The organism is Bradyrhizobium erythrophlei, from assembly GCF_900129425.1.
Classification (GTDB): domain Bacteria; phylum Pseudomonadota; class Alphaproteobacteria; order Rhizobiales; family Xanthobacteraceae; genus Bradyrhizobium; species Bradyrhizobium erythrophlei_C.
Window position 1 is genome coordinate 7,019,468 of record NZ_LT670817.1, and the last position, 115,343, is coordinate 7,134,810.

94 protein-coding genes and 1 tRNA gene (1 of these 95 cut by a window edge) are annotated in these 115,343 nt (G+C 61.7%); 47 read left to right on the forward strand and 48 right to left on the reverse strand.

Annotated elements, in window-relative coordinates; genetic code table 11:
* From B5527_RS33430 to B5527_RS33455, 6 genes are all read right to left on the reverse strand, one after another.
* Positions 1–157: the start of an exopolysaccharide biosynthesis polyprenyl glycosylphosphotransferase gene (locus B5527_RS33430; protein ID WP_079605298.1), read on the reverse strand. It extends 1,319 nt beyond the left edge of the window; 157 of the gene's 1,476 nt are visible here — the first part of the coding sequence; it begins with the start codon at positions 155–157; its stop codon lies off the left edge, out of view.
* A gap of 71 nt (positions 158–228) precedes the next feature.
* Positions 229–1,215: an NAD-dependent epimerase/dehydratase family protein gene (locus B5527_RS33435; RefSeq protein ID WP_079605299.1), complete on the reverse strand. Its 987-nt coding sequence runs from the start codon at positions 1,213–1,215 to the stop codon at positions 229–231.
* Between the two features lie 194 nt (positions 1,216–1,409).
* Positions 1,410–2,831: a right-handed parallel beta-helix repeat-containing protein gene (locus B5527_RS33440; protein ID WP_079605300.1), complete on the reverse strand. Its 1,422-nt coding sequence runs from the start codon at positions 2,829–2,831 to the stop codon at positions 1,410–1,412.
* A 38-nt stretch (positions 2,832–2,869) separates the two neighbouring features.
* The gene (locus B5527_RS33445) at positions 2,870–4,108 is read right to left on the reverse strand and encodes an O-antigen ligase family protein (protein WP_172842740.1); all 1,239 of its coding nucleotides are present in this window, start codon (positions 4,106–4,108) and stop codon (positions 2,870–2,872) included.
* 329 nt (positions 4,109–4,437) lie between these two features.
* Positions 4,438–5,355, reverse strand: coding sequence for a methyltransferase domain-containing protein (locus tag B5527_RS33450; RefSeq protein WP_079605302.1), 918 nt, complete (start codon positions 5,353–5,355; stop codon positions 4,438–4,440).
* Between the two features lie 50 nt (positions 5,356–5,405).
* Positions 5,406–6,752: a polysaccharide biosynthesis/export family protein gene (locus tag B5527_RS33455; protein WP_197689236.1), complete on the reverse strand. Its 1,347-nt coding sequence runs from the start codon at positions 6,750–6,752 to the stop codon at positions 5,406–5,408.
* 273 nt (positions 6,753–7,025) lie between these two features.
* On the opposite strand from B5527_RS33455, the gene B5527_RS33460 reads away from it, so the two are divergent.
* The 7 genes from B5527_RS33460 to B5527_RS33490 all read left to right on the forward strand — a co-directional run bounded on the left by B5527_RS33460 (position 7,026) and on the right by B5527_RS33490 (position 17,267).
* Positions 7,026–8,006 carry a UDP-glucuronic acid decarboxylase family protein gene (locus B5527_RS33460; RefSeq protein ID WP_197689237.1) on the forward strand — a complete coding sequence of 327 codons (981 nt, stop codon included), beginning with the start codon at positions 7,026–7,028 and terminating at the stop codon, positions 8,004–8,006.
* A gap of 11 nt (positions 8,007–8,017) precedes the next feature.
* Entirely contained in the window at positions 8,018–8,821 is an 804-nt protein-coding gene (locus tag B5527_RS33465; RefSeq protein ID WP_079607705.1) for a WecB/TagA/CpsF family glycosyltransferase, read from the forward strand.
* Positions 8,822–8,835: 14 nt separating this feature from the next.
* On the forward strand, positions 8,836–11,148 hold the full coding sequence (locus B5527_RS33470; RefSeq protein WP_079605305.1) for a phosphotransferase: 2,313 nt from the start codon (positions 8,836–8,838) through the stop codon (positions 11,146–11,148).
* Positions 11,145–11,942, forward strand: coding sequence for a polysaccharide deacetylase family protein (locus B5527_RS33475; RefSeq protein ID WP_172842742.1), 798 nt, complete (start codon positions 11,145–11,147; stop codon positions 11,940–11,942). Before B5527_RS33470 ends, B5527_RS33475 begins: the two co-directional genes overlap by 4 nt.
* Before the next feature lie 7 nt (positions 11,943–11,949).
* Entirely contained in the window at positions 11,950–13,161 is a 1,212-nt protein-coding gene (locus tag B5527_RS33480) for a glycosyltransferase family 4 protein (protein WP_079605307.1), read from the forward strand.
* Between the two features lie 28 nt (positions 13,162–13,189).
* Positions 13,190–16,108 carry an HAD hydrolase family protein gene (locus B5527_RS33485; protein ID WP_079605308.1) on the forward strand — a complete coding sequence of 973 codons (2,919 nt, stop codon included), beginning with the start codon at positions 13,190–13,192 and terminating at the stop codon, positions 16,106–16,108.
* Positions 16,109–16,241: 133 nt separating this feature from the next.
* Positions 16,242–17,267 carry a hypothetical protein gene (locus B5527_RS33490; protein WP_172842743.1) on the forward strand — a complete coding sequence of 342 codons (1,026 nt, stop codon included), beginning with the start codon at positions 16,242–16,244 and terminating at the stop codon, positions 17,265–17,267.
* Between the two features lie 58 nt (positions 17,268–17,325).
* On the opposite strand, the gene B5527_RS33495 is transcribed toward B5527_RS33490, so the two are convergent.
* Genes B5527_RS33495 through B5527_RS33505 form a run of 3 tightly spaced genes read right to left on the reverse strand, consistent with a single transcriptional unit; the run spans position 17,326 to position 21,309 of the window.
* Entirely contained in the window at positions 17,326–18,231 is a 906-nt protein-coding gene (locus B5527_RS33495) for a LuxR C-terminal-related transcriptional regulator (RefSeq protein WP_079607706.1), read from the reverse strand.
* 23 nt (positions 18,232–18,254) lie between these two features.
* On the reverse strand, positions 18,255–18,614 hold the full coding sequence (locus B5527_RS46790) for a hypothetical protein (RefSeq protein ID WP_245332363.1): 360 nt from the start codon (positions 18,612–18,614) through the stop codon (positions 18,255–18,257).
* A 4-nt stretch (positions 18,615–18,618) separates the two neighbouring features.
* Positions 18,619–21,309, reverse strand: coding sequence for a hypothetical protein (locus B5527_RS33505; protein ID WP_425305117.1), 2,691 nt, complete (start codon positions 21,307–21,309; stop codon positions 18,619–18,621).
* Positions 21,310–21,773: 464 nt separating this feature from the next.
* Here B5527_RS33505 and B5527_RS33510 point away from each other — a divergent pair, with 464 nt between their 5' ends.
* The 3 genes from B5527_RS33510 (at position 21,774) to B5527_RS33520 (ending at position 25,150) form a co-directional block, all read left to right on the forward strand.
* Positions 21,774–22,022: a DUF3489 domain-containing protein gene (locus B5527_RS33510; RefSeq protein WP_245332364.1), complete on the forward strand. Its 249-nt coding sequence runs from the start codon at positions 21,774–21,776 to the stop codon at positions 22,020–22,022.
* Positions 22,023–22,805: 783 nt separating this feature from the next.
* Positions 22,806–22,982: a hypothetical protein gene (locus B5527_RS44790; protein WP_154072662.1), complete on the forward strand. Its 177-nt coding sequence runs from the start codon at positions 22,806–22,808 to the stop codon at positions 22,980–22,982.
* A gap of 374 nt (positions 22,983–23,356) precedes the next feature.
* On the forward strand, positions 23,357–25,150 hold the full coding sequence (locus tag B5527_RS33520; RefSeq protein WP_079607707.1) for a metallophosphoesterase family protein: 1,794 nt from the start codon (positions 23,357–23,359) through the stop codon (positions 25,148–25,150).
* A gap of 3 nt (positions 25,151–25,153) precedes the next feature.
* On the opposite strand, the gene B5527_RS33525 is transcribed toward B5527_RS33520, so the two are convergent.
* Entirely contained in the window at positions 25,154–26,170 is a 1,017-nt protein-coding gene (locus B5527_RS33525) for an AI-2E family transporter (protein ID WP_079605314.1), read from the reverse strand.
* A gap of 267 nt (positions 26,171–26,437) precedes the next feature.
* On the opposite strand from B5527_RS33525, the gene B5527_RS33530 reads away from it, so the two are divergent.
* From B5527_RS33530 to B5527_RS33540, 3 genes are all read left to right on the forward strand, one after another.
* Entirely contained in the window at positions 26,438–27,013 is a 576-nt protein-coding gene (locus tag B5527_RS33530) for an HdeD family acid-resistance protein (protein WP_079605315.1), read from the forward strand.
* A gap of 58 nt (positions 27,014–27,071) precedes the next feature.
* Positions 27,072–27,305, forward strand: coding sequence for a hypothetical protein (locus B5527_RS33535; RefSeq protein WP_079605316.1), 234 nt, complete (start codon positions 27,072–27,074; stop codon positions 27,303–27,305).
* 62 nt (positions 27,306–27,367) lie between these two features.
* Positions 27,368–28,984 carry a hypothetical protein gene (locus B5527_RS33540; protein WP_197689238.1) on the forward strand — a complete coding sequence of 539 codons (1,617 nt, stop codon included), beginning with the start codon at positions 27,368–27,370 and terminating at the stop codon, positions 28,982–28,984.
* A 157-nt stretch (positions 28,985–29,141) separates the two neighbouring features.
* Here the strand turns inward: B5527_RS33540 and B5527_RS33545 are convergent, their stop codons facing one another.
* The 3 genes from B5527_RS33545 to B5527_RS33555 all read right to left on the reverse strand — a co-directional run bounded on the left by B5527_RS33545 (position 29,142) and on the right by B5527_RS33555 (position 32,223).
* Positions 29,142–30,362, reverse strand: a complete 1,221-nt coding sequence (locus B5527_RS33545; protein ID WP_079605317.1) for an ABC transporter substrate-binding protein — start codon at positions 30,360–30,362, stop codon at positions 29,142–29,144.
* Positions 30,363–30,589: 227 nt separating this feature from the next.
* Positions 30,590–30,994, reverse strand: a complete 405-nt coding sequence (locus B5527_RS45550; protein WP_079605318.1) for a hypothetical protein — start codon at positions 30,992–30,994, stop codon at positions 30,590–30,592.
* Positions 30,995–31,029: 35 nt separating this feature from the next.
* On the reverse strand, positions 31,030–32,223 hold the full coding sequence (locus tag B5527_RS33555; RefSeq protein ID WP_079605319.1) for an aspartate kinase: 1,194 nt from the start codon (positions 32,221–32,223) through the stop codon (positions 31,030–31,032).
* A 295-nt stretch (positions 32,224–32,518) separates the two neighbouring features.
* Between B5527_RS33555 and B5527_RS33560 the strand changes: the two genes are divergently transcribed.
* On the forward strand, positions 32,519–33,190 hold the full coding sequence (locus B5527_RS33560) for an SGNH/GDSL hydrolase family protein (protein WP_079605320.1): 672 nt from the start codon (positions 32,519–32,521) through the stop codon (positions 33,188–33,190).
* Positions 33,191–33,260: 70 nt separating this feature from the next.
* On the opposite strand, the gene B5527_RS33565 is transcribed toward B5527_RS33560, so the two are convergent.
* Entirely contained in the window at positions 33,261–33,455 is a 195-nt protein-coding gene (locus B5527_RS33565; RefSeq protein ID WP_245332779.1) for a LuxR C-terminal-related transcriptional regulator, read from the reverse strand.
* A gap of 184 nt (positions 33,456–33,639) precedes the next feature.
* On the opposite strand from B5527_RS33565, the gene B5527_RS33570 reads away from it, so the two are divergent.
* Positions 33,640–33,837, forward strand: coding sequence for a DUF3551 domain-containing protein (locus tag B5527_RS33570; RefSeq protein WP_079607709.1), 198 nt, complete (start codon positions 33,640–33,642; stop codon positions 33,835–33,837).
* A 577-nt stretch (positions 33,838–34,414) separates the two neighbouring features.
* On the opposite strand, the gene B5527_RS33575 is transcribed toward B5527_RS33570, so the two are convergent.
* Positions 34,415–34,489: transfer RNA gene (locus B5527_RS33575), tRNA-Val, on the reverse strand.
* Between the two features lie 96 nt (positions 34,490–34,585).
* Positions 34,586–34,945 carry a cell cycle two-component system response regulator CpdR gene (gene cpdR, locus B5527_RS33580; protein ID WP_079605322.1) on the reverse strand — a complete coding sequence of 120 codons (360 nt, stop codon included), beginning with the start codon at positions 34,943–34,945 and terminating at the stop codon, positions 34,586–34,588.
* 297 nt (positions 34,946–35,242) lie between these two features.
* Between cpdR and B5527_RS33585 the strand changes: the two genes are divergently transcribed.
* The 3 genes from B5527_RS33585 (at position 35,243) to B5527_RS33595 (ending at position 38,524) form a co-directional block, all read left to right on the forward strand.
* A complete protein-coding gene (locus tag B5527_RS33585; RefSeq protein WP_079605323.1) occupies positions 35,243–36,130 on the forward strand; it encodes an N-formylglutamate amidohydrolase in 888 nt (295 codons plus the stop codon).
* A gap of 526 nt (positions 36,131–36,656) precedes the next feature.
* Positions 36,657–37,439: a histidinol-phosphatase gene (hisN, locus tag B5527_RS33590; RefSeq protein WP_079605324.1), complete on the forward strand. Its 783-nt coding sequence runs from the start codon at positions 36,657–36,659 to the stop codon at positions 37,437–37,439.
* A 116-nt stretch (positions 37,440–37,555) separates the two neighbouring features.
* Complete coding sequence (locus B5527_RS33595) at positions 37,556–38,524, forward strand: Bug family tripartite tricarboxylate transporter substrate binding protein (protein WP_079605325.1); 969 nt, start codon at positions 37,556–37,558, stop codon at positions 38,522–38,524.
* Between the two features lie 127 nt (positions 38,525–38,651).
* Here the strand turns inward: B5527_RS33595 and B5527_RS33600 are convergent, their stop codons facing one another.
* Positions 38,652–39,545: a LysR substrate-binding domain-containing protein gene (locus B5527_RS33600; protein WP_079607710.1), complete on the reverse strand. Its 894-nt coding sequence runs from the start codon at positions 39,543–39,545 to the stop codon at positions 38,652–38,654.
* A gap of 95 nt (positions 39,546–39,640) precedes the next feature.
* On the opposite strand from B5527_RS33600, the gene B5527_RS33605 reads away from it, so the two are divergent.
* Positions 39,641–40,399, forward strand: coding sequence for a sulfite exporter TauE/SafE family protein (locus B5527_RS33605; RefSeq protein ID WP_079605326.1), 759 nt, complete (start codon positions 39,641–39,643; stop codon positions 40,397–40,399).
* Between the two features lie 269 nt (positions 40,400–40,668).
* On the opposite strand, the gene B5527_RS33610 is transcribed toward B5527_RS33605, so the two are convergent.
* Complete coding sequence (locus tag B5527_RS33610) at positions 40,669–41,616, reverse strand: alpha/beta fold hydrolase (protein WP_079605327.1); 948 nt, start codon at positions 41,614–41,616, stop codon at positions 40,669–40,671.
* Between the two features lie 221 nt (positions 41,617–41,837).
* Here B5527_RS33610 and B5527_RS33615 point away from each other — a divergent pair, with 221 nt between their 5' ends.
* Together B5527_RS33615 and B5527_RS33620 are read left to right on the forward strand one after the other, a co-directional pair.
* Positions 41,838–42,314 (forward strand): Hsp20 family protein, encoded by a 477-nt coding sequence (locus B5527_RS33615; protein ID WP_079605328.1) that lies wholly within the window; start codon positions 41,838–41,840, stop codon positions 42,312–42,314.
* 316 nt (positions 42,315–42,630) lie between these two features.
* The gene (locus tag B5527_RS33620; protein ID WP_079605329.1) at positions 42,631–43,404 is read left to right on the forward strand and encodes an alpha/beta fold hydrolase; all 774 of its coding nucleotides are present in this window, start codon (positions 42,631–42,633) and stop codon (positions 43,402–43,404) included.
* 68 nt (positions 43,405–43,472) lie between these two features.
* Here the strand turns inward: B5527_RS33620 and B5527_RS33625 are convergent, their stop codons facing one another.
* Positions 43,473–44,216, reverse strand: coding sequence for a hypothetical protein (locus B5527_RS33625; RefSeq protein ID WP_079605330.1), 744 nt, complete (start codon positions 44,214–44,216; stop codon positions 43,473–43,475).
* Between the two features lie 418 nt (positions 44,217–44,634).
* On the opposite strand from B5527_RS33625, the gene gltB reads away from it, so the two are divergent.
* Entirely contained in the window at positions 44,635–49,368 is a 4,734-nt protein-coding gene (gltB, locus tag B5527_RS33630) for a glutamate synthase large subunit (protein ID WP_079605331.1), read from the forward strand.
* Between the two features lie 251 nt (positions 49,369–49,619).
* Positions 49,620–51,077, forward strand: a complete 1,458-nt coding sequence (locus tag B5527_RS33635) for a glutamate synthase subunit beta (protein WP_079605332.1) — start codon at positions 49,620–49,622, stop codon at positions 51,075–51,077.
* 111 nt (positions 51,078–51,188) lie between these two features.
* Here B5527_RS33635 and B5527_RS33640 read toward each other — a convergent pair whose 3' ends face one another.
* Both B5527_RS33640 and B5527_RS33645 read right to left on the reverse strand, forming a co-directional pair.
* Positions 51,189–53,093: a hybrid sensor histidine kinase/response regulator gene (locus B5527_RS33640; RefSeq protein ID WP_079605333.1), complete on the reverse strand. Its 1,905-nt coding sequence runs from the start codon at positions 53,091–53,093 to the stop codon at positions 51,189–51,191.
* 150 nt (positions 53,094–53,243) lie between these two features.
* Complete coding sequence (locus tag B5527_RS33645; protein ID WP_079605334.1) at positions 53,244–54,968, reverse strand: outer membrane beta-barrel protein; 1,725 nt, start codon at positions 54,966–54,968, stop codon at positions 53,244–53,246.
* A gap of 199 nt (positions 54,969–55,167) precedes the next feature.
* Here B5527_RS33645 and B5527_RS33650 point away from each other — a divergent pair, with 199 nt between their 5' ends.
* Complete coding sequence (locus tag B5527_RS33650; RefSeq protein WP_079605335.1) at positions 55,168–56,181, forward strand: KpsF/GutQ family sugar-phosphate isomerase; 1,014 nt, start codon at positions 55,168–55,170, stop codon at positions 56,179–56,181.
* 13 nt (positions 56,182–56,194) lie between these two features.
* Here the strand turns inward: B5527_RS33650 and B5527_RS33655 are convergent, their stop codons facing one another.
* From B5527_RS33655 to hemH, 4 genes are all read right to left on the reverse strand, one after another.
* Complete coding sequence (locus B5527_RS33655) at positions 56,195–56,641, reverse strand: NfeD family protein (RefSeq protein ID WP_079605336.1); 447 nt, start codon at positions 56,639–56,641, stop codon at positions 56,195–56,197.
* 105 nt (positions 56,642–56,746) lie between these two features.
* Positions 56,747–57,967, reverse strand: a complete 1,221-nt coding sequence (locus B5527_RS33660) for an integrase core domain-containing protein (RefSeq protein WP_245332352.1) — start codon at positions 57,965–57,967, stop codon at positions 56,747–56,749.
* A 227-nt stretch (positions 57,968–58,194) separates the two neighbouring features.
* Positions 58,195–59,190: an SPFH domain-containing protein gene (locus B5527_RS33665; RefSeq protein WP_079605337.1), complete on the reverse strand. Its 996-nt coding sequence runs from the start codon at positions 59,188–59,190 to the stop codon at positions 58,195–58,197.
* A 165-nt stretch (positions 59,191–59,355) separates the two neighbouring features.
* Complete coding sequence (hemH, locus tag B5527_RS33670) at positions 59,356–60,393, reverse strand: ferrochelatase (RefSeq protein WP_079605338.1); 1,038 nt, start codon at positions 60,391–60,393, stop codon at positions 59,356–59,358.
* A gap of 148 nt (positions 60,394–60,541) precedes the next feature.
* Here hemH and B5527_RS33675 point away from each other — a divergent pair, with 148 nt between their 5' ends.
* Entirely contained in the window at positions 60,542–60,940 is a 399-nt protein-coding gene (locus B5527_RS33675) for an MAPEG family protein (RefSeq protein ID WP_079605339.1), read from the forward strand.
* Positions 60,941–61,826: 886 nt separating this feature from the next.
* On the opposite strand, the gene B5527_RS33680 is transcribed toward B5527_RS33675, so the two are convergent.
* Positions 61,827–62,390: a terpene synthase family protein gene (locus tag B5527_RS33680; protein WP_079605340.1), complete on the reverse strand. Its 564-nt coding sequence runs from the start codon at positions 62,388–62,390 to the stop codon at positions 61,827–61,829.
* A 594-nt stretch (positions 62,391–62,984) separates the two neighbouring features.
* On the opposite strand from B5527_RS33680, the gene B5527_RS33690 reads away from it, so the two are divergent.
* The 6 genes from B5527_RS33690 to B5527_RS47905 all read left to right on the forward strand — a co-directional run bounded on the left by B5527_RS33690 (position 62,985) and on the right by B5527_RS47905 (position 71,057).
* Positions 62,985–65,084, forward strand: coding sequence for an adenylate/guanylate cyclase domain-containing protein (locus B5527_RS33690; RefSeq protein WP_172842744.1), 2,100 nt, complete (start codon positions 62,985–62,987; stop codon positions 65,082–65,084).
* On the forward strand, positions 65,085–65,684 hold the full coding sequence (locus tag B5527_RS33695) for an HAD family hydrolase (RefSeq protein WP_079605343.1): 600 nt from the start codon (positions 65,085–65,087) through the stop codon (positions 65,682–65,684).
* A gap of 701 nt (positions 65,685–66,385) precedes the next feature.
* Positions 66,386–68,443 (forward strand): alkaline phosphatase family protein, encoded by a 2,058-nt coding sequence (locus B5527_RS33700; RefSeq protein WP_079605344.1) that lies wholly within the window; start codon positions 66,386–66,388, stop codon positions 68,441–68,443.
* A gap of 143 nt (positions 68,444–68,586) precedes the next feature.
* The gene (locus B5527_RS33705; RefSeq protein WP_172842745.1) at positions 68,587–70,107 is read left to right on the forward strand and encodes a tetratricopeptide repeat-containing sulfotransferase family protein; all 1,521 of its coding nucleotides are present in this window, start codon (positions 68,587–68,589) and stop codon (positions 70,105–70,107) included.
* A gap of 159 nt (positions 70,108–70,266) precedes the next feature.
* Positions 70,267–70,737, forward strand: coding sequence for an ABC transporter substrate binding protein (locus B5527_RS33710; protein ID WP_079605346.1), 471 nt, complete (start codon positions 70,267–70,269; stop codon positions 70,735–70,737).
* A complete protein-coding gene (locus B5527_RS47905) occupies positions 70,650–71,057 on the forward strand; it encodes an ABC transporter substrate binding protein (protein WP_079605347.1) in 408 nt (135 codons plus the stop codon). The genes B5527_RS33710 and B5527_RS47905 overlap by 88 nt, the downstream gene beginning before the upstream one ends.
* A gap of 308 nt (positions 71,058–71,365) precedes the next feature.
* Here the strand turns inward: B5527_RS47905 and B5527_RS33720 are convergent, their stop codons facing one another.
* A complete protein-coding gene (locus B5527_RS33720; RefSeq protein ID WP_079605348.1) occupies positions 71,366–72,004 on the reverse strand; it encodes a DUF1007 family protein in 639 nt (212 codons plus the stop codon).
* A gap of 13 nt (positions 72,005–72,017) precedes the next feature.
* Positions 72,018–74,108 (reverse strand): M3 family metallopeptidase, encoded by a 2,091-nt coding sequence (locus B5527_RS33725; protein WP_079605349.1) that lies wholly within the window; start codon positions 74,106–74,108, stop codon positions 72,018–72,020.
* A 130-nt stretch (positions 74,109–74,238) separates the two neighbouring features.
* Here B5527_RS33725 and B5527_RS33730 point away from each other — a divergent pair, with 130 nt between their 5' ends.
* From B5527_RS33730 to B5527_RS33750, 6 genes are all read left to right on the forward strand, one after another.
* Complete coding sequence (locus B5527_RS33730) at positions 74,239–74,499, forward strand: hypothetical protein (protein WP_079605350.1); 261 nt, start codon at positions 74,239–74,241, stop codon at positions 74,497–74,499.
* 666 nt (positions 74,500–75,165) lie between these two features.
* Positions 75,166–76,308: a type III PLP-dependent enzyme gene (locus B5527_RS33735; RefSeq protein ID WP_079605351.1), complete on the forward strand. Its 1,143-nt coding sequence runs from the start codon at positions 75,166–75,168 to the stop codon at positions 76,306–76,308.
* Positions 76,309–76,445: 137 nt separating this feature from the next.
* The gene (locus B5527_RS33740; RefSeq protein ID WP_079605352.1) at positions 76,446–77,045 is read left to right on the forward strand and encodes a GNAT family N-acetyltransferase; all 600 of its coding nucleotides are present in this window, start codon (positions 76,446–76,448) and stop codon (positions 77,043–77,045) included.
* Entirely contained in the window at positions 77,046–77,225 is a 180-nt protein-coding gene (locus B5527_RS44795) for a hypothetical protein (protein ID WP_154072664.1), read from the forward strand. It begins immediately after the preceding gene.
* An 86-nt stretch (positions 77,226–77,311) separates the two neighbouring features.
* Positions 77,312–77,701: a RidA family protein gene (locus tag B5527_RS33745; protein ID WP_079605353.1), complete on the forward strand. Its 390-nt coding sequence runs from the start codon at positions 77,312–77,314 to the stop codon at positions 77,699–77,701.
* 45 nt (positions 77,702–77,746) lie between these two features.
* Positions 77,747–79,180 carry a homospermidine synthase gene (locus B5527_RS33750; protein ID WP_079605354.1) on the forward strand — a complete coding sequence of 478 codons (1,434 nt, stop codon included), beginning with the start codon at positions 77,747–77,749 and terminating at the stop codon, positions 79,178–79,180.
* 133 nt (positions 79,181–79,313) lie between these two features.
* Here the strand turns inward: B5527_RS33750 and B5527_RS33755 are convergent, their stop codons facing one another.
* From B5527_RS33755 to B5527_RS33790, 8 genes are all read right to left on the reverse strand, one after another.
* Positions 79,314–79,637 (reverse strand): hypothetical protein, encoded by a 324-nt coding sequence (locus tag B5527_RS33755; protein WP_079605355.1) that lies wholly within the window; start codon positions 79,635–79,637, stop codon positions 79,314–79,316.
* A gap of 83 nt (positions 79,638–79,720) precedes the next feature.
* On the reverse strand, positions 79,721–80,740 hold the full coding sequence (locus B5527_RS33760; protein WP_079605356.1) for a WD40 repeat domain-containing protein: 1,020 nt from the start codon (positions 80,738–80,740) through the stop codon (positions 79,721–79,723).
* Positions 80,740–81,789 carry a CobW family GTP-binding protein gene (locus B5527_RS33765; RefSeq protein WP_079605357.1) on the reverse strand — a complete coding sequence of 350 codons (1,050 nt, stop codon included), beginning with the start codon at positions 81,787–81,789 and terminating at the stop codon, positions 80,740–80,742. Before B5527_RS33765 ends, B5527_RS33760 begins: the two co-directional genes overlap by 1 nt.
* A gap of 56 nt (positions 81,790–81,845) precedes the next feature.
* Positions 81,846–82,685, reverse strand: a complete 840-nt coding sequence (locus B5527_RS33770) for a metal ABC transporter substrate-binding protein (protein ID WP_245332781.1) — start codon at positions 82,683–82,685, stop codon at positions 81,846–81,848.
* A gap of 310 nt (positions 82,686–82,995) precedes the next feature.
* Positions 82,996–83,865 (reverse strand): metal ABC transporter permease, encoded by an 870-nt coding sequence (locus B5527_RS33775; protein ID WP_079607711.1) that lies wholly within the window; start codon positions 83,863–83,865, stop codon positions 82,996–82,998.
* A 5-nt stretch (positions 83,866–83,870) separates the two neighbouring features.
* Positions 83,871–84,629: a metal ABC transporter ATP-binding protein gene (locus tag B5527_RS33780; RefSeq protein ID WP_079605359.1), complete on the reverse strand. Its 759-nt coding sequence runs from the start codon at positions 84,627–84,629 to the stop codon at positions 83,871–83,873.
* 2 nt (positions 84,630–84,631) lie between these two features.
* Entirely contained in the window at positions 84,632–84,832 is a 201-nt protein-coding gene (locus B5527_RS33785) for a hypothetical protein (protein WP_079605360.1), read from the reverse strand.
* A 223-nt stretch (positions 84,833–85,055) separates the two neighbouring features.
* Complete coding sequence (locus B5527_RS33790; RefSeq protein WP_079605361.1) at positions 85,056–85,652, reverse strand: superoxide dismutase; 597 nt, start codon at positions 85,650–85,652, stop codon at positions 85,056–85,058.
* Positions 85,653–85,775: 123 nt separating this feature from the next.
* On the opposite strand from B5527_RS33790, the gene B5527_RS33795 reads away from it, so the two are divergent.
* Positions 85,776–86,303 (forward strand): GNAT family N-acetyltransferase, encoded by a 528-nt coding sequence (locus tag B5527_RS33795; RefSeq protein ID WP_079605362.1) that lies wholly within the window; start codon positions 85,776–85,778, stop codon positions 86,301–86,303.
* Between the two features lie 150 nt (positions 86,304–86,453).
* Complete coding sequence (locus tag B5527_RS33800; protein WP_079605363.1) at positions 86,454–86,891, forward strand: DUF2147 domain-containing protein; 438 nt, start codon at positions 86,454–86,456, stop codon at positions 86,889–86,891.
* A 141-nt stretch (positions 86,892–87,032) separates the two neighbouring features.
* Here the strand turns inward: B5527_RS33800 and B5527_RS33805 are convergent, their stop codons facing one another.
* The 3 genes from B5527_RS33805 to htpG form a co-directional block, all read right to left on the reverse strand.
* Positions 87,033–88,187, reverse strand: coding sequence for a DUF3095 domain-containing protein (locus tag B5527_RS33805; protein ID WP_079605364.1), 1,155 nt, complete (start codon positions 88,185–88,187; stop codon positions 87,033–87,035).
* A gap of 154 nt (positions 88,188–88,341) precedes the next feature.
* Complete coding sequence (locus B5527_RS33810) at positions 88,342–89,448, reverse strand: patatin-like phospholipase family protein (RefSeq protein ID WP_079605365.1); 1,107 nt, start codon at positions 89,446–89,448, stop codon at positions 88,342–88,344.
* A 107-nt stretch (positions 89,449–89,555) separates the two neighbouring features.
* Positions 89,556–91,439 carry a molecular chaperone HtpG gene (gene htpG, locus B5527_RS33815; protein WP_079605366.1) on the reverse strand — a complete coding sequence of 628 codons (1,884 nt, stop codon included), beginning with the start codon at positions 91,437–91,439 and terminating at the stop codon, positions 89,556–89,558.
* 232 nt (positions 91,440–91,671) lie between these two features.
* Between htpG and ccmA the strand changes: the two genes are divergently transcribed.
* Both ccmA and ccmB read left to right on the forward strand, forming a co-directional pair.
* Positions 91,672–92,274 carry a heme ABC exporter ATP-binding protein CcmA gene (gene ccmA, locus B5527_RS33820; protein ID WP_079605367.1) on the forward strand — a complete coding sequence of 201 codons (603 nt, stop codon included), beginning with the start codon at positions 91,672–91,674 and terminating at the stop codon, positions 92,272–92,274.
* Positions 92,275–92,539: 265 nt separating this feature from the next.
* A complete protein-coding gene (gene ccmB / locus B5527_RS33825) occupies positions 92,540–93,208 on the forward strand; it encodes a heme exporter protein CcmB (protein ID WP_079605368.1) in 669 nt (222 codons plus the stop codon).
* On the opposite strand, the gene B5527_RS33830 is transcribed toward ccmB, so the two are convergent.
* From B5527_RS33830 to B5527_RS33845, 4 genes are all read right to left on the reverse strand, one after another.
* On the reverse strand, positions 93,209–93,940 hold the full coding sequence (locus B5527_RS33830; RefSeq protein WP_079605369.1) for an SDR family NAD(P)-dependent oxidoreductase: 732 nt from the start codon (positions 93,938–93,940) through the stop codon (positions 93,209–93,211).
* The gene (locus tag B5527_RS33835; RefSeq protein ID WP_079605370.1) at positions 93,933–95,318 is read right to left on the reverse strand and encodes an ANL family adenylate-forming protein; all 1,386 of its coding nucleotides are present in this window, start codon (positions 95,316–95,318) and stop codon (positions 93,933–93,935) included. Before B5527_RS33835 ends, B5527_RS33830 begins: the two co-directional genes overlap by 8 nt.
* Complete coding sequence (locus B5527_RS33840) at positions 95,305–95,550, reverse strand: acyl carrier protein (protein ID WP_079605371.1); 246 nt, start codon at positions 95,548–95,550, stop codon at positions 95,305–95,307. The genes B5527_RS33835 and B5527_RS33840 overlap by 14 nt, the downstream gene beginning before the upstream one ends.
* 144 nt (positions 95,551–95,694) lie before the next feature.
* Complete coding sequence (locus B5527_RS33845; RefSeq protein WP_079605372.1) at positions 95,695–97,509, reverse strand: long-chain-acyl-CoA synthetase; 1,815 nt, start codon at positions 97,507–97,509, stop codon at positions 95,695–95,697.
* Positions 97,510–97,855: 346 nt separating this feature from the next.
* Between B5527_RS33845 and B5527_RS33850 the strand changes: the two genes are divergently transcribed.
* Positions 97,856–101,002, forward strand: a complete 3,147-nt coding sequence (locus tag B5527_RS33850) for a multidrug efflux RND transporter permease subunit (RefSeq protein ID WP_079605373.1) — start codon at positions 97,856–97,858, stop codon at positions 101,000–101,002.
* Positions 101,003–101,100: 98 nt separating this feature from the next.
* Here the strand turns inward: B5527_RS33850 and B5527_RS44800 are convergent, their stop codons facing one another.
* Entirely contained in the window at positions 101,101–101,277 is a 177-nt protein-coding gene (locus B5527_RS44800; RefSeq protein WP_154072668.1) for a hypothetical protein, read from the reverse strand.
* A gap of 211 nt (positions 101,278–101,488) precedes the next feature.
* On the opposite strand from B5527_RS44800, the gene B5527_RS33855 reads away from it, so the two are divergent.
* Positions 101,489–102,475: a Bug family tripartite tricarboxylate transporter substrate binding protein gene (locus B5527_RS33855; protein WP_079605374.1), complete on the forward strand. Its 987-nt coding sequence runs from the start codon at positions 101,489–101,491 to the stop codon at positions 102,473–102,475.
* Positions 102,476–102,499: 24 nt separating this feature from the next.
* Here B5527_RS33855 and B5527_RS33860 read toward each other — a convergent pair whose 3' ends face one another.
* On the reverse strand, positions 102,500–104,359 hold the full coding sequence (locus B5527_RS33860) for a phospholipase D-like domain-containing protein (RefSeq protein ID WP_079605375.1): 1,860 nt from the start codon (positions 104,357–104,359) through the stop codon (positions 102,500–102,502).
* Between the two features lie 279 nt (positions 104,360–104,638).
* On the opposite strand from B5527_RS33860, the gene B5527_RS33865 reads away from it, so the two are divergent.
* From B5527_RS33865 to lon, 3 genes are all read left to right on the forward strand, one after another.
* Entirely contained in the window at positions 104,639–105,127 is a 489-nt protein-coding gene (locus B5527_RS33865) for a hypothetical protein (protein WP_079607712.1), read from the forward strand.
* A gap of 136 nt (positions 105,128–105,263) precedes the next feature.
* A complete protein-coding gene (locus B5527_RS33870; protein ID WP_079605376.1) occupies positions 105,264–105,671 on the forward strand; it encodes an Hsp20/alpha crystallin family protein in 408 nt (135 codons plus the stop codon).
* Positions 105,672–105,679: 8 nt separating this feature from the next.
* Complete coding sequence (gene lon, locus B5527_RS33875; RefSeq protein ID WP_154072669.1) at positions 105,680–108,085, forward strand: endopeptidase La; 2,406 nt, start codon at positions 105,680–105,682, stop codon at positions 108,083–108,085.
* A gap of 39 nt (positions 108,086–108,124) precedes the next feature.
* On the opposite strand, the gene B5527_RS33880 is transcribed toward lon, so the two are convergent.
* From B5527_RS33880 to B5527_RS33890, 3 genes are all read right to left on the reverse strand, one after another.
* Positions 108,125–109,882, reverse strand: coding sequence for a di-heme-cytochrome C peroxidase (locus B5527_RS33880; RefSeq protein WP_079605378.1), 1,758 nt, complete (start codon positions 109,880–109,882; stop codon positions 108,125–108,127).
* A 183-nt stretch (positions 109,883–110,065) separates the two neighbouring features.
* Entirely contained in the window at positions 110,066–111,373 is a 1,308-nt protein-coding gene (locus B5527_RS33885; protein WP_079607713.1) for an MFS transporter, read from the reverse strand.
* 32 nt (positions 111,374–111,405) lie between these two features.
* Positions 111,406–112,923, reverse strand: a complete 1,518-nt coding sequence (locus B5527_RS33890) for an amidase (protein WP_079605379.1) — start codon at positions 112,921–112,923, stop codon at positions 111,406–111,408.
* A 587-nt stretch (positions 112,924–113,510) separates the two neighbouring features.
* Between B5527_RS33890 and B5527_RS33895 the strand changes: the two genes are divergently transcribed.
* Positions 113,511–114,965: a caspase family protein gene (locus tag B5527_RS33895; protein ID WP_172842746.1), complete on the forward strand. Its 1,455-nt coding sequence runs from the start codon at positions 113,511–113,513 to the stop codon at positions 114,963–114,965.
* The last annotated feature ends 378 nt before the right edge of the window (positions 114,966–115,343 follow it).

Consider the following 115,343-nt stretch of genomic DNA (forward strand, 5'->3'; position numbering starts at 1 on the left):
TTGCGATCAGTGCGGCGGCGAGATCACCGCAGACCAGCGAAGCGACGACAATCTGCTTCCGGTACCGATAGAGGAGCCCGAAATCGCGGTCTCCTCGGCTGTGGGGGCGGAGCCGCGCAGGGCCTGCCGGATGCAGATTCAGACCTTCGTCCGCCATGCTGTTTCATGCTCCGTTCAAGGCGCAGGGGACGCGGCCTTGCGTCGACGAGGGGATAGCCGCGCCCGCGGCTATTCGGCTGCAATTCCGGAGAACCCAATCTCGTTCGTCACGCGCGCCTCGATCCACCGGTAGGTAGGAAGGAGTCCTTGTCGCAGAGGGGTTTGCGGCTCCCAGCCGAGAACGGTCCTCAGTAGCGAGTTATCGCTGTTACGCCCGCGTACGCCCTGTGGCTTGGAAACGTCGTGGCGCTTTACCAGCGATTTTCCGGCAATTTCCGAAATGATGTCGACGAGTCCGTCCACGCTCACCAGCTCGTCTGTCCCGAGATTCAGTGGACCGCTGTAGTCAGACCGCATGATGCGATAGATGCCTTCAACACAGTCGTCGATATACATGAAGGACCGGGTTTGTTTTCCGTCGCCCCAAATCGATAATTTGTCTCCGTCCTTAAGCGCCGCGATCTTGCGCGAAATCGCCGCCGGTGCCTTTTCGCGACCGCCGTCATAGGTGCCAAGCGGACCGTAGACGTTATGGAAGCGGACTACCCGCGTGGGGAAATGCCAATCCTCGGTGAAGTACTGGCAAAGCTTTTCCATATAAAGCTTCTCCAGGCCATACCCTTCTTCGGGGTCGGCAGGAAATGCGTCCTCCTCGCGTAGAGGAACTACATCCGGGTTTTTCTGCAGGTACTGAGGATAGACGCAGGCCGATGACGAGAACAGGAACCGCTTAACTTGGTGGTATCGCGCGGCCTGCAACATGTGAGCGTTGATCAACGTGTTGTTGATGGTGATTTCCGCGTGGAATGCGCTGATGTAGCCAATTCCGCCCATGTCGGCCGCGAGGTGGTAGACCTCGTCGATGTTTTCCGTGACACGCAGGCATTTATCGTAGTCGCGCAGATCCGCGACGATAAATTCGTCGGCTTTCGTGTCCTCGTATTCGGGATATTTGAGGTCGGCGCCCCGGACAGCATAGCCGTGTCCGACAAGGTATTTGACCAGGTGATGTCCTATGAATCCGCCCGCGCCCGTCACCAACGCCATTTTTTGCATTTTCGTCTCCGTTGGCTGTCCACAATCCTGCTTCTGTGTGCCTGTGCCGCACAGCAATTGCGGGGAGTTGCCATTGGGGACGATTTTTATACGCGCAGTCTCAAAGTCCCAACTGCAACAAGGTGGTAACCCAAATTTGTGGTCTCGCCGACCGCGCGTCGTCTTGGGCGCGGCGCCGTCGACGAAATTCCTGCTCAGTAGACGATCAGGGTGCCGTTTTGCTCGAGCCCGGCCCGGCGCAGTTGGTCCCATCCGAAAACCGCATGTCCCCACGCGAACGCGAAGGGCGCACTGCCGCGTGGGACCCGATAGATGTTACGGTCGAACAGGTTGTTGCCGTGCTCGATGATCAAGGCGTTTTCGCAGTCCGGATCGACGTCGGATGCGGCGCCGGCGCAGGCGGCTCCCTCGAATGTTGTATCGTTATCGTGGACCTTGTTATTACGCGTCTTGTATGTCCCGCCCGATTTCATAGGGCGGCCTTGGTCCAAAAGCACGATGCCGCATTTACCGGGCTCCGCAAACAACGTGTTGCCGTAGATCTCCACATCCTGCGAGGCAGCTATCAGGATGTTGTTTCCCCAAAACCAATCTTTTCCGCCGGTGCCGTTGTGGCGCAGCGTGTTGTTGCGGATGATCGCCGAAAACGAGATCTCGTGGAATATCCCGGCGCCGCGGTTGCCTTCGGCGATGTTGTCCTCATAGAGGACATCGCGGCATTCGATGTCACACCACAAGCCTGCGCCGCGGTTGTCATGCACGTGGTTGCCGCGCAAGACGACGCGCTCGCTGACAGCCAATTTGACGCCCCCGGCTTCCCAACTGGACAGGAATTCACGGGTATTGTTCTCCCAGATGTGGTTGCGCTCAATCAAGACATCCCGGCCTACGCCCGTGATACCGATCTGGCCGTTGTGGTGAATGTTGCAGTTGCGGACGCGGGTGCCCGTTCCGGCCGCGATACCAGCCGCACTGTTCAGCCGCAATTCGCAATTCTCCACGGTCCAGCCGACGGCTTCCTGGGCTTGGATTGCGCCTTTCTGGGCGACGCTTGCGTATTTTTCAATGGTCACGTTCTTGATTAGAACGCCGGGCGCGAAGCTCTCGAACGCGAATGCGGCCACCGTCACTTCGACCTTATGACCAATCGGGTTATCCGCGAAATAGATGGATCGGGCAGCGTGGTCAAAATAGAACCGGCCCGGTCCAACATCGTTCTTCGCGAGCACCTGAACCAGGGGAATGTCGTCGATGAACAGGCCTTCTGGGAGGTTGCAGGCCGGTGCTTCCTCTGCGCACTCCCCGCGCCTTTGCCCTTGTTGCGGTTGGTCGCTCGCGACCCAATAGTTGGTTTCCCGACTGAAAAGCGTCAGCAGGCGGCTGCCGTTCAGGATTGTCCGGCCTTCACCATAGAAGCGCTGATACGGGCGCGGCCGGATCGCCTGGACTCGGTGGGTTCCGTTTTTCAGGCAAAAGGCGGCACCGTCTCCAGCCCGGTCGACAGCGGTTTGAATCGACTGACCCGGTTTTATCGGGATCGTGGACGCGGGGCAGCGATCGTCCAGAACGCCGGACTCGGCCGACGTGGCGGCCAGCAAGCACAAAAGTGCCGTCATGCAGGCGGCAAACCTCGGCGCGCGCGGGCCGGTAGACTCTAGCGACCTAGTGCGCCCTTCCATGAGCGGTCATCCTGCATGCACCGATAGATCATCGTCGCGCCGATGCCGAATCCAATCAGACACCAGAACCAGATGCCCTGCATCGGCGCCTCAAGCGCGACGTCGAAGGCAGCGTTGATCAGGCAGGATGTTGCGTAGCAAGCGATGAACAGCAGTAGACCGGCCCATTCGGGCTGGCCGCAGCGTCGGGCACGGAACATCGTTTGCAGTAGCGCAAGCAGCCAAGCGGCCAAAAAGACGCCCCACAAAGCCGCACCTGGAATCCCCGCGCGCGCCAGGATTGTGATGTGGCCGTTATGTGGGCTGCGCAGCGGCCGTTCATTGTGGGGGTTTCCGAACCCGTCTTCGAAGGCGAGATTTACACCAAATCCGCGGCCGGTCCAGAAGTAGGGTCCGCGCACCGTGTTGTCGACAATGATGTTCCACCACTTCTCGCGCCACACCTTCGTACTTTCGGTCTGATCGCCGCTACGGCCAAAAATGCTCGCAATGTTCTCGACGAGTTGCACGGAACTGACCCGCCGCTCCGTGGAGGTTTGCGCTTCGTGGTAGCTCGTGAAGCTTTTCTCGAGCGCGTAGGATGTGGCAAGCAGCACCAGCCCGACCGGGATGATGATGGCGAACATGCGCACTTTGCCGAACGCGAAAGCTGCCAACACGACCGGGACGACGAATGCGAGCATGGCCGCACGGCTCACGGCACTGGCCATTACCAACGCGGCGAGAAGACAGGCAGTCCAGACCGGGGTGGGCTTACGGAAACCTGCCAGGGTAAATACCGCGGCACCGGCAAGGTGCGTCCCGACCTCGCCAGGGCCGAGCCAGATCAAGCTGACGGTCGTCCCGGGTACTTTCAGGATGTTGTCCCCGAAATAGAATCCGAGCGGGAAAAGGAAAGGTACGGCGGGGACGTAGATATCCAGAAAGACCCTGTAATAACGAACGAGCGTGTTAATGCGGCGATAGTCTTCAATCAGAAGCGCGGCGACGATGAAGGAAAATCCCCCGTACATGATGATCACGCTGTCGCGCAACGCATCGAAGCCGTAGGTGCCAACGAACGGTAAGGTGCGCAGTAACGTCCAGCCCATGGTCGCGGCGAGGAGGAGGCTCGGTCCGGAAGCGAATACGGCAACGAGACACCCTGACCGCAACAGAACAAAAAATCCGGCAACGAAGGTCAGTTCACCGACCAAAACCGGCGGATAGCCCAAGTAGGCAAATCCCTTTCCCAGGACCGCATATCCCATTAGAACGCACGAGAGCGCCAGGATGTAACGGTCGCCCGCGCTGGTATGATGTGGAATTGGGGGAACGTGGGTCATGAGGTGTCCGGAAAATCGGTAAAGGGCGACCGTCACAGCACATTCCGCCGGGGACGCCGCTCGCGTCCAGATTAGCGCTTGCGCGCGCTGGGTCGCCGCAAACAGGGATTATCGTCGCGCTCCTCGGGAGTACTTCCGTTGCGGTACCCATAAAGTGTCCGATAGTCCTTGCGCGATGGAAGCAGCCGATTACGCCCAGCTGAGGAAATTCGGTTTGTTCATTCTGGTAGGGCTCGCTTGCCACCTTGTTCTGCCAAAAGGTCAGCAGTCGGAAGCTTGGTCTGCCGCCTGTAAGCAACCATACGTAAACCTCCATCGATAGCTAACTTCTGCAATCCGAAGTGAAGAAGCGCACGCAACGGTGACGCACGCGGATATCGAATGAACCAGCGTGGACGCTGAACCTGGCTGAATCCATTTTTTTCCAGTATCTTGCTGAGCGCTGCGGGAGTGAAGAAAACTATATGGCCAGGTTTGACCGCTTCTCGCCAATGCTGGCCCATAAGCCTTGCCGGGAGACCAGCTGCATTCGGAGTAGTAATCAGGAGCCAGCCGCCAGGGGACAAGCGCTTATATAAACCTGCGAGTACTCCGCCTGGGTCACGAAGGTGCTCAATAGTCTCAAGCGATACGATCCCATCAAAGGTCAGTTCGTCCGGGAGATGGGCAAGGTCTCGATAGACTGAAATGCCAAGCTCGGCCAGGAACTTATACCCAAACGGTTCAACAGCGACAAGTTTAGCGCCGCGCTTCATCAATTCGAGAGTCATCGCGCCTCGTCCGGCCCCGAAATCGAGGATACGCATCCCGGAAAGGCTGCGTAGGGCCAGAGTGTCTGTCAGCGAATCTGCAAGATATCGAGCAATGACTCCATCTGTAGAGCCAGTTTCGACAACGTTTTCTTCAGGTTCTTTCCACCCTTCCCTGTAATAATTCGCAAGCTCCGACTCTCCAGGAAAGGGATCACGAAATATGGTGCCGCATTCTCGACAGCGCAGAAAACGCGGCGCCCGCCAATGGACGGAAGCAGCTCCCTGGAACTTGCATTGAGGGCACTCAGGGAGATCCATTTTAGCAGTTCGCCGCTCGTACGACCGAGGCACCGCCGCTCCGGAGTCCAACATCGACCCTCCCATTCGCAAAAATTGTCAGAACACGTGCAGCACATGGCGACAGCAAGGGAACGTCAGCGGGAAATCGAACCTCGTGTTTCCCCCGTTTCGGTCTCGCCTGTCTTGTAGGGTTGGGATCTTGCCATAGCTTCCTCTTGCGGCAGGAGGCGGGGCATCTCGCTTTTGACGTTAATGACGTCGCCAGGTTCCACCAGCGTCGTTTCGTTTGCGTCGAGCACCGCGGGGTGGCCGTTCTGCATGCGCGTGATGCTTATCAAATGCGTGGCAGCCTGACCCGTCGCGCCGCCGGCGTATTGTAGCTTGACGTCTCTAATTCTGACTGCCGCCGGTAGCGTTACTTCTAATTCGTTGAGGCGGTCGCGAGTTTCCTGCAATTCCTTCCCGACCTGCTGCTTGAAACCGGCCATGACCGTCTGGATCTTGAATTCGAGATCTCCCGATTCCATCTGCAGCCGCGAGACGTCCGACAGCAGCCTCCAGATGGTGGCTTCCTGGTTTGCCTCAAGAACGCGGAACTGGAAGTCGTTGTTCTGGGTACCCAGCCCTTGGCTGAAAAGCTTTTGGTACCGCTCTATCTGCTGCCGGATCAGGTCAAGTTGCTTTTTTCCTGCGTTGCCCTGTTCGGTATTGGCGTCGATTTGCTCCTGCAAACGCGGCTTCTGCGAACGGAGCAGATCGATCTGATCTCGCAGGATGGCTGCTTGTGTGGCGAAGATATCCTTCTCGTTTGCCACGATCTCAGTCGTGTCCTTATCCCCGCCCAGGTCGGATAAAGCGGGCGGTGCAAAGGTGTCCTGTCCGTCCTGCTGCGCCTCGAGACGGGCTTTGCGCACAAGCAGGGTACGTTTTTGCAAGGTGAGCTGACGTACACGCTCCTCAGCTGACCAGAAATCGGAAACGGCGGTGTTCCGAAGCAGTTCGCCGGGGCCGAACCCACCCGCGAGGGCCACGGCGCTTTCTATCGTGCTCCCATACCGGAAAGGATAGGCTCCCGGCAGGCGCACGTCGCCCAAAACGTAAAGCGGACGCAGTTCGGCAATGCGCACGCTAACCGACGGCTTCCGAAGTATACCGTCGGCAAGTCGGTCGCCGATAAGTTTTTGGCATTCGAGCAGGGTCAGGTCCTTGACCTCTATGCGATCGATAAGCGGAATAGTGACGTCGCCGGCGCCATCGACGAGCACGTCGCCTGAAAGCTCCGGCTGGCCAAAAACAGTCACCGTGATGCGATCGCCTGGAGCCAGCTGATAGGGGTGACTATCGGCGCCGGCCGACGGCGTGGCGGTGAATAGGGGGAATAGCAAGACGGCCAGACACATGGCCTGCGATGAGTGCCGGAACGCACCCGCGTGGCGGGCATTTCCGACAGCCTTCCAATTTGGTTTCTGATGGTGAGTCACCGCGGCTACCTGCGTTGTGGTCCTGGTCGAGTTCGGCCCGTCACCTCCGTCTCCAGACTATTCGCTGGGTGCGCCGCGTTGCCGAAAAACAGGGACTATCGTCGCGCTCCTCGGGAGTACTCCGTCGGAGTAAGCGTAATGCATCCGATATCCCATATGCGCTCTGCCGCAATCCATCTGCGCGGTTGTTGCCGTCTCCGACGTCATCAAGATGTCACGTGCCCGAGTGGGCGCGTTCGGATCGGCGGACATGCAAATGGCAGGAGACGCACCGTGAAAAAACGTGTTCTGGTGACCGGCGGCGCCGGCTTTCTCGGCTCACATCTGTGCGCACGATTGCTCAACCAGGAATGCGAAGTGCTCTGCGTCGACAACTTCTTCACCGGCATGCGCCGAAACATTGAACCGCTGCTCGGCGAACCGGCTTTCGAGGTTATGCGGCACGACGTGACGTTTCCCCTCTATGTCGAGGTCGACGAGATTTACAACCTCGCCTGTCCCGCCTCGCCGATCCACTACCAACGCGATCCCATCCAAACCACCAAAACGAGTGTACTCGGGGCGATCAACATGCTGGGGCTCGCCAAACGATTGCGCGTTCGCATCCTGCAGGCGTCCACTAGCGAAGTTTACGGCGATCCGGACGTCCATCCACAGACCGAGAATTACTGCGGCATGGTGAACATGATCGGGCCGCGTGCCTGCTATGATGAAGGCAAACGGTGCACCGAGACGTTGTTTTACGATTACCGGCGACAGCATCGGCTGGACGTGCGGGTCGCCCGCATATTCAACACCTACGGCCCGAACATGCATCCGCAGGATGGGCGCGTCGTCTCCAACTTCATCGTGCAAGCTCTGAAAGGCGACCCCATCACCATCTTTGGTTCGGGGACACAGACGCGGTCGTTTTGCTACGTCGACGACCTGATCGATGGACTGACAAGATTGATGAATCTGCCGCACGATGTCGAGGGGCCAATCAATGTCGGCAACCCCGCGGAAATGTCAATGCGCGAGCTCGGGGAGCTCATTATTTCGCTGACGGGTTCGCACTCTCGTCTCGAATTTCGGCCGTTGCCGCAGGACGATCCCCGCCAGCGGCGGCCGGATATCTCGCGTGCGCGCCAGCTTTTGCATTGGACGCCCAAGGTCAGTTTGGAGGAAGGCCTGAAGAAGACCATCAGCTATTTCGACGCTTTGCTCGCTAATTCGCGCGAGGCGGAAAAGCTGGTGTGGAGGTTCACCCAGTGAGCGCGGCGACCATGCAGCGCAGCGACCGCGGCGACGTTCTCGGCGTCAACGTCAGTGCCATCACCATTGACGACGCGATCGCGACGATCGAGCGCTGGATAAGCGAGGGACGCCGCGAGTATGTGTGCGTCACCGGCGTCCACGGCGTTATGGAATGCCGCCGTGACCCATTGTTGCGCAGGATCCACAACGAGGCCGGCATGGTGACGCCCGACGGCATCCCGTTGGTGTACTTTCTGCGTTTGATCGGCAAGAAGCGCACGCAGCGGGTCTATGGTCCGGACCTGATGCGGGAAATGACGACTGTTTCCGGCCGCCGCGGCTATCGGCAGTTTTACTACGGCGGCGACGTCGGTGTCGCCGAGAAACTGAAGGAGAGGTTGGTCGCCTCTGTCCCGGGGCTGCAAGTGGCCGGCACATTCTGTCCGCCATTCCGGGAGATGACGCCCGCGGAGGACCGCGCAGTCGTGGATGCGATTAACGCTGCGCGGCCGCACATCGTCTGGGTGGGGTTGAGCACGCCGAAACAGGAGCGGTGGATGGCCGATCACCTCGGGCGCATCGATGTACCGGTCATGATCGGTGTCGGCGCCGGATTCGATTTCCTGGCCGGCACAAAACGTCAGGCCCCGAAATGGATGCAACGTCATGCGCTCGAATGGCTGTTCCGATTGTACTCGGAGCCCCGGCGCTTGTGGCGGCGCTACGCCTACATTGTGCCCGGATTCGCGTTTCTCGCCGTCGCCGAACTGTTACGCCGAACAGTGCGCAGCCGGACCTCCGGCCTCAAGGCGGCGTCGCGCGAGTACCATTGAAACCGAAGGTTTGCATGCAAAAAACCGGAGCGACGGGCTGGCCGCTGGAGAGTAATGCGGACCGCAAAGCGCCGCAGCCTCGGCTCAAATTGCACGTCGCCGAGTCATCGGGCAGCGACGAGGACGCGAAACGCGGTGGAGCTTGGGCGAGCCTCACGCGGGTCATTTTCGGAACCCATTTTCTGGCGTTGGCGGATCAGGCGGTGGTCAGTGGCGCCAGTCTCTTGTCGACGGTACTGGTCGGCCGCTTCACCGTGCCTAGCCAATTGGGCATCTACACTATCGCGCTTTCGGTATTGGGATCGCTGCTCGCAGTCCAGGACGCGCTGGTCCTGCTTCCGTATTCGATCCAGCGCCACCGTCCGTCGCGCACCCCTGCCGAACATGCCGGGATCTCACTGCTGCACAGCGGACTGCTCGCGGCTGTGGCGACCGCGGCGTTGGCGCTCGCGGCCGTTGCGGCGCTGGCGCTCAGGGCGGATGCGACCCTGGTCTCGTTGATCCTGGCAATGGTGCTGACCGTGCCGGCAGCAATGCAGCGGGAATTCGGCCGCGGCTACGCGTTCGCGCATTTGCACGTGGCCAACGCCCTGACCCTCGACGCCGCCGCAGCGGCGCTGCAGCTCGGCGTACTTGGCTGGATGGGATGGACCGGAAGGATGTCCGCGATCGGCGCTTGTGCCGCGTTGGGTGGCGCCTGCGCGCTGACGAGTCTCTTCTGGTTACACCATGCGCGATCGAATTTCGTGATCAAAGCGGACCAGGTTCGGCAGGCAACCAGAGAGAGCTGGGGTCTTGCGAAATGGCTGTGCGCCGGGCAGCTCACCGTCTCGACGCAGGGTTATGCCAGCTATTGGCTGCTGCCGCTGCTCGTCGGCATCACGGAGACCGGCGTGTACGCCGCCTCCACCAGCATCGCATCTCTGGCCAACCCGTTGCTGACAGCGTTCCGCAATACCCTGACGCCGCGGGCAGTCCTCGCCTTCAAGGAAGGCGGCGGCGCGACTCTATGCCGCCAAGCCATTCGGGATGCGCTCATACTCGGCGGCGGGATGTCGCTGTTTTGCGTCGCGATCCTTCTCGGCGGTGAGATGCTCATGCAAATCGTTTATCGGGAACCAGAATACGGCGGACAGGGCCATGTCGTTACCGTGCTCGCCGTTGCAATGATGGCCGCGGCGGTGGGAGCGCCGGCTTCGAACGCACTGGCCAGCATGGAGCGTCCGCAGACGATCGTCCTGGCGGCGTTGACCGGCACCATCGTCACATTGGCAGGAATCTGGATCCTTTCCGTCGAATGGGGTCTGCTAGGGGCCGCCTACGGGTTCCTGGCAGGAAACGTTGCCGGTTCCGTCGCGCGCTGGGCAGCATTCCTGACCGTTCTCGCGCGGCCAAATGCGGCGCAGTCCGATCGCGCATCGGTAGCGAGGGTGTTGCAGAACTTGACGCAAGACACCGCGGAGGCCGACTGGGATATCAGGTCTTTAGGCGAGGGGTTTCACGGCAAGATTTACGCCGTCTGCTCGCGCGAAGGTCGCCCGCTCTGGCAAGCGCACCGCGATTTAGTGGTCAAGCTTTACAAGCCGGATGAACTCGATGCCGCCGGTGTGGGGAGGCGGCAGTTCGACGCGCAAGTGCGGTTGCATTCAGCAGTGGACGGCAAGGCCGTTGACGGCTGGAAGATCTGTGCGCCGTTGCCGCTCTACGCGTCCGCATCGCCGCCGGCATTGGTGATGACGATTGCCGCAGGGACAACCCTCAGCAAGTCTCTTTCGCTCGGAGACGAACTGCCGTTCGAAATGCTTGCCTCCGCGGCGCGCGCGGTGGTCGCAGCAATGCGGCCATATTGGGCGGCCGGACGTCTGCACGGCGATCTCTCGTTGAACAATATTCTTTGGGATCCCGACAATCGCGTTCTATCGCTCATCGATGTCGACACCTCGGCAAGTCTTCCGGTGCGCGACGGGTTGTCAAAAGAGTGGTATCCGGCGTCTCTCGATTTGGCGGGAGTCCTTTACGACGTGGGGACCGATATCCGCACTGCCAATCGCCGCATCGCGTCGCGCAAGGGGATGTTTGCCGAGAGCGTGCTCTTGGCCTTCCTGGCGACGGTAGATGCATCGGAAGAGAAGCTGAGGTTGGTCGAGGAAGTTCGTGCCTTCGCGCGGGCGGAACTGGAGGGCCTCGGCCTGTCATGGTCGCTGCGGGGACTGTACCGCCTGCTCCAGCGGCGCCTTGCGGCGGGTCGCATCGACCGGCTGCTCGCACGCGTCCTGGCGAGCCAGCCATCACAGGGCCGATTGTCCGTTCTCGGAGGGAGGGAATGAAATCGCCGACCTACATCACGACCAGTTGGGATGACGGGCACCCTATGGACCTGCGCGTGGCAGCCCTGCTGGCGAAATACGGGATCGCAGGAACCTTCTACGTTCCGGCGTCGACAGGGTTGGAGACCATGTCTGCCGCGCAATTTCGCGAACTGATTCCCGATTTCGAAATTGGCGCCCACACGCTCCATCACGTCGACCTTACCGGCGTGTCGGATCGGACAGCGTGGCAGGAGATTGCCGACTCCAAAGCCTGGGTTGAGGACAATACCGGCGTTTCGTGCGCGTGCTTCTGTCCGCCGCGCGGAAGATATGAAAGCCTGCACCTGGATATGATCCGAAACGCGGGCTATCTCGGGCTGCGAAGCGTCGAATTGCTTTCGCTCGACTTCCCGCGGCGGCAAGCGGGGTTGATGCTGATGCCGACAACCGTCCAGGCCTTTCCGCACCGCTTTTTGGCCTTTGCAAAAAACTCGATCAAGCGGAAGGTTTTGCCGAATCTCTGGCGCTACATCATCCATGGTCGCGCCACCGAATGGCCCGTGATGGCGGAATCGTTATTGCGTCACGCCATCACCCGCGGTGGCGTCTTCCACTTATGGGGACATTCCTGGGAGTTGCAGGACGCCGTTCAGTGGCAACGCTTGAAAGACGTGCTGTGTTTGCTGGGAGGCTTCGTGCGTCACGCTCCTGCCCTGACTAACGGACAGCTCTGCCGGGTTTCCATGCCGCCGGTCACGACGGTGCTCGACCATTCAGCGCAGGCGGCGAAAACAGCCGCACCCGGAGGGTGATGCGATCATGAACATCTTGGTGGCGCACAACTTCTACAAGCTCGCCGGCGGTGAGGACCAATGCGTCGCTGCCGAGGTCGCAATGCTCCGGGCGCACGGGCACCGCGTGACCCAATACAGCCTGTCCAATGATGCAACCAACGACATGGGGCGCCTGGCGCTGGCGGGCCGTACAATCTGGAGCCGCCCCGCATTTGTCGAGATGCGGCGCCTTATTCGCGAGCGTCGCCCGCAGGTCGTCCATTTCCACAATACGCTTCCGCTGATCTCTCCTGCCGCCTATTACGCCGCGCGGGCAGAGGGCGTTGCTGTTGTCCAGACGCTGCACAACTTTAGGCTTGTCTGTGTCAACGCCCTGCTGTTCCGTGATGGCAAGCCTTGCGAGGATTGCCTCGGCAAGCCGGTTCCATGGCGTGGCGTCGCGCACAACTGCTACCGGGACAGCCGCGCCGCCAGCGCTGCGGTCGCGGCGATGATCGCGGCGCATCGTTTGTTGGGAACCTGGCGCAACGCAGTCGACGCGTATATCGCCCTGAGCGAATTCAGCCGGCGCAAGTTTATCGAAGGGGGGCTTCCCGCACACAAGATCGCTGTCAAACCCAACTTCGCCTATCCGGAGCCGAGCCCCGGCCAGGGAGATGGCGGATACGCTGTCTATGTCGGCCGCCTGTCGGCGGAAAAGGGGATCGAGACACTTCTAAATGCGTGGCGGCGCCTTGGGAACGTGGTGCCGTTGAAGATCGCCGGGGATGGTCCGCTGGTGCATGCGGTTCAGGAGGCGGCGGCACAAAATGGCGCGATCCAATGGATGCGACGCATTTCGAATGCGGACGTCTACGACCTGATCGGTGCGGCGGCGTTTCTGGTGCTGCCTTCGCAATGTTACGAAGGCGCGCTTCCGCGCGTCGTGATCGAGGCATTCGCCAAGGGCACCCCCGTCATCGTTCCAAGACTGGGAGCCATGGCCGAAATTGTTGACGACTACCAAAACGGTATCTGTTTCATTCCTGGAAATCCGGAAGATTTGGCCACGAAGGTCCGGTGCCTCTTCTCGGACGCGTCCGCGCTGAAGCGGATGCGACGCGGCGCTCGGGAGACCTTTGATCAGAATTTCACCGCCGAGGCGAACCATGGGGTGCTCATGGCAACCTACGAACGCGCCATCGGCGGACACGGCCGGCGTGGTGTGAACGCGATCGAAACCGTATCGGCGTCGTAGGACAATCGAGAATTGCAGGAGGCGTACGATGCTCACAATGACCAAACCTGCGATGTCTGACCGCTTGCCGGCGCGCAACGAGCTGTTGCCGGAGGAGACGAGCTTCTATTCCGCTTATGATTGGTGCCTGGATCCGCATCTGACGGTCGGGGAAGCCATTGAGCACCTTGCCGTCGAAATCAACCGCTTGCCCACTACTCCAGCCGGGTGGCAAACCAGCGAAGTCACGACGAACGCGTATCTGCTTTCCTGTTCGCTGCTAAATGGCATCGACGAATATCTGCGCGGGCACACGTTACGGCTGCCCGCTCAACTGGCGAGAACCCGGCCCGGGCGTCTGGCCATGTGGGCGACAGAGAAAGTCGCCGAAAGCGTCCCGAAGCAGAACAGGACGCAAGTCCGCCGTTGGAGGGAAGAGTGGCAGAACGGCCTCGACGGCTTTTTCGGGGTCTTAGCTCGATGCGACTGCGATCCGGCTAGTTCCTTGAAGTTCGCCCAAAGACTAGTCGGAATGCTGCAATCGCCCCTCCCCTCTGACTTGCTGGAATTGCGCCTCGGCGTGCCGTCGGCGTTCAGCCGGCTGGACCTCACCCATCTCGACGTGCTGGCGCTGGGGCGGCAAATGGCGCAGCAATACCCCGACCGGTCGCATCCAATTCTTCTGCTGGGTTTGCGCACGGCCGGCACCTACTTTTCCGCACTGCTGCGCTCCTTTCTCAAAGCCGAAGGCTATCGGCAAGTAGCCTCAGTGACTGTGCAGCCGAAAAAGGGCCCCAGTCGACGGGAACGCGACGAGTTGACGAGGTACGCAAAGCAGGGGTTCACCATCGTCATCGTGGATGATCCGCCGAATAGCGGCGGCACGATCGTTATTGGAGTCGAGATCGCACGCAAAGCGGGGTTCGAGCTTGCCCGAATAAAGGCCTTGGTTCCGACACATCCCGCGACACCCAACTGGGCCAGTACCTTGCCGGATGGGCTGGTCATGACACTTGCGCCAGAACGATGGCGAAAACAGCAACTACTCGGTCCCAAGAATGTGGAGAACCGGCTCGCCGAATACTTCACGTGGCAGGGTTTCACCGGCGTCCGGGTGGTCGGCAGCCACCGGGCCGACGAACTCAACTCGGAGCTGAACGGCCCGAACCATAATCGCGGTGCAACGCTCAAGCGGATCTTTGAAGTGCGACTGCAGACACCGCAAGGGCAGAACGAAACCCGATATGTCATGGCAAAGAGCGTTGGCCTGGGATACCTTGGCTATCAGGCGTTTCTGGCTGCGCACAGACTTTCCGATTTTGTGCCGCCGATCCTCGGGCTTCGCGACGGCATTCTCTATACCGAATGGTTGCCGCAAAACTCCGGTGCGGCAAACGTCCGGTTGGACCGCGACTCGTGGATCGAGAGGACGGCAGCCTATGTCGCAACGCGAACCCGCCTGCTGGGTCTGCCGAAGCGCCGCGGCCCAGGCAAGGCGGTGCACGAAAATGGCTTGGGATTGTTGGCGGAATCGTTCGGCCGCGCGTACGGACGGTTCCTAATCGACACACTGATGCGCTCATGGATCCAAGAGCGGCTATACCGGTTGCATTGCCCATTCCCAACCTTGATCGACGGCAACATGGGGTACGCCGAATGGATCGAGGGTGAGTTCGGCCCGTTGAAGACGGGCTATTATCGGCATGGCTTGGGGAAGACCCAACTGAACGTGATCGATCCCGCCTACGATCTTGCCGAGACCATTCTAAGTTTCGCGCTTTCCCCCGAAGAGGAAGACCGGCTGATCAGTCGATACATCGAGTACTCCGGAGACGTCGAGGTAGGCGGGCGCCTCTTTCTCAACAAACTGCTCGCTGGCCTCTGGACCATGGCGTCGGCTCAAGAACATCTCTTCGGCGCGATGCTGACCGGTCAGCGGCAGCAGGAATTCTATCGCCGTTTCCTCGGCGCCTGGGACTTCCTCACGATACAGACCGCGCGGTTCTGCGGGGCGCGTTGCCGTCCGTCCCAGCCGGCGGGTTGGCGTCCGCCGCTGGTCATGCTCGATGTCGACGGAGTTTTGGACCGACGCGTGTTCGGCTACCCGACCACGTCGGCTGCCGGTATGGAGGCCCTTTCGCTGCTGGCAGGCCGCGGATGTTCCATTGCATTGAACACCGCGCGCTCGGCCGCGGAGGTGAGGGATTACTGCCAATCATACGGCCTGGCGGGAGGCGTGGCGGAGCACGGCGCCTATTTGTGGGACGCGGTTGCCCAGAGCGGGCAACCCCTGATCGACCAGAAAACGATGGCGCAGCTTGACGAACTCAGGAAACATCTGCGGCAGATCCCCGGAGTTTTCCTCGACGATCGTCACCAATACTCAATTCGGGCATTCATGTTCGAGAAGCAACCGCGCAGTCTGCTTTTGCGGCTGCTGAATTCGATTCGCTCGTTCGGCGTCGGCCAGGGAGTACCGATCCCGCTGCCTACACTCGTCGTAAATCACCTGATCACGACCCTGCAACTCGACCGACTCTCTTTCCATCATACCGTGATCGACACCGCCATCGTGGCAAAGGAGACCGATAAGGGGATCGGCTTGACGGCTTTGCGCGACCGGGTCTTGGGGCCGGACGCCGAGACGATTGCCATCGGCGACACTGAAGCCGACCTCCCAATGTTCCGTGCGGCCACGCGCAGCTTCGCCCCCGCCCAAATTTCCTGCCGTCGGCAGGCGCGACTGCTCGGCTGCAAGGTGTCGCGTTATCGCTATCAACGGGGATTGCTGGATATCGTAAAGACGCTTGTCCAGCATGGACCGGCCGCCGACCCGATCGAAACACCGAACGAATCCGATGGCGCGACGCTATTTCTGGATCTGCTGCGAGCGGCGGACAACTTGAACGTTTGGACGCTGATCCGCGCCCTCTTCGATCGCGCCACATTCAGGATCTTCGTGCGATGATCGCAGCCGTCGGATTGGCAAATAGGAGGTACCCTTCCTGCTACTCTTTCACTGGTGGTCGATGAGAGAAACAATCTGTCCGGCGCAATGTGGCAACAGGCGAATATCGGACGGGCCTATCCGGGAGATCAGGATGTCCAACAGGTCTTTATCGTTCGAGACGAACACGATCTACGCCCCGCGCGTCCACTATGAACGGGTCGTGTACGACACGCTGCGAGTCCTGTGGAGGCACAAGTCCCTCGTTGCCGTGGTTTTCGGCATCGCCTTGGCGGCTCTGTCGGTCGAGCTCGTGCTAGTCGCGCCGCGCTACACCGGTGAAGCCATGATCCAGCTCAGTTTCACCCGCGACGAAGCTGCGGGTGAAAAGGTTCTATCGACTGCCGCGGTCGACGCGGCAGCCGTCGTGGATAGCGCGGCGCGCGTCATTCGTTCGCGCGCGATCGCTACCGCCGTCGTTACGTTGCTCGGTCTCGACAATGATCCTGCCTATACGCGCCGATCGCTTCCGGCCCGGGCACTGTCGTCCGTGTGGTCGGTTTTCGGGGTGCCTGAGCCGACGCCGCACGAACTCGCGGTGGCACGGCTCATGAGCCAGACCACAGTGGCGAACGATCCGCGGGCATATTTGATAACGGTCGCGGTCACAGCGTCCGATCCGACGCGCGCCGCCCAGTTGGCAAATTGGGTTGCATCCGAGTATTTGCGCGGCCAATTGCAGCAACAGGCAGCCGAGGCGTATGCGGTGGCTGAACGAGAAATGACGGCGGTTTCGGCGGTTTTCGGTCCGCAGCACCCGAGCTATATCAATGGATCGGCCAAACTCCTGCGTCTGAAAGCGGAACTCGCTACCGCACAGAAAGGGGGAGCGACGCAGGAACCGGAAGCCGTGATGGCAAAGGATATGGTCAGACTCGCCGCCGGCCAATCGTTGCTACCGGCGGAGGCAGTGATGGTGCCATCTGGCCCCAATACCATGCTCCTTTTCGCTTTGACGATCTTTGTCGGATTAGTCCTCGGAGTCCTGCTTTCCTTTCTCGCCGAAAAGTGGGCCGGCCCGTTGGTCGATGATCAGGCGGGAGCGGATGCGCAACCACCTCGGCGATTGCATCGACACGAAAGCGCCTTCAGAGCGACGCCAACAAATCCTCGAACCTAGTCTAGGGGAGCGATGGCACTTTGTTTGGATCGGTGCGATGAAGAGCGCCAAACCTCGGCTATTTGCGGAGCCGGATCCTGCCCATAGTCTTTAACGTCTTTAGCTTGTTGATAAGACGGTCGGCTGGAGACACCTGCAACTCAATTGCCTGGTGGTTGGTCACAGCGGGCGTCACAGGCTTGGCGGACTCGATTTCCGGGATTTCAGCCACCGGGTTTGGGAGCCGCTTGTTCATATCGGACCTTGATAAGAGAGGCTTGTTGTTCGCCGTTCGTTCCAACGATCCGTTGTTCATCCCCCAAATTGCGGCCTGGGTCCGGTTCTGGACCCGGATTTTGCGAAGGATCGCCTTGACGTGGACCTTCACAGTCCCCTGGGCGATATCGATCTTCCGCGCTATGCATTTGTTGGAGTCGCCCGCGATTAGGCAGCGCATAATTAAATTCTCCCGAGGGGAAAGCTGTGGTCCGACGGTATCCTCTATCGTAACAAGCTCGTTATTTTCGTCGGGCAGCGCCATCACAGTGTGGTCGCGGGCTTTGGCATCCAGGATGAATGACAAAAATTCAGGCGGGAAAATGGTTTCCCCCAGCATCACCAGTTCTATTGATTTGATGAATGCATCGCAGCTTATGACGTCGACGAAATAGCCGCTGACACCCGCCCGAAATGCTGAAACCAGCTCGTCCAGCCGCCAGTGATCGGAGACAATTGCGACGCGTCCGCTCGGATGCTGATCCCTGAAAACTGCGATTTGTTCGACCGCGGCATCAAAATCGTCGCCAGTATGGACAACGAGAAATAGCGGCTGGTAAAGGCGGAGTTTGCTCAGTGGCAAGTCGTCCGCACACGAAACCGACGCCAGGACACGAAAACTTGCTGAGCGCAAGATCCCGGCAAGTCCTTCTCTGAGTAAAATGCTTTTTCCAACAAGTATTGCTGCATAAGATTGTCGCCGCGTCATGGCTCCCTCCGGCCTTACACAAATCAACATTCCGCGGGCAATTGAGTCTCGCCTTTCACTGGGTGACAAAGGACCTCCTCCTTTCTGACTGGAAGTCCCGATTTCGAATATTTTTGCGCTTCAACGCGTTCGAAGCGGTTCGAATTTACTGGCCAGTTGAAGGCGACCAGCACGGTCGGCACGACGATCGTCGGGATGCGTTCGTCCTGCTTGGCAGCGAGCGTGTTTGAAAAAATCTTGTCACCGAGCAACTCCTTCTCAAGCCATTCCGCTTGCCGGTCCGCGCGGCTGCTCCGCAGCCCCTGGGCTATCCTGCCGACCATTGTTTCGATCCCAAGGAAGTCGCGGGACCAACGTTGGCAATTTCGTCCGTCCGCGATCATTGAACTACCGACGCAGCGCCTCGGATCGCTCTTTCGCCTCCTTGATTCCACCTGTTTCAGCCCGTGCGTAAAAATCTCGCGCCTTCGCCGTATCGCCGCGCGTCCCATATGTTCCCCATTTGGGAAGAATGAGCGGGTCATAGGTTTCCGCGAGCGTGAAGCTTGCCTGCGCGCTGCCCGTCTCGACAGCGCGCTCCAGCACAATCCGCGCCGCGCCGATATCGCCCCGTCCTAGCAGCACACTCGCGAGCGCCATCAACTTTGCCACATCCGCGGCGCCCTCGGGATTGGGTTGAGGCCCGCCTCGAGTGTCCGCAACTGTTACCCGGTCTGCGTTTGGCTTTGCGTAAGCGTTGAATCGCTTGTCCTGCGCTTCCTCGCCGACCGCGCTCGCTTTGGCCGCCAGCGCCGGCTGCGTCTCACCATCCCGGCGCGCACTCGCGAGATCCCGCTCCACCCCCTCCGCCTGGTCGTGCTGTGCCTGTTCGTCGCTGGCCTTACTGGCTTGAGCCTCGTACGCATGCATCTTGGTACGTGCCGTCGAGAGGTCCTGCTCCAACCGCTCCGCCCGATCGCGTTCCTGTTGCAGGGACTTTTGCAGCTCCGCCGTGCCGCTTTCTGCCGCCTGCTTCAGCTGGGTGGATTCGTCGCCCGCCTTCGCCGCCAGCGCGGTCTGCGTCTCAACCTCCCGGCGTGCCGTAGCAAGATCCCGCTCCAACCGCTCCGCCCGTTCGCGTTCCTGTTGCAGGGACTTTTGCAGCTCCGCCGTGCCGCTTTCTGCCGCCTGCTTCAGCTGGGTGGATTCGTCGCTCGTTTTCGCCGCCAGCGCAGTCTGCGTTTCAACCTCCCCGCGCGCCGTTGCAAGATCCCGCTCCAACCGCTCCGCCCGTTCGCGCTCCTGTTGCAGCGACTTTTGCAGCTCCGCCGTGCCGCTTTCTGCCGCCCGCTTCAGCTGGGTGGATTCGTCGCCCGCCTTCGCCGCCAGCGCGGTCTGCGTCTCGACGTCCCGGCGCGCCGTTGCAAGATCCCGCTCCAACCGCTCCGCCCGTTCGCGCTCCTGTTGCAGCGACTTTTGCAGCTCCGCCGTGCCGCTTTCTGCCGCCCGCTTCAGCTGGGTGGATTCGTCGCCCGCCTTCGCCGCCAGCGCGGTCTGCGTCTCGACGTCCCGGCGCGCCGTAGCAAGATCCCGCTCCAACCGCTCCGCCCGTTCGCGCTCCTGTTGCAGGGACTTTTGCAGCTCCGCCGTGCCGCTTTCTGCCGCCTGCTTCAACTGGGTGGATTCCTCGCTCGCCTTCGCCGCCAGCGCGGTCTGCGTCTCGACGTCCCGGCGCGCCGTCGAGAGGTCCTGCTCCAACCGCTCGGCCCGATCGCGCTCCTGTTGCAGCGACTTTTGCAGCTCCGCCGCGCCGCTTTCTGCCGCCTGCTTTAGCTGGGTGGATTCCTCGCTCGCCTTCGCCGCCAGCGCGGTCTGCGTCTCGACGTCCCGGCGCGCCGTTGCAAGATCCCGCTCCAGCCACTCCGCGCGCTCGCGCTCCTGTTGCGGGGACTTTTGCTGCTCCGCCGTGCCGCTTTCTGCCGCCTGCTTCAGCTGGGTGGATTCCTCGCTCGCCTTCGCCGCCAGCGCGGTCTGCGTCTCCACGTCCCGGCGCGCCGTTGCAAGATCCCGCTCCAGCCGCTCCGCCCGATTGCGCTCCTGTTGCAGGGCCTTTTGCTGCTCCGCCGTGCCGCTTTCTGCCGCCTGCTTCAGCTGGGTGGATTCCTCGCTCGCCTTCGCCGCCAGCGCGGTCTGCGTCTCAACGTCCCGGCGCGCCGTTGCAAGATCCCGCTCCAGCCGCTCCGCCCGATTGCGCTCCTGTTGCAGGGCCTTTTTCAGCTCCGCCGCGCCGCTCTCTGCTGCCTGCTTCGGCTGGACGGGTTCGGGGCTCGTCTTCGTAGCCGACCCCGCTTGCGGATCGACACCGCCGTGCGCAAGTGCAAGGTCTCGCTCCAGCCGCTGGGTCCGGTCGCGCTGCATTGAGTTTCGCAATTCCGCAGCACGGCTATCCGCCGCCTGATTGAGCTGACTGGCTTCTTCATTCGGCTTGCGCTGCGCCTCGACATGGGGCCGTGCCGCAAGATCGCGTTCCAGCCGCCCGGCCCGATCGCGTTCCTGTTGGATGGATTTTCGCAACTCGGCGGTTTCACTCTCCGCGGCCTGCTTGGTGCGAGCCGATTCATAGCGCACTTTGTTCAGCAGCTTCAGCAGCAACTCGACATCGTGCCGTGCGGTGGCGAGCTCGGCGGATAGCATCTCGGCCCTATGGTGTTCCTGTTCCAGGTCCTGCTGCGATTGCTTTGTATCGTTCGTTCCTTTTTGCGCAAGCTGCACCGATTTATCGTCGCGCCGGCTAACCTGCCCCGTCTGGAAGCCGTCATTGCCTGCCGCCCCGCCAAAATCAACGTTCTGCGCAGCGCTAACGGGCGCATCCGGCTGCGCGGGCTGCCCTTCAGAAAGGCCCGGCGTTCCCACCCACGCCGCCGCGAGGAGTGCTGTAGTGATCCGCAGCGGCGCGGCTCTTCCGCACTCGGACAGGCGCCTCATTGCCTTCTGAGCAGACCGCGTGTCGTCCAAATCGATACGAGACGCGCCCAGAATTCCGTAACTGGGGTTCCCATCATCGTTGCGGACTGGGATTTTTCCATTAGCCGGGCGCATCGCGATCACGCGTAGGACATGGCCTATTGCGTCACTATGCACATCGCCAGCATGCGAATTCCATTGCTCGCATGGATGTTCCATTGCTCGCATGGATGACTCGTGCTCGCACGGATGAATCGCGAGGTACCCCTTTTGGATTAGAGCGTTAACGGTGCAATTCGAACCCATGATACGGAATGCGGGATTTCGTCACATCGGGCGACTATTCGCTCAGAAATGGTGGCTTTCGTGCTTGATTGGCGCGTTGCTATGCCTGCTGGGGAGCACCCCAAGGGATCACGCCCTGCCGGATGGCTGGCTCGGCGGGCTGAGGTGGTACGGCGGATGGCGTTGCACGCACCTCAGAGGATCCCATGACCAAAACCAGATCGAAGCCTAAGGCAGCGGCCCGCTTCACTTCACGATCCGCCAGCAAGTCTAAGTCTCGCACAAGGCTAGCGCCTTCATCTTCAAAGACGGCGATGCGGCCCGACACCAAGCACGCCCGCATCCTTGCGATGCTGCGGACGCCGACGGGAACGACGATCGCCGCGATCATGACCGCCACTGACTGGCGCCAACATTCGGTGCGCAGCGTTCTCGCTGGTGTCGTGCGCAAGAAGCTCGGTCTCAATTTAGTTTCAGAGCAGCCCGATCATTCGGCCAGCTTCGGCGATTCCATCACAGCATCAACTCAGATAAGGTTCTCGGTACACACAGCCGCTCGGTAGCGATCATAGCCGCCATTGCGGCTCATTTCCCGGCTCACCGTCGAGGGTGAGCCGCCTGGACGATGGGCCCCGCAGAAGCTAAAATGACCAGAGGCGCTGTGCTTGGCATGGTGATCAAGTCCAGCAATCTGGGGGAGGAATTGGTCATGTCGCGTCGAACCATCGTCTCGATTGCCGCCTCAGTTATCATCGGTATCGCGTGTATCGCGACTGTCTCAACCGACACCTTTGCCCGCGATGCCGGGATGACTCGCCTTAACCACAGCCGCACCCATCATCACACTATGAATCATGGTCGAGCCGCGCACCCTGGGAGCACGGCAAAAGCTGCCCCGGTGGCGCGCTAGAGCCTACGCCGCGCCCGGCATTTGCCCGGGGCTTTTGCTGGCGGCCAGAGCATGCCCCGCGAATGCTGTTGAACGCAATCCAGATTGAACAGCGGATGATGTCGCTTATTGCCAGATAGTGTTGAAAAAGCATTTTTTGGCTGACGAACGAAATTTTTAGGACCGCGGATGCGTTTCGCACGGGGCGACCAGAGGGACCATATCGTTTCAGACAAAACCGACCTTCGTATCCGCCCTACAGAGCTTGGCAGCGGTAGAGACGTCTGAAAATCGACTTTCGCGAGATCATCATAGCCGTTCGATTTTCGACTTTTGCAACAGTATCGGCACTTGTCGGACATGGCGCGATGTTCAACTTGAGTCCGTTATTCGCACCAAAGCGGGGGTTCGCCGACGCCTCTGGTTTTATGGGTTCACGCCCTACGGATAGACTTTGATGATGCAGAAATTCAGCTGGCGAACCATGATCATATTCGTCATGGTCCTGTTGTTGGGGGTGATCCTGCTCGGGCTGGGCACTGCTTACGTGAGCAAGCTCAAGCAAGAACGTCGACGGCTTTCCGAATCCTTTGGATACAGAGCATTTATGGAAGCGACTTTTGTGCTGACCTAGACTTATTAAATGCAGTGGGTGCCTATCCGGATCGAGATGCCGAGGCCTACGCCAATCAGATAGACCGCTCCAGCCGCGAAATTATGGTGCGATCGGCTGGCGGGTCTGCAAAAGTCTCCTACGCCGGCTATTATAATAGCATCAGAACGCATCGATCCTTGAACAAGCATGCGCCGATTTCTCGCCCGGTTCAGCGAAACCGGTGCGATCTGTTCACGCGCCATCCTGGACCGACTCCATCACCGCTACGCCCGTTTTTAAGTTGTCGGTACACAGGTCTATTCCCGACAATGCGCATTACTGCAAAAAACTGATAGCATCGTTTCCGCGGGAGAAACCAATCCCGCTACCGATGCAAGATGCAGGCTCGCGTCATGACGAAGTCCACTGCGGGGCATGATTCAATGCATGTTAAAGGCGGTGCGCTTCCGCTTCTTGATCCGCGGCAAGGCGATGTCGAGGATGACGCTGCGAGTCCGGCACGAAGGTCGCTGCTCGCGATCGCCGGGAATCTGTTGGTCGAAATCAGCCTGCCGAAACTGCTGTTCGCCTGGACGGTCTCGCTGCTGCTGCCGGCGGTGCTGCTCGGCCTTACGCCGCTGGTGGCTACGGCATGGCTTGCCACGGTGTCGGGACACATTCTGGCCCTAACGGAAATCGGCGCCGCACTGGTACTGGTCGTCGTCGTTGCGCTGGGATGGATCGGATGGCGGCCTCTGTTGCGGATCGCGGAGGTCAACTTTTGGTCGCTCAACTCGCTTGCCGTCCAGCCGGGCTATGCATTTTGCCGTGAGGCGTTGCGTCATCTGGCGGAGCGGATGTTCGCCCAGCACTCCACCCCGGCCGAGCGGGCGCGGTTGCGCGCGGCGAGTTCCGCCGCTGCCGGCACCCTTGTGTGCGGATGCGCGGCATTGATCGTCATTCTTATCTGGCCGGGCTCACGCTGGATGGGCACCGTGGGCGACCTCGCGGCATTGCATCGCTTGGTCCTGCCGACGCTTGCCAACGCCGTCTTGCTGGTGTCGGGTTATCTCGCGATCGCGGCGCTGGTCTGGGGCTTTGCGGATGCCAACATGGAGCAGCCCTTCGATCTCGCTGCATTCGATGCCGCGCCGCCCTGTGGCCGCACCTGGCGCGTCGTGCATCTGTCCGACCTTCACGTAGTCGGTGAGCGATATGGTTTTCGCATCGAAAGCGGGCGCGGCGGCCCGCGCGGTAACGAACGTCTCGACCGCGTAATGGCCCGCCTCGCGGCCATTCATACCGCACATCCGCTCGATCTCGTGATCGTCAGCGGCGACATGACCGATACCGGCCGCGCGACGGAATGGGCTGAATTCCTTGACACTGTGGCGCGGCATCCCGCTCTCGCCGCGCGCATGATCGTGCTGCCCGGCAATCACGACGTGAACATCGTCGATCGCGCCAATCCAGCGCGGCTCGACTTGCCATTCAGCCCGGGCAAGCGTTTGCGGCAGATGCGGACGCTGTCAGCGATCGCGGCAGTCCAGGGCGACCGCGTGCACGTTGTCGACGGCGCCGAACAACGCGCGTCGACACTCAATGAGGTGCTGGCGCCGCATCGCCTGCGGATCGCGGCCTTCGCGGAGAGTGGGGGCCTGCGCCGCGCCGCCGGGCTCGGGCGCGTCTTCGACGATCAGTTTCCGATGATCCTGCCGCCAGATCCGGAGGACGGTCTCGGCGTCGCTATCCTCAACTCCAACGCCGAAACCCATTTCTCCTTCACGAACGCGCTCGGATTTGTCTCTGTCGCACAAACGCATCGTCTGGCTGCTGCGATCAACGAGTTCCCAAAGGCCATTTGGATCGTCGCGCTGCATCACCACTTGCTGGAATATCCGATGCCGGTGACGGCATTTTCAGAGCGCGTCGGCACCGCGCTCGTCAACGGCACCTGGTTTATCCGCAAGCTCAGGCCGTTCGCGGCCCGCATTGTGGTCATGCACGGCCACCGCCATGTCGACTGGATCGGCGCATGCGGCGAGCTGAAGATCGTGTCCGCCCCGTCGCCGGTGATGGGCGCGACAGACGACGCACCTACGCATTTTCATATCCACACTCTGGCCGCTGGCCTCGACGGGCGGCTTTATTTGCTTCCGCCCGAGCGCATCGAGATCGCTGGCGTCGAACCTCGATTCGCTGGTTAAGCCTTATGGGCTTTTGGCCGGTTTTGGTCCGCCGAGCAGATCGGCTAGCCAGCGGCTCGACGGATGCTGGCCGCAGAAGCTGAGGATGGCGAGGGCGATCGGCACGCCGATGAAGGTACCGAACAGACCCCACAGGAAGGTCCAGAAGAAGATAGTGAACAGCACGACTGAGGGAGAGATCGAAAGAATGTTGCCAGACACGCGGGGCTCGATATAGCTACCGATTACGAACTGGATGATGTTGAGGCAGGCGAAGACGCCCAGAACCGCTTGCCAGCTGTCGAACTGTGTCATTGCCAGCAAAGTCGGAAACAGCGTAGCGATGAAAGGCCCGATGAACGGGATATAGTTAAGCGCGAAGGCGATCACGCCCCATTCAATCGCGAACGGCAGCCCGACGATCCAGGCGAAAAACCCGACGAGCACGCCGGTCATGACGCTCATCTGCGTCCGCACCAGCAAGTATTTTCTGAACTTCTCCGCGGTCGCAGTGCTGCCGGCGTGAAGCACGCGCGCAGCCTCGTGGTTGTCGAACGCCTCGACCTTCCGTCGAATGTCGTCAACTTCCAGCAGTCCCAAAACGACGTAGACCAGCGCGATCAGCCAGAAGCTGAGCGTGGTGTTGACGCGGCCGGCGATGTGCTGCGTCGCGCGCAAAAGCCACGCGACGTTGAAATGTTCGGCCCACAGCCCGGCGACTGAGACGCCGTGACCGTCAAGCCATGTCACCATGGTGTCATACAGCGCCTGGTAACGCGCAGCATCCGCGACGAGTGATCGTCCCACCCGAGAGAAGCCCCAGATCACCAGCGAAGCGAAGGCGAGGCACACTGCGACCGTGACGACCATCGTGATCGCCAGCGCCAGTAGCTTGGGCATCCGCGTCTGCAGCCGGTGCTGCAATGGCCAAACGATCGCGACGATGAAGATTGCCAGCGCAAGCGGCGCAAATACCGTGCTCGCGTGCGCGGCGGCAGCCGCTAGCAGCACCGCCGCAATGATCCCGACGGTGATCTTCATGTGAGGCCGGCCACCATTCTTTAAATTCTTTCAGAAGAAACCGGAGAGCAGGGGGCCAGCTTGCCGCGGCAAGAGCCCTACGAAACACGACCACTCCGGTCCGGGTCGTTCACTAAAATTGCTGGCAAGGCGCGAGGCCATATCGAAAACCTAAAAGTCGAAAATGGCAAGAGATAGCGATTGCAACCGGTATCACTTGTTCGATATGCTTCATGCTCTCGTCTCTTGCAGACGAACGTCAGATTGGTTTTCTCATCGGAGGCCGTCATGACCCATGCTTCAGACACTCTTATAAATTCTCAAGCCAGTTCTGAATTGGCACCGCTACGCGCCAAGTCGGGCTGGATCGTCGCACTCGGCGTCGTCTATCTGCTCGCCGGGTTTATCGCGCTTGGCAGCGTTGTGATGGCCACTGTCGCGAGCGTCCTCGTCGTCGGCGTGATGATGATCATCGCCGGCGTCGCCGAAGTATTCAGCGCCTTCCAGATCAAGAGCTGGGGCAAATTCCTGCTCTGGGTCCTGCTCGGGGTGCTCTACATCATCGCGGGCTTCGTCACGTTCGAGAATCCACTGCTCGCCGCCGCGCTGCTCACCCTCATTCTCGGCGCATCGCTGCTGGCCTGCGGCATCATGCGGATCATCCTGGCCTCCAGCATGAAACGGGAAACGCCCTGGATCTGGGTGCTGCTGTCCGGTGCGATCACGCTGTTGCTCGGCCTGCTGATTTTGGCGCACTGGCCGGTCTCGAGCCTCTATATCCTCGGCGTGTTCCTTGGCATCGATCTCATCATGGCCGGCGCAGCCTGGATCGGACTCGGCTTCGGCCTGCGCCACGTTCGTTGAGGTGTAGTCGGCGGACTGCGCGCCACACGGTCTCTTGGTCGCCGCTAAGGAGACGCCCATGCGCTGGATTTACCTCGCCGTCATCATTCTGATCGTGGCGGCGACCATCATCTTTGCGCTGCAGAACTTCGAGATCGTCACGATGTCCTTTCTCGGCTTCAATGCCCGCGTGCCGCTCGCAGTGTTGGTTGCCGTCGTCTACATCCTGGGCGCGGCGACGGGCGGCAGCCTGTTCGCGCTGCTGCGTCGATCGTACGAAGGGTCAAGACGCAGCATTGTGGGCTCGCCCTGAATTAAGGTGTCGTTTCATCTCCGGCCGAACAGGGTGACGATGGACGAAAACGGAGTAGCTCAATGGAAACGAAAGTCGTGGAACGTCGAACGGTTCTTAAGGGTGGCGCAGCCGCTTTTGGGATGCTGGGGAGCGCCGCATCAGTTTCAATGGTAACAAGCATAGAGCAGGCATCTGCCGGTACGCCGCCGCAGTCACTTCCGGATCAAATTCTAATTGCGCTTCAACGTTTTCGTGAGACCATTCCAGCCAACCTCGATCACGAGTACGTCGAGAAGGTCGTCATACCGTTTTTTCTGACGAGTTTTTACGAAGGCGAGCGTCCGATGCTACCGGTGATCGACGTCACTTTTAGTAAGGAAAACGCACTGCCTTACGACCTCTGGGGACTCATTACCCGCGACTGGCGACCAACCCCTGAAGACGGCGTGACGGTCTTTTTGCAGGGTCTTGAGAAACGTGGCCCCAACAATCTCCGCAAAAGGATTTACTTCTCGGGGGTGACGCCGGACCTTTACAAGCCGATGTATAGCGCGAAGGTCGTCGCTTTCTTCGACAAACTCATGGATCAGAAATTCGCCAACAAGCCGTTCATGCGGCATTACCTCGATTATTATTTCGACCTCTATTGGGACCTTCACCTCGGAGTGACCGGAGATGCTGTTCCTTTCGAAGTACGTCAGATCGGTGAAGCATTCAACACGGTTCTTGCATACAGGAATCCTCTGCTGCCCATCACCTATGATAATTACATGATAGTTCGCGAACGCCTCGACTTTCTGAAATCATGGATCGATGATCGACTCGCCGACATTGAAAGTAACAAAACCAAGGATCCCGAAAAGACAATAGCTTGGTATTGGCTGAAGAACGCCGGCGACGGCCGCCACTTTGAAAAAAGGGACGTCGTGTTCGAGTGTTTCCACAATTTCGTGGCACTCAGCCAATGGGGTAACTCAATCTTCGGAATTATGTCGCGCTTATCCGAAGACGGTGGCGATCCGGCTGTTCGAGCCTCGTTTCAGAAAACGATGAGCGGAAATTTCGACAATGCCAACGGCGCTGCCTTCTCGCCGCTGGAATTGTTCGTTATGGAATTATTCCGCGTCATATCGCCAAACGGCGGGAGCATCTCGGCTATCCACGATGCCAGGACAAGCGCCTATGGCGGATCTCCGCAGCAAAAGTTCGGCCTTCCCATGGAACGCCATAGCTACATCAGCACACCACACACAAGTACCAGCCTCGACCCAGTCCACTGGAAGGACCCGAATGCTTTTGATCCGTCAAGGTATCTTGGCGTTCCGACCAGCGCCCAGATTACTGAAGATAAATGTCACCAGATCGGCCTCGCGCGATGTCCATTTGAGATCACAAATTTCGAGGTCAAGGATGGACGCAAGGCAAACATCACCAATAGCGGTTTTGGGACGGTTTTCGGTGTTGTCGACGGGAAGAGCCTTCCGGTTTGCGATTATGCCGGCTTCGCACCGTTCGGCTTCGGATACCGACGGTGTCCAGGCGAGCAGTTGACGATTCAGGTCTTCGAAGATTTCCTCCGCAAGGTTTGGCGAGACAAGATCGTCTTCCGCCAACTCAATTTAGCCAATGCTGGCCAGGTCCCGATTGGGCCCACCACAGTGATCGAGGACGATCTTGGATTCACCAGGACGGCCTAAGTTGCCGGCGCGGCACTGTGATCATGGAAGCGCGCCATGTTCAGGGGTCTTCCGGTTGCTGTATTAGTCCTCGCTGGATTGACACGATACGGTCTGGCTCCATGGAGACGTTGGATTTCGCGTCCTCCATTCGAACCAGTTGTTTCCCCGGACACAGCTACCTGTCGACGTTGGAGAAAGCCGTTTCGAGGACATCACCGATTGGTTGCCACGTGCGGCCGTCGAATTGAACTAGTCGCAGGTGTTTGATCGGCCGAAAGTTCCAAGGGCCAGTGCTGATTTTGATCCCAGGCAGCAAAACGGAGCCTTGGTAGTCTTTGAGGGTCTCTGCCTGCTTCATGACGTTCTCGCGAGATAGGTCATTGCCGCACTGCTTGAGCACTTGCACCAGTGTCTCGGCGGCCGCGTAACCGAAGACGGCGGCGCCGTCTTCTTTGCCTCCGGCCCGACTATATTTGTCAACAAATGACTGCCAGTCCTTTGTGGCTTGTTCGTCTTTCCAAGCTGGATCGTCTGCATCCTTCAAGAAGGTGGCTGTAATCGCGCCCACAGCATTTTCCACGCCAGCAGGCTTTAGTGCCGTCGCAATCGATGAAGCCATATGGCTCAAAATGAACACAGGGTGCCAATTTAACTCCGCCGCTATTCGGATTACTTTCGCTGCGTTTGCAGGCGCTCCTGCAAATACAAAAATCTCCGCTCCTGATTGTTTCAAGATCGATACATGCGTGTCCAGATGCTCATCTGCGATATCGTACGCGATATCGACCCTGATCATACGGGCGACGTTACCGAGCCCGTCTTCCAACCCCCTGACTATTTCTCGACCGACTTGATCGTTCTGCCAAAGAGCAACAATCCTGCTTCCGGGGTAGGACGCCTGGATGTAGTTGGCGTAGATGCGCCCCTCTTCCCGAAACGAGGGCTGCCAACCCATTGTCCACGGAAATAACGATGGATCGCTCAGATGATCGTCTCCGGAGGCGATAAAAAGTTGAGGAATTTGCCTTTCATTCAAGTAACTGCGAACGGAAAAGTTGCCCGGAGTTCCGAAAGAGCCGAACATCAACAAGACGTCGTCTTCCTCGATAAGACGGCGCGTAAGCTCTAGGGCGGTCACCGGATTGGATTTATCATCATATGAGATAAAGCGTACCTTACGGCCGCTAATTCCGCCGCGCTCGTTGATCATCTCAAAATACGCGGCTTCGGCTTTCCCAATCGCCCCGAAGACCTTCAAATTTCCGCTGTAAGGCATGAGATTGCCGATACGAATTTCAGTGTCGGTCACGCCTTGTTCGCGCACTCGCTCGGAGATCGCGCTCAATGCAGTGAGCGCCAACACAATCGCAACGGGCGTTCGGACCCAGGTTTGCATCGGATTAACTCAATTACAGAGCCCAGCGCTTGATGACGATGGGATGGTCCGGCTCGCGCGCGACGAGCGGTGACGCACAGCCGCCTGCACCGCCAAGAAGCATGATGAACTCACGCCGCCGCATGTGCCCCCGAAAGACCGCGCTTGTTCAATGCCTAAAGCCTAGCACTTTGCGACCGGGCAACGAATGAAAAATGGCGACAAACGGTGTCAAAAGCTGGTCAGGCTCAATGCCCGGTTCGAGTCAAATGCGTCATCTTGACCGCTCGCCGGCGACTTCCGGTGATGCCCCGATTAGCCGACATCCTTAGGGTCAGAAGTGCCAAGCGCGGAAGCGCCCCTTCACTCGAAGTCCTAATTTGAATTTCAGTCATTCGGTAAGCCCGCACTCGTTCGCCGTTGACCCACCACGTCTTTCCGCGAGGAGTCACGACGCCATAGCCGTCGTCGTCTTCGTTGGCGATCTCGACTTTCGCACCTTCTGGCGGCCGGATTGGGCGGTTCTTGTTGACCTGGCCGCCTTTCGGCGCCAGTGACTGCAACGTATACAGGCGGAGTGACGCGCTGGAGAAGCGGTGCAAGTTGACGAATGCGCGGCCCGCACCGTGAGAGCCCAAGACTTCGGCAAGCATTGTGCAGCTGCGTAATTTTTTGACAAAACCGTCAACTAGATCAGCGAATGCAAAGCCTTGACCGCGGCCTCGCGGCTCTCGACAGGAATAAATAAATTTACCGAATGCGGTGACAAAACATATTTGTCGGCGACAATCCCGTGATGTTGCAGAATCTGAATCGCCTTGAATGGCAAGTCTGAAGAAACGCCGCCGAAGCAAGTGAGACTCACCGAACTTAAAGTCTCACGCTGTTTGCGCAAGTCTTTAGTCCTTTCCAGCGTGCGCAGCAAGGTGTCGAGCGACTCCGAATCGCTCGTCATCATAATGCGCGTTTTTCCGGCGGTGAAAGCCGAGGCGAGGAGTTGCGGCCAAGATAAACCGTTTTGCTTGAGATGCCGCGCGAATTTCTCAAAACCTTGATTGAGATCCGCCGAATCGATCTCCACATGTTCAATGCGAGCCATCGAGTTGACGGCCAAAACCTTTCCGCTTTCCATTCCGACAACCTCTTTCATCACTTGCGTGCTGCGTTCAGCGCCGCCCCATCTTTTTAGAACCAAAGGCACATTTTGGCTTTGTGCCAGTTCCACGCTGCGAAAATGCAAAACCTTGGCGCCCCAAAAACACATTTCGGATAACGACGCAAAATCCAGCCGACGCAAGGGTTTTGAATTCGCCACGATGAGCGGATCGGCCGAGCAAACTCCGTCGACCTCTTTGATAATTTCACAGCACTCGGCTTTTAACACCGCGGCCATGGCGACCGCCGTGGTGTCGCTGCCACCCCGGCCCAGCGTGGTGATTTCTTTGGTCACCGGATTCACGCCCTGGAAGCCCGCCAAAACCACGATGCGCCCGCGATCGAGTTCTTCGCGCACGCGAACGGGCCGCACACTTAAGATTCGTGCGGAGGAATGGGATTCGTCGGTCATTACTCCGGCTTGACTGCCGGTAAAACTAATCGCCGGCACGCCGAGATCAGACAGCGCCATGCTCATCAAAGACATGCTGATGCGCTCACCGGTGGTCAACAGCATATCGAGTTCACGGCGATTGGGATGCGGGCTCACTTGATAGGCCATCTTAACAAGTTCGTCGGTGGTCTTACCCATCGCTGAAACGATCGCCACGACACGATGACCACGGCTATGCAAATCGGCGAGACTGCTCGCAACCGCGCGGATTTTCGCCGGTGTTTCAAGACAGGCGCCGCCGTATTTTTGCACGATGATGGGATTGTTGCGCATTCTACCTACAGAAATACCTTGAGAGAGGCGCCGCGACATGTCGGCGATAATCGCCCCAAAAGGCGCAGGCGTGAAGCTTTTTTAATACCCCCGCCATCGCGAATGGTATTCCCCGAGAACAAAGTACGGCGGCCGGATAGGACGGCCCACACATTTAGTCTACCATAGGGCGCAGCCCGTATTGGAAAACGCTCGCACTTGCGTAGCGCAGCGCGCCCGCAAGGAAGCGCAGCGAGCGAACCACCTGTCGTTGGGGTGGATTTACGTGACTGAGTTGCGGGATTAGAAAAGACTCATGAAAGCCACTCGATGGGCGATATTTTTATTGGTGTTGGCCGCCAGCAACATTACGACGGGCTACGTCATTAAGAAGAACGTCGATCACCAACGCGATATGCTCGAAGCCCTCGAAAAAATGAGCCGCACTAAAGGTACTTTCATTGTAATTATCGGCGATAGCCTGACGCAAAATGCGCGCTTGCCAGCATCAGTTTGCGGAATACCTTTAATCAATGCAGGGATCGGCGGGAGTCGTGCATCAACCTTCATTCCGTTTGCAGAAGAGATGACAGCTCGACGATTATCACCGGCTCTTATTGTCATTACGCTCGGCATAAACGATGCCGTGCTCGCATACCGAACCGACTTCAGGGCAACTTATGGATTGCTGATCGACAGCCTTCCTAAATCTCCAATCGCTCTCGCCACGCTCGCGCCCGTTGATACCAATTTTCCCGTCGCTAAGATGCTAAATCCATCCACCATAAAATCTATCGATGCGGCGATAATCGAAATTGCGGCATCAAGAGGGGCGCCCATCATTGACCTCGGCGCGATAGTCGGAATTGAGTCTCGGGATGGCATTCACCCGACCGAAAGTTCATACCATCATTGGATCACGGTCATCGTTGCCGGTATTGAAAGCGCACTGAAATGCGACGGCGCGTTAAGCCGCGAGCCGCACTAAAGGAATCTGAAGGGAAGATTGACGGATGGGCCGACCACGCGAACGGGTTCGGGCGAAAGATACCTTGCATTCAAAGTCCGGTCAATTTTGTACGAATCGCATATCGTACCAACTCAGCCGTCGATGAAATACCGAGCTTACGCATTGCCGATGCGCGATGAGTTTCGACCGTCTTCACGCTAAGATTCAGGACCGCGCCTACGGACTTGTTGGTGTGCCCTTCCGCGATCAGTTGAACAACGCTCTGTTCTCGCGAAGATAGCACGACATCCGACTTGTCCTTCCTATGCAACAGGTAGTTGCAGAGCAATTTCTCCAATAAAACGCTAGTGAAATAAGGTCGGTACCGTGATACATTCTAAACGTGCACGGTGGCATACCTAAAACAGGAGGCGACGATGCCGAATTCGAAAGCGCAATTTGCATTTGCCCTGCTTGTCCCGGCGCTCATGCGCAAATTGATTCTCGCAGCGACTTCAATCGCATTGACGGCGGGCATGATCGCCCTAGCTACACCAGCAGAGGCCCGCGGAATGCAGTGGTGCTCCAGAGTGCAAGGACACACCAGTTGTATGTACCATACCCATGAACAATGTCGCGCGTCCCTCAGCGGAAGAGGCGGCACTTGCGTCCGCAGGCATGGTTAGAGCGCTGTCTGTTGCGATCAGGGCTCGATACGACATGGCGAGCGACGCAATTCTTTTGTTCGCCGTGAAAATCGGGCCCACGATCTTGCATCGATCGAAATCTCCAAAGATCGAAACAAGAGAACGGCTTTCTTCAGATGTCTTAGGCTGCGGTATTTCAATCCAAAGCCGGAGCAACCTTTCGGATCCGCGGCAAGGGTGATTCTCCATCTTCAACCAGATGATCACCTGACATTGCGGTGCATTCTAAACGCGCATTGTGCCGAAACTTAAAAGACGAGGCGACGGTGCAGAATCCGAAGGTGCGAGTTGCATTTGCCCTGCTTGAATTGAATCCGCAATAATTACGGACCGGGGTCGAAACGATGCGCTTTTGGCCCCCAAGGCTCCCAAAAATTCCCGGCAGCGGCCGGCATTGGCGCCAAAACCCTGCCGCGGGGAACGGAATTTTTGGATGGGGAGACGGGAGCCTGAATTGGCCTGAGATACCGCAAGGGTCACCGGTCGAACGATACCGGCGAAAATCCCCACAGAAACGGCGCATCGGCGCCGGGATTTGCGGTTTCGTAGGACTGGATGGTGGGCGCGACAGGGATCGAACCTGTGACCCCCTCGATGTCAACGAGGTGCTCTCCCGCTGAGCTACGCGCCCTAAACTAGGGGTATCGGGTTCGGTCCGTATATCGGCTCCAAAGCGGGCAGGCAAGGATGCTTGGGCCGGGAGCCTCGGAGGACCAGGGCGGTCGAATCAGGCCGCCAGCATCTTGTTCACTTCGCTGACCAATTCGCGCAGATGCACCGGCTTCGACAGCACCTTGGCGTTCTTCGGCGCTTCGGAATCCGAGTTCAGGGCCACCGCGGCAAAGCCAGTGATGAACATGATCTTGATGTCGGGGTCGAGTTCCGAGGCGCGGCGCGCCAGTTCGATGCCGTCCATCTCGGGCATCACGATGTCCGTGAGCAGCATTTCGAACGGCTCCTCGCGCAACCGCTGGTAGGCGGAGAGGCCGTTGTCATGGGACGAGACCTGAAAACCGGCGTTTTCCAGCGCCTTGACCAGGAAGCGGCGCATATCGTTGTCGTCTTCGGCGAGGAGGATTTTGTGCATGGGGTTGGTCGTCGAATCCGAATGAGAGGATCAGTCCGCACACTAAGCCCGACAGAGGGTAAATTTCGGGTGAAAGGGCGCGGAGCGCGGTCGGCGGCCCGCAGGTTATCTCTGTACCGGAAAGTGCGTCAAATCAATGAAGCCGGGCGTTTTTGCGTGCTTAAGAAGCGTTCCAGGCGCTTTAAGAGTTTTTTCACTTGGCAGAAGGGCTGTGATTATCGACAATGCGCTCTCATATAATTCCGTCTTTTTGGCAGAATTGATGTGTCCAGCACAGCGCAGGGACGGTGCCCGACCATGACCCTGTTTGATGGCGAACTGTCGCCCCCGTTCGAGATTGTGGAGCCGGCCGTGTGGCAGGCGCCGATCATCTTCAATTCTCCGCATTCCGGCTCGGTCTATCCGCACGAATTTCTCAATGCGTCGCGGATCGATTTGACCTCGCTGCGCCGCTCCGAGGATTCGTTCATGGACGAATTGATCGCGGACTTGAGCGATCGCGGATTTCCGACTGTCAGGGTCAACTTCCCCCGCTCCTATGTCGACGTCAACCGGGAGCCCTACGAACTCGATCCGCGGATGTTCTCGGGGAGACTGCCGAGTTTCGCCAATACCCGATCGATGCGGGTGGCCGGCGGCCTCGGCACCATCCCGCGCGTGGTCGGCGACGGCCAGGAGATCTATCGCGAGCGCCTTTCCGTCGACAACGCCCTGGCCAGGATCGAGGCGCTCTACAAGCCCTATCACCGCGCGCTGCGGCGGCTGATCAACAAGGCGCACCAGGCGTTCGGAACCGTGGTCGTGGTGGATTGCCATTCGATGCCCTCGATCGGCGTGTCGCGGGACGAACCGCGGCGCCCCGATGTGGTGATCGGCGACCGCTACGGCACCAGCTGCGCCGCCCTGCTGCCCGACATGGTCGAGGAAACCATGATCCGGCTTGGTTATTCGGTCGGCCGCAACAAGCCATATGCCGGCGGTTTCATCACCGAGCATTACGGCAATCCGGCATCCGGACTGCATACGATCCAGCTTGAACTCAACCGCGCGATCTACATGGATGAGCGCCGGCGCGAACGCGGACCGAGGTTTGCGCAGGTGGCGGCCGATTTCGCAAGCCTGGCCGACGCGCTGGCCGCCGTTCCGTTCGGCGACCTCGGACCATTCCAGGCCGCGGCGGAATAGAATCGGTGGCTGGCGCGCGCGTTGAGCGCCTCGGCGGGACTGCACTCGAAAAGCGCATCCCCGAATCATCGCGCCAGAAAAAAGGGCCGCTTGAGTAAACAAGCGGCCCAAGTCTAGGGAGGAAACGCCCAAGGAGGGCAGCGATAGCGCGAGGCGCTACCGCACCGCAACAATATGCGACCGCGCTGCACAAAGTGCAAGGGCTTTTGAGCCGTTTCCCATGCAAAATTCACGGGGCTTGGTTGCGGCGGCGGGAGCTTCAAGCTCGATCGTTTTTCTCAAAAATTCAGCTACTTGAAGGAATCGTCAGGATTTGGCCCGATAATTCCGCTGAGCAGGCGGCCCTTCGCTCTCGATTTCGTGATCGGCGCTGTCATTGGAAAATTCATCTCTGCGCAGGCTGATTCGAAAGTCTAAGACGATCATCTCGATGCTGGATAAAGCCTGCGCGGACCGTGCGCTGCATGCGGGATTGAGCTAGGCAGGAGCAGACACATTCCCTGCCCGCTCCCTTTAAGGAATCGCCGTGACGGTTATCGATTTTACAGCCTTCATCGGCCACCTCGCGACTTCCTCGGGGGAAACCATCCTGCCGTTCTTCCGAACCTCGCTTTCCATCGACAACAAGAGCAACAGCCACGATTTCGATCCGGTGACCGAGGCCGACCGCGCCGCGGAAGCGGTGATGCGGCGGCTGATCAAGTCCAATTTCCCCCAGCACGGCATTGTCGGCGAGGAGTTCGGCAGCGAGCGCGAAGACGCGGAGTATGTCTGGGTGCTGGATCCGATCGACGGCACCAAGTCCTTCATCGCGGGCTTTCCGATCTGGGGCACGCTGATCGCGCTGTTGCACAAGGGCACGCCGGTGTTCGGGATGATGCACCAGCCTTTCATCGGCGAACGGTTCAGCGGCGACAGCGGCTCGGCGCATTACCATGGGCCGTCGGGGATGCGGAAACTGGCGGTGCGGCGCTGCGCCTCGCTGAAAGAGGCGACCTCGTACACCACCAGTCCCTTGTTGATGAATGCCGCCGACCGCTCCGCCTTCGGCCGCATCGAGCAAGCGGTGCGGCTGACCCGCTACGGCGGCGATTGCTATTCCTACTGCATGCTCGCGGCCGGCCACCTCGATCTCGTGGTTGAGACTGAATTGAAGCCCTACGATATCGCGGCGCTGATTCCGATCATCACCGGCGCCGGCGGCATCGTCACCACCTGGGAGGGCAAGCCCGCGCAGGGCGGCGGCCGCATCATCGCGGCGGGCGATCCGCGCGTGCATGAGGCCGCGATCAAGCTGCTTAACAGCTAATCGGCTTTTTCGTCGTGGCGGGCGTCGTCCCGGCCATCCACGTCTTTCTTGCTGCTATGCTGTCAAGACGTGGATGCCCGGGACAGGCCCGGGCATGACGAATTTTCGAGGCCTTCATGAAAGTTCTGGGTGCCTTCCTGACCGGGCTGTCAGTGCTGCTGCTCCCGGCGTCGGCCGTGGCCGGGGATTTTCCCGACAAGCCGATCCGGCTGATCGTGCCGTTTCCGGCCGGAGGTCCCAACGACATCATCGCACGCGTGATCGGGCAGCGCATGTCAGAGCTGATCAAACAGCCGGTGGTGATCGAAAACCGCGGCGGACAGGCGGGCGTATTGGGCACCGACGCGGTGGCGAAAGCCAAACCGGATGGCTACACCATTGCGATCTCAAGCGCGGGCGCGCTCACGATCAGCCCCAACATGGAAAGGATCGCCTACGACACCCTGAAGGACTTGCAGCCGATCACGCTGGTGGCCGAGGTGCCGGAGATGCTGGTGGTCGCCACCAGCGTTCCGGCCCACGACATGAACGAATTGATCGCGCTGGCCAAAGCGCAGCCCGGAAAACTCAATTTTGCATCAACCGGCCCCGGCAGCATGCCGCATCTGGCGGGCGAACTATTAAAGCTCACGGCCAGGATCGACATCGTGCACGTGCCCTATCGAGGTGCTGCGCCCGCCGTCAACGATCTGCTCGCCCAACAGGTGCAGATGGTATTCCTCGATCTGCCGGTGCTGCTGCCGCAGATCAGGGCCGGCGCGTTGCGCGCGATCGCGATCGGCGCACCACAGCGCGCTCCGACCGCGATGGAGGTGCCGACCACCGCCGAGGTCGGCATGCCCGAGCTATTGGCCGAGAACTGGTACGGCATGGTGGCTCCGGCGGGAACGCCGCCGGCCATCGTTGCCAACCTGAACCGGATCGCGACCGAGGCGATGCGCGATCCCGCCGTGAAGGAGAAACTCGCCAGCCAGGGCGCCGAACTGGTCGGCGACACGCCGGAGCATTTCCGCAGCTTTATCGAGGCTGAAATTGCGAAATGGGCGAAGGTCATAAAAGACGCCGGGATACCGACGGAGAAGTGAGCGTCACCGCTTCTCATTCCGTCATGGCCGGGCTCGTCCCGGCCATCCACGTCTTTTCTCGCGGATGTAGCGTCAAGGCGTGGATGCCCGGCACAAGGCCGGGCAAGCCGCGCTTCATTATAAAGGTCTAGCACTGCGCGGCCTCGCGCAAATGTTCCACCAATTGCTTCGCCGGCCGCGGCAAGGATTTGAAACTGCGGGCGCAGATCGCGAGCTTGCGGTTCGCCCAGGAATCACGAATCCGGATCATCATGATCGGCATCGACCCTGCGCAACGCCTCGCGGCGGCTTCGGGCACCACCGCGATGCCGACATCGGCCGCCACCATCTGGCAGATCGCGTCGAAATCCCGCAAGCGTGCCCGGAATCTGAGGCGCGCGCCGAGCCGTGCCGCATGTCTGGCGATGTGGAGCGCAAGTGCTGTCGAATTCGTCAACCCGACGAAGTCGCAGGCACTCACCTCCCGAAAATCTATCTGGCGGCGGCCGGCAAGAGCGCCGCGCCGCGCGGCGACAAGCACCAGCCGGTCCTCGCAGAACAGAAACCGTTCCAGATTGTCCTGCAAGGCATGCTCGGCGGCAAAGCCAAGATCGGCAACCCCGGTCGCGATCGCGGTGGCGATGTCGGTGCTTTCGCGTTCCTCGACGTCGACATTGATATCGGGATGTTCGCGCAAGAACGCCGCAAGCGCCTTCGGCAGATACTCGGACAGTCCCGAGGTGTTGGCGAGCAAATGCACGCTGGCTTTGGCGCCGGTGGCATAAGCGGCGAGATCGCCGCGCATCATCTCGACATTGTGAAGGATGATGCGGGCGTGGTCGAGCAGGCTTTCCCCAGCCGCGGTCGGCTCGACGCCGCGGCGGCCGCGCTTCAACAGCGCGACCCCGAGCGCTGCTTCGAGGCCCTTGATCCGCGCGCTCGCGGACGCCAGCGCCAGATGGGCGCGAAGCGCGCCGGCCGTGATGCTGCGCGCCTCGGTTACCGCGATAAACAGCTGGAGGTCGACCAGGTCGAAACGCATGGCGATTTCCGTCAGCATCTGCCTTCGTCATAGCCGAAGGCTTGCTCCGTAAGCTGCAGATTGTGCCGATTGCCTCTATCGGTCAATGTGATCGGATGTCATCCGAATCTCTCCTGATCCTCATCGCCGCGGCGTTCCTGCTTGCGGGTTTCATCAAGGGCGTGATCGGGCTTGGCCTGCCGACGGTGGCGATGGGCCTGCTTGCCGTCACCATGCCGCCGTCGCATGCGCTCGCCATCGTCATCGTGCCCGCCATCGTCACCAACATCTGGCAGACTTTTGTGGGACCTTACCTGCGCGACATCATTCGGCGGCTGTGGCCGCTGATGGCAGGCACGGTGGTCGGGATCTGGCTGAACGCGGGCATGCTGACCGGCCCCTATGCGAGCTACGGCACCATCGTTCTCGGGGTGTTGCTGGTGATCTATGCGATTATCGGGCTGAGCAAATTCAGCTTCAAGGTCGGACGCCGTGACGAACAATGGATCGGCGCGATCATCGGCCTGCTCACCGGCGTGGTTTCCGCCGCCACCGGCGTGCAGGTGATCCCGTCGATGCCGTTCATGCAGGCGATCGGCATGGAGAAGAACGAACTGGTGCAGGCGCTCGGGGTGTTCTTCACCGTCGCGACGCTGGCGCTTGCCTTCAATCTCACCAGTGCCGGCTTGCTGAGCGCATCGACCGCGCTGCCGGGTGCGGTGGCGATGGCAGCCGCCTTCACCGGGATGTTCATCGGGCAGGCGGTGCGCTCGCGGCTCGAGCCTGAAGCCTTTCGGCGCTGGTTCCTGATCGCGATGATGTTGCTCGGGATCTATCTCGCGGGCAGCGCGGTTTACGAGGTTTTGGCGTCGTGATTCGTGCAGCCATTGCAGTTGTCGTCGCCCGCGAATGCAGGCGATCCAGCAAACGCAGCGTCAGTGATTGATTCGAAAAGCCGCGGCGTATTGGAGGCCGCGCTTTCGCGGGGCGTGACAACATTTGGTGTGGGCGCCGCACGCACTCTCGGTCGCGGTTGGCAGGCGCGGCCCGGCAGTCCCGGCTTACCGTCAGCACGGATCTCAATCGAACTTGTAGCCGATGCCGGGGCGCACGATAATTGGCAGCGGCCAAGGCCGACGCCTGATCACTTGAACAACGGCGTGCCTGGCACGAACGCATCGAACGCCGCCCAGAATTGGGCGCGGTAGCGGTCCTGCTCCTGCAGGATTTCGTGCTTCGCGCCGGCGATCACCAGATGCGAGCCGGCACGCAGGTGATAGGCGAACTCCTCGATCGCCGGCGTCGACACAATCGTGTCGTTGCTGGCGGCCAGCATCAGGATCGGCTGACGAATTTCCAGAGGATAGGTCGAGGCGCGGAAGCCGTGCATGGCGCGAAACGCCGTATCGGCCCACGCGACCGTCGGCGATCCGATGCCGAGCGTCGGATCTTCCTCGAGGATCGCGGCGTTACGGGCATAGCGCACGGGATCGCTGGTCAGCTGATTGTTGACGAACGACTCCGTGCCGGTCAGCGCGTCGCTGCCGCCGGGAACGTAGCGACCGCCCTGGCCGGCAAGCCGCAAAACGCGCAGCAGCGCGCGGGCCGGAAACGAGGTGCGGTGTCCGGGGAGGTCGATCATCGGCGCCGACAGCACCATACGGTCGAACCAGCGCTTGCCGGCATGCGCGACCCGCAGCATCACCGCGCCGCCCATCGAATGCGCCAGCGCGAAATGCGGCGGCGGGCAATCCGGCAGCACCACTTGCTGCACGAAGGTTTCGACGTCCGCTTCGAAATCAGAGAAATCGCGGACATAGCCCTTGCGCGGATCGCGCAGGCGCCGCGACGAATGGCCCTGCCCGCGCCAGTCGATCATCGCTACAGCGAAACCGCGGTCGCGCAGGTCGCGCACCGTCTCGAAATATTTTTCGATCTGCTCGCCGCGCCCGGAGAAGACGCAGACCGTGCCCTTCCGGCCTGCCGGCGGCGCCCAGCGCGCAAAACGCAACTCGGCGCCGTCGGGGGTCTTGATGGTGCCGCTGACGACGTCCTCCGGGACCGGATTGGCGGGAATCGAGACCAGCGTCATTGGGGGGACCGGCTAGGTGAGAAGTGCTGAAAATCAAGGCGGGAGCGTCAAAAAAGCGGCTCGGTCGCAGCCTCTTGAACGCGGTTTGACCCCTCCCATATCACCTTCGTGCAGGCCGCTACCAGTGTTTCGGGAAGCCGAAGCAAGGCTGCACGTTAGACGAAAGCCCGGCCCGATGGCGGGCGGGTATATTCAACAGTCGCTCAATGGAGGACTACTCTATGCGTACCTACGATCTCACCCCGTTTTATCGTTCCACCGTCGGCTTCGACCGGTTCTTTTCCCTGCTCGACCAGGCCACCGCCGACGGCAGCCCCGGCTATCCGCCCTACAATATCGAGCGCACCGGCGAGAACACCTACCGCATCAGCGTCGCGGTTTCCGGCTTCTCGCAGGGCGAGCTTTCGATCGTCGCGAAGGAAAACACGCTGACGATCAAGGGCGAAAAATCCGCCAATGAAAACGGCAGGGACACGTCCGAGGTGCTGTACCGCGGCATCGCCGCGCGCGCCTTTGAGCGGGCCTTCCAGCTTGCCGATTTCGTGGTGGTGAAAAACGCCTCGCTTGAGAACGGCCTGCTCCACGTCGATCTCGTCCGCGAGATTCCCGAGGCCAAGAAGCCCCGCAACATTCCGATTTCGACGGCCGCTCAGGCACCGCAGGTGCTCGACGGCTCGGCCGAGAAAGCCGCGGCATAACGCGGTTCTTCACGCCAGGTTCTGAATGCGAAAGCGCCCCGGGAGACCGGGGCGTTTTTGTTTTCGTCGTCATTCCGGGATGGTCCGAAGGACCAGACCGGAATCTCGAAATTCCGGGTTCGCGCTTTGCGCGCCCCGGAATGACTGGGCAAATTAAGCTTCTCGATCGCGGCGCCAGTCCAGCTTGTTCACCTTCTACCGCACGCGACATCTCTGGAATTCACTGAGCTGTGATCCCATGACGCTGTGACTGCACTGGCGAAGGCACGGTGAGAGCGCGACGTTTCAGCTGGATGATTAAGCCAGGGAGTCGCAGATGCAGATAGCTCGGGTCGTCATCGCAATAGCCGTCGCCGCGCTGACCGCGGCGCTCGTCGAGTCCGCGCGCGCTCAGCAGGCCACGCCCGTCGAGGCGCGCAACGTCGTGCTGGTGCACGGGGCATGGGCGGACGGCTCCAGCTGGGCCGAAGTGATCCCGCTGCTTCAGGCCGCCGGCCTGAAGGTCACCGCCGTGCAAAATCCGCTGACCTCGCTCGCCGATTCCGATGCTGCGGCCCGGCGCGAATTGGCGCTCCAGGATGGTCCGACCGTGCTGGTCGCCCATTCCTCGGGCGGCACCGTCATCAGCGACGTCGGCACCGACCCGAAGGTCACCGCGCTTGTCTATGTCGCGGCGCGGGCCCCCGACGCCGGCGAGGATTTCGTCGCGCTTTCCGGGAAATATCCGGCGGGACCGGTGCGCGCGGGCGTTCAGGAGCACGATGGTTTCACCAAAATTTCGGAAGAAGCTTTTCTCAGGTCCTTCGCCAACGGCGTCGTCCACAAGAAAGCAGAGGTCCTTTACGCCGTGGAGGAACCCGCGGCCGCCGCGCTGTTCGGCGAGCGAACCACTGCGGCCGCCTGGCACTCCAAGCCGTCATGGTACGCAGTGTCGAAGCTCGACCAGACCATCAATCCCGACCTCGAGCGATTCCTGGCCAAGCGCATGAACGCGACCACGGTGGAATTGGAGGCGGGTCACCTGTCGCTGGTGTCCCACCCCAAAGAGGTCGCCGATCTGATCCTGGCTGCCGCCGGGCGGAAGAAGTAGCATTCAACCGCGACACTGCAGACGGGTCCCCGCTTTTCGCGAGGACGACCGGTGTAGAGATGACGTTTCTACTCCAATCCCTGTACCTTCGGCATTTCTTGGGTTGGCTGGATTTGTGGCGCGGGCTTTGCCTCGACGACAGCGGGCGAAGTGGCTTGCGCCGGAGCCAGCCCGGCCTCAGCGGGTTTTGGCTGCACCGCGGCCGATTGCTGCGCCGGCGCGGAAGTGGGACCGGCGGCCAGCGGCTTGACTTCGCCGGCGCGCGGCACTTCACCGGCACGCAACGGCGCCGCTCTCGGTACCGGTACCGAAGGCGTGCGGCTCGCGACCCTTGCCCCCGGTATCGGGAGCGGTGGTCGCGGCGGTCCCCTGACGGCGCTGATCGGAGGCGGCCCGACCGGACTATAGGTCGCCGTCATGTCCTCGCTGAAATTATCGCCCATCCGGTACGCCGGCATGAAGCGGATGATCCGCCCTGTGCGGGCATCGATCACCAGCCGCCCGTCGTCGCCGCCGGGGTCGATCACGGCAATGATATAGACGAGGCCGCGCTGGTGCGGAATCCCAAGCGGCGAAAACCCGCTCTGGCGGACGATGGCGTAGATTTCCGGCGGCGGCAGCAGCGCCGGTCCGTAGGGGTAGTAGCGTGGGGCGGGGGCTTCCTGCGGCACCGCGGCATAGGGGCCATCGAAGTCGGATACGGCTGCATATGGCGACCTGCCGATGCCGTAGGGCGCCAGCGTCTGCGCATGTGCGGCCGTAGCAGCGAGAACCAGCCCCGCCGACATCACCCATCCTGTATACAGTTTCATCGCCCGTCCCTCCTGTCACGCCCGACGCCCGGAGCATTTTTCGCTCCCTATCCCACAGGCAAGTTCAGCGCTGAATCCGGCGGTCCTTGGGCCGGATCGCGGCGCGTTTGCCTCAAAAGGCGAGGTGACCGGCGACTTTCACGTGCTTGTGTGATAGAAAAAAATTTGCCATGGTCGGAGTTAGGACAGCATCGCTGTCTCAATTGCGGAGCAACCCCGGCACAGGGATTGCAGCGCAAATGTGGCCATAGCGGCGCCAAGAAGATTGAGGCAAGGCCGTCCTTCGGGGACGCTGGACGCCCAGGCCTGAATACTGAAATTGCGGCTCGCGGAGGACAGCGGTGGCCCGGGGGGTGCCGCGAACGCCCAAGGTGCGCCGACGAAGACGGTGACCCTTGCCGGATTGAGAGGATTTAAGATGAGCGGGTCGGAGTTCGAGCGCGAAAATAGTGTGACAGATGCGCTGTCGGCGGTCCCGGACTCGAATCCGGTCGAACCCGCGCGCGAGTTCAGCTGGCGCCCGCCGGCCGAAGGTCTCTACGATCCCAGCCTGGAAAAAGATTCCTGCGGCGTCGGCTTCATCGCCAATATCAAGGGCAAGAAGTCGCATCAGATCGTTTCCGATGCGATCAGCATTCTCTGCAATCTCGAGCACCGCGGCGCGGTCGGCGCCGATCCGCGCGCCGGCGACGGCGCCGGCATCCTGGTGCAGATCCCGCACGCCTTCTTCGCCCGCAAGGCCAAAGAGCTCGGCTTCACGCTGCCGAAGCCCGGCGCCTACGCGGTCGGCTCGCTGTTCATGCCGAGGGAAAAGGCCTGGCGCAAAGTCATCCAGAGCATCATCACCGACCAGATCAAGGCCGAGCAACTGACGGTGCTCGGCTGGCGCGACGTGCCGACCGACAATTCCTCGCTCGGCGAAACCGTCAAGCCGACCGAGCCTTCCCACATGCAGGTGTTCATCGGCCGCGGCGCGCACATCAAGGACGCCGACGAATTCGAACGCCGGCTCTACATCCTGCGCAAGTCGATCTCGCAGGCGATCTATCTGCGCCGCGACCGCGGCCTCGCCGGCTATTATCCGGCGTCGCTGTCGTGCCGCACCATCGTCTACAAGGGCATGTTCCTGGCCGACCAGCTCGGCAAATACTATGCCGACCTGCATGAGCCCGATTTCGAGAGCGCGCTGGCGCTGGTGCATCAGAGGTTCTCCACCAACACCTTCCCCACCTGGTCGCTGGCGCATCCGTATCGGATGATCGCGCATAACGGCGAGATCAACACGCTGCGCGGCAACGTCAACTGGATGGCAGCGCGGCAGGCTTCGGTGCACTCGGAACTGTACGGCAAGGACATCAGCCGGCTGTGGCCGATTTCCTACGAAGGCCAGTCCGACACCGCCTGCTTCGACAACGGCCTCGAATTCCTGGTGCAGGGCGGCTACTCGCTGCCGCACGCCGTCATGATGATGATTCCGGAAGCCTGGGCCGGCAATCCCCTGATGGATGAACAGCGCCGCTCGTTCTACGAATATCATGCCGCGATCATGGAGCCGTGGGACGGCCCGGCCGCGATCGCCTTCACCGACGGCCGCCAGATCGGCGCCACGCTCGACCGCAACGGCCTTCGCCCGGCGCGCTATCTCGTGACCAGCGACGACCGCATCGTCATGGCCTCCGAAATGGGCGTGCTGAAAATCCCCGAGGACCAGATCGTCACCAAGTGGCGGCTGCAGCCCGGCAAGATGCTGCTGGTCGACCTCGAACAGGGCCGCCTCATTCCCGACGACGAGATCAAGGCACAGCTGGCGCGGATGCATCCGTACCGCGAATGGCTCGACCGCACCCAGATCGTGCTGGAAGAACTGCCGGACGCGCCCAGCAAGGGCATGCGCTCCAACCTGCCGCTGCTCGATCGCCAGCAGGCGTTCGGCTACACCCAGGAGGACATCAACATCCTGATGACGCCGATGGCCTCCACCGGCGAGGAGGCCAACGGCTCGATGGGCAACGACACGCCGATCTCGGCGCTGTCGGACAAACCGAAGCCGCTGTTCACCTACTTCAAACAGAACTTCGCGCAGGTGACCAATCCGCCGATCGATCCGATCCGCGAAGAACTGGTCATGAGCCTGGTCTCGATCATCGGGCCGCGGCCGAACCTGTTCGACCTGCAGGGTGCGGCCGGCAACAAGCGTCTCGAAGTGCGCCAGCCGATCCTGACCGACGCCGACCTGGAAAAGATCCGCTCGATCTCGGAGATCGCCGACACCCATTTCAAGTCGCGCACGCTCGACACCACCTTCCATGCCGGCTTGGGCGCGGCCGGGCTCGAGCAGGTGCTCGACGAACTCTGCGCGCGCGCGGAAGCAGCCGTCCGCGAAGGCATCAACATCGTCATCCTGTCCGACCGCATGGCGGGCTCGGACCGGATTCCGATTCCCTCGCTACTGGCCTGCGCCGCCGTTCATCATCATCTGATCCGCACCGGCTTGCGCACCTCGGTCGGGCTCGTGGTCGAGTCGGGCGAGCCGCGCGAGGTGCATCACTTCGCCTGCCTCGCCGGCTACGGCGCCGAAGCGATCAATCCTTATCTGGCGTTCGAGACCATCATCGCGATGAAGGACCGGCTGCCGACGGCACTGGAAGACTACGAAATCGTCAAGCGCTACATCAAGTCGATCGGCAAGGGCCTGTTGAAGGTGATGTCGAAGATGGGCATCTCGACCTATCAGTCCTATTGCGGCGCGCAGATCTTCGACGCGGTCGGGCTGAAGGCCGATTTCGTCTCGAAATTTTTCGTCGGCACCCACACCCGCATCGAAGGCGTCGGGCTCGCCGAAATCGCCGAGGAAACCACGCGCCGTCACGCTGACGCGTTCGGCGATGCGCCGGTGTACAAGTCGGCGCTCGACGTCGGCGGCGAATATGCCTACCGCACCCGCGGCGAGGATCACGCCTGGACCGCCGAGTCGGTCTCGACGCTGCAGCATGCCGTGCGCGGCAACTCGCTGGAGCGCTACAAGGCGTTCGCTAAAATCCTCAACGAGCAATCCGAGCGGCTGTTGACGCTGCGCGGCCTGTTCAAGATCAAGACCGCCGACGACGAGAAGCGCAAGCCGATCCCGCTCGACCAGGTCGAGCCGGCCAAGGACATCGTCAAGCGTTTCGCAACGGGCGCGATGAGCTTCGGCTCGATCTCGCGCGAGGCCCACACGACGCTCGCCATCGCGATGAACCGGATCGGCGGCAAGTCCAACACCGGCGAAGGTGGCGAGGAGAGCGATCGCTTCAAGCCGATGCCGAACGGCGACTCGATGCGCTCGGCGATCAAGCAGGTCGCCTCGGGCCGGTTCGGCGTCACCACGGAATATCTCGTCAACGCCGACATGATGCAGATCAAGATGGCGCAAGGCGCCAAGCCCGGCGAAGGCGGCCAGTTGCCCGGCCACAAGGTCGACGCCGTGATCGCGCGCGTCCGGCATTCGACGCCCGGCGTCGGCCTGATCTCGCCGCCGCCGCATCACGACATCTATTCGATCGAGGATCTGGCGCAGCTGATCTACGACCTCAAGAACGTCAATCCGGACGGCCTGGTGTCGGTCAAGCTGGTGTCCGAAATCGGCGTCGGCACGGTGGCAGCCGGCGTCGCCAAGGCGCGCGCCGACCACGTCACCATCGCCGGCTTCGAGGGCGGCACCGGCGCCTCACCGCTGACCTCGATCAAGCACGCCGGCTCTCCCTGGGAGATCGGCCTGGCCGAAACCCACCAGACCCTAGTGCGCGAGCGGCTGCGCAGCCGCATCATCGTCCAGGTTGACGGCGGCTTCCGCACCGGGCGTGACGTGGTGATCGGCGCGCTGTTGGGGGCCGACGAATTCGGCTTCGCCACCGCACCCCTGATCGCCGCCGGGTGCATCATGATGCGCAAGTGCCATCTCAACACCTGTCCGGTCGGCGTTGCGACGCAAGACCCGGTGCTGCGCAAGCGCTTCACCGGCCAGCCCGAGCACGTTATCAACTATTTCTTCTTCGTCGCCGAGGAAGTCCGCGAGATCATGGCCGCCCTCGGCTACCGCACCTTCAACGAGATGGTCGGCCAGACCCAGATGCTCGACCAGTCCACTTTGGTGGCGCACTGGAAGGCGAAGGGGCTGGATTTCTCGAAGCTGTTCGTGCGCCAGAAGGAGCTGCCGGGCCAGAAGATCTATCACGCGCAGGATCAGAACCACCATCTGGAGTCCGTACTCGACCGTACCCTGATCGAGAAAGCGCAAGCGGCGATCGACCGCGGCGCGCCGGTCAAGGTCGAAATGGAGATCAACAACACCGACCGCAGCGCCGGCGCGATGCTCTCGGGCACGGTGGCGAAGATCTACGGCCATGCCGGCCTGCCGCACGACACCATCCAGGTCGGCTTCAAGGGCACCGCGGGCCAGGCCTTCGGCGCGTGGCTGGCACGCGGCATCACCTTCGATCTCGAAGGCGAAGGCAACGATTATGTCGGCAAGGGCCTGTCCGGCGGCCGCATCATCGTCAAGCCGCCGCGCAACTCCGGCATCGTGCCGGAGGAATCCATCATCGTCGGCAACACCGTGATGTACGGCGCGATCGAGGGCGAATGCTATTTCCGCGGCATCGCCGGCGAGCGTTTCGCGGTGCGCAACTCCGGCGCGATCGCGGTGGTCGAAGGCGCCGGCGATCATTGCTGCGAATACATGACCGGCGGCATCGTCGTGGTGCTGGGCAAGACCGGGCGCAACTTCGCGGCCGGCATGTCCGGCGGCGTCGCCTATGTGCTGGACGAGGCCGGCGACTTCGAGAAGCTCTGCAACATGGCGATGGTGCAGCTCGAGCCGGTGCTGTCGGAAGAGATGATCAACGAGAACGCCTATCATCAGTCGGGCGATCTCGAATCCCATGGCCGGGTCGACGTGTTCGCCAACCTGCTGGAATCCGACATCGAGCGGCTGCACATCCTGATCACCCGCCACGCCAAGCTGACCGGCTCGAAGCGCGCCGCCGACATTCTGGCGAACTGGAAAACCTATTTGCTGAAATTCCGCAAGGTGATGCCAGTGGAGTACCGCCGCGCGCTGACGGAATTGAAGGCGAACGCCGACGCCGAACCGAAGATCGCGATCGGGGCGTAGCGTTTAAGCGTCATTCCGGGGCGCGCGGAGCGCGAACCCGGAATCTCGCGAAATGACATCGAGATTCCGGGTCTGCGCCTGCGGCGCATCCCGGAATGACGGAGACCAAATTTCCTCATGGTGAGGAGGCGTGCTTGCGCCGTCTCGAACCATGAGGGCACAATAAACGTCCCATCCTTCGAGACGCGGCGAAGACGCCGCTCCTCAGGATGAGGAAATGACGAAGCAGAGACGCAGGGACATCAGCTTTAATGGGCAAGGTAACAGGTTTTCTGGAGATCGAGCGGCACGATCGCAAATACGCGCCGGTTCCGGAGCGGGTGAAGAGCTACCATGAGTTCGTCATTCCCTTGAGCGAGAAGGACACCCGCGACCAGGCCGCGCGCTGCATGAATTGCGGCATTCCCTATTGCCACGGCACCGGCTCGGTGGCGCCGGGCACGCCGGGCTGCCCGGTCAACAACCAGATTCCGGATTTCAACGATCTGGTCTATCAGGGCAACTGGGAAGAAGCCTCGCGCAACCTGCACTCGACCAACAATTTTCCGGAATTCACCGGCCGCATCTGTCCGGCGCCGTGCGAGGCCTCCTGCACGCTCAACATTGACGACAATCCGGTCACCATCAAGACCATCGAATGCGCGATCGTCGACCGCGCCTGGGACAATGGCTGGGTCAAGCCGGAAGTCCCGTCCACCCGGACCGGCAAGAAGGTCGCCGTGGTCGGTTCGGGGCCGGCGGGCATGGCGTGCGCGCAGCAGCTCGCGCGTGCCGGCCACGACGTGCATCTGTTCGAGAAATACGCCAAGGCCGGCGGCCTGCTGCGCTACGGCATTCCCGATTTCAAGATGGAGAAACACGTCATCGACCGCCGCGTGGCGCAGATGGAAGCCGAGGGCGTCACCTTTCACTACGGCATCCATGTCGGCGGCAGCGGACAAGGCACCATCGATCCGCGCGAACTGCTCAACCAATACGACGCGCTGGCGCTGACCGGCGGCGCCGAGGCGGCGCGCGATTTGCCGATCCCCGGCCGCGATCTCGCCGGCATTCACTTCGCGATGGATTTCCTGCCGCAACAGAATCGCCGCGTCTCCGAGGAGCCGCTCGGCAGCGCGCCCGACATTCTCGCCGGCGGCAAGCATGTGGTGGTGATCGGCGGCGGCGACACCGGATCCGACTGCATCGGCACCTCGTTCCGGCAAGGCGCGCTGTCGGTGACGCAGCTCGAGATCATGCCGGCGCCGCCCGAGCATGAGAACAAGGGCCTGACCTGGCCGAACTGGCCTCTGAAGATGCGGACCTCGTCGAGCCAGGCCGAAGGCGCCAAGCGCGAATTCGCGGTTCTGACGGAGAAATTTTCGGGCAGCGACGGCAAGGTGGCAAAACTGCATTGCGTGCAGGTCGACGACAAGTTCAAGCCGATCCCGGGTTCAGAATTCGAACTCGAGGCGCAAATGGTGCTGCTGGCGATGGGCTTCGTGCATCCGGTGCATGAGGGCCTGTTGAAGACGCTCGGCGTCGATCTCGACCCGCGCGGCAATGTCCGCGCCAACACCGCCGACTACCAGACCTCGCGGCCGAACGTATTCTCCGCCGGCGACATGCGCCGCGGCCAGTCGCTCGTCGTCTGGGCAATCCGCGAGGGGCGGCTGTGCGCCCGCGCGATTGATCAGTTTTTGATGGGGACGACGAATCTGCCGAGGTAGATTCCTGGAGGTCGGCGAGCATCGTGCGCCGCTTTTGCGCGGGGCATGACGACGGTAGATTTGGCCCGCGAGTATCCACCGGCCGGGCGGCGCGGGACATCGAGCAAATCGTCAGCGAGGCGCGAGCTGTGCAAGCGCGCGGCTCAGCTCGTGCAGCTGGTACGGCTTTCGCAGAATCGGAAAATCGCCCCGGGCGCTCTGGACCGCTTCGCTGTAACCGGTCGCCAGCAGGACCGGCAGGGCCGGATGTTTCTGTTTTATGGCCCGGGCCAGGCCGAGACCATCCATTTTTCCGGACATCACGATATCGCTGAAGACCAGATCGATCCCATCGCACTCAAGTTCCTTGAGCGCGGATTCCGCGTCTGGCGCCCAGCGCACGGAATATCCGAGCTGTTCGAGCAGGATGGCGCTGGCGGTTGCCACGTCGGGATTATCCTCCACCAGCAACACGGTGCCGTTGCCGACCGAACTCAGTTCACCTGCCTCCGGCGCAGTTTCCCGTTTGCCGCGCGGCAGATAGATGGTCAGCGTCGTGCCCTTTCCAAGCTCGCTCACCAGCGTAACGGTGCCGCCGGCCTGATGCGCGAAGCCGTGGACCTGCGACAGCCCTAGACCGGTCCCCTTGCCGACCGGCTTGGTGGTGAAGAACGGATCGAACACCTTGGCGACGACGTCGGGAGGGATGCCGACCCCGGCGTCCTCGACCTGAATGGCAACGAAATCACCCTTTCGGATCCCATCGTCGATCGTGGTGTTGCCGGCTCGAACGGTGACGACTCCGCCACCCGGCATCGCATCGCGCGCATTGATCAGAAGGTTGACCAATGCCGTATCGAACTCGGCGGGATCGACCGTAACCGGCCAGACATCGGCATCGACATCGACGTAAAGCTCAACCAGGCCGCCGAGCCCGGTATCGAGGACTTCCCGCACCGAATGAAGGCGTTCGGAAAGATCGATCGGCACGGGATTGACGCTCTGCCTGCGGGCGAATGTGAGCAACTGGCGTGTCAACGACGCGCCTCGTTGCGATGCTTTTTCGATCGCCTCGACAGCCCGCAGGCTCCTCGCATCATCGCCCGCCAGCCTTTTCAGCGTATGGATGTTGCCGGTGATGATCATCAGGAGATTGTTGAAGTCGTGCGCCACGCCGCCGGTAAGCTGGCCCAGTGCATCGAGCTTTTGAGACTCGGCCAGTTGCCGCTGGATTTTTTCCAGGTTCAGTTGGGCTTCGCGGCGTTCGGAAATATCGCGGGTAATCTTGGCGAAGCCGATAAGATTGCCGTCATCGCCGCGAATGGCATCGATGACAACACTCGCCCAGAAGAAGCTGCCGTCCTTGCGGACGCGCCAGCCTTCTTCCTCGTAGCGGCCATGATCGGTTGCGAATTGCAAGGCCCGCGCCGGGCGGCCCGCGGCCTGGTCGGCATCGGAATAAAATCGGGAAAAATGCTGCCCGATGATTTCCTCCGGCGAATATCCCTTGATGCGCTGTCCGCCGATGTTCCAGTTGGTGACGATTCCGTTCGGGTCCAGCATGTAAAGCGCGTAGTCCGTAACGCCGCCGACAAGCAGGCGGAACCGGCCTTCGCTTGCGTTGAGAGCCGCCTGGGCCCTGGCCTGTTCGGTAATGTCGCGCGTGATCTTGGCAAAGCCGATCAGTTCGCCGTCCTCATGGATGGCGTCGATGACGACGGAAGCGAAAAATTTCGTGCCATCCTTGCACACGCGCCAGCCTTCTGCTGCGAACCTTCCCTGCTCCCGGGCAGTCTCCAGGGCGTGCGCGGGTTTTCCTGCCTCCCGGTCCTCCGGCAAATAAAACATTCCGAAGTGCCGGCCGATGACCTCGCGGGCTTCATAGCCCTTGATGCGCCTGGCGCCGGCATTCCAACTGCTGATCACACCATCGGGATCGAGCATGTAGATGGCATAATCGATAACCCCATCTACCAACAGCCGAAAACTGCGCTCGCTCTCGATCAAGCGGCGTTCTGACGTAACTTTTCGGGCCATTCAAAATCCTGCGATAACCCGACACAACGCGCGAGCCGGTTTCCGGTTCCGGCTATTATGAACACCCAAAAGGCGCCGGCCCAGCGTATTCGCAGGTCCTGACCCCCGAATGGTCGATAACTGGCCCCTGGCCTGGCTTCGGCCGAACGGTCAATTCTGCAGCCTCACCCCCAGCATCATCACCGTCGACGCCGTGCTGTTGCCGACAAGGTTGGAGTCCAACCAGTCACGCCGCAGCGTGCCCTTGATCCAGAAATTGCGGGTCATCTTGTAGATCATGTCGGCCTCGGCCGAGTAGAACCTGTCGAACCTGCCGTCGCCCTGATAGTCGAGCGAGCCCCAGGTGAATTTGCCGATTCCGGTGAGCCAGCGGCGGAAATCGTGATCGGCCTCGACGGTGTAGGTGTGGGTCAGCACGCCGGAGGTGCCGGGCAGCGTGGTCTCATCGATCGAGGTGGTGGAGTAGAATTTTGCGGTGGTCAGCGGTGTCGCGGTCCAGGTCAGCGAAGACGCGACCAGCAGGCCCTGCAGCCGGTCGAGCCGGGGATCGACGTAATCGCGCGCGGCCCAGCCGGCCGAGATCTCGCCGGTCAGGAGCCGCGAGAATTCGAACGAGGTGCCGGCCTTGGCGTAGCCGCCCGAGGAATCGCGCTGATAGCCGAAGCGGTCGAACTGCAGATCGTGCGTGCGGCTGTCGCCCTCCGCCTCGACGAACGGTTTCAGCGCCGGGGTCAGCTCGTAGCTGACGCGGCCGACGCCGCCAAGCTGGGTGAAGTTACGGTCATCGTTGGACGACGCGGTGCCGTCGGTGAGCTTGGAGTCGGTATAGACGGTGCGGTCGACGGTGCCGCCGGCGGCGATCTCCAGCCGATTGAAATTCTGGTCGACGCCGAAGGTGCCACCGAGCGTGGTGTAGATCGGATATTTCGCCAAGCCGGCCTGGATGTTCGGGCTCCCGGGATTGTCGGTGGAAACCCGCAGGCGCACTTCCGAGGTGATGTGGGTATCCTGGGTGACGTCGAGGCGGCCGTCGATATGGCCGGTGAAATCCGGCCGGTCGAGATTGGTGGGCGCCGACGAGACGCTGCCGTCGGCCGTCGGCGGAAAGGTGTTGCCATAACCGGTGAACGATCCCCGGAGATCGGCGACCAGCGCGTGGCGCTCCCAGTCGGAGACGGCGAGGAATTCCGGTGCCACCACATAGAACGGCGATCCCTGCGGCACGAAGGTGCGGCCGGGATTGGTGTCGTAGCCGCCGGAGAGTTCGACCGCGGACTTGATGAGAAAGCCGCCGGCGTAATCGCCGACCGCGCCGAACGGATCGTCATCGACCTTCAGCCGTTTGCGCGCCGGCTGGCCGTCCACCGTGCCGGCTAACGCCGGCGCCAGCGGCGTCTTGTTGGCGCTCTCCGATGGCGGAATCGATAGCCGCAGCGGCGGCGTCGAGGCCGCTGGACCGGCCGGAGTCGGCGGCGCCGGGGTGCCGGGACCGGGCGAAGGCTTCGGCCTGGCCTGGCCCGGATAGAGTTTTGGTTTTTGGCGCGTGCGATTGAGCGAGTCGAAACCGGTGTCGGCCGCGCCGCTGGCGGCGGGAAGGCCGTAGGTCGGAATCTGGCCGATCCGCGACGGCGCCGGCGTATCCCTGCGCAGCCCATCGTCGCCGGTGGGATCGGTCGGATCGGTAGTGGTGTCGCCGGTCCGGCGCAGCGGCAGATCCTGCGGCGAGACAAAGCCGCCGCGCTCCGGGTTCAGCATGTTGGGCGTGAGGGTTTGAGCCTGGGCCAGCGTCCCGTCGCAGGCGATCAGCGCAAGGCATGGCAATAGCGCGCGTAAGACGTTCACGCGCCTGCGGCGGCCCGTTGCTGGACCCGACATCACGATAAAAAATACTCCAACGAATTCAGACGTTTGCCGAATGGGTCCCGCGCCCGGCCGGAAAACGTCGTTAATGGAGTTAAAACAATTATGGTTAATGACCCGTTGAGAGCCGCGCGCCCGCGTCGCCTCACCGAATTGCCCATGCTATGGAGGGGTCCGGGGCTAACCGATGCCCCACCCTCCTTCGGAATCAGGCATGGCCAACCCAAAACCGCTGATGGCAAAATCATCCGGCACCGACCACGCGAATCCAGCCATCCAGTCGGCGCTGCGCACGCTCGATGCCGAGGCCAGCGGCGTCGTCGCGATTTCAGCGGCGCTGCAGGGTCCGCTCGGGACGGCGTTCGCCGCCGCCGCCGATCTGATCCGGCAGGCCAAGGGGCGCGTCATCGTCACCGGGCTCGGCAAATCAGGCCATGTGGCGCGCAAGATCGCCGCGACCCTGGCCTCCACCGGCACCCCGGCGTTCTTCGTGCACGCGGCCGAGGCCAGCCATGGCGACCTCGGCATGATCACCGCCGACGACGTCATCCTGGCGCTGTCGTGGTCCGGCGAGCAGGCGGAGATGAAGAACCTCATCACCTACGCCAAGCGCTTCCGCATCGCGCTGATCGCGATGACGGCGGAATGTGAATCCACCCTGAGCAAGGCCGCCGAGATCGCGCTGACGCTGCCGAAGGCCCGCGAGGCCTGTCCGCACAACCTCGCGCCCACCACCTCCTCGCTGATGCTGCTGGCATTGGGGGATGCGCTGGCGATCGCGCTATTGGAAGGCCGCGGCTTTACCTCGGTCGATTTCAGCGTGCTGCATCCCGGCGGCAAGCTCGGTGCCATGCTGAAATTTACCCGCGACATCATGCACGCCGGCGACGCGGTGCCGCTCAAGCCGCTGGGAACCAGGATGTCCGACGCGCTGGTCGAGATGTCGTCGAAGGGTTTTGGCTGCGTCGGGATCGTCGATATCAGCGGCGCGATCGTCGGCATCGTCACCGACGGCGACCTGCGCCGCCACATGCGGCCCGACCTGATGACGGCGCTGGTCGACGACGTCATGACGAAAAACCCGAAGACGATTTCGCGCGACCTGCTCGCCAGCGAGGCGCTGGAAATCCTCAACTCCTCGAAGATCACCGCGTTGATCGTGACCGACGCGAACCGGCCGGTCGGCATCGTGCATCTGCACGACATCCTGCGCGCGGGCGTGGCGTAGCCTGCAAGCCAATTCAGGCCGCCGCCACCGTCAGGCTGGCGCCGTCGGCCTGCACGATCCTGACGCGGCTGCCGGCCGGCGCGTCGGGACCGGCGACACGCCAGATCGTATCGTCGATCCGCACCGTGCCCGAGCCGTCGATGATCGGCTTTTCCAGCGTGAAGACCCGGCCGACCAGCGCATCGGCGCGCTTGTTGAGGAACGGATTGCTCCTGCTGACGGCGCTGTTGTGGCGCGCGACCCGCCGCCACAGCGGCACCGTGGCGGCGGCAAAGATCGCGAACATCAGGATCTGCAGCTGCCAGGACGGATGGATCGCGAACGACAGCAACCCGACCAATAACGCCGCGAGCCCGAGCCAGAACAGGAACACGCCCGGCGCCAGCAATTCCAGCGCCATCAGCACCACGCCGAAAATCAACCAGTTCCAGGTGCCAAGCGTGGAAAACATTTCGTTCATCGTGTGAGCCTTCAACTATCTGCTTTACCGAACTCGACAACACAAAGTCGGTGCGCCCCCTCTCCCCTTGCGGGAGAGGGTTGGGGTGAGGGGTTCAGGTCTGGTTCAACCGGCATGATTGTCGACACTTTGGACCGGCATGATCCCCGACAGTTTGGGTTGAGCGGCCTGTTCACCCGGGTCGCGGAGCCGCTCACGAAGCGGAGCGAACCGGGTGAACAGGCCGCGGCGATCGATGAGGCCGATGTCCAGATCGCAGAAGCGCACGATGTGGTCACCGGTCTGGAGCTCAGCAACGCCAACAAGTTCATCCACCAGCGCTTCACCGATGAATACAAACTCGCCTTTCCATTTGATCTCGCCGTTGCCGCGGACGCGACGGACCTGATGATCGGCGTCGTACCAGGGATCTTCCGCGCGCGGCGGCATGGTGCGCGGGGAGCGGCTGTAGAACTCTGCCGGCGGCCGTTGGTCCAGCGCTTCGTGCGGACGTTCCTCGTTGTAATGCTTTCGGAACATGTCAAAGCGGGCCTGCTGCTCGGGTGCGTTGCTGGCTGGCGGGACCGAGGTCTGTGCCTTCAGCGTGCGGTGCATGCGCTCGTGTCGGCCATTCTCCTGCGGCGAGGCGGGATGGATGAAGTGCGGTGTGATGCCGAGCTTCATCCACCAGGCCGACAGCCGGGTGAGACCGCCCGGGCCACGCGAGCCGAACGGCGAACCATTGTCGCAGCGGATCGCAAGCGGCAGGCCATGCTCACGGAAAGCCCGTTCAAAACAGGGGCGAACGCCCTCAATAGTGGGGGCGACAATGCGGAGTTCGATCAGAAAACGGCTGTGACTGTCTGCTACCGTCAAGGGATCGATCCGCCGCTGGTCGCGGGTGCGAAACCAGCCCTTGAAGTCCGTACTCCACTCATCATTGGCGCTCGTCACCGGCGTGCAGGGCCGCCGCTGGTCGAGCGGGCGACGGCGCCGCTTCACCGGCGAGACCAAGCCTGCGCGCTTGAGAATGTCCCCGATCGTCGAGGCGGCAGGCCAGGCGATCTCGGGGGCATCCCGATCAAGCACCGCCAACAGCTTGCGCGGCCCCAGATACGGAAATCGCCGCCGCGCCGCGATCACCTTCTCTGCAATCGCACCGTTCGTGGTCTGCCAACACTGCAAGGGCGCATGCGAGCGGTCCTGAAACCAGGCCGGATCGCCGCTCTCTTTCCGCTTGCGCCATTCGTAAAACGTGTCGCGGCAAATCCCGTAGCGCCGGCACACCTCCGATACGCTCCAGTTCCCGCTCTCGTACTCCAAAAACATCCGAATACGCTCTTCCATCCGACCGGTCTCTCTAAATGGCATCGAAGGGTCCTCCCTCCGGCGCATTCTGAAACCTGTCGGGAATCATCCCGGTCTAAAATGTCGGGAATCTATCCGGTCCGTACCTCTATCGTGAGAGCGTAACCCCTCACCCGGATCGCATCTGACGATGCGATCCGACCTCTCCCACAAGGGGAGAGGTGGACGAATTCGCAGCACCGATGGGCTCAACATCTAAACGGACTCTAAGTTGGCGGCGGCACCGTCGGCACTGCGCTTGCGCCGGCGCTCGGCACCGAGGCGCGGCGTGCGGCGGCTTGCGCGGAGGCAGCGCTTTCACCGAAGGTGGCCTTGGCGATTTCGCCGATGCCGGCGAGCGATCCCAGAATGCTCATCGCCTCGATCGGCAGCATGATGATCTTCTGGTTCGGCGAATCCGCCAATTGCCCGAACGCCTTGATATATTTGTCGGCGATAAAATAGTTCAACGCCGCGACGTCGCCTTTTGCAATAGCTTCCGAAACCATCTGCGTCGCCTCGGCTTCGGCGGAGCGCTCGCGCGCTTCGGCGTCGCGAAACGCGGCTTCGCGGCGGCCTTCGGCCTGCAGGATCTGGCCCTGCTTGGCGCCCTCCGCGCGGAGAATTTCCGACTGGCGCTGGCCTTCGGCCTGCAGGATGTCAGCGCGCTTGACGCGCTCGGCCTTCATCTGCCGTCCCATCGCCTCCACGAGGTCGGCGGGCGGCACGATGTCCTTGATCTCGATGCGATTGACCTTCAGGCCCCACGGCGACACCGCGGCATCGACCACGCGCAGCAGGCGCTCGTTGATCTCGTCGCGGTGCGACAGCACCTGGTCCAAGTCCATCGCGCCCATCACCGAGCGGATGTTGGTCATGGTCAGCACGATGATCGCCTGGTTGAGATTGGACACCTCGTAGCTCGCCTTCGCCGCATCGAACACCTGGAAGAAGGCGACGCCGTCCACCGTCACCGTGGCGTTGTCCTTGGTGATCACCTCCTGCTCGGGAATGCTGATCACCTGCTCCATCATGTTCATCTTGCGGCCGACGCGGTCGAAATAGGGGATGATGATGTTCAGCCCCGGCGCCAGCGTGCGGGTGTATTTGCCGAACCGCTCGATGGTCCAGTCATATCCCTGCGGCACCGTCTTGACACCGGCAAACAGCGTCAAAATAACCAGCAGCACCACCGCAATGGTGAAAATGTCGAAGCCGCTCATGAATCCCCCCAAAGCCGGACACGAAACGTGCCGCCGGCGCAGTCTACTTTGTCTGAATACCGGCAGTGCCGGTTCAGTCGGCCCTTCTTAAATATACAACCAGATCGGGTTTGCCCGCTATAGATGTACCGCGACTGAACAGAGCGGAATCTTCCGCGATTCAGGTCAAATCCAGCCTTGAAGCTCGCGCAGAACCAGTTGGCGAATCACGTCCATGCCGGGGTCGCTGTCGTTGAGGCAGGGGATCGCGGCGAATTGCTCGCCGCCATTGTGCTTGAAGATCTCGGCGTTTTCCTGGGCGATCTCTTCCAGCGTTTCCAGGCAATCGGCGGAGAAGCCGGGCATCACCACCGCGATGCGGCGCACGCCGTCCTTGGCCAGTTGCTCGATGGTCTTGTCGGTGTAGGGCTGCAGCCATTGGTCGAAGCCGAACCGCGACTGGAAGGTGAGCTTCAACTTCGAAGCATCGAGAACCATGCGCTTGCGCAACGCTTCCGTGGTCGCGATGCATTGCGCCTCGTAGGGGTCGCCCTCGTCGACGTATTTCTGCGGCATGCCGTGGTACGAGGCCACGATCAGCTCCGGCTGAAACGGCAGGGTTTTGAGGTGTGCATGGATCGAGACCGCCAGCGCATCGATATAGTCAGGATCGTCGTAATAAGGCGGCGACACCCGCAAGGTCGGCTGCGCGCGCATATCGCCGAGCACGCGGAAGACCTCGTCGCACACGGTGGCCGACGTCGCGGCCGAATATTGCGGATAGAGCGGCACCACCAGCAGCCGGTCGCAGCCCTGCGCGGTCAGGGCCTCGATCCTCGAGCGGATCGAGGGATTGCCGTAGCGCATCGCCCAATCGACCACGACATGGTCATGGTCCGATATGTCGGCGGCGAGCCTGTCGGACTGGGCGCGGGTGATGGTTTTCAGCGGAGATTCGTTCTTCTCATTGTTCCAGATTTTCCGGTAGTCGCGCGCCTTGCGGCGGGGCCGGATCTGCAGGATGACGCCGTTCAGCAAAAGTTTCCACCGCAGCCCCTGGTCCTCGATCACCCTGGGATCGGACAGAAATTCCCTCAGATAGACCCGCACGCCCCTGGTATCGGCGGTGTCGGGGGTGCCGAGGTTGACCAGCAACACGCCGACGCGCTCGGGCCTGACGCCGGGTGCAGCCTTGGCTGGTTCGATGGAGACGGCGGCTGTCATGATGGTTTCGGCTTCGCGCGTTGGGGTATGCTTGTCAAGATAATGGCTGTTTCGCTACTGTTACAGGGCATGATCCGGAAAAAGCTTGCCCCACCCTTGATATCAGCGGGTTCCGGTTTTCCGAAGCGATCATGGTGTCGGGGGAACCATGACGATCGCCGAATGGTGCATTTTCGGAACGCTGATGCTCTATCTGCTGACGATCGCATCGGTGAAATGGATCGGGTTTCGCCGTTTCGACAACGCCCGGCCGCGCGATCCCGCGTTCTATAACGACCCCCTTCGCTCCCGCGCGCTGGGCGCGCACCAGAACGGCATCGAGGCGTTTCCGTTCTTCGCCGTCGCCGTATTGCTGGCGGAATTCCGAACCGGTCCGCAGCGCCTGATCGACGAACTGGCGGTGTTGTTCCTGATCGTGCGGATCGCCTATGTCCTGACCTATCTCGGCGATCGGCCGACGCTGCGCTCGATCCTGTGGAGCATCGGCTTTGCGATCAATCTCGCGATCTTTTTCATGCCAATGCTTCGAGGCTTCTGGCCGGTGTAGAACATGATCGAAGTGGAACATTCTAACCATCCGCAACATCCCGAGATCGTCATTGCGAGCCAACGGGTCGCGCGAACGCGCGCCCGATGACAGGCTCCGCGAAGCAATCCATGGAGCAACAAGAAAGAAAGACTGGATTGCTTCGTCGCTTCGCTCCTCGCAATGACGGAGCCGTGCGTAGGGGGCGAAGCGCCAGCTTGCTACCCTACGGATTCAATTCTCAAACAGCATTGTCGTTCAGACGCAGCTTCGCGATCTCGCGGCGCGGAGTGCGCCCGAGCTTTGCAAATTTGCCCCCCTCAATGAGAGGGGGCAGGGAATGCCGGGTGCGCGCTGCACCCGCGGTCTCGTGTGCAATGTAGAAAGGAAGGCGCACACGAGCATACAGGTTCAGCGGAGGCAATCCGACATTCCCTGCGCAATGGTTTACGGCTTATACCGTGCTCTCCCCGGTGATCGGCTTTTTGACACCGTCGTTGGCGAAATGACTTCCACCAACTTGACGCCAGCGTCGAGGCGTCAGGACCACACGTCTTCGCCGTCCGCTTTCAGCGCTCTCGTCAGAAGCACCGCCCGCGTCCACCGCATCCCGCTCCGCGTTCGTGACGTTCGCGAAACGCCCCTCTGTTGGAACGGGACGGCGGTGGATATACAAGTGATTTGGGTCTTCGGAAAAACAGAATATTTTTTCAAAAGGGGCTGGACATGCCTGTGACAGGCGAGTCACTGATTTGCCTGTCAGGCATCAATCCATCAACTTCCACGCCTTGCCGGTTTCGCGGAGCTTCGCCGAACCACCACCGCCGCGATGCCGATCGTCAGCCCGTAGTCACCAGCATTCGCTACGGATCAATTAGGACGCCGGGGTTGAGCATGCCATACGGATCTAGTTCGCGCTTGGCTGCCCGTAGTGCGCCGGCGAATGGCTCCGGTCGTTGTTACAGGCCACTTGCGGCGCGACCTCGGTGCCATGCAGGCCGCCCTCGATCTTCCCTTGACCACCAGCCAGCAGCAGAGACTCGACGGGGCGGAGCGCGACGTGGCTGCAATACCGTTGGCATGTATGCGTCCACGTCACGTTGCCGATTATCCAGGAATTGATGTCGTCAAGGAAACGTCGAAGGTGCGGGCCTGCCGTATCCCGCATGCGGCGCTCCAGCTGCTCGTACCGTCCGACCTCGTCGTCGTGCATCTGGGCGGCACGATCAATTGCTTCCTGGATATCGATGTCCAGGTGATGCTGCAGGATGGTGGGCAGCGAGTGCACGATGCCGTTGCGGACCACCTCCTTGGCATAGGAGAAGATGTCATTACTCCAGCATATGAGGTTCGATGCGAGCCGGACCAGCCCGTAGGGCGGATTGGAGCCCCACCGTATTACAGTGAGTCCTGCACCGTAACTCAGGACGAGAATGGCGATCTCAGCGGCCTGCACGTAGTCCGCCGGCAACCCGAGCCCAGAAAGCGCCGTCTGTTTGGCCGTACAGGACCCCTATCCGCCCAATGCGATTGACGGCATGTATCTGATCCGCGCGAAGCTCTGTGGAATATTTTCGTCATCTCTTGAAGCGCGTCGCGCGCGAAATCACATGGTTTGCCTCAAAAATATATCTGCTTGTGGCACATCGCGACATTTGGCTTTTCGGCCAAGATCGGTCGCTATCGCGGGAAAGCGGACATCAAGAAGATCTCGCGAAGACCTTGTTTTTTGAGTGCGTGTCCCGGCGCGCGACAGCCCGTAGCCTGTAGGGCGGGTTGGAGCCGAAGGCGTAACCCGCCATTTGTCGATTCATAACGGCGGATCATGATCCGCCCTACGGGCTTCCGCCGCCTAACGAGGTGCAGCCGCCGGCTCCTGGTCTGCCAGGCACCGAGGATATCGGATCGACCATTCGGCCACCGAAATGGTAACATCACGCCCAGCTTCTAGGTAGCAACCAGTTGCATCGCGATGCGCCTGTCAATTTGGTCACGTCTGAAGGGGGTCGGAAACTCACCGTCGCGGCGAGCTGCTTCCTTACGAATGCTTATCTTCGAGCCTATCGTGAAAAAGCCGAAGCTGAGCGCAATTATGTCTGGCCTTTTCGTTTGTCTCAGTATCCCCATTCTCATTTTCATCCTGGTCTACAACTACTATCGAAACTCGGAAGTGATGATGGCAACGCTCAAAGATGACGTTGCAAAGACCCGGCAGGCCAGCATCGAAAATGTTCAAGGAATGATCCAGGGCGTTGCGGGCACGCTCCGGCTGCTCGCAGAGGTGGTTGCGGCCGACCCTGCACTCTTCCACACCGATAGAAGTCGCGAGGTTCTTTTCCGCACGTTAACGTCCGCCGAAGAGATCGACGCTGCCTTCGTGAGCTTCGAGGACGGATATCATCGGGCGGTGACGCGGATCGACGATGACCGTCGGCGGTCTGATCCCAAAATTCCGCGAACGGCCAAATGGCACATGAACTTCATCGACGACTTCTCGGTCGGAACGAGCCGCAGCCGACACAGAACATTCTTCAGCACTTGGGGCGATGTCGTCGGCGAATATGCGGTTCCGACCACGGTTGATTACCGCGCTATCTCTGGATATCCGACGGCAAAGGCATCGGGGGCCTTAGCTATCGCGGACCCCGAAATCAACTCCGATACCGGCTACCCAATCATCAACATGAGATTTCCTGTCTATCATAACGGGAATTTCATCGGCTGCGCGGGGGCGAGCATTACGCTGGATGTTTTGACGCGATTTCTCGCCTCGCATCGCGCCAGTCCGCACAGCATGACGATCATTGCAGACCCGACAGACGGCAAGATCATCGCGGCGTCCGACAAGAAAAAAAGCGTTCGGTTGTCGGTTGGAAAGTTAGAGGTGGCGCGGCTGGAGAATTTCGCTGACGACGACGTGCGCGAAGCCTACCGATTGCAGAAGGACACGGACCAGAATGATTTCCTGTTCGATTCACCTCGTGACGGCCAAGAGCTGAGCGCCTCGTTTGCTCGTTTCCCGGAGGACTTCGCACGCCCGTGGGAAACCGTCGTCATCACGCCGACGGACGACTTCATTGGGCAGCTCAAGGCGACGAACCACCAGATCATTGTCATCATCATTGCCCTCTCAATCGCTGAGCTTTTCCTGATTTACCTCCTGTCCCGCCGCCTGTCGCAGCCGATTGAGAACCTCTCGCAGGAACTCAAATCGGTGGAAAGCTTATCCTTCGAACAGCCTGTGAACCGCCTCTCCAACGTCCGAGAAATCGCCCAGCTTCAATCTGCGGCTTCGCTGCTGCGCAACTCACTCCGGTCGTTTTCTTCCTTTGCGCCTGTGGACGTGGTCAAGGGACTGATCAAGTCGGGCATCCCGCTCGCCCTTGGCGTGGAAAAGCGCAATCTGAGCATCCTGTTTTCCGACCTGGAGAACTTTTCGACGCACGCCGAGCAATCGACGCCGGATGCGTTGCTGGAGCAGATGTCGGTGTATTTCGAGCAGGTTTCGCGTGCGATTTCGGAGGAGAAGGGCACCGTAGATAAGTTCATCGGCGACGGCATCATGGCATTCTGGGGCGCGCCAGTTGCACTTCCAGACCATGTGCTGCGCGCGTGCTCCAGCGCCCTTCGAGCCACGCGGCGAATGGAGCGGGTCAACGAGGGGTGGCGCGCTGAAGGAAAACGGCCGCTGCGCATCCGCATCGGGCTCAATACAGCGGACGTTCTGGTCGGCAATGTCGGTTCCACTGAACGCTTCAGCTATACGGTCATGGGCGACGGCGTAAACGTTGCGGCGCGGCTCGAAGGCATGAACAAGATCTTCGGCACCACCATCTGCATCAGCGACAGCGTTTTCGAGGCCGTGGCATCCGACATACTGGTAAGACCGTTGCGTCACGTTCAGGTGAAGGGTCGCACACAGGATTTTATGGTCTACGAGTTGATTGGGATCGAAAACAGCAACGACCCGGAACTGGAGTTGCGCCCCGAAGATCGAAAACTGAGCGAGATGACGTGGGCCGCCTCAAGGTGCTTCGAGGCCGGAGACATTGAAGGTGCCTCGTGTGGCTATCGGGAGATCCTGGAGCATTTCCCAAATGATGGTGTTGCGAAATCTATGCTGGTTGCATGTTCGCAGAGCAAGGTGTCGGCTCATCCAGCTTAGATGGCGAGAATTTGGTATGATGATCTGGTCTTTTATGGCAGCGTAATTGCCTCATCGGGAAGCTATCCGGGAACTTTCATCGAGTTGGGCCAAGCTGCGCTCCAGATGGAGGCTAGTGCTTACGACGTTGAGCTTCGGCCTGCCGACATCGATGAATTAAAAACGCAGATATTGTCGATGCGCATGTTTCCCGATGTGCCGGATGGGTTGCACATGCTGAAGGACGCCGGATTTCGTTTGGCGACGCTTACGAATTCCCCACCCGGTGCGCAAGGAAGCGAATTTCAGCTATCGCATGCGGGCATCGCCGATTTATTTGAACAGCACTTCAATACCTCTAGTGTGCGCACCTACAAGGTGGCTCCATCGGCGTATCACATGGTAGCTGAGCAAATGGGCGTTCCTATGAGCGCATGCTGTATGATCACAGCGCATCAATGGGACGCGCTGGGAGCGCAGTTTGTGGGTTATTCGTCGGCGCTTATGCATCGACCGGGCCAAGCTACCCTGCCCATGCTTGGGTTACCCCAGCCACTCGCTGTTGCTCGGGACCTGCCGGGCGTGGCGACTCAACTCATTCAGATCCGGCGGGGACGGTAGAGTGGCCCGCGCGAGTGCGGCCCGCTGAAGGCCGCCCTTTACGCGCACACAGCTACCTTTGCCGAATTGACGGGCCGTAACATCGCGGTAGGCATCGATCTCTGAGGCTCCGCTGAGAGTTGCGGGCGTTGCTTTCGAGTATTGAGGTTCTGTACTCCACCGTTCTCAAGGATGAGCGCTGGCGTCATCCGAGCAATTGGACGGGCTTCCGCTCGCCCGAACGCATACTCGAAATAACCACGGCTCGACGTAGCTGCCGGCCCACATCCCCCGCCCTGCCTGTTCGCCGTCCCCCTGCGCGGACTCGTACTTTCGCTTTGAATATTGCGGCCAGTCCAGAGCGAGACCATTGAGCACGAGCCAATCCCCGAGGTCTGCGCCGCCGACCGAGCAGGTCGCCACGGTGCGACCGTACCCTGCACTTAAGCCCGCAGCCTTCAGCCCTCGGGCAGACGAATCTCACCAGTCGTGCGACCAACTGGGCCTGGCTTCTTCAGCATATTTTTCATGTTGCAGTTGCCGCACACAGCAGCGGCATCTGATGCGAGCGCTCGCAACCCTTTCGTTCAGCGCCTTCGTCGTCCTGTAACAGAACTGACATCGACCCGATGCATACCTGACATCTGGGGCACTTAGCGTGCATTTCCGTTCGCCGTCCGGCGAGCGACTTCCACCCATTTCAGATTTTGAAGGGGAGCGTTATGCTCAAACAACAGACGAAACGTCTACGCGACCGCACGGTCGTCACCGCGGCGATCCTGTCACTGATGCAATGCAATGCCTACGCGAGCGGCCCGATGGGCGGAGCCCATACCAACGACGGCAGGACCGCGAGCCCCATCAAGCACGTCATCGTCATCATGGGCGAAAACCGGACGTTCGACCACGTCTTCGCAACTTACGTGCCGCCTGCCGGCGAGCACGTCGACAATCTTCTCTCCAAGGGAATTATCAACAAGGACGGGACGCCGGGTCCGAACTACGCCAAAGCAGCGCAGTTCTCGGCAACGGTCAACAACTTCTATTCGATCAACCCCACTCCAAAGACCCCCTACAACACCACGTCCAACACGCTGCAGGCGCCGGGGACCTCCTACGCGCCGCAGAATTGCTATCCCACGGTCGAAAAGGCTGCCCTCAACGGTCCGGGGTGCCTCACCACGCTGGCGGAGGCCGCCCGGGGTGATTACGGCCTGCTCCCGCAGGATCTGCCGTTGCTGACGACCGGTGCGACCGGCGTCCCCGGCAATTCGCCGGATACCCGCGTCCTGGACTACAACAATCTGCCGAACGGCCCCTATCCGCTGGTGGAGTTGCAGCAGGGCGAGAAGGCAAGCAGCCTTTATGCCACTTACGGCGGCAGCCCGGTGCATCGCTTCTATCAGATGTGGCAGCAGCTTGACTGCGACGTCACCAAGGCCTCCGGGCACAATCCGAGTGGATGCCAGGCCGATCTCTTCCCCTGGGTTGAGGAGACTGTCTCCTCCGGCAGCAACGGCAATCCGACGCCGAGTGCGCTCAAGGAGGGCAATATCGCAATGGGCTTCTACAACGTCGCCAACGGCGACGCGCCTTATCTGACGCAGCTGGCCCGCGAATACACTATCAACGACAACTACCATCAGCCGGTGATGGGTGGAACGTTCGCCAACATGATGATGTTCGGCTATGCCGACGCGCTGTACTACGCCGACGCCAATGGCGATCCCGCGACCCCCAACCATGTTCTGGTTCCGGGTTCGAACCCACCAGTTTACGTCAACGAGGTCGAAAATCCCAATCCGGCGCCGGGCACCAACAACTGGTACGCTAACGACGGATATGGCGGCGGCAGCTACACCAACTGCTCCGACTCTCAGCAGCCGGGCGTCGACCCGATCGTCGATTATCTGAATTCCATCCATGTGTCGCCGAACTGCGCGGCGCACACCTACTATCTGCTCAACAACTACGTCCCCGCTTTCATCGGCAGCGGCGCCACCGATCCGGTCAACAATGGCCCGTTCACATTGCCGCCGGTGATCAAGCAGCGGCATATCGGCGATGAGCTCAGCCAGGCCAACGTGTCGTGGGCGTTTTTCGGCGAGCGCTGGAACGACTTCAAAACCGCCCCGGGTGAGGGCGCCAACTTCGGCTCTCTCGACCCGATCGCTTATCTCTATTGCAACATCTGCAATCCGTTCCTTTATTCCGCTTCGGTCATGACCAGTCAGACGGCGCGCGATGCGCACCTGAAGGATACGCTTGATCTTTATGACGCCATCGCCTCGGGCGACCTGCCGGCGGTGTCGTTCGTCAAGCCGAGCACCTTCAACGACGGCCACCCGGCCTCGTCCAGGCTCGATCTGTTCGAAGCCTTCAGCAGGCGGATTGTCGAGCAGGTGAAGGCCAACAAGGAGCTCTGGGAGTCCACCGCCATCCTGATCACCACCGACGAGGGCGGCGGCTACTACGACTCCGGTTACGTGCAACCGGTCGATTATTTCGGCGACGGAACCCGCATCCCGTTCATCGTCGTGTCCAAATATTCGCAAGGCGGACACGTGGCGCATGAATATTCCGATCACGCCTCGGTCGTGAAATTCATCGAGCGGAACTGGGATCTTCCGAAGCTCTCGACCCGGAGCCGCGACAATCTGCCGAACCCGCGGACGTCGGACGACAATCCCTATGTTCCGCAGAACCGGCCGGCGATCGGCGATCTCTGGGGCAACTTCTCGTTCGCGGATCGCGACGGCGGCGATCACGGCAATCATTGATGGACCAAGGCTGTTCCTCGCAAGGGAACAGCCTTTCGCCTGACGCCATTCACACGAATAACGAAGGCCGGATGCCGATTCCGGCCTTCGTCATGGAGCGCCCCTTGAAAACACCTGCGCCAAATCGAGCTCACGGGCCGACAATGGAGGAGGCGCGACGCGCCTTTGCCGGCGGCGATCTGGCGACCGCCGAACGGATCTGTAGCCAGGTGCTCGCACGCACCGCGGACGACGGACCCGCTTGGGCGCTATTGACCGAAACCGCTTTGCAGCGAGGGCGCCCCGACGCGGCCATCGTCTGCGCCAATCGCGCGGTCGCGCTGATGCCGAAGGATCCGATCGCGCTTGTTCTTCGCGCCAAATGCCTGTTTGTTTCCGGCGACACGCGCGGAGCGTTCGAGGCCGCCGAAGCCGCTGGCAAGGTGATCGGCGACGCCCCCGAAGCGCTCGACGCGCTCGGTGCGATCTTCGGCCTGCTTGGATTGCATCAAAGGGCGAAGGAATTCTTCCTGCGTGCGGTCGCCGCCCGTCCCGATGTACCGCAGTACCTGTTCAATCTCGCGGCGAACGAGCGAATGATCGGGGCGCTGGCCGGGGCCGAGGCGCATTGCGATGCAGCCATCGCGCGCGACCGCCACTATGGCCTGGCCCATTATTTGCGCTCGGACCTGCGGACCCAGAGCGCCGAGCGCAACCATATCGAGGAAATGGAAGCGCTGATCCGCGAGGGCAAGCTGGCAGCGCCCAGCGAGGTCATGCTGCGCTTCGCGCTGGGCAAGGAATGCGAGGACCTCGACCTGCATGAGCGCGCGTTCGAGCATGTCGACGCCGGCTGCGCGCTGCAGCATCGCTCGACGGCATACGACCATGCCGCCGAGATCGCGGAGATCGACCGCATCATCGCCAGCCACACAAGAAGCTGGATTGCCGCCGCCCCGCGTGGCTATTCCGCCGCCGCTCCGGTGTTCGTCGCCGGGTTGCCGCGCACCGGCACGACGCTGGTTGAGCGCATCATCGCCAGCCACCCCGCCATGAGTTCGGCCGGAGAGACCAGCGCGTTTGCGGCCGAGATGAGTCGCGCCATGAAGACGACGTCGACCGATCTCGCGGAGCTCGGCAGACGCTATGTCGATGCCGTGACCGCGCTTCGCCTGCCGCCGGATGTCCGTTTCGTGGACAAGACGCTGCAGAACTACCTTTACGGCGGCCTGATCCACGCGGCGCTGCCGGCGGCTAGGATCGTCCTGGTGCAGCGGCATCCGCTGGACGCATGCTGGGCCATCTACAAGGCTCACTTTCGCGGCAAGTTCTCCTTTTCGTATCATCAGGTCGAACTGGCGGAATACTATTTGGCCTATCGTCGTCTTTCGCGGCATTGGAGGGCGACACTGCCGCCGAATGTGCTGTTGGAAATAAATTACGAGGACATCGTAAGAGATCAATCGGCAGCGAGCCAGCGGCTCATCAGCTTTGTCGGGCTTCCGTGGGACGATGAGGTCCTGCGATTTCACGAAAGCCCGGCGCCGTCTGCGACCGCAAGCGCGGTTCAAGTGCGGCGCCCGATCTATTCGTCGTCGGTTGGCAAATGGCGACACCATGCCGAACGGCTCGCGCCGTTGCGTGCGCGGCTGGCGCGCGAGATTCCGGAAGCGGAATTGATGTGAGGTGGCTGCGCTTTTATCCCACCCCCAGCCCCACCTCCTTCAGCCGTCCGGCAGCCAAGCAGACAAAGACTTGTCGATCACGGCGCCGACGTAGACATCCGAGACGACGCTCTTCTTTCCCAGCACGAGAAAGAGCCCGATCCAGTAGGCGAACCACAAATGCGGATCGTTAAGCCGCGCAGCCTGTGCCGGTCATGCTCCGGCGGGCTGGTGGTTGAGCTCATCGGGCTCGCACCAGACCTCAGCGTCGTCAACAGTACGCCGGCGCTCGCCGCCCTCCACGCGGCGACCACCACTATCCCGGTGCTGTTCGTGTTGGTCGTCGATCCGGTCGGTCTTGGCTACATCGCGAGCCTCTCGCGTCCAGGCGGCAATATCACAGGCTTCAGCTACAAGGAGGTCTCGCTGATCGGAAAATGGCTGGATCTCCTCAACGGGTTAGCACCCACCATCACCCGCACAGCGTTTCTCTACAATCCGGATACCGCGCCCTTCTACACGACGTTTCTAAGCTCGTTTGAGTCCGCTCCCACCCCGTGGCGATGGAATTTGCAAGGACCCCCGTATCCACGGATAGTGAGCTTGAAACGACGATTGCATCGCTCGCGCGCGAGCCCGCCGGCAGTCTGATCGTTGGCGCCGATGCATCCAATATAGCGCGCCGCGAGGCGATCCTGCGGCTGGTTGCCCGGTACAAGCTGCGCACGCTTTCGATCTATCGGCAATTCGCCGAAGAAGGCGCGTTGACGTCGTATGGGCCTGATTCGGAGGAAATCTTTCGGAGGTCCGCATCCTATATCGACCGCTTCCTGAAGGGAGAAGGCCCGGCTAATCTTCCGACGCAAGCTCCAACAAAGTTCGAGTTCGTCATTAATCTCAAGACCGCTAGATCGCTCGGCCTGAGCGTGCCCGCGAACCTGCTGGCACTCTCTGATCGTGTGATCGAATGAATGGGGACACTTCCGAAAATTGGCACATCGCGACGTTTTGCTTTTCGGCCAAGATCGGTCGCTATCGCGGGAAAGCGGACATCAAGAAGATCTCGCGAAGACCTTGTTTTTTGAGTGCGTGTCCCGGCGCGCGACAGAATTCCGATTGTTTGACGAGCAGCTATCCGACAGTGCGGCTCGGCGCCGTTTGGGCCCGGTCCGCCGAACGGTGTCTGTGCCCAAACGGCGCGGGTGACGCTATCGAGCGTCAGCAAAACCACCACCGCCGCGATGCCGATCGTCAGCGCGCGCGAAGCCTGATTTCAGGCTTATGGGCAATCCACCGTGATCTTGTTGGCGAACATCGCGCCATAGTTCGAATTGCCGCTCAGAAAATTCTGCTCGCCGATCTTCTGGGCACCGGCGGTGCCATCGTTCGGCCGCTCGAATTTCATCCGGCAATCCGCGGGCGCGCCGACCAGCCTGACCGGGTCCTCGTCGGCGAGCTTGAAGTCGATGAAGAACGACGGATCGAACACTTCCAGCGCGAGCTGCTTCGGCTTCACCGGCGTCTTCAGCGGCAGGGTGAAATGCAGCGTCAGCAGGGCGTCCTTGTATTCGAGGTAGTAGTCGACCGGCTCCTGAAACTTCTCCTTCTTGCCGTCGGCCTTGGCGAAGGTGAAGAAGCCGAACTCCTTCAGCGATTCGACATTGGTCTGCGCCAGCGGCGCCAGTTCTTGGCGGCTGTAGACGCCCTTGGTCTCGGTCTCCATGCCCTGCAACGCATAGGTCGAGAACATGTCGTCGAAGGTCCAGGCATGGCGCACCCCGGTGATCGAGCCGTCGGGGGCGTAGAGCAGCTCGCTGGTCGCGGTGATCCAGACATGCGGATGGGCCTGCGCCGCGCCGGCGCCGAGGACGATGCCGCCGGCCAGCAGCAGCAGCAGCAAACCCAGCAGCGAGCGCATCCCCCGGTTCACCTCACGCCGCCTCCGATGCTTCCAGCAGGCCGCGGCGGCGCAGCAGCGCGTCGGGCTCCGGCTCACGGCCGCGGAATGCGACATAAGCCTCTTCCGGATCGCGCGAGCCGCCCGACGAATAGATGTCGTCGTGCAGGCGCTTGGCGACCGCGGGATCGAATATATCGCCGGCCTCCTCGAAGGCGCCGAACGCGTCGGCGTCCATCACCTCGGACCACATGTAGCTGTAATAGCCCGCCGCATAATGATCGCCGGAGAAAATATGGCCGAATTGCTGCGGCCGGTGCCGCAGCGAAATTTCCGCGGGCATGCCGATTTTTTCAAGTTCCTGGCGTTCGAATGCCCGCACGTCCCGGCTGGCCGCGGCCGGCTGGGTGTGGAATTCCAGATCGATCAGCGCCGAGGAGACGAATTCCACGGTGGCAAAGCCCTGGTTGAATTTTCGCGCGGCGATGAAGCGCTCCAGGAGGTCGTCCGGCAGCGGCTCGCCGGTCTGGTAGTGCCGCGCGAACTGGCGCAGCACCTGCGGCTGCTCCTGCCAGTGCTCGTAAAGCTGCGAGGGCAATTCGACGAAATCGGTGAACACGCTGGTGCCGGACACCGAGGGATAGGTCACGTCCGACAACATCCCGTGCAGGCCGTGGCCGAATTCATGGAACAGGGTCCGGGCGTCGTCCGGTGACAGCAGCGACGGCTGGCCGTCGGCGCCCTTGGAGAAGTTGCAGACATTGACGATCAGCGGCGCAACGGCGCCGTCGAGCTTCTGCTGGTCGCGCAGCGAGGTCATCCAGGCCCCGGAGCGCTTCGAGGGCCGGGCGAAGTAGTCGCCATAGAACAGCGCCTTGTGGCGGCCGGCGCTGTCCTTGACCTCCCAGACCCGAACGTCGGGGTGCCACACCGGAATATCCTTCCGCTCGGTAAAGCTCAGGCCGAACAGGCGGGAAGCGGTGTCGAAGGCGGCCTCGATCATGCGATCGACCGACAGATAGGGCTTGATCGCCGCGTCGTCGAAATTGGCTCTGACCTGCCGCAGCTTTTCGGCGTAGTAGCGCCAGTCCCACGGCGCCAGCGCGAAATTGCCGCCCTCCTCCGCCGCGAGCGCCTGCAGGGCGTCGCGGTCGGCCAGCGCCTGGGCCCGCGCCGGTTTCCAGACCCGTTCCAGCAGACCACGCACCGCCTCGGGCGTCTTGGCCATAGAATCCTCCAGCCGAAAAGCGGCGAAGGTCGGGAAGCCCAGCAGCCTGGCGCTTTCCTCGCGCAAGGCGAGGATCTCGACGATGGTTTCGTTGTTGTCGTTGGCGTTGTTGTTGTCGCCGCGCGCGGTGAACGCCTTGAACACCTTTTCGCGCAGGTCGCGCCGGGTGGAGCTCTTCAGGAAGGGCTCCACGAAAGACCGCGACAGCGTCACGATCGCCTTGCCTTCCATGCCGCGCTCGCTGGCCGCAGCCTGTGCCGCGGCGACGAAACTATCAGGCAGGCCGTCGCGATCGGCCTCGCCGAGCTCCATGAACCAGTCCTGCTCATCGCCGAGCAGATGATGGCTGAACGCCGTGCCGAGATGGGCCAGCCGCTCGTTGATCTCGGCCATCCGGGCTTTCGCGGCCTCGTCGAGGCCTGCGCCGGAGCGACGGAAGCGGGTGTAGGTGCGCTCCAGCAGCCGCATCTGCTCCGGCGTCAGTCCGAGCGTGGCGCGGTTGTCGTACAGAAGCGCGATCCGGCCGAACAGCACCGCGTTCATCATGATCGGGTTCCAGTGCCGCGCCATCCGCAACGACACCTCCTTGTCGATCTCGAGCAGCGCCGGGTTGGAGTGCGCCGACACCAGATCGTGGAACACCGCCGAGACCTTGGAGAGCAGCTTGCCCGCGCGCTCCAGCGCGGTGACGGTGTTGGCGAAGTCCGGCGTCGCCGGGTCGAGGGTGATGGCGGCGATCTCGGCCGCATGGTCGGCGAAGGCCTGTTCGAAGGCGGGGAGGAAATGTTCGGGCGCGATCTCCGCGAACGGCGGGGTCTCGAACGGTGTCTGCCACGGCCTCAGCAGCGGGTTTGCGCGATCCTGCGGAGTGGCCGGCGTTTGCAAGGTTTCTGACATCACAATTCCCGTTTAATGCCGAAAAGAATTGAGGAACTTATAGCACGCGATGGGGCTTTTTTGGGTCTTTAGCGCTTGATAGCGGGGGCCTTTTCGGAGAGATTGCGGCACCCCAACAGGATCAAGCCCCATGAGTTTGCAGCCCTCCCCGACCGCGGCCCGCCAGATCGTCTGGCCCACCGTCGTCACCATCATCAGTGCGGCGATCCTGATCGGCGCCGAAGTGTTCGGCGCGGCGTTCGCGGGTGGTTGGGCACTCGCGATCCTGTTCGGTCTCAACGACACCGGGGCGCACATCCTGCAGGCCATGCTGTTCGCGATCGGCGTCTTCATCATGGCGGCCTTCATCCGCGCGGCGCAGCGCGTCGAGCCGTTTACGCGGCGCGCGTAAGTCGGCTGAGCAACAAAGCCGCTTGCAGCAGGCCTCGAATGCATACGTCCCGTTAAAGAAACTTAACGCCTGTTCACTTTCGACAGCGCTCGCGCGCGCTGAGCGCGGCATCGCAAGCACGCGTTAGGCAAATTTGCCCGCAGCCTAAAAAAAATGTTGCGCAGCAGACTCAAAACGCTTATTTCCACTCTTGCCCAATTTCGCACGTGCCTGTGGTCGTGTGTCAGTCGGTAGGTATCCGGACAAGAGGCCGGACAGCCGCCAAGGGATGAAGAACCGAGGGTCGCTCAAGTCATCTGACTTGAGAGTCCAGCATCTCTCTCAAGAGATGCCGTTGAAGGTCTCTTCGCTCCTTGCAACCGTGACTGGCAGCCGGAGGCGAACCGGCGCACCTCGTTCTCAACGGGGGACGCGACTTAAAGCAACGACGGATCGGGCTTTTTTGGTCTCTGCCGGCTTTCCACCAGCCGGCGCGAATACCGAAGAGGCTTGTCCTTCATTGCCAGGTGTGCGGGCGGGATCATTCCCAACCAATCCACGGCAGCACAATTCGGTCTGAGCTTTTTGGCCCCGTCGCGCCTCCATCGCGCGAAGCGGCTGAAGCGCTTTGATCCGAGATCATTTTTGAACGTGTCCCTTCGCTGGGCCGTTTGGGAGGGTGCTACTATGACCGAACGTATTCAGGAATTCCTGCGCAACCGCCGTAACGAGGGCCAGGACGTCGAGCCGTGTCTCGTCGTCGACCTCGAAGTCGTGCGCGACAACTATCAGAGCTTCGCCAAGGCGCTGCCGGACAGCCGCGTGTTCTACGCGGTCAAGGCCAACCCGGCGCCGGAAGTGCTGTCGCTGCTGGCCTCGATGGGGTCGTGCTTCGACTGCGCGTCGGTCGTCGAGATCCAGATGGCGCTGGCGGCCGGTGCGTCCCCGGAGCGGGTCTCCTATGGCAATACGATCAAGAAGGAGCGCGACATCGTGCGCGCCTTCGCGCTCGGCATTCGCCTGTTCTCGGTCGACTGCACCGCCGAAGTCGAGAAGATCGCCCGTGCCGCCCCCGGCGCCAAGGTGTTCTGCCGCATTCTCTATGACTGCGCCGGCGCCGAATGGCCGCTGTCGCGCAAGTTCGGCTGCGATCCGGAGATGGCTGTCGATGTGCTCGACCTCGCCAGGCGTCTCGGCCTGGAGCCGTACGGCATCTCGTTCCATGTCGGCTCGCAGCAGCGCAAGGTGAAGGCGTGGGACCGCGCGCTGGCGATGGCCTCGACGGTGTTCCGCGACTGTGCGGAGCGCGGCATCAACCTGTCCATGGTCAACATGGGCGGCGGATTTCCGACCAAGTACCTCAAGGACGTGCCGCCGGTGGTGCAGTACGGCCGGTCGATCTTCCGCGCGCTGCGCAAGCACTTCGGCAACCAGATCCCGGAGACCATCATCGAGCCGGGCCGCGGCATGGTCGGCAATGCCGGCGTCATCGAGACCGAAGTCGTCCTGATTTCCAGGAAAAGCGACGAGGACGAGGTGCGCTGGGTGTATCTCGACATCGGCAAGTTCGGCGGTCTCGCCGAGACCATGGACGAGTCGATCCGCTACGCCATCCGCACCCCGCATGACGGCGCGGAAATGACGCCGTGCGTGCTCGCAGGTCCGACCTGCGATTCCGCCGACGTGATGTACGAGAAGCTGCCGTACCCGCTTCCGGTGACGCTCGAGATCGGCGACAAGCTGCTGATCGAGGGCACCGGCGCGTATACGTCGACCTACTCGTCGGTGGCCTTCAACGGCTTCCCGCCGCTGCGGACCTACCACATCTGAGGCTTCTCACCTCTCCCGCTTGCGGGGGAGGGAGCAAGAAAACGAGGAGCCGGTGCGCCGGCTCCCTCCCCCTCATCTGCCTATTGCTGACAACGCTCCGATGGCTTGCCGCCGTCCGGAGTGAGGACTGACGTGCCATGACTGCTTTGCGGAAGACCCCTGTTGCCTCCACCACCGAAGCCGCTCCGTTCGTGATCCGCAGCGAGCGTGCCTCGGACGTCGTTGCGCGTGAAGCGCTGCTCGATGCCTGCTTTGGCTTAAACCGCCATGCCCGCACTTGCCAGCGCCTGCGCGACGGACGCGCGCCCGCCGAAGGCCTTGCGCTTTCGGCCATAGCGCAAGGCCGGCTGGTCGGAACGTTGCGGTTGTGGCACGTCAGCGCCGGGGGCGCGCGAGCGCTGGTGCTTGGCCCGCTGGCGGTCGATCCGTCGTGCCGCCAGCTCGGCGTCGGAGCCGCGCTGATACACCACGCGCTTGCGGCCGCGAAGGGGCGCGGTCATGGCGCGGTGGTCCTGCTGGGCGATGCGCCGTATTATAGCCGCTTCGGCTTTTCGGCGCTCAAGACCGGCGAATTGTCGCTGCCCGGGCCGTTCGAACGCAATCGCCTGCTCGGTCTCGAGTTGCGCGAGGGCGCGCTCGACGGCGCCTGGGGCATGATCGCGCCGACCGGCGCTCCGGCAGCGGAAAAACCGGCTCGTCGCGCCAGGGCGCTGCGAGCCGTGCCGCGCGCGGCCTGATTGCTCAATGTCATGGCAGCCAACCCGCTCACCACACGCGACGGCCCGAACCGGCGCGCCCGGATCATCACGACGATCCTCATGATCATGATCGCGGCCATGATCGTGAGGGATATCTTCGTGCGTCGCTGGGGCACGGCCGCACCCCCGAGCAGCGACGTGAGCCAGCGTTCCCGCTGAGAGGGCGGGGACTTGCGCGCACCGGCAAAAAGCCCATAAACCGCAACAATTCCATCAATCAAAGAATTCCCTAAAGCGAGGTCCCGATGTCACGCCGCCTGATTTCCACCGGTTCGCCCTTCGAGAAGACGGCCGGCTACAGCCGCGCCGTGATCGACGGCGATTTCGCCTTCGTTTCCGGCACCACCGGTTACGATTACACCACCATGACGATGCCGGGTGATGTCACCAGCCAGACACGAAATTGCTTCAAGACCATCGAAGCGGCGCTGAAGGACGGCGGCTTCGCGATGGCCGATATCGTCCGCGCCACCTATTACATCACCGACGCCAGCGACGCCGACGCCGTGTTCGCGGTCTGCGGCGAAAACCTTGGCGATATCCGTCCTGCCGCAACCCTGCTCGTCGTCGCCGGGCTCTACAAACCCGAGATGAAGGTCGAGATCGAAGTCACCGCGAAGCGGCGCACCGCCTGACCCCTTCGTCGCCCCCAGCGCATCCAAATCCCCGGAGCCCCATCCATGAGCCCGCCCGACCGGCAGATCCACGCGAAAATTTCCGGCCCCATTGTCATGATCGGCTTCGGCTCGATCGGCAAAGGCACCTTGCCGCTGATCGAACGGCATTTTGCCTATGACAAATCGCGCCTCGTCATCATCGACCCGCATGAGGATGGCGAGATCGCCAAAGCGCACGGCGTGCGCTTCATCAAGCAGGCCATCACCCGCGACAATTATCGCGAGGTGCTGGTGCCGCTGTTGACCGCCGGCGGCGGTCAGGGATTTTGCGTCAATCTGTCGGTGGACACCTCCTCGGTCGACATCATGACCCTGTGCCGGGAGATCGGCGCGCTCTACATCGACACCGTCGTGGAGCCGTGGCTCGGCTTTTATTTCGACAAGAATATCGGCCCGGAAAAGCGCTCCAATTACGCGTTGCGCGAGACGCTGCTGGCGGCCAAGCACGGCAGCCCGGGCGGGACCACCGCGGTGTCGACCTGCGGCGCCAATCCCGGCATGGTGTCATGGTTCGTCAAGCAGGCGCTGCTCGACATCGCCCGCGATACCGATACACCCCATAACGAGCCGAAAGGCCGGGAAGGCTGGGGCCAGCTCGCGCACAAGCTCGGCGTCAAGGGCATCCATATCGCCGAGCGCGACACCCAGCGCTCCAAGAAGCCGAAACCGATGAACGTGTTCGTCAACACCTGGTCGGTGGAAGGCTTTGTCTCCGAGGGCATGCAGCCGGCCGAACTCGGCTGGGGCACCCACGAAAAATGGATGCCGGACAATGGCCGCACCCACGACCATGGCTGCGACGCCGCGATCTATCTGCTGCAGCCCGGCGCCAACACCCGCGTGCGCTCATGGTGTCCGACGCCGGGCGCGCAATACGGCTTCCTGGTCACCCATAACGAGTCGATCTCGATCGCCGACTATTTCACGGTGCGCGACGGCCAGCGGGTAGTGTACCGGCCGACCTGCCATTACGCCTATCACCCCGCCAACGACGCGGTGTTGTCGCTGCACGAGATGTTCGGCGCCACCGGCAAGATGCAGCCGAAATGGCACATCCTGGACGAGAACGAGATCGAGGACGGCATCGACGAGCTCGGCGTCCTGATTTATGGTCACAGCAAGAACGCCTACTGGTACGGATCGCAGCTCTCGATCGAGGAAACCCGCGAGGTCGCGCCCTACCAGAACGCCACCGGCATGCAGGTGTCGTCGGCCGTGCTCGCCGGCATGGTGTGGGCGCTGGAAAATCCCACCGCCGGGATCGTCGAGGCCGACGAGATGGACTTCCGCCGCTGCCTTGAAATCCAGATGCCGTATCTCGGCCCGGTGAAGGGTTTTTACACCGACTGGACGCCGCTGAGCGACCGGCCGGGATTGTTTCCCGAAGACATCGACAGCGGCGATCCCTGGCAATTCCGCAACGTGCTGGTGCGGTGAGAGCGGCAACAAACCATCGTTCGTCATGCCCGGCCTTGTGCCGGGCATCCACGTCTTTCTTCCTTGAGCCAAGACGTGGATGGCCGGGACAAGCCCGGCCATGACGAACCCGGATAATCGCGCTCGCTAAAAACTATCTCTCCTTGATCGGCGGCGCGGTCTTTTCAGCGGGAGCGGGCGGCAACGCCGCCGTCGCGCCATCCTTCTGCGCCTTCGCATCGGGGTGGGCCGGCTCGGGCGCCGGCGTGGTCGGGCGCTCGCCGCCGGGCTTCGACTCGGCAGGGGCGTTATTCGGGGTCGAGGGAGACGACTGCAGCGGCTGCGTCGCCTGCGCCATCTGCGTGTCGCCGGCCTTGAGCTGGGCCATCGAAACGATCGATACGCCGAACCCGGCCGCGAGCAGCACGGAGGCGATCAGCATATCCCGCCTGAAGGCGCGTTTTTTGTCGAGAGACATCTCGTTCACCGCTTCTCGTTGTGCGAGATCAACGGCCGCTGGAACGCATTGTTCCCCGGGGAACCGGCAAACAACGAAGGCCGCTAAAGCGCCAGCAGCCCGGCGTCGCCGTCTTCGGCGGCAAACGCCAGCAGCGTGCCTTTGCTGTTCCAGGCCAGCGCCGCGACTTGCGCGCCGCCATTCCTGCGCACCAGAATCTCGGCGCCGTCGGTCAGCCGCACCATCAGGATGGTGCCATCGCCGTAACCCGCGGCGAGGATATCCTGCTTCGGATGGCAGGCGACCATGGAAACCCGCGCCTGCAGCGGCGCCAGCATCGCGGGCTCCTTGCCCATCGGGCCGTCCTTGCTGGCGAACGGCCACAGGATCACGCTGTCGGCGCCTGACGTAGCCAGCGCCTTGCCGCCCGCGCTCCAGGACAGCGACCTGACGCGGCCGGGATAGCCGGTCATGCGCATATGCCTGGTATCGGCCAGCCGCCAGCCATGCAGCGCCGGCTCATGCATAGAGGTCACCAGAAACTTGTTGTCCGGGCTGAAGGTGACGCCGAGATGCGAGCCGGCCCACTCCAGCACTTCGGCCGTCGCCGCCATGTTGGGAAACCACAAGGTCACGCCGTTGTAATGCGCGATCGCAAGCCGCATCCCTTTCGGAGCGAACGCAAGACCCCCGACCGTCGAGGGTACCTCGAAGGATTTTTCCTCAGCTTTGCCGCTGCGGACAAAGGCGGTCTTGCCGGCCGACCATGCCACCGCGCCATCGGGATGGAGGGCGACATTGTCAATCCAGCGCCGTTTTGAATCGGTCGCGAGCAGCGCGACCTCGCCTTTCGCATCCAGCGCCACCAGCTTGCCGTCGTCGCCACCCATGACGATGCGCTTGCCGTCGGAGGCTGCGCACAGGATGCCGCCGCCATGAACCGCGACAGGCGAGATCCCGCCCTCGCCGCTGACCATGGCAACGCTTTCCTCGGCGCCGACAAAGGCCGCGACCTCGCCGAGAAAATGCACCGAGGTGACGGGCATGCCGATCGCCAGCGGGCGCACCTTGTCGGTGACCGAAACGATGGAAGCCGAATTATCGCCGGGATCGAACTCTTTCATCACGTGGTGATACAGCGCTCGAAGCCGTCGCGGATGGTCTGCTCCGGCAATTCGCGGCCAATGAAGACGAGGCGGCTCTCGCGCGCTTCGCCGTCCTTCCAGGCCCGCTGGTGATCGCCTTCCAGCATCATGTGCACGCCCTGAAAGACGTAGCGGTCGTCGTCGTCGGTGAAGGCGAGAATCCCCTTCGAGCGCAAAATCTTCTGGCCCTCGCTGGCGACCAGGTCCTGCAGCCAGGGCATGAACTTGGTGGCATCGAGCGGCTTGTCCGAGCGCAGCGACAGCGATTGCATATCCTCGTCGTGGTAGTGCTTGAGGCCGTTATGGCTATGGCCGTGATCGTGGTCATGATCATGGCCGTGGTGGTGATGATCGTGATCGTGGCCGTCGCCGCCGTCGAGAAACTCCGGCTCGATCTCCAGGATTCGATCGAGATCGAACGCGCCGCGCTCCAGCACATCCGACAGCGCGACCTGGCAGCGCTCGGTGCGGTGCAGCTTGGCATAGGGGTTGATGGCGCGGATCCGCGCCTCGACCTCGTTGAGTTCGGCCTTGGTGACGAGGTCGGTCTTGTTGAGCACGATGACATCGGCGAACGCGATCTGGTTCTTGGCTTCCGGCGCGTCCTTCAGCCGGTCGCTGAGCCATTTCGCATCGGCCACCGTCACGACCGCGTCGAGCCGGGCGTTCTTCTGCACGTCCTCGTCGACGAAGAAGGTCTGCGCCACCGGCGCCGGGTCGGCAAGGCCGGTGGTTTCGACGATAATGGCGTCGAATTTACCCTTGCGCCTCATCAAGCCGTCGAGGATGCGGACGAGATCGCCGCGCACGGTGCAGCAGATGCAGCCATTGTTCATCTCGAAGACTTCTTCGTCGGCGCCGATGATCAGATCGTTGTCGATGCCGATCTCGCCGAATTCGTTGACGATCACGGCGTATTTCTTGCCGTGGTTTTCCGACAGAATCCGGTTCAGCAGCGTGGTCTTGCCGGCGCCGAGATAGCCGGTCAGCACGGTCACGGGAATTTTCTGGGAGGTCAATTCTGGCATAGTTACTCCGAAAACGGCACTTGGCAGGCGCGCCGGCAACAGGGAGGGCCCCTGCCCTAATTGGCAAGCGCGTCGGTCAGCGCCTTTATATTGTGCCTGACCATATCAATGTAAGTGGGGGCCCCGCCCTTTTCACCGGTCAGGCTGTCGGAATACAGCGTTCCGCCGATCCTGTCGCCGGTCTCGGCGGCAATCCGCCGCATCAGCCTGTCATCGCTGATATTTTCAAGGAAGACCGCCGGGACTTTGGACGTCCTGATCTGGGTGATGATACCGGCGATGTCGCGCGCGCTGGCCTCGGATTCGGTGGAAACGCCCTCCGGCGCGATGAATTCGATGCCATAGGCTGACGCGAAATAGGCGAAGGCATCATGGGTGGAGATCACCTTGCGGCGGCTTTCCGGGATTTGCGCCACGGCCTCGCGCACCTCACGGTCGAGCGCATCCAGTTTGGCCAGGTAGGTTTCCGCATTGGCACGGAAAACCCCGGCGTCCGCGGGGTCGGCGGCAACAAGCGCGTCGCGAATATTGGCGACATAAACCTTGGCGTTGGCGACCGATTGCCAGGCATGCGGATCGGCTGACGTACCGGCCCTGAGCGGCGCGATGCCCTTGGTCGCGGTGACAATGGGTGCCTTGCTGCCCGCGGATTGCAGCAGCCGCGGCAGCCAGCCTTCCAGACCGAGGCCGTTAATGACCATGAGTCTGGCGTCCGCGATCTCTTTGGCATCCGCCGGCGCCGGCGTGTAGACGTGCACGTCGCCATCGGGACCGACCAGCGTCGTGACGCTGACGCGCGCGCCGCCGACATTGCGAACGAAATCGCCGAGGATGGAAAAGCTGGCGACGACGTTGATCGGATCCTGCGCGCGCGCGGGGCACCCGATAGCGGTCAGCGCGAGACAGAAACAGACAAGCCACGCCTCGAGAGCCCGCTTTATAAAAACTGAATGAGAATTGAGCCGGCTATAGCGGCAACGGCGGTGAGCCCCCTCTCCCCTTGTGGGAGAGGGTTGGGGTGAGGGGTTCAGGTCTATCGATAGTCCGCAACCCCTCACCCGGATCGCATCTGGCGATGCGACATAGCCGAAGCATAGCTTCGGCGTTCTTTTCCAAGGACGGCCGCCGGAGGCGGCCTTTGCTCTCCCACAAGGGGAGAGGTGGCATCGAGCACTTGGATCCGACGGTCTCAATTTATAACCACCTCTATGCCTCGAGATGGCGGCCGGGGAACATCTGCCTGACCAGGCCGCTGACGCTGCCGAACAGCACCGAGCCGACATACAGCACCGCCGCCACCAGAATGATGGCCGGACCCGACGGCACCCGCGTTTGAAACGACAGCACGAGTCCCGCATAGCCCGACAGCATCGCGCTCACGACCGCGATGCAGATCATGCCGGTGATATCGCGCGACCAGAACCGCGCGATGCCGGCGGGCAGGATCATCAGCCCAACCGCCAGCAGGGTGCCGAGCGCCTGGAAGCCGTTGACCAGGTTGATGACGACGAGCGCGAGAAACGCCAGATGCGAGGGCGCGCCGGCCCGGCTGACCGTGCGCAGGAACACCGGGTCGACGCTCTCGATCACCAGCGGACGGTAGATCACCGCCAGCACGATCAACGTGATGGTGGCGTTGACCGCGATCACCAGCAGCGTCGGGTCGTCCATCGCCAGGATGTTGCCAAACAGCACATGCAAGAGATCGATATTGGTGCCCTTGATCGAAACGATGGTCACGCCGAGCGCGAGCGACACCAGGTAGAAGGTGGCGAGAGAAGCATCTTCCTTCAGTTCGGTGGTGCGCGCGACCACGCCCGCCAATATCGCCACGGTAAAGCCCGCGATCAATCCGCCCGTGGTCATCGCAAACAGATTGAGGCCCGAGAGCAGGAAACCGATCGCGGCCCCCGGCAGGATCGCGTGCGCCATGGCGTCGCCGACCAGGCTCATGCGTCGCAGCATCAGGAACACGCCGATCGGCGCGCCGCCCAGCGAAAGCGCGATCACCGCCGCCAGCGCCCGGCGCATGAATTCGAATTCGGTGAAGGGCGCGATCAGCGCATCATGGATGATCACGATCAGGCGGCCCGCGACGGCATGTGATCGACGGCGCAGGCGGCGGCGCTGTCGTCGAACGCTTCGCACATCCGCCGCGCTTCCGTGAGATTGTCTGTTGTCAGCACCTCGGCGGTTAAGCCCCAGGCCACCGGCCCCCGCGCCAGCAGCAGGGTTTCCGGAAAATTCGCGCGCACCAGGTCCATGTCGTGCAGCGCCGCCAGCACCGTGCGCTTTTCGGCGTGCCAGCGCCGCACCAGCGCCAGCAGATCGGCCGACGTCTTGGCGTCGATGGCGTTGAAGGGCTCGTCGAGCACGATCAGGCGCGCGTCCTGCAACAGCACCCGCGCAAACAGCAGGCGCTGCATCTGCCCGCCGGACAGCGTGCCGATGGGACGGTTCTCGAAGCCGTTGAGGCCCACCGCGGCGAGCGCCTGCGCAATCTTGCCGCGCGCGGCGTTGCCCATGCCGCCGAAGAAACCGATAAAGCGCCACAACCCGGTGCCGACGAAATCGTACACCGAGATCGGAAAGCTGCGGTCGATGTCCGCCGTCTGCGGCAGATAGGCGATGTCGCGGACGTTGAGGTCGCCCAGCGCGATTGCGCCCGCCAGCGGCTTGAGGATCCCGACGATGCCGCGAAACAGCGTCGATTTGCCGGCGCCGTTCGGGCCGACGATCGCGAGCAGCGCGCCGGAGCCGACCTCGCCGTTGAGGTGATGCACCGCCGGATGCCGGTCGTAGCCCAGCGTGACATCGCGGAATTGCAACTGCGCGGCCATGCTCACCTCATCGAAAGCCAGACGACGCCCCACAGGACGGCGCTGACCCCGAGCGCCGCGCCGAGCCGCGCGGCCACGGTCATACGCAGGATCGACCAGGGTGCCGCTTGCGCCGGATGCGGCGAAGCCGGGCCGTGGCTGTGCGCGTGCACGCGCCCGTGACTGTGGTCATGTCCGTGGCTGTGGGGGTCAGAAAAAGCCATCCAACGATGTTATATTATAACATAACGGAAGTCTACCGACGCGCAGGCTCTACGGCTAGGTTCGGATGCCGAAGCGCGTCTGGCGCGTAATGACGAGGCTAAATCTGGTTGGTCTCACGGCGACGACAAGCGCGGGGGTCCCCGCGGGGGTCATGAAGCTGCCAGACAAACGAAAGGGCGGCAGCACGATGCTGCCGCCCCAGAATGGATTGCCGGATCGGTATCAGGCCTTCGAGAACAGCTGGTCGACATATTCCCAGTTCACGAGGTGATCGACAAACGCCTTCAGATAGTCCGGCCGGCGATTGCGATAATCGATGTAATAGGAATGCTCCCAGACGTCGACGCCAAGGATCGGCGTGGCGCCATGCACCAGCGGGTTTTCGCCGTTGGGCGTCTTGGAGATTTCGAGCTTGCCGTTCTTCACCGACAGCCAGGCCCAGCCGGAGCCGAACTGGCCGACGCCGGCGGCGGCGAAATCGGTCTTGAACTTGTCCAGTCCGCCGAGGTCCTCGGTGATCTTCTTTTCCAGCCGGCCGGGCAGTTTGCTGCCGCCGCCGTTGGGCTTCATCCAGCTCCAGAAATGCAAGTGGTTGAAGTGCTGGCCGGCGTTGTTGAACACGGCCGCGTTCTTGCCGAACGAACCTTTCACGATCTCCTCAAGGGACTTGCCCTCGAATTCGGTCCCCTTGATCGCGTTGTTTCCGTTGGTCACGTAGGCCTGGTGATGCTTGTCGTGGTGGTATTCCAGGGTTTCCTTCGACATATGGGGCGCAAGCGCGTCATAAGCGTAAGGCAGATTGGGAAGCGTGAAGGTCATGGGGTGATGTCCGCAATGATGGGAGACTGTGGCTTAACGGGAACCCTTATAGAAGGTTCCACCGGTCTTAAACACCGCAATTTGGGGCGATCAGGGTCCCGTGCGGCAGAGCTGAGCAGTTGAATGGGCATCGAAATCGACATTTTGAATGGAGACGCGTCGTGGTCGATCGCAGAGCCGCTGTTCAAGGCGGTCTGGCCGCGCCATGTCGTCGAGAAACAGCCTTGGGGCCACATTGAGTGGGCCGATCCCGATCTGCGCGTGCTGATCGAAGCGCCTTCGGGCGGTCTGGCCTGTCATGTCGGCATCTATTTCCGGACCATCACCTGGAATGGACGCAAGTTTCAGATCGGCGGCATCGGCGGGGTTTCGACCCGCGCCGACTGTCGCCGCCGCGGCTATGCCGGCGTCGCGCTCGGTGCGGCCATCCAGACCATGCGCGATCACGAAGCCGTCCAATTCGCGCTGCTGTTCTGCGAACCGCACAATTTCGCATTTTATCAGTCGCGCGGCTGGCATCCCTTCACCGGCGAAATCCAAGCCGAGCAGCCCGGCGGCAAAATTCGCTTCGAGGCAATGGCGCCTTTTGTATTCGATTTCAGGCGCGCCCCGCGTGAGGGCGTCATCGACCTCTGCGGTTTGCCCTGGTGATCGTGCCTGGCCCGGAGGACGCTGGCCGGCCCACCCTGGCTCGTCATCCGTGCTCATAATCCATTGCTTTTCGCCTCGCGCGGCCCGCCGATATGGCATTGCAGAAATTGGATTTGCTGCTATGCAGGCCTCCTTTTTTCGGGGGCCATTATGGCTTGCAGATCAGGCTTCACGATTGCGATTCTGATGGCGCTGCTGGGGGCGGCGAACGCGCAGGCCAGTGGCGAGGTCAGCGGTATCTGGCTGACCCAGGCGGGCGACGCCAAGGTCCGCGTCAGCCGATGCGGCGGTGGCATTTGCGGCGTCGTGGTCTGGCTGAGAAATCCGATCAATCCCGCCACCGGAAAACCAGAGGTCGACAACAAGAATCCCAACCCGTCTTTGGCAAGGCGTCCAATGATCGGGCTGCCGCTGTTTTCCGGCATGCGGCCCTCGGGTCCAAACCGATGGTCCGGCCAGATCTACAATGCCGACGACGGCAACAGCTATGCCAGCAACGTCTCGATATCGGGTCCGGACACGCTGAAAGTCGAGGGCTGCGTCGGTGCGCTCTGCGGCGGCGAAAACTGGACACGGTCGGCGCGGTGAGCGACCATGAAAAGACGTTCGATCTTTTCCTCCTTATCCTGAGGAGCGGCGTCTTCGCCGCGTCTCGAAGGATGGGCGCGTCGTGGCCTCATGGTTCGAGACGGCGCAAGAGCGCCTCCTCACCATGAGGAACGTCCTAAATCAGGCCAGCGTCGCCTTCAGCGCGGTCGCCGCCGAGGCGTAGCCCCCGCGCGCGCCGTCGATGAAGTGGACGTGATCGCTGCGCAGCGCCGACGGCGTAAAGCAGGTCATCATCGCCGCGTCCTGCCGGTGGACCCCATATCGCACGCTACCAGCCGCGGCCGCCACGGCCAGGCGCTGGGTCAGCGCGCGCTCCAGTTCAGGCGTGCAATCCAGCACCATGCGCAGTCCGTCGTCGTATTTGCGGAAGTCGGAATTCTCCACCACTTGCTGCACATAGGTTTTCGGCACGAAGCCGCCGACGCTGATGCCGAAGCGCATGACGAGGTAGACGAACAGCGTGCGGGCGAGCACGACAGCGCGGCGCTTCAACAGCGATCCGCCGCGCGCGGCGCGCGCCTCGAAATCGGCGCCGGCAGGCGGCCATCGCAGCGACGGGCCGCCCGGCGGCACCGGTCGTCCCGCTTCCGGGCTGCGCTCGACCAGCGCGATGACGTCTTCGATCACCTTGCGAAAGAGCAGCGGATCGGCGCCGCGAGCCGGCACCACCAGTACCGAGAGAATGAGACCGCGCACGGAAGGAATTTCCTCGAACCGGCACGATAGCCCGGTGAGATCGGGCTGCGTGCCTGATGATGCCTTCGGCACGGCGAACTCGCCGCGCTTCATCGCGGCTTCGGCCCAGCCGAGACCGCCGCCGGAAAACATCGCATAGGACAAATTCGGCGACGGCCCGAACCGGGCGACGCGAACATCCAGGCCCTGCGCGCGCACCGCGGCGATCGGCACCAGCGCGACCCGCATTACCAGATTGAGGCTCTCCTCAACCCAGATCGCACTTGCCGCCAGCGCCTCGCCGGTGCGCGCGAGATCGTCGGGCGACACCGCAAAGCTCGCGCCGTCGCCGCCGAACACGAACGGAAATTCGCGCCCTTCCAGCGCGTTGGCGACCGCCGCGATGACCGAAGCGCCGGCCATGTTGACCGCCTTGTAGCGCGCTTCCGCGATCGCCCTGGTGGATTCCACGATATCGGCAACGCCGATGCTCCAGTTGTCCGGCAGCGGCGAATACAGCGCCGGGTCCATCAGGCTGCCGAAGCCGCGAAAGACCGGGATGCCGCTGTAGAAGCTATCGCTGGTGGCGGACGTGGTCATGGGCGCGGGGCGATCCGGATCTTTGAGAGATCGTCAAACAGATACGGCGGGGTTTGAAATTCGGTTTCGTTTACCGGCGCCCGAGCCGGGACGCTGCAAGCGTCCTCGAATGGCATGGTGCCGCTACGCGCCGGCAACGCAAGTCCCACATTCCTCAACTCAGGGGATGTGCCGGACAGGGCCAAGCCGGTGCTTTCTGGGTGCCGATGATCTCGGGCGCGTGCGCGCGGACCGCGGCATCGCAGAGCGCATAGCCCCAGTTGATCAGCTGCTCCTGTTCGATATTGCTGAACGGGTTCAGCCGGGTGCGGATCGTGGCGAGCGGTTTCACCAGGGCGTCGCTGCAGGGCAGCGCATCGCTCAGATGATAGTTCGCGATGTCGGTCGCGATCCCCCAATATCCGCCCCCACGGGCCTTGTTGGTGAAATCAGCGATCAGCGCGCGCTTGCGCAAGCCGCGGGATTGATCGGTCGCGATGCTGAGCGCGCGAAGTGTCTGCTTCACCCAATCGGTCTCGACGGTCGCGCCGGCGTCGAACGGGGCGCCGGCGTCGCTGACCAGCACGTTCTGGCAGCGATTCCACACGGTCTCGAGACCAAGATTGTCGTAGACGCCGCCGTCGGTCAAAAAGAGCCGTGCGGTATAGGCTGGATTTCCGCTGTAGATAGCGCCGTCGACCGCTTCGAATACCCCCGGGGAATCGAGGATGACCGGCGAAAGAAAGGGCGGGAAGGCGCTCGAAGCGGCGACGGCCTTGGCCAGCGGCAGGCTCGGCGTCGGGATCAGTCCGAGCAGATAATCGCCCATATAGGCTTTGGAGAAGCGGAAGTCGCGGCCGGTCTGCAGGTTCGTCGCATTGAACACAAACGTCGGCGTATCGGGCAGCTGATTGAGGCCGATCGGAAAAAGCTCCTGGTATTTGGCCGCAATCACGTCGCTCACGGACTTCCATGGCGTCAGCAGGCCCTCACCGATGGCGACGGAATCGATTTGTTGCTTGCAGAATGCCCGCAGCGGATCCACGACAAGCTCCTGGTAATGCGCGATATCGGGAGACGCGATCAGGCGCTCCCATGCGGCGGCGAGGACGCCCGCAAAAATCGAGCCTCCGGATACGCTGGAGACACGCGTCAGTTTCGGCAAGATCCCGAGCTCGGTCAGACGCCAGCATGAGCCGATATGAAACAGCGTAGCGCGAAACCCTCCCCCTGACAGGGCGAGAGCAATGCCCGGCTTAACTCCTTCGGACCCAAATGGCACGTGCGCTTCCCCCCGCTATGCGCCAAGCTTAGTCAGACAGTTTTGGGGTGTCTATTCCGATTCCGATCTCATCTATCTCGAAGCGGCCGACCGATCTGTCAGATCGGTTACCCTTCCGTTTTCGACAGCCCGCGCAGCACCAGTTGATTCAGACGATTGGCGAAGGCGGCAGGATCTTCGGGCAATTCGCCGTCGAGGATTTGCGCCTGCTCCAGCAGCAGAAACGACAGGTCTGCCGCGGCGTCCTTGTTGCCGGCGATCGCCGCGACCAGGGGATGGCGCATATTGATTTCGAGGATCGGCTTGGCGCCGGCCCCCTTGTTCTGCTGCGCCAGCAAACGCTCGAGCTGACGGTCCCGTGCATTGCCGCCGGCCACCAGGCATGAGGCGCTGGTGGTCAGCCGCTGCGACGCCCGCACGTCGGACACCCGCTCGCCGAGGGTATCCTTGATCACGGCGATGGTCGCCGCCTCATCAGTGCCGGAGTTTTCCTTGTTCTTGTCGTCGGCATGTTCGTCGAGCAGCGGGATCAGGCCGAAGTCGACGTCGCCCTGGCTCAGCGATTTGAGCGGCTTGCCGCCGAAATCGAGCGGCGCCGAGGTCCAGAACGCGTCGACCGGATCGGTCAGCAGCAAGACCTCGATGCCACGGGCACTGGCCGATTCCAGCTTGGGATTCGACTTCAGCCGGTCGAGACTGTCGCCGACGAGATAATAGACCTCGGTCTGGTTCGGCTTCAGGCTTTCGGCGTATTGCTTCAGCGAGCGCCGCTCGCCCGCGGTCGTGGTGAAGCGCGACAACGCCAGCAATTTTTCGCGCCGCTCGAAATCCTCCCAGATTCCTTCCTTGATGACCGGACCGAATGCGTCCCATATCTTGGCGAAAGCTTCCGGCTCCTTCTCGCCCAGGGTTTCCAGTTCGCCGATCACGCGGCCGGTCACGGCCTTTCGGATTTGCGCGAGCTGCGGATTGTTCTGCAGCATCTCGCGGGAAATATTGAGCGGAAGATCCTCGCTGTCGATCACGCCGCGGATGAACCTGAGATAGCCGGGCAACAGGTCGGCATCGTCGGCGATGAAGACGCGGCGGACATAGAGTTTCACCTTGCCCTTGCGTGACGGCTCGAACAGATCGAACGGTTTTGTCGACGGCGCGAACAACAGCACGGCATAGGACTGACGCCCTTCGGCGCGATAGTGCAGCGTCATCGCGGGATCGTCGAAGGCGCCCGCGATCGCCCGGTAGGCCTGGGTATAATCTTCTGCCGTCAGCTCCGATTTCGAGCGCTGCCACAGCGCGCTCGCCGAATTGATCTGGCGCGGTTCGCCATCTTCCGGCTTGAGCTCGATCGGAAACTGGATGTTGTCGGAATAGGCGCGCACGATGCGCTCGATCTCGTAGGTTTCGAGATATTTTGCCGCGTCCTGTTTCAGATGCAGCACGATTTCGGTTCCGCGTGCGATGCGGCTGGCGTCCTCCTCGCTTGCGGGGGCGATTTCAAAGCCGCTGCCGCCCGATGACGACCAGGTCCAGACCTGATCGGTTCCGGCGCGGCGGCTGGTGACGACGATGCGATCGGCGACCATGAACGCCGAATAAAATCCGACCCCGAACTGGCCGATCAGGCCGGCGCCGTCCTTGGCCTCGGTCAGGCGGGACAGAAAGGATTTGGTGCCCGAACGCGCGATCGTTCCGAGATTGTCGATCAGTTCCTGCCGGTCCATCCCGATGCCGCTGTCGATCACGCTGAGCGTGCCGGCCTTCTTGTCGGGCGCAATGCGGATTTTCGGCGGCGCCCCGTCGGCGATCAGGTCGGGGGCGGCGATCGCCTCGTAGCGCAGCTTGTCGCAGGCGTCCGACGCGTTCGAGATCAATTCACGCAGGAAAATATCGGTCTCCGAATAGACCGAATGCACCATCAGGTGCAGCAATTCGGCGACCTCGGCCTGGAAGGGCTGGGAAACGGCTGATGTGTCGGTATTGACGGTCATATCGATCTCGCTGAACGGGCGGGCAAGGTGGCGGAAAAATCCGATATAGCGATATCACATTCGCTGGCAAGTTCGGACGCGGCCGCACCGCGGAGCCCGGCTTAAAGGCTTGCTTTAAATTATTATTTCGCGCGGCTGGTGCATCCGCTACACGAAGAGACAGGTAATCGAATTTCAGCCGTCAAATCTCGCCGAACAGCGGGGTTCGATCGCAAGGGCCGGGGAAGGGCAAATGCGGCTCTTGGGATGCGGCGTCAGGTGCGTGCGGGGCGGCCGGGAGGTATTCTCAGCCCTCGATTTCGAGACCTCGTCGGGCGAGGCGCTGGCCGTGACCGGCCCCAATGGCGCGGGCAAGACTTCGCTGCTGCGGCTGATTGCCGGGCTATTGACGATGTCGGATGGATCGATCCGGCTGGAGGGCGGCGAGAGCGAACTGCCCCTGCCCGAACAGGCCCACTATCTCGGCCACCGCGACGCGCTGAAACCCGCATTGAGCGTGATGGAAAACCTCGCCTTCTGGCGGGAGTTTTTGGGCGGCGAGGCGGACGATGCCGGGGCGGGCCTGGCCGCGGTCGGGCTCGATCATGCCGCGCATCTGCCGGCGGCGTATCTGTCGGCCGGACAGCGGCGGCGGCTGTCGATCGCCCGGCTGCTGGCGGTGCGGCGGCCGGTCTGGCTGCTGGATGAGCCGACCAACGCGCTCGACGTGGCCGGACAGAGCCTGTTCGCCACCGTGATGGCTGATCATCTGGCGCGCGGCGGCCTGATCATCGCCGCCACCCACGCGCCGCTGGGGCTGCCCGCGAAGGAATTGCGGATCGGGGGCGCGACATGAATAAGCAAGGCCTGCGGCTCAGCGCGAATCTATCCGTTCCCTCCCCCCTTGTGGGGTCGAGACGAGCGAAGCTCGCTCTCAGGGGTCAGGGAGGGGGGTGCCGCGCGACGTGCTGCTTCGGTTTGCACTTTGACTTTTCTCAAAAGGCCGACGCACCTTTTTTGTGGCTACCCCCCTCCCCAGCCCTCCCCCACAAGGGGAGAGGGAGCGGACTGTGCTTGCCGTCAGATCAGAGGATGCAAAATCACGTACAACGGTGCCCCGCATGACCGCCGTCGCCGCGCTGATCAGGCGGGATCTGCGGATCGCGCTGCGGGTTGGCGGCGGGGCGCTGATCGGCGTGCTGTTTTTTCTCACCGTGGTGGTGCTGATGCCATTCGCGGTCGGACCCGATCTTGCATTGTTGGCGCGGCTGGGGCCGGCAATTCTCTGGCTCGGCGCGCTGCTCGCAAGCCTGCTGACGCTGGACCGGCTGTTCACGGCCGACCACGAGGATGGCTCGCTCGACCTGATCGTGATGAGCCGGACACCGCTGGAACTGGCCTGCGCCGCGAAAGCGCTGGCGCACTGGCTGGCCGCCGGGTTGCCGCTGATCATCGCCACCCCGGTGCTGGGGCTATTGCTCAATCTCGACGCCGCTTCGACGTCGGCGGTCGCGCTGACGCTGCTGGCGGGAACACCGGCGCTGACATTTACCGGCATGATCGGCGCGTCGCTGGCGGTGACGCTGCATCGCGGCGGATTGTTGCTGGCGGTGCTGGTGCTGCCGCTGTCGATCCCGGTGCTGATCTTCGGCGTGGCGGCCTCGCAGGCCGCGATCAGCGGCCCGTCGTCGTTCGGCGCGCCGTTCTCGATCCTGTGCGCGCTGTCGCTGGTCAGCTTCGTGATCGGACCGTTCGCTGCCGCCGCCAGCCTGCGGCACGGCCTCGACTGATCACGCCGTGTTGCCGGCGTCGATGGTGAAGACGGTGCCGGTGACATTGCGGCCGCCCTCTCCGAGCAGATATTCCACCATGCGGGCGACATCGTCGGGCTCCGGCAGCCGGCGCAACGCGCTGCGGCCGGCGATGCGTTTGCGCTGTTCTTCCCCGAGGCCTTGCGTCAATTCGGTATCGACAAAGCCCGGCGCAATCGCGTTCACGGTGATCCCGAGCTTGCCGACCTCGCGCGCCAGCGACCGGGTAAAGCCCGATGCCGCGGCCTTGGTCGCGCCGTACACGGACAGGCCGTTATAGCCGGTCGTTGCGATGATCGACGACATGTTGATGATGCGGCCGGCGCCGTCGGCCATCATCTGCCGCACGATATATTTTGTGAGAATGATCGGCGACAAAGTGTTGAGACGCAGCAGCGCCTCGATCTCGGTGTTGTGCATGGTGGCGAGCAGGCCCTCGGTGCCGATGCCGGCGTTGTTGACGAGGCCGTAGATGGCGCCGAACTGGTCCCGCAAGCCCTTCACAAAGGCCGGGATCGCATCGACCTCGCTCAGGTCGAACGCCCTGAACTGCAGGCCGCCGCTGCCGTCCTTGATGTGGCGGATGGCCTCGCGCAGTTCGTCGCTTTCGCGCCGCGCCACCGCGATCACGTTGTAGCCGGCCGCAGCCAGCCTTCGCGCGATGGCAAGGCCGATGCCACGGCTTCCCCCGGTGACCAGGATGTTATGCATCGTGTCGCGCCAGCTTGCCGGCCGCGGTGATATCGAGCGCTGCGACGAATTTGATCATGGCAGGCACTTTGTGAGGCGCCAGCGATGTCCGACAATCCGTCAGAATTTTATCGCGGATTCCATCGCTGCGGGATGTATCGCAGCCATCGGCCAGAATGACATCGGCGACCACGATGGCGCCGGTGATCGGGCTGCGCCGCGATCTGGCGCGCGACATCCGCACCTCGGCATGGCGGTTGATGACGGCCTCGATTTCCTCCGGGTGAACCTTCAGCCCGCCGATATTGATGATGCCGCCGCGCCGGCCGACGAAGTGATAGCGGTCACCGCGCCGCTCGACCATGTCGCCGGTATCGACGAATCCCTCACCGTCGGTCAGGGCGGCCGCGTTGTGGCCGACATAGGCATGTGCGGTCCGCGTCGAGCGAATCCGCAGCGATCCGTCCTCGACTTTCATCTCGACGCCGTCGGGACTCTTGCCGAGCATGCTGGCGGGAAAGCCCTCCAGGCCATCGTTGACGGCAAAGCCCACGCCCGCCTCGGTCGACGCATAGGCATGACCGATCGAGGCCGCGGGAAAGGCCCGGCTCAATCCGTCGAGGACCGCCTGGTCGGCGATCTCCCCCGACAAACGAACGTAACGCGGCGAGAAACCCGCGACCGCCCCGCTCATCAGAAGTTTGCGCCAGTGCGACGGCGTGCCCGATATGTGCGAGACGCCCCGCGCTTGCAGGCGCGCCACGTAATCGCCGATCGGCTCGCCCGGCTCCGACAATACCATCGAGCCGCCGCCAATGATGGCGCGCAAGAATATCTGAAGGCCGCCATAGCGCCTGATATCATAGAAGGTCGCCCAAACCGGCGCAGCGCCGCGCGCCGGACCATCCGCGACAATCGCGCCGCTTAATCCCTCCAGCGTATGGCGCACGATTTTCGGCACCCCTGACGTGCCCGATGTCAGCATCAGCCATTCCGTCGCCCGTCCGGTTTTTGCCTTGGCGCGCGCGGGCGCGGGCGATCGGGCCGCCACGATCAGATACACCTCCGTGTCCGTCCACCGTGGCGGGTGGTCGGTCACGACGGCATCGATATCGGCATCTTCGATCAGGGTGTTGACGTGATCGGCGTTGAGATCGGGCGGACACAGCAGCATTCGCCGCGCGACGCCGTCGAGTTCGGTCATCGCGATGGCCGATGTCAGCTGATCCGAAACGGCCAGCAGCACCGACCGCCCGGCGAGTTCGGCAAGGCGGTCGTCGAGGCAGGTTTCTCCGAGAATGTCGGTCAGCGACACGATTTGCCGCGCATCCGAAATGCTGCGGCCCTTCAGCTCCGGACCGAGATAGTCGCGGAGCGCGAAGACTTCACGCGGGGACATTTTCATAGGCCCTGATGAAGTCGCCTATCGTCAGAGGGAAGCCGGCGTCCTCCGATATGGTAAACGGATCGATGCCGAGATCGTCTTCCAGACGCGCCACCAGGATGGCGAAGCCGAGCGAATCGAAGCCGGTTTCGTGAAGCGACAGACCGTCATCGAGCGGCGGCAAAGTGACTTGCTGCTCGCCGGCGACCCGCTGCATTTCCGAAATAATCCTTAACCTTATCGACATGGATCGCTTCGCCTTCTCGTTAAATCGGGAGAGGCGCAGGATAGAGCGAAAATATGAAGCAAGCCCGCCATTCGGCGATCTTTCGGCTGCGTTGGTAAACGCATGCTCGCCGAGAAACCGCGGATTTGCGATTACACCTGTAAGCTATAGTCGAACCCTGCCGTCCACGATGCGCGCGTAATCGGCTGCACCGATCGGAAGGTAGACGCCGGACTCCGGATCCCTGAGAAACAGCGGGTCCGTCACCAGCCGCGGATCGAATCCCTCGCGGCTCAACTGCTGTTTCTTTTGCTTGAAGGTTTCGGTGGTCTCCAGCGCCGCGCTGATCCGGACGAAAACCGGGTGGGCGTAGGCCGGCAGCCGGCGCGACAGATGATTGCGGAATTCCGTCAGATCAAAGCGGTCACCGGCCACGATGGCGGCCATTCCCGCGCGGCCGTCGGCGCCGGGAATCTCCACGCCATAGGTCGTGGCGTCGATCACGTCAGGGCCATCCAGAATGGCTTCGTTCACTTCGGAGGTCGCGACATTCTCGCCTTTCCAGCGGAAGGTGTCTCCGACCCGGTCGACAAAGTGGAAAAAGCCGCTTTCATCGAGCCGCATCAGATCGCCGGTACGAAACCAGGCGTCGCCGGGCGCCAGCACGTCGCGCAGGATTTTCTTCTCGGTCTCGTCTTTGTCGGTATAGCCCTCGAAGCGGCCGCCGCCGTCGTCGGCGGTGCCTATGCGGCCGATGGCCTCGCCGATTTCGCCGCGCGCGCAGGGAATGCAAAGACCATTCTCCGCGCGAACCGGCACGCCCAGTTCGGCGTCGAGACGAACGATCGCCGCCGGAAAGCGATGGGCCAGCAGCGGCGGAATTCTCCCGATCGCGCCCGGCCTGCCCTCGACGTTGTAAAGCGAGAAATTGCCTTCGGTCGCGGCATAAAATTCGAGGATCCGGGGAATGGCGAAGCGCGCCTGAAAGGCTTCCCAGATATCGCCGCGCAGCCCATTACCGCACGCCAGCCGCAACCGATGCCTGTTTTCGAGTTCAGATACCGGCGCCTTCAGGAGATAGCGGCAGAGTTCGCCGATATACTGGAACAGCGTGCAATCCCAGCGCACGATATCGCTCCAGAATTGGCTCGCGGAAAACTTTTCCGCCAGCACCACCGAGGCTCCCGCGGTCAGCATGCTGCAGGGCGCGACGATGCCGCCGACGCTGTGAAAGAGCGGCAGGCAATCGTAGAGGCGGTCTTCCGGCGACGCGTTCGTCAATCCGGCGAACCAGCCGCCCCAATTCAGAATGCGCCGGTGGCTGACGCTGGCTGCCTTGGGCAGGCCGGTTGTGCCTGAGGTATAGATCAATAGCGCCCGATCGCTGATAGTGACTGCGCGCCGCTCGGCTGGCGACAGCGGGCTTCCATCGATTCCATCCAGCATTGGATCGATGCTTGCTTCGCCGCCGCGGCCATGGATCCAGATTTTCGGCGCCCGGTTCAAATACGGCAGCGCCGTTTCGAAGACGCCCGCAAGGTCGCCGGCGAGAATGACATGGTCCGCATCGGCGACATTGATGCAGTGAGACAGCGACAGCCCGACCAGCCTGGTATTGATCAGCGCTGCGACGCCGCCGACCTTGCTGATGCCGAGCCAGGCGGCGATGTAGTCCGGCCGGCTCGGCAGCAGAAGGCAAACCGTATCGCCCGGTTCAATTCCCGCCGCCAACGCCCAGCGCGCGTAACGGTTGATCCGCTCGGCGAGTGTGCGGTAGCTGAACGTCTCGGCCTGCGATATCAGAGCGGCCCGATCCGGCTGCCGCGCCGCCCAGTCCTCCACGACGTCCGCGAACAATCGAGACGGATTGGCCTCGATGCGCGACGTCAGTTCGATGGCCTTCAGCCAGCTTTTGGCGGCGGACGGTTTTGCGCGCGGACGCAGGCTATCGGCCGATTGTTCGATCGCGTCAGTGTTCATGGCCTGAATGCTTGTTATATCCCGGAAACTTTATAATCGCGGCGGCCTGACCAAGGGTTAACCAGCAGAGTTAAAGGCCGTCTTGCTGCTCCGCAAAATAGACCCGGTCGGGGCGCCTGATGGAATGACGATAGAACGAAGGTCGAATGGATTCGCGGGGTTTCCGTTAGCGTAAGCCTTCCAAAAATGACTATGCTGCCGGTCACCGGCAGTTTTCGAAGATTGCCGAATTCACGATCTCCCTGATCTTTGTTCATAGCGGAAAATGCGCGCGTTCGTTGTCGAACTCTGACGACGGCTCCCGGGTCGCGGGAAAAGATGCGCAACCGTTCAGTGGATTTTAGGCATGAACGAAAGCATTTCGTCGCCCTTTATCCGGTATCCGATTGCGACGTCGCTGCTGATGGCGGGCATTCTGTTTATCGGCCTGGTCGCCTATCCGCTGCTGCCGGTCGCGCCGCTGCCGCAGGTCGACTTCCCGACCATTCAGATCACCGCAACGTTGCCGGGCGGCAGCCCTGAAACCATGGCCTCCTCGGTGGCGCAGCCGCTCGAGCGACAGTTCGCGCAGATTCCCGGCATCGCCCAGATGACATCGACGAGCTCGCTGGGCTCAACCGCTGTAACGATTCAGTTCGACCTCAACCGCAGCATCGACGGCGCGGCCAACGACGTGCAAGGCGCCATCAACGCCGCCGGCGGCCAGCTGCCGAAAAACCTGCCCTCGCCACCGACCTACCGCAAGGTCAATCCGGCGGATGCGCCGGTCCTGCTGTTGTCGGCAACATCCGACACCGTGCCTCTGACCACCGTGAGCGACTCCGTCGACGCCCAGCTCGCGCAGCAGATCAGCCAGATCTCGGGTGTGGCGCAGGTATTTATCGGCGGCCAGCAAAAGCCTGCGATTCGGGTTCAGATCGACCCCGCGAAGCTGGTCGCCAAGGGCCTGTCGCTGGAGGACGTCCGAAATCAGATCGCGATTACGACGGTTGACAGTCCGAAGGGGAACATCGACGGCGTCACCCGCGCCTATACGATCTACGCCAACGATCAGATGCTGGACCCAAAGGACTGGAACAACGTCATCATCGCCTACCGCAACGGCGGCCCATTGCGAATCCGCGACATCGGCACGGCGGTGTCCGGGCCGGAAGACGTAAAGCAAGCCGCCTGGGCCGACGGCAAGCGAGGCGTGTTCCTCGTCATCTTCAAGCAACCCGGCGCCAACGTCATCGAAACAGTCGACAGGATCAAGGCACAGCTGCCAAGACTGGTCGCCGCGATTCCGCCAGCGATCAAGATCAAGATTATCAGCGATCGCACCCTGACCATCCGCGCCGCCGTCGAAGACGTGCAGTCGACGCTGTTGATCACCATCGTGCTGGTGGTGCTGGTCATCTTCATCTTCCTGCGCAGTTTCTGGGCGACGGTCATTCCGACCGTGACCGTTCCGCTTGCATTGCTCGGCGCGTGCTCGCTGATGTGGGCATTCGGCTATACGCTCGACAATCTTTCATTGATGGCTTTGACGATCGCGGTCGGCTTCGTTGTCGACGACGCCATCGTGATGCTGGAAAACATCACGCGCTATATCGAGGAAGGCGAGAAGCCGCTGGCCGCCGCGTTCAAGGGCGCCAGCGAAATCGGCTTCACGATCGTGTCGATCAGCATTTCGCTGGTTGCGGTGCTGATCCCGCTGCTCTTGATGGGCGGCATCATCGGACGGCTGTTCCGCGAATTCGCGGTGACGCTGGCGATGGCTATTTTCGTCTCGCTGGTCGTGTCGCTGACGCTGACGCCGATGATGGCATCCCGCTTCCTGCGCGCGCATGGCGAAACGCGGCACGGCCGGTTTTATCAATGGAGCGAGCGCGCGTTCGACAAGATGCTTCATGCCTATGAGCGCGGTCTGGACCGCGCCTTGCGGTGGAGCAGGACGACGTTATGCATCTTCTTCGCAACGCTCGCATTGTCGATTTATCTTTTCGTCATCATTCCCAAGGGCTTCTTCCCGCAACAGGATAACGGCTTCCTCACCGCGACATCCGAGGCGGCGCAGGATATTTCCTTCGCCGACATGAAGCGGCACCAGGAGGAGCTCGGCGACATCGTGCAGCATGATCCCGATGTTGACAGCATTGCCATGTTCATAGGCGGCGGCGGCAGCGCTCTCAATACCGGCCGCATGTATATTACGCTGAAGCCGCGCAGCGAGCGCAATTCCAACGCGCAGCAAATCATCGCGCGGCTGCGACCGCAGGTCGAAAAGGTCCAGGGCGCGCAGCTGTTCATGCAAGCCTCGCAAGACGTGCGGCTCGGCGGACGCGCAACGCGTACGCAATTCGAATACACTCTGCAGGATGCAAATCTGAACGAGTTGAACGAATGGGCGCCGAAGATCCTGGGCAAGATGCAAACCCTGTCCGAGTTGCGCGACGTCGCAACCGACCAGCAGACCCAGGGAACGACGCTGGCGCTGACGATCAATCGTGACGCCGCATCGCGGTTCGGCATCCAGCCGCAGCTGATCGACGACACGCTGTACGACGCATTCGGCCAGCGCCAGGTCACCCAGTATTTCACCCAGCTCAACAGCTATCACGTGATCCTGGAAATCCTGCCCGAGTTGCAGGGCGACCTCGACACGCTCAACAAGCTCTATATCAAATCGCCGCTGACCGGCGATGAGGTGCCGTTGTCGACGTTCGCGACCTGGACCAGCGTGCCGGTCCGGCCGCTGTCAATCAGCCATCAGGGCCAGTTCCCGGCGATCACCATCAGCTTCAACCTCGCGCAGGGCGTTGCCCTCGGGCAGGCGACCAACGCCGTGCAGGGAGCGATGGTGGAGATGGGAGCGCCTCCCACGCTCAGTTCAAGTTTCCAGGGCACGGCGCAGGCGTTCCAGCAATCGCTCGGTACCGTGCCGCTGCTGATCCTCGCGGCGCTCGTGGTCGTCTACCTGATCCTCGGCATTCTCTACGAGAGCTACATCCATCCGCTGACTATTCTCTCGACCTTGCCCTCGGCCGGCGTCGGCGCGCTGGCGATCCTGATGCTCTTCGGTTTCGACTTCAGCCTGATCGCCTTGATCGGCATCATCCTGCTGATCGGCATCGTCAAGAAGAACGGCATCATGATGGTCGACTTCGCGATCTCGGCCGAACGCGACGAGCATCTGTCGCCGGAACAGTCGATCCGAAAGGCCGCGCTGCTGCGGTTTCGCCCGATCATGATGACGACGATGGCGGCAATGCTCGGCGGCGTGCCGCTGATGCTGGGGACCGGCACCGGATCGGAGATCCGCCAGCCGCTCGGCTACGCGATGGTCGGCGGCCTGATCGTCAGCCAGGCGCTCACGCTGTTCACGACGCCGGTGGTGTATCTCTATCTCGACAATTTCTCGAACGCGATCGCACGCTGGACTCGAACCCGAAAGCCCGATGAATCCCAGTTGGCCACGACGGTCCCTCCGGTTAAACAAGCCGCTGAATAACCGTTTTTACCTTCACCGGCGGTGCGGGCGGGAACCTGGCCGTTGCGCCAGACGCTTCGTTGGCATCTCGGTGCAGCGTTTCGGTAACGCCCGGGAAATCAGTCGGAGTGAACGACCAGTTTTTCCTCGTTGAAAAACTGCAGGGCGCCATACCCCTCCACATCGACGGCGTACCGAAAGTTGCCATCCGTGGTCGGAAACACGGCGACGACGGTGCCGGCCTCATGGTCGTCGGTTGCTTTATCGACCGTCTCGCCAATTGCAAACTTCGACATCGAGAACTCCTTCAGGAATCGTCGATTCGATTATCTGCCCGAATGGGTTAACGGATCTTAAGCACGTGCCTCGGCCGAACACGGGGTTTCGCCGGCCGGTGACGCCAAACCCTTGCGGCATAAGGGTTTACCACACCGGCAGAAAATGGTGCGGCGCAAACATATTTCTGCGATGAATGAGATGTTGGGCTGAATGAATTGTGAGACGCCGATGATCAGCAAAAGAGCATTCCTGCATTCGGCGGGGCGCGCCGGACTGGCATGGCTCGGTGCCGGATGGACGGCATCGGCCCATGCTGATCGGGCTTACCCGTCCCATCAGGTGCGCTGGATCGTCCCCTACGCGGCTGGCGGCGCGACCGACGTGCTGTCGCGGCTGATCTGCCAGCACCTGTCGGACCGGCTGGGCCAGCCCTTCGTTGTTGAAAACAAGCCGGGCGCCGGCAGCAACATCGGCACCCAGGCCGTCATCAACTCGCCTCCGGACGGATATACCCTGCTGCTGACCAGCACGGCCAACGCCATCAACGCGTCGTTCGACCCCGCACTTCCCTATGACTTCGCAACGGGCATCATGCCGGTCGCCGGCGTGGCCCGCATCCCGCTGGTGCTGGTGGTCAACAACGACCTTCCGGTCCACAGCGTCGCGGAGTTCATCGCCTACGCCAAGGCCAATCCGGGCAGACTGAGCATCGCCTCCTCCGGAATCGGGACCTCGCTGCATCTGTCCGGCGAACTGTTCAAGGCGATGGCCGGGGTTCAATTCACCCACGTACCCTATCGCGGATCGGCTCCGGGCCTGACCGACGTCATGTCCGGCCAGATCCAGGGCATGTTCGACAACGTCACCTCGTCGTTCGAACTGGTGCGAACGGGAAAGCTGCGCGCGCTCGGCGTGACCACGCGGGATCGCTCGGACACGTTGCCCGATGTGCCGCCGATCGGCGATACGCTGCCCGGTTATGAAACCAGTTCGTTCTACGGCGTCGGCGGTCCGCACGACACGCCGCGGGAAATCGTCGATCTCCTGAACAGGGAAATCAACGCGGCGTTCGCCGACCCCGCCATCAAGGCGCGGCTCGGCGAACTCGGCGCCATTCCGATCACGGGCAACGCCAGGCAATTCGCCGCCATGCTGGCTGCAGAAACCGAGCGTTGGCGCAAGGTCGTGGAGATGTCGGGACAGAAGAAGGAGTGACGTCTCACCTCGATCGGTCTCCGTCTATTCATGCGCGAGGGTCTGGCGCTCCAGGTAGGCGGGAGTTCCCCGCTTATAGGCGTCCTTGACCCAGGCGTCCCTGGTCTTCTTGAGCGTGAACGTCTGCTCGATCCGCTTGGCGGCCGCTGGCGGCAGTGCCTTCTTCTTCGAGACGCGCGATCCGGATTTCGAGGGTTTGGCGGCCGCGGGGTGCGCGATGTTCCAGAGCGCACGTGCCCGGTAATGCTCGTAAATCCGCATGAATTCCGCGAGATAGGTTCGCGCCAGCGCAGTGCTGCCGGTAATCTCAAGCAAATTCTCGTCGTTATGATTGGTTGAGTTTTTGCTCAAATTGGCAGAGCCGGTGTAGATCGTCGGCTGGTCCGTATCGGCATCGATGATGATGAACTTGTGATGGATATGGACAGCCGGTGGTCCGCCCTTTTTACCGGACTTTGGCGGCGGCAGCGTCGAGCGACTGCTGAGATCGACCGTGCTGAACTCCGGAAGAAAGCCCGCAGGCGTGTCTCCGGGACGGAAATAGGAATAGGCAAGAACTTTCTTGTCTTTGCGCGAGCGATTGAACAGCTCCACTTTCACGGTTGTCGCCTCGGAGGGCGCACGCGGCGCTTCGCCGGAGTCCGAAAGATTGTCCTTTTTCGCCGCTTTCGATTTAGAGGGGTCGGAGATGCTGTTCAGCATGCCATAGAGCAGCTTCCCCCGGTCTCCCGTTGCGAGAAGCGCGCGGATCAGCTGAGGGTCGGTCGGATCGAACATACAAAACGCCACGGAGCTTTTGGCGGCCTTGACTGCCTTGACGACCGTGTCGATCGAGACCCGTTTATTGGCCGGCTCGGGAGAGAAGAATAACCTGACGGTTGCGCTGCCGATCTTGATCGGCTTCGACCACGCCGCCCCGGCCGCCGTGTTGGCCACCGTCGGATCGCCGCGCAGCAGCAGCTGGCGCTTCGAATAGAGCTGCGCAAGCTGCTGCGAATTGAAAATGTGGAGCAGGTTCGCCTGGCAGGTCAGGCCTTCAGGGGTAAAATTGGCCGAGCCCATCAGCACGCGTCCGTTCTTGACATCGACCAGGAACTTGTCGTGCATGATGTTGGTTTTGGATCGCCCCTTCCCCTCGAAGCTGGCGGACTTCAATTGCTTGATGGCGGGCGCGTCGGTCTGGTCATTCTTGCGATCCTCGTAAATCAGCGAGAGCTTGCCCTTGAAGCCTTTCAACGACGGCATCACCCATTCCTTGTCGGTCAGATGATAGATCGCGCCATTGACCTCATTGGCCTTGGCGAGAATTTTGGGGAAAGCAGTCTGCAGGCCGTTGGCCAGCCATTTCATGACATCGTCGATCTGCTTTTCCGGATCGGGAAATTCGCGCTTAAAGGCTTGCGAGCTCACGACGGCCCGATTGAACCACGTTGAAATTCCATCTTCCTCCACGTTCGGAAGCCGCACCGTGACGGTCGTCGCGGCTTCTGCAACAGCCGCAAGGTCGTTGGGACCGGTGCCGCGAACGGGGGTTATCGTGTAGGTAAAGGTCTTGCCGCGATCGGCATCGTTGATGCCGGCGTCCCACCACATGAATTTTTGGAACGGCGCGAGATTGCTGGGCAGCGGAGCACTGTCTTCGGTTGGGGCCGAGAACGAGATTTTGTTGACAAGGTAGCCGTCCTTCTCGCCCGGATGAAAACCGGGAGCGCGCAAGATGGAAAAGCCCAGAAAATCGCCGAATTTGGCGCCGTCGGGCCAATCCATCGCCAGCAGTACAAGCGTCGGCGAGGTATAGGCGCGCGCAAGAACCCCCCCTTTGGGTGCGACGACGGAAGCCTTGCCGGCACGTGATTTCTTCGCAACGCGTGATTTCTTCGCCATTGTTGGCTCCTGAAATGGTGTGACCCGCGGCTACGGTCGATCCTCGACGAAAGCTATCTCGACTTGACGACCAAGTGGCATTTGCAAAAAAACTGTGTCTTAAGCGACACGTTATGCTCCAATACAATCACAAATTGTACATTGCCGCCATCGAAAATTATGGCGGCCGCTCCGGCGTTCGAGGGCCGATGCCGCAGGCTCAACGAAGCCGAAGACGAAACCCGGATCGGCCTTGACCTTTGTCAACCGCCTCCCAATTCAGCCGGGCAGGTAGATCAAATGATCAAGCGCAGCGACCCTTGGCACAGCCGCTCCATCGTCAGCAGGTGGGCGCATGTCCTGGAACGGATCGGGCTCGCCCTGACCGGAACCTCGTGCGGGCTGTTTGTCGCTGTGCATGTCGGAAGGGCCGACATCGAGCTGATCGGTTCGGCTGCCGCCGTCCTGGCTATGATGGTTTACGGGGCCGCCGGCTTCTATCTCGGAATCGACATGCCACCGGCTCCTCCCGATCACCGAATGCACCTGCCGCTGCGGCGCGGGCCAGGTTCCCGGGCGGATACCGTGGAACTGCTCAGCGCGGCCGGTACTTTCCTCGCGGCGGTGGCGGCGGTGGTGTCCGTTTCCAGCATTATTCTCGACGAGACGGCAAGCGCACGCTCGGTCCTGCTGCTCGGTTTCGGCTGGGCGATCGGCACCACCATGCAGATTGCCGCCGGCATCATTGCGCGAATCCGGGCCGACGCCGATGCTTCCGCGACATCCTAGCACTGCCATGCCGCAGCCCCACTTATTCCCTCCTGATTGACGGGCGCGGGCGTAGAACTATTCTCGCAGGCGCTTGATGATCTTGCATGGCGTTCCGAAAATAGACCCGGTCGTTTCGAATAACGGGAGAGAACAAATGTCGACGAAGAATCCCGTCAACTGGATGCTGTCCGAGGCGATCGATTCGCTGGCACGCGCCGAACGGTTGCATCAGCAGTTCTTCAGCTTGCAATCGAGAGCCGGCATGCGGGAACCCAGTTGGGAACCTCCGATCGATGTGCTGGAGACCGACAGCGAGTTCCTCATTCTCGTGGCGCTGCCCGGCGTCGATCCTGAAGAGGTCGAAGCCATCATCGATGACGGGACCCTTGTCATCAGCGGACGCCGTGTGCTGCCGGCGGAGTTGCGCGATGCCAGGATTCACCGGCTTGAACTCCCGCAAGGCCGTTTCGAACGCCGCATTGCACTGCCCCCAGGCCGTTATGCCGTCAGCCGCTTCGCAACGAACGGGTGCATCGGGTTGCGCCTGTCAAAATCCGTGTGAGGATGGTCATGTCGCCAGTCAACGACGAACCCGCCGCTGCCTCGTCTCACGCCACCACGCCTGACCCAGAGTCCGTCCCGATCCCGGACGATGCCCTGATCATCATCCCGGTTCGCAATGTCGTGCTGTTTCCGGGTATCGTCGCCCCGATCACCATCGCGCGGCCGAAATCGATCGCCGCCGCGCAACAGGCGCTGCGCGCACAGCGGCCGGTCGGAATTCTGCTGCAGCGAAATACCGAGGTGGACGATCCCGGCCCCGACGATCTGTATCGGGTCTGCACGGTCGCCAATATCGTACGTTACATTGCCGGGCAGGATGAAACCCATCACATCATCTGCCAGGGGGTTCAGCGTGCCCGCGTTCTTGACTACCTGCCCGGCACGCCATTCCCGGCGGCCCGGGTTCTTCAAATTCCGGAACCCACCACGAGTTCGCCGGAGATCGAGGCCCGATTTCTGAACCTGCAACGGCAGGCTATCGAAGCGATTCAATTGCTGCCCCAGGCGCCGCCGGAACTCGTTGGCGCCTTTCAGTCGGTCACGTCTCCGGCTGTTCTCGCCGATCTCGCGACGTCCTACATGGACATCAAACCACCGGAGAAGCAGGAGATTCTGGAGACGATCGACCTCTCGCTCCGAATGGAGAAGGTTTCGCGTTACCTGGCCGAGCGGCTCGAAGTGCTGCGGCTGACCAACGAGATCGGCCAGAAGACCCGAGCCACCTTCGATGAGCGCCAGCGCGAGGCCATCCTTCGCGAGCAAATGGCAACCATCCAGCGCCAATTGGGCGAGGGCGACAGCAAGACCCAGGAGGTGGCGGAGCTGAACGAGGCCATCGCCAAGGCCCAGATGCCGGCTGAGGCGGAAAGCCAGGCGCGCAAGGAAGTGCGTCGCTATGAACGCATGCCGGAAGCCGCCGCCGAGGCAGGCATGGTTCGCAGTTACCTCGACTGGCTGATCGAACTGCCATGGGCGCTGCCCGCGGAGAAGACCATCGATATCCCGGAGGCGCGACGGATTCTCGATGAGGATCATTTTGGTCTGCAGAAGATCAAAAGCCGGATCGTGGAATATCTGGCGGTCAGAAAACTGGCGCCGCACGGCAAGGCGCCGATCCTCTGCTTTGTCGGCCCGCCCGGGGTCGGCAAGACCTCGCTCGGGCAGTCGATCGCCCGGGCGATGGATCGTCCGTTTGTTCGCGTCAGCCTGGGCGGCGTCCATGATGAGGCGGAAATCCGGGGCCACCGGCGGACCTATATCGGCGCGCTGCCCGGCAATATCATTCAGGCGATCAAGAAAGCCGGATCGCGCAATTGCGTCATGATGCTCGATGAGATCGACAAGATGGGGCGCGGCATTCAGGGCGATCCATCGGCGGCCATGCTGGAAGTTCTCGATCCGGAGCAGAACTCGACGTTTCGCGACAACTATCTTGGCGTGCCGTTCGACCTGTCGCGCGTCGTGTTCATAGCGACCGCCAATCTGCTGGATACGGTTCCGGGAGCGTTGCTGGACCGCATGGAGATCATCAGCCTGCCCGGCTACACCGAGGACGAAAAACTCGAGATCGCGCAGCGCTATCTGGTCCGCCGTCAGCTCAAAGCCAACGGCCTGAAGCCGGAACAGGCCGAGATCGACGTCGAGGCGCTGCGGCTCATCATCAAGGGCTATACCCGCGAAGCCGGCGTTCGCGCTCTCGAACGCGAAATCGGCAAGGCCTTGCGTCATGCGGCGGTGCAGATCGCCGAAGGCAGCTCGAACAGGGTTGTTATCCTCGCCAAGGATCTCACTTCCGTTCTCGGCCAACCCCGCTTCGAAAGCGAGATCGCGATGCGGACCAGTGTCCCCGGTGTGGCGACCGGACTGGCATGGACGCCGGTCGGCGGCGATATCCTGTTTATCGAGGCGACCCGCGTTCCCGGAAAAGGCGCGCTGATCCTCACGGGCCAGCTCGGCGACGTCATGCGTGAAAGCGTGCAAGCGGCGCTGACGCTGGTGAAGAGCCGCGCCGCTCAGCTCGGCATCGATCCCTCGCTGTTTGAAAAAAGCGAGATCCACGTCCACGTGCCCGCAGGCGCCACGCCGAAAGACGGTCCGAGCGCCGGCGTCGCGATGTTTACGGCGCTGACCTCCCTGCTCACCAACCGCACCGTCAGAAGCGACACGGCGATGACCGGCGAGATATCGTTGCGGGGTCTGGTGCTGCCCGTCGGCGGCATCAAGGAGAAAGTGGTCGCGGCCGCGGCCGCCGGCCTGACCCGTGTGATGTTGCCGGCGCGAAACCGGCGAGACTTCGATGAAATTCCACAGGGCGCCCGTGACAAACTGGAGTTCGTCTGGCTCGAGCGCGTCGATGATGCCATCGCCGAAGCGTTTGAAACGAGTACGCCTGCAGCCGTAGCTGCCAGGTGAAATAATAGCCGGACCTGCGAGCGATTGTAATACGGTGCTTCAGAGCGTCTTCAGATACTCGACGATCGCCCGGCGGTCGTCCTCGCTGAGATTTGTCCCGGCGGTATGCCCGCCGTTTCCGTTGCCGTTGGCATTGGCGGGATCGGCTACAAAATTACCGTTCTTGAACGGCGACTGATCGGTCGCATAGCCGACGTTTTTCGGATCGAACAGCCGGCTTCCCACCATGAAACTGGATTTGCGTTGGTTGGGTGGGGTCAGCAGTTCCCAGAGGTTCGGCACCGAGCCGTTGTGAAGATAGGGCGCGGTCGCCCAGATGCCGTGCAAGACGCGCGCCTCATAAGCGCCCTTCGGGGCGTCCGGGGGCACACGGAACAGCTCGCTGAGGTTTTCCCTGACAAAGCTCGCCTTCTCGACGGGAGAGGCGGAGCTCTTTCCCGCCTTTGCCAAATCCAGGGCGATCGCGTCCCGAATTCCGCTCTGGTTTTTCAGGGCCGCGTCCAGAAGGCTGCCCACCACCGAATTGGCGAGGACTTCGGTGGCCTTGGCGGGATTTTTTAACCGGGCGCCAATCGGTCTCGGCATCAGCGAGCCCTCGAGCTTTCCGGAATCGACTGTCCGGTTCGCCGCGTTGTCCGCTACCTTGGTGTCGGTGCCGACCGACTGGACCGGGGTGGCCCACGCGTCCAGCACGATTTTCGAGTCGTGCTCGCCGTGACAGCCGCCGCAATTGGTCTCGAACAGCGGTTTGCCGCGCGCGGCGAGCGCATCGTCGATGGGAAAGATATCGCGCGGCCATGGCGGCGGCTTCAGCGCCACTATTTTCTCTTCCAGCGTCTGCAGGCCGGCAAAATCCGCGGAATTGTGATCATACAGAATGATCGGGACAGGAATCGCTGGAATTCGTTTCGGGCTAAACTCTCCGAAGACGCCGAACATCTCGCCGGTATTTCGCGCCAGCGCGTGGATGTACAATCCGTTTTCGACACTGCCGGTCCACTGCGTGTGATCCTGCTTCGACACATTCCACAGGAACGGATAGCTCACCGGCGCATCGGCGATCGCGAAATTCTGCGGCAGTCCGAGCCCGCGCACGGCGACGCGATTGAAGATCATGTTGAACGCGTCCAGCCGCCCCGGCCCCCACGGCGTCGGCGGCAGGCTCTTGTCCATGAATTCGCCGAATTGCGCGACCCAGGCGTCGAAGTCCGTTTTCAGCGTGGCCGCTTTGGCGGCGGAAAACTTCGGACCCAGCACCGTTTTGGCGAAGGTGTCGAACCGCGCGGCGTCGCGCGATGTCGCGCGTGTGGCCGCGAGCAGATCCGTCATGAACAGTTGAAAATCCGCATTGGCCGGCGCGCCGTCGAGGCGCAGTTGATGGATCGTACCGTCCTTCTGATATTCAAGCTGTCCGGTGTGGCAGGCGGCGCAGGTCATGCCGAGTTGAGGCGGCGACGGCCGTTCGTCGACGACAAAGCCGACCGGCAGGTTCTTGCTGGAACCAGTGTTAGGAAGGTAGCCGTAGCGCTGCAACTGGTCGGCGCCGAACGGCGCGTCCACGTCGAGCCGGCGCAACGCCTTGAACCAATCATAAGGAATCATGCGCGAGCCTTGCGACGTCGTGTAGAAGGCCTCGCGGTCGGCGGTCGACCATCCCTGATCGGCGAAAGTTAGTTGGGGAGTTGGCGATGCCGGCGCGGTCTGCTGCGCCGGCGCGCGATCGGTCCAGGAGAGCAGTACAACCGCCACGAATGCAGATGCGACGAATCGAATCAACTTCAATTCGAACCGGTTCATGCCAACCCCGCCCAGCCGCTGTCAGGCCTGGCAGGATGCGACGTTCGTGCTGCAATGTCTAGCTGTGTTGTTTCAGAACAACCCGCGGTGCAGAATTCGAAGAATCGCCGCTGCGCGGTGGGTACCGATCTCTGGCAAATGCGATGGCGACGCCGGAGCCTACCCCAAACCGCGCCGCCGCGATCATGCCAGCCGGCCCGCGGGCGCCTGCTGGCCTCCTTCGTCATGAACGGTTACGCCCTCACCGGCTGTCTCGCCCAGCTCGATGCCGGTGGTTTCCGGCAGCAGCGCGGCGGACAATATCACCATGGCATAACCAACGCCGGACACCATGGCGATCGCCAGCGGCAGAGAGGTGCCATCGCTGCTCAGCCATCCCACCGACAGCGGGAAGAACGAACCGATGACACGGCCCGCGTTGTAGGACACGCCATAGCCGGTTGCGCGCACGTCGTTCGGATACGACTCCGAGATAGTTGCGCCGATGCCGGAGAACACGCCTTGCATCAATATCCCGAGCGGAAAGCCGAGGAAAAGCATCGACGTATTGGAGACGGGGATCACCATATACGCCAGCGCCATCGCGAAGGCGCCGGCCGCGAAGACAATATAGGTCAGGCGGCGGCCCCAGCGGTCCGTGGCGTAGGCGCCGGCCACGTAGCCGACAAAGGAACCGAGGATGGTCACGACCAGGTACGAACTGGTGCCGAAGACGGACAAGCCGCGCTCGGTCTTCAGGAAGGTCGGCAGCCAGGTGGCGATCGCGTAATACGCTCCCAGCATGCCGCCGGACAACAGGCTGCACAGCACCGTCTTGCTCAGCAGCGGTTTGCGGAACAGGCGCGCGAAGGCCTGAGCCGGCGACGGTCCGTTCTGCCGCGCGCGGCTCCTGAGAAACAGCTCGGGCTCTTCCAGATTGCGGCGCAAATATACCACGACCAACGCCGGCAGGATGCCGAGAAAGAAGCAAACCCGCCAGGCAATCTCCGGCGCAAATAAGCTGAAGGTGATCGCATAGGCGATCGCGGCGGCGGCCCAGCCGAACGAATAGCTGCTCGCGGTGAAGCCGGAATATTTGCCTCGGTGCGCGGGATTGCGGATCATCTCCGTCACCAGCACCATGCACAGCGACGATTCACCGCCGAAGCCCAGCCCCTGGATGGTGCGGAAGATCAGAAGCTGCGCGGGCGAATTGGCCATGCCGCACAGGAAACAAGACACCGCGAACACGATGATCGTCCAGCGCAGCACGCGCACGCGACCGTAATGGTCCGCCAGCAGCCCCGCACCGATCGCGCCCACGAGCGACGATACCAGCGTCCACGTGACGATGGCGCCCGCCAGCGATTTGCTCATGCCCCACTGCGCAAGCAGCGTGGAGATCAAGAACGAATAGATCATGAAATCGAACACGTCGACCGCATGTCCGAGGAACGCGCCATAGAAGCCCTTGCGTTCCATGCGCGACAGCTCTTTGAACCAATCCAGCATCATAGCTCCTTCCTTGCGGTTGTGCGTGGGCCTCACTGGCCGTGAACGTCTTGCGCCGGCGGCGTGACTGCTGGCGGCGGCTGGAATGCGTGACCGTGACTCTCCAGCAGCTGGGCAAAGCGCAGCGACGTCAGATCGCCAAAGCGCGGAGCGACGATCTGCACGCCGACCGGCAGTCCGCTGCGCCCCGGCCCGATCGGCGCCATGGTCGACGGCAGACCGCACAGGCCGGAATACCCGGCCCAGAACAACTGGGTCGTCATCGGCTGCGGGTTGCCGTTGACGGACAGCACGCGCTGCCACGGCTCGCCCGCTTCGTTGAGCGGGAACGCGCTAGTGGCGGCGGCCGGGCACAGCAGCACATCGTAGTCGCAAAAGAACTGTTGCCATGCCCGCGCGAAGCGCCTGCGCGCCGCCTGCAGCTGCAGCCAGCGCCGGTGGTGCATGCCGGCGCCGACGAATTGCAGGGCCGCATAGCTACGGTCGGTGGACGACGGATCCGCTCGCTCGAGCGTGGCGGCAAAGGCTGTGTCGTCCATGTAGATGGAAGTGGTGGCTCGGAGCAGCAGGATATAGACGTGCCACAGCTCGACGGCATCGATGTCGGGACGCGCCTGCCAGCTGACCTTGGCATTCTGACTCTCCAGCCAGCGTCCGAGCGCTTCGATGGTCTCGCTCACTTCCGCGTCCACCTCGGCGAAGGGGTGGCTGGGGAGCACGGCAACGCGGAACGTACTCAACGCCGCATGCGCGCAGCGCGGCAGAGTCAGCTGGTAGGCCAGCGCCTCGTCCGCCTCGGGCCCGGCAATGGTCTGGAGCACAGATTCGAGGTCGTGCGCGCTGCGGGCCACCGGTCCGGCAACGTTGACGTCCTGGGCGGCGAACCCGGGGGCCGCGGTTCCGTGGCCCGTCAACGGCACGATGCCGAGACTGCTCTTGTGCGAGAACACACCGCAGTAATGCGCCGGATTGCGCAGCGACGAACCGATGTCCGAGCCGATGTCGAAAAAGCTCATACCCGCGCACACGGCCGCTGCGCTACCTCCCGACGATCCGCCCGGCGTCCGGCTCGGGTCGCGCGGATTGCGGGTCGTGCCATAGAGGGCGTTGTAAGTCTGCCAGTCGCGCAGGCCGAGGGGCACGTTGGTTTTGCCGAGCAGCACCGCGCCCTGCGCCCGCAGGCGCTCGACCACAACCGCATCCTGGCTCGCGCAAGGCGTGGCGTAGGCGGGGCTGCCGCAGGTCGTGGGCCACCCCTGCACGTCGAAGGATTCCTTGATACTGAAGGGAATGCCGTCCAGCGCGCCGAGCGCGGCATTGGCGCGCCGGCGCTGGTCGCTTTCGGCGGCGGCGCGGTGAGCGCCCTCGAAATTCGCCACCACCATCGCGTTCACGGTCGGGTTCGCGGCGCGGTAGGCGTGTTCGCAAGCGTCCACCAGTTCGGCCGCGCTGGTTTGCCCGGACTGCAGCCACTGCACGGCGCGCCAGAGCGGCGCAAAGCAAAGACGGTCCCGGCTGTCGCCAGGACAGGGCAGGTCTAAAGTACTCAAGCAGTTTCCTCCCGGCGCCGATCAGCACAAGCCGGCTCAATGTTATTTTTGTATACTATATACAGTACGGAATGATGCGCAACACGTGGGATTTGCTAGGCTGGTGACGTTCTTTGCTCTAATTCAGTATACAATCGACAACACTCGCGTCATGAGGATTGGACCAGCTTAGCCTCGTAAGCTTATGTCAGATCCTTCGTGCCAAGGTCGACACCGACCAGGGTTCAAGCATCTGACATCGACCATTGCGAGCGGGCCTCGGTAAGTCGAACGCGCTCGCTTCGCAGTGCATATGCGACAAGGGTTTTGCTTCTCGACAGCTACAGTTCGTATCCAGTGCTTGCGTCCCCTCCACGTGCCGCAGGCTTCATCGCAGTAGAGTTTCTGCCCGCCATCGCGGGCAGCGATTCTTTTTCTAATCATCGTCCCGTCCAACGCGGACGATAGTGTGACTTAAATCACATTCAAGCGGCTCTTCTATAGATTGCAATCGACGTATCGTTCGCCGTTGGGGTAGACATTGTGAATAGTCCTTCACTGGATCTAATCATTTGGAGACGGCCATGAGATGGGGGCGGTTCACCTTCATGTTTTCCGCATTCATCGTTTTCGCTGTACCGGCTCTTGCTGCCGACCGCGTAGCCCTCGTGATTGGCAACGGCGCATATGAGAGAGTACCGGCACTTCCCAATCCGCCGCGGGATGCGACCGATATCGCTAATGCACTGGAGCGGCTTGATTTCAAGGTCACTCAATTAAACAACGCAACCGCTGCCGACATGCGAAAGGCATTGGTCGAATTTGGCCGTGCCGCAGAGGGATCCATGATGGCAGTCGTGTTTTATGCGGGCCACGGAATGGAAGCTGGGGGAGAAAATTGGCTCGTTCCGACGGATGCCGAATTGCGAAGCGATACTGATATCGAAAGCGAGGCTGTAAGTCTGAGGTCAGTCAATTTACAGGTTTCTAAAGCGCGGCAGCTTGGCTTGATCATCCTCGATGCATGCCGCAACAATCCGTTCGCAGCAAACATGAAGCGTTCTCTGAGTACCCGGGGGGTGGCTCGCGGATTGGCTCCAACAGAACCTACCGACAATGTCTTGGTAGCTTACGCAGCCCGCGACGGCACTACGGCCAACGATGGGGATGGGCGAAATAGCCCATTCACCGCGGCACTGCTTCGGAACATCGAAACGCCGGGCCTTGAAATATCGTTTCTGTTTCGGAACGTTCGTGACGAGGTCATGTTGGCTACCAAGCGCGAGCAGCAACCATTCGTTTACGGCTCGCTTTCGAAAGAAGCGATCTATCTGAGGCCACCCGCAAGTGCTCCAGCGCAAGAAACACGAGCCCCAATCGAGGTGCCCGCGTCTACAGAAGACGAGCGAGTCTGGGAGGTAATTAGAACATCAAGCGATGCGAGCTTGTACGAAGACTTTCTGAAGCATTATGGATACAGCCCCCACGCCGCCGAAGTTCGCCAACGACTCGTTGAACTGAAATCAACGCAAGTCGCCTCCGTTGCCTCGCCGGGCGCTCGCTTGACGGCGGACCAGAACGCCGCGGGAGACATTCCTCGGCTACTCCTGGCAGAATTGCGCCGCGTTGGCTGTAGTAGGGGTATCAATGATGGCAATTGGAATATTGCAGCACAAAGGTCTCTTAGCCTCTTTAACGAGAAAGCCAGAACAACATTCGACGTCAAGTTTGCGAGCCTCGATGCCCTTAATGCCGTTCGCGGCAAGAAAGATCGCGTCTGTCCGCTGATCTGCGAGCGTGGCTACAAAGCTAAGGGCGACGACTGTGTCGAGATTGTTTGCAAGGCTGGGTTCAAGGTGGGCAATGACAATATGTGTGAACCAAACAAGGTACGGGGATCTAATGCTCGCAGACCTGAATTGCCTAGAAACGAAACTCCCACCGCTTCGACACCGCCACGCACCGTGGGCGGATCAACCATGGAAGATCGCTATCGTGCCTGTAGAAAACTTGTGAAGGGCTTTGCTCGACGAGAAGCTTGCGCACGAACTGGCTCAATTTAGATTTGAGGCGAGATTAGGAGTTTGTCTTAGGTGACAAGAATGGGCACCTAGTCAATCGCCTCCCTCGTTACACCAAGCTGTGAGAGGCGTTTACGCCCACAATGTCGGCCGCGATCTACCCGCGCCGAAGAGCAGGTGTCGCCCCGACACTCGGCGCAGCAATCGACGTAGCCCGCGCAGACGACCCTCCCTTCGGTCCGCTTTTCGACTCAGCGACCATTGAGCATCAAGTTTACGTTCAGGCATATGACCATCGTGGGCAACCTGTCGAGGGTGTCGGCTATTGGAAAACGTTCGAAACGTGGGAAGTCGGTAACAACGGCAGCGTGACGCGCACGGATGCAGAGCAACCGACAATGCCAACTTAAGCGACCACCT

What these genes read in the sequence shown, in the direction of transcription:
- B5527_RS33570 (WP_079607709.1), top strand. Translation starts at nt 33,640, where the DNA reads ATGCGCAAATTGATTCTCGCAGCGACTTCAATCGCATTGACGGCGGGC.
- B5527_RS33620 (WP_079605329.1), top strand. Translation starts at nt 42,631, where the DNA reads ATGCAGATAGCTCGGGTCGTCATCGCAATAGCCGTCGCCGCGCTGACC.
- ccmA (WP_079605367.1), top strand. Translation starts at nt 91,672, where the DNA reads ATGCGGCTCTTGGGATGCGGCGTCAGGTGCGTGCGGGGCGGCCGGGAG.
- B5527_RS33665 (WP_079605337.1), bottom strand. Translation starts at nt 59,190, where the DNA reads ATGAGCGGCTTCGACATTTTCACCATTGCGGTGGTGCTGCTGGTTATT.
- B5527_RS33440 (WP_079605300.1), bottom strand. Translation starts at nt 2,831, where the DNA reads ATGACGGCACTTTTGTGCTTGCTGGCCGCCACGTCGGCCGAGTCCGGC.
- lon (WP_154072669.1), top strand. Translation starts at nt 105,680, where the DNA reads ATGTCGCCAGTCAACGACGAACCCGCCGCTGCCTCGTCTCACGCCACC.
- B5527_RS33600 (WP_079607710.1), bottom strand. Translation starts at nt 39,545, where the DNA reads ATGCGTTTCGACCTGGTCGACCTCCAGCTGTTTATCGCGGTAACCGAG.
- B5527_RS33490 (WP_172842743.1), top strand. Translation starts at nt 16,242, where the DNA reads ATGTCCAACAGGTCTTTATCGTTCGAGACGAACACGATCTACGCCCCG.
- B5527_RS33880 (WP_079605378.1), bottom strand. Translation starts at nt 109,882, where the DNA reads ATGAACCGGTTCGAATTGAAGTTGATTCGATTCGTCGCATCTGCATTC.
- B5527_RS33615 (WP_079605328.1), top strand. Translation starts at nt 41,838, where the DNA reads ATGCGTACCTACGATCTCACCCCGTTTTATCGTTCCACCGTCGGCTTC.
- B5527_RS33720 (WP_079605348.1), bottom strand. Translation starts at nt 72,004, where the DNA reads ATGCGCTCGCTGCTGGGTTTGCTGCTGCTGCTGCTGGCCGGCGGCATC.
- B5527_RS33530 (WP_079605315.1), top strand. Translation starts at nt 26,438, where the DNA reads ATGACCCATGCTTCAGACACTCTTATAAATTCTCAAGCCAGTTCTGAA.
- B5527_RS33780 (WP_079605359.1), bottom strand. Translation starts at nt 84,629, where the DNA reads ATGGCCGCGCAGTTGCAATTCCGCGATGTCACGCTGGGCTACGACCGG.
- B5527_RS33640 (WP_079605333.1), bottom strand. Translation starts at nt 53,093, where the DNA reads ATGGCCCGAAAAGTTACGTCAGAACGCCGCTTGATCGAGAGCGAGCGC.
- B5527_RS33495 (WP_079607706.1), bottom strand. Translation starts at nt 18,231, where the DNA reads ATGACGCGGCGACAATCTTATGCAGCAATACTTGTTGGAAAAAGCATT.
- B5527_RS33535 (WP_079605316.1), top strand. Translation starts at nt 27,072, where the DNA reads ATGCGCTGGATTTACCTCGCCGTCATCATTCTGATCGTGGCGGCGACC.
- B5527_RS33540 (WP_197689238.1), top strand. Translation starts at nt 27,368, where the DNA reads ATGGAAACGAAAGTCGTGGAACGTCGAACGGTTCTTAAGGGTGGCGCA.
- B5527_RS33745 (WP_079605353.1), top strand. Translation starts at nt 77,312, where the DNA reads ATGTCACGCCGCCTGATTTCCACCGGTTCGCCCTTCGAGAAGACGGCC.
- hemH (WP_079605338.1), bottom strand. Translation starts at nt 60,393, where the DNA reads ATGACAGCCGCCGTCTCCATCGAACCAGCCAAGGCTGCACCCGGCGTC.
- B5527_RS33435 (WP_079605299.1), bottom strand. Translation starts at nt 1,215, where the DNA reads ATGCAAAAAATGGCGTTGGTGACGGGCGCGGGCGGATTCATAGGACAT.
- B5527_RS44800 (WP_154072668.1), bottom strand. Translation starts at nt 101,277, where the DNA reads ATGTCGAAGTTTGCAATTGGCGAGACGGTCGATAAAGCAACCGACGAC.
- B5527_RS33870 (WP_079605376.1), top strand. Translation starts at nt 105,264, where the DNA reads ATGTCGACGAAGAATCCCGTCAACTGGATGCTGTCCGAGGCGATCGAT.
- B5527_RS33765 (WP_079605357.1), bottom strand. Translation starts at nt 81,789, where the DNA reads ATGCCAGAATTGACCTCCCAGAAAATTCCCGTGACCGTGCTGACCGGC.
- B5527_RS33755 (WP_079605355.1), bottom strand. Translation starts at nt 79,637, where the DNA reads ATGTCTCTCGACAAAAAACGCGCCTTCAGGCGGGATATGCTGATCGCC.
- B5527_RS33795 (WP_079605362.1), top strand. Translation starts at nt 85,776, where the DNA reads ATGGGCATCGAAATCGACATTTTGAATGGAGACGCGTCGTGGTCGATC.
- B5527_RS46790 (WP_245332363.1), bottom strand. Translation starts at nt 18,614, where the DNA reads ATGATCGCGGACGGACGAAATTGCCAACGTTGGTCCCGCGACTTCCTT.
- gltB (WP_079605331.1), top strand. Translation starts at nt 44,635, where the DNA reads ATGAGCGGGTCGGAGTTCGAGCGCGAAAATAGTGTGACAGATGCGCTG.
- B5527_RS33885 (WP_079607713.1), bottom strand. Translation starts at nt 111,373, where the DNA reads ATGCTGGATTGGTTCAAAGAGCTGTCGCGCATGGAACGCAAGGGCTTC.
- B5527_RS33655 (WP_079605336.1), bottom strand. Translation starts at nt 56,641, where the DNA reads ATGAACGAAATGTTTTCCACGCTTGGCACCTGGAACTGGTTGATTTTC.
- B5527_RS33555 (WP_079605319.1), bottom strand. Translation starts at nt 32,223, where the DNA reads ATGCGCAACAATCCCATCATCGTGCAAAAATACGGCGGCGCCTGTCTT.
- B5527_RS33735 (WP_079605351.1), top strand. Translation starts at nt 75,166, where the DNA reads ATGACCGAACGTATTCAGGAATTCCTGCGCAACCGCCGTAACGAGGGC.
- B5527_RS33585 (WP_079605323.1), top strand. Translation starts at nt 35,243, where the DNA reads ATGACCCTGTTTGATGGCGAACTGTCGCCCCCGTTCGAGATTGTGGAG.
- B5527_RS33705 (WP_172842745.1), top strand. Translation starts at nt 68,587, where the DNA reads ATGGAGGAGGCGCGACGCGCCTTTGCCGGCGGCGATCTGGCGACCGCC.
- B5527_RS33725 (WP_079605349.1), bottom strand. Translation starts at nt 74,108, where the DNA reads ATGTCAGAAACCTTGCAAACGCCGGCCACTCCGCAGGATCGCGCAAAC.
- B5527_RS45550 (WP_079605318.1), bottom strand. Translation starts at nt 30,994, where the DNA reads ATGCTTGCCGAAGTCTTGGGCTCTCACGGTGCGGGCCGCGCATTCGTC.
- B5527_RS33645 (WP_079605334.1), bottom strand. Translation starts at nt 54,968, where the DNA reads ATGTCGGGTCCAGCAACGGGCCGCCGCAGGCGCGTGAACGTCTTACGC.
- B5527_RS47905 (WP_079605347.1), top strand. Translation starts at nt 70,650, where the DNA reads ATGGAATTTGCAAGGACCCCCGTATCCACGGATAGTGAGCTTGAAACG.
- B5527_RS33470 (WP_079605305.1), top strand. Translation starts at nt 8,836, where the DNA reads ATGCAAAAAACCGGAGCGACGGGCTGGCCGCTGGAGAGTAATGCGGAC.
- B5527_RS33700 (WP_079605344.1), top strand. Translation starts at nt 66,386, where the DNA reads ATGCTCAAACAACAGACGAAACGTCTACGCGACCGCACGGTCGTCACC.
- B5527_RS33790 (WP_079605361.1), bottom strand. Translation starts at nt 85,652, where the DNA reads ATGACCTTCACGCTTCCCAATCTGCCTTACGCTTATGACGCGCTTGCG.
- B5527_RS33650 (WP_079605335.1), top strand. Translation starts at nt 55,168, where the DNA reads ATGGCCAACCCAAAACCGCTGATGGCAAAATCATCCGGCACCGACCAC.
- B5527_RS44790 (WP_154072662.1), top strand. Translation starts at nt 22,806, where the DNA reads ATGATGCAGAAATTCAGCTGGCGAACCATGATCATATTCGTCATGGTC.
- B5527_RS33610 (WP_079605327.1), bottom strand. Translation starts at nt 41,616, where the DNA reads ATGACGCTGGTCTCGATTCCCGCCAATCCGGTCCCGGAGGACGTCGTC.
- B5527_RS33740 (WP_079605352.1), top strand. Translation starts at nt 76,446, where the DNA reads ATGACTGCTTTGCGGAAGACCCCTGTTGCCTCCACCACCGAAGCCGCT.
- cpdR (WP_079605322.1), bottom strand. Translation starts at nt 34,945, where the DNA reads ATGCACAAAATCCTCCTCGCCGAAGACGACAACGATATGCGCCGCTTC.
- B5527_RS33850 (WP_079605373.1), top strand. Translation starts at nt 97,856, where the DNA reads ATGAACGAAAGCATTTCGTCGCCCTTTATCCGGTATCCGATTGCGACG.
- B5527_RS33545 (WP_079605317.1), bottom strand. Translation starts at nt 30,362, where the DNA reads ATGCAAACCTGGGTCCGAACGCCCGTTGCGATTGTGTTGGCGCTCACT.
- B5527_RS33450 (WP_079605302.1), bottom strand. Translation starts at nt 5,355, where the DNA reads ATGGGAGGGTCGATGTTGGACTCCGGAGCGGCGGTGCCTCGGTCGTAC.
- B5527_RS33830 (WP_079605369.1), bottom strand. Translation starts at nt 93,940, where the DNA reads ATGCATAACATCCTGGTCACCGGGGGAAGCCGTGGCATCGGCCTTGCC.
- B5527_RS33840 (WP_079605371.1), bottom strand. Translation starts at nt 95,550, where the DNA reads ATGTCGATAAGGTTAAGGATTATTTCGGAAATGCAGCGGGTCGCCGGC.
- B5527_RS33480 (WP_079605307.1), top strand. Translation starts at nt 11,950, where the DNA reads ATGAACATCTTGGTGGCGCACAACTTCTACAAGCTCGCCGGCGGTGAG.
- B5527_RS33635 (WP_079605332.1), top strand. Translation starts at nt 49,620, where the DNA reads ATGGGCAAGGTAACAGGTTTTCTGGAGATCGAGCGGCACGATCGCAAA.
- B5527_RS33695 (WP_079605343.1), top strand. Translation starts at nt 65,085, where the DNA reads ATGGCGAGAATTTGGTATGATGATCTGGTCTTTTATGGCAGCGTAATT.
- B5527_RS33785 (WP_079605360.1), bottom strand. Translation starts at nt 84,832, where the DNA reads ATGGCTTTTTCTGACCCCCACAGCCACGGACATGACCACAGTCACGGG.
- B5527_RS33520 (WP_079607707.1), top strand. Translation starts at nt 23,357, where the DNA reads ATGACGAAGTCCACTGCGGGGCATGATTCAATGCATGTTAAAGGCGGT.
- B5527_RS33465 (WP_079607705.1), top strand. Translation starts at nt 8,018, where the DNA reads ATGCAGCGCAGCGACCGCGGCGACGTTCTCGGCGTCAACGTCAGTGCC.
- ccmB (WP_079605368.1), top strand. Translation starts at nt 92,540, where the DNA reads ATGACCGCCGTCGCCGCGCTGATCAGGCGGGATCTGCGGATCGCGCTG.
- B5527_RS33865 (WP_079607712.1), top strand. Translation starts at nt 104,639, where the DNA reads ATGATCAAGCGCAGCGACCCTTGGCACAGCCGCTCCATCGTCAGCAGG.
- B5527_RS33475 (WP_172842742.1), top strand. Translation starts at nt 11,145, where the DNA reads ATGAAATCGCCGACCTACATCACGACCAGTTGGGATGACGGGCACCCT.
- B5527_RS33595 (WP_079605325.1), top strand. Translation starts at nt 37,556, where the DNA reads ATGAAAGTTCTGGGTGCCTTCCTGACCGGGCTGTCAGTGCTGCTGCTC.
- B5527_RS33730 (WP_079605350.1), top strand. Translation starts at nt 74,239, where the DNA reads ATGAGTTTGCAGCCCTCCCCGACCGCGGCCCGCCAGATCGTCTGGCCC.
- B5527_RS33845 (WP_079605372.1), bottom strand. Translation starts at nt 97,509, where the DNA reads ATGAACACTGACGCGATCGAACAATCGGCCGATAGCCTGCGTCCGCGC.
- B5527_RS33485 (WP_079605308.1), top strand. Translation starts at nt 13,190, where the DNA reads ATGCTCACAATGACCAAACCTGCGATGTCTGACCGCTTGCCGGCGCGC.
- B5527_RS33760 (WP_079605356.1), bottom strand. Translation starts at nt 80,740, where the DNA reads ATGAAAGAGTTCGATCCCGGCGATAATTCGGCTTCCATCGTTTCGGTC.
- B5527_RS33710 (WP_079605346.1), top strand. Translation starts at nt 70,267, where the DNA reads ATGCGGATCGTTAAGCCGCGCAGCCTGTGCCGGTCATGCTCCGGCGGG.
- B5527_RS33860 (WP_079605375.1), bottom strand. Translation starts at nt 104,359, where the DNA reads ATGGCGAAGAAATCACGCGTTGCGAAGAAATCACGTGCCGGCAAGGCT.
- B5527_RS33835 (WP_079605370.1), bottom strand. Translation starts at nt 95,318, where the DNA reads ATGTCCCCGCGTGAAGTCTTCGCGCTCCGCGACTATCTCGGTCCGGAG.
- B5527_RS33675 (WP_079605339.1), top strand. Translation starts at nt 60,542, where the DNA reads ATGACGATCGCCGAATGGTGCATTTTCGGAACGCTGATGCTCTATCTG.
- B5527_RS33510 (WP_245332364.1), top strand. Translation starts at nt 21,774, where the DNA reads ATGCGGCCCGACACCAAGCACGCCCGCATCCTTGCGATGCTGCGGACG.
- B5527_RS33605 (WP_079605326.1), top strand. Translation starts at nt 39,641, where the DNA reads ATGTCATCCGAATCTCTCCTGATCCTCATCGCCGCGGCGTTCCTGCTT.
- B5527_RS33805 (WP_079605364.1), bottom strand. Translation starts at nt 88,187, where the DNA reads ATGACCACGTCCGCCACCAGCGATAGCTTCTACAGCGGCATCCCGGTC.
- htpG (WP_079605366.1), bottom strand. Translation starts at nt 91,439, where the DNA reads ATGACCGTCAATACCGACACATCAGCCGTTTCCCAGCCCTTCCAGGCC.
- B5527_RS33625 (WP_079605330.1), bottom strand. Translation starts at nt 44,216, where the DNA reads ATGAAACTGTATACAGGATGGGTGATGTCGGCGGGGCTGGTTCTCGCT.
- B5527_RS33895 (WP_172842746.1), top strand. Translation starts at nt 113,511, where the DNA reads ATGTTTTCCGCATTCATCGTTTTCGCTGTACCGGCTCTTGCTGCCGAC.
- B5527_RS33505 (WP_425305117.1), bottom strand. Translation starts at nt 21,309, where the DNA reads ATGCGCCCGGCTAATGGAAAAATCCCAGTCCGCAACGATGATGGGAAC.
- B5527_RS33855 (WP_079605374.1), top strand. Translation starts at nt 101,489, where the DNA reads ATGATCAGCAAAAGAGCATTCCTGCATTCGGCGGGGCGCGCCGGACTG.
- B5527_RS33560 (WP_079605320.1), top strand. Translation starts at nt 32,519, where the DNA reads ATGAAAGCCACTCGATGGGCGATATTTTTATTGGTGTTGGCCGCCAGC.
- B5527_RS33750 (WP_079605354.1), top strand. Translation starts at nt 77,747, where the DNA reads ATGAGCCCGCCCGACCGGCAGATCCACGCGAAAATTTCCGGCCCCATT.
- B5527_RS33660 (WP_245332352.1), bottom strand. Translation starts at nt 57,967, where the DNA reads ATGGAAGAGCGTATTCGGATGTTTTTGGAGTACGAGAGCGGGAACTGG.
- B5527_RS33800 (WP_079605363.1), top strand. Translation starts at nt 86,454, where the DNA reads ATGGCTTGCAGATCAGGCTTCACGATTGCGATTCTGATGGCGCTGCTG.
- B5527_RS33525 (WP_079605314.1), bottom strand. Translation starts at nt 26,170, where the DNA reads ATGAAGATCACCGTCGGGATCATTGCGGCGGTGCTGCTAGCGGCTGCC.